Origin of the sequence: Pseudomonas putida (genome assembly GCF_004357765.1) — a bacterium.
GTDB lineage: Bacteria > Pseudomonadota > Gammaproteobacteria > Pseudomonadales > Pseudomonadaceae > Aquipseudomonas > Aquipseudomonas putida_U.
The window spans coordinates 1-110,749 of sequence record NZ_SMTE01000010.1 but is presented as its reverse complement, the minus strand read 5'-3'; the positions used below and the strand labels follow the sequence as shown (position 1 = coordinate 110,749).

Below are 110,749 nucleotides of genomic sequence, written 5' to 3'. Positions count from 1 at the left end.
CACGTAGATCAACCCACCGGCATTGATCACGTAATCGGGGGCATACAGGATCCCCCTCCCTTCCAGTTGATCGGCGACCTGCAGAGTGGTCAGCTGATTGTTCGCCGCCCCTGCGACCGCCGCGCAACGCAGTTGCATCACACTCTGCCCGGTAAGCACCGGCCCGACGCCGCATGGCGCAAAGATATCGCAGGGCGTGCTCAGCAAGGCGTCATTGGGCACCGGCCGGGCATCGAACTGCTCCACCGCCAGGCGCACACGCCCTGGATCCAGGTCGCTCACCAACAACTCGGCACCCGCCGCGTGCAGTTGCTCGGCCAGCGCATAGCCGACATTGCCCAACCCCTGGACCGCCACGCGTAGTCCTTCCAGGTTATCGCTGCCCAGGCGCGCCATCGAGGTGGCGCGAATACCCGCGAAAACGCCCATGGCCGCATGCGGCGAGGGGTCGCCCGAGGCCGTGGTACTGGTGACATGCGGGGTGGTTTGGGCGATGCAGTCCATGTCCAATGTCGAGGTACCGCTGTCCACCGCGGTGATGAAGCGGCCTTGCAGTGTATCGATGAAACGCCCGAACGCTTCGAACAGCGCGGCACGGTTCTCCACGTGCGGGTTGCGCATGATCACCGCCTTGCCTCCACCGAACGCCAATCCTGCAAGCGCGGCTTTGAAGCTCATGCCTTGGGCAAGCCGGATGGCATCGGCCATTGCGCTTTCGTCGTCGGCATAAGGCAGGTAGCGGCAGCCACCCATGGCCGGCCCCAGGTGTTCGCTGTGAATGGCAACCACGGCCTTCAGACCTGTGCTCGGGTCGATGAACAGGTGCAGGGACTGGGTACGGGTGCTTTGCATCAGCGCGAACATCGGCGGGCTCCCCCTAGAGGTGCTCTCACCAGTATAGGCAGCGTCTTACAGACCACGTGGCGGGCGGACCACTGGACGAAAATCGTTGTCGGAGCTAAATATCTAGACGTGTGCGGAGAAACCCATGAATCCACGTCAATCCTGCCTGGCCTGCCTGGAACGCGAGCCTGTCGCCCTGCTGGAAGCTGCCTTGTGGATCGCCGTCGAGCATGATCGAAGCGTGGAGCCTGCCACCGGCCTGGCCACACTACGCGAGCTGCAACGTGATATCAGCGCCCGCCTGCCCATCCTGCCCTTGGCCGAACTCGCCCAACCGTTGTTGCGCGAGTTGAACGCGCACGGCTTCCAGCAGGACGAATACCACCCCCGACGCCCACAGGTGGCCTTGATGGACCAAGTCCTGCAACGTCGCCGCGGACAGCCATTGACCCTTGCCATCCTGGCCCTGGAGCTGGCCCGGCGCCTGTCCATTCCATTGGAAGGCGTAGGCTTTCCTGGGCACTTTCTGCTACGCGTGCCCGGTGCCGACCACCTGCTCGACCCATGCGGCGGTCGACGCCTGTATCCCAGCGACTGCCGCGAACTGCTGGCCCGTCAGTTCGGCCCGCAGGTGACGCTGAGCGCTGAGCACCTGCGGGCCGTCACCCCACAGCAGATGCTCCAGCGCCTGTCTCGCAATTTGCGCCAGCTGTACAGCAGCGAAGGCAATCACCTGGCCGCGTTGGTCGACGCCGAAAGGGTGATGCAACTGGGCCCGGTACAAGTCGCCGACTACCTGGAGCGCGCTTCGCTCTACCAGCACCTGGATTGCCCCCAGGCCGAACGCTTCGACCTGGAGCATGCACTGTTGCTTTCCGACGATCCGGTGCAGCGTCTGAAGCTGGCCGAACGTATCGGCCAGCTACCTCCGGTCAACCGTTCGATTCACTGAGCGGGGGCATCCGCCTGCCGCGCAGGGTGCGCGATGCTGAACGCCGGATGCTGCGCCGCCAGCGCCGCAACCCGGCGAATGCGCGGATAGCCAGCAAGGTCGATGTTGAAACGCTCGGCGGCGTACACCTGGGGGATCAGGTACAGATCGGCCAAACCCGGCGAAGCGCCAAAACAGAAGCCCTGCTCGCCAATCAACTGCTCGACGGCTGCCAGCCCCTGAGCGATCCAGTGGCCGATCCAGGCATTCACCTGCACCTCGTCCTGCCCCACTTCGCGCAGCCGATTGAGCACACTGACATTGTGCAGGGGGTGGATATCGCAGCCGATGATCGCCGCCACCGCCCGTACCCGGGCGCGCTCGAGCGGATCGCTCGGCAGCAGCGCGGGCTGGGGCCGCAGCTCTTCGAGGTACTCGATGATCGCCGGCGACTGCAACAGCAATTGGCCCTGCTCGGTACGCAAGGCCGGCACCCGCCCTTGCGGGTTCATGGCCAGGTAGCCGGGGTCGCGCTGTTCGCCCTTGAGCAGATTCACCGCCACCGCCTGATACTCCAAGCCCTTGAGCGCCAGAGCGATGCGCACGCGATAGGAGGAAGTGGAGCGGTAATAGCCGTACAACTCCATCGTCACACCCTCCTCAGTTGGCCGCGACCACTGTGCCTCGGCATTCACCGAAGCCGATGCTGGCCACACCATCACGGGTGCAGCGCGCACGCAGGATCACTTCGTCGCCATCTTCGAGGAACTTGCGCACCTCTCCACTGGCCAGCTCCACCGGGTGCTTGCCGCCCTCGGTGACTTCCAGCAAGCTGCCGTACGAACCGGCGTCCGGGCCAGACAGGGTGCCTGAGCCGAACAGATCGCCCGGTTGCAGCTGGCAGCCATTTACGCTGTGGTGGGCGATCAACTGGGCCACGGTCCAATACATGTTCAGGGTATTGCTCAAGGCCAGGCGGTGAGCCGGTAAACCTTGTTCGCGCATACGCTGGGTCAGCAGCAATACCTCCAGCTCGATATCGAACGCGCCGTGGGCCTGGTCCTTGGCGTCGAGCAGGTACTCCAATGGCTGCGGGTCGCCCTGCGGACGTGCCGGCTGAGCGCGACGGAATGGTGCCAGGGCTTCGACAGTGACCACCCAGGGCGACAGCGTGGTGATGAAGCTCTTCGACAGGAACGGGCCCAGCGGCTGGTATTCCCAGGCCTGGATATCGCGTGCCGACCAGTCGTTGAGCAGGCACAGCCCAGCTAGGTGTTCACCCGCTTCGGCGATGTCGATCGCCTGGCCCATCGCATTGCCCTGGCCGATCCAGATACCCAGCTCCAGTTCATAATCCAGGCGTGCGCAAGGGCCGAAGGTCGGCACCGTGTGCCCGGCCGGCAGTGTCTGGCCCTTGGGCCGACGCACCTCGGTGCCGGACGGGCGCAACGTGGAAGCACGGCCATGGTAGCCAATGGGCACGTACTTGTAGTTGGGCAGCAGCGGGTTATCAGGTCGGAACAGCTTGCCGACGTTGGTCGCGTGCTGGATGCCGACATAGAAATCGGTGTAGTCGCCAACCTTGGCCGGCAGGTGCATCTGACAGGCGCTGGCCGGGTAGAGCGCTTCGGCCAGCGCCGCCTGGTGCTCGCTGTGTTCGCCGAGCAATTCCAGTAGGCGCTCGCGTAGGGCGACCCGAGCTGGGGCGCCCAGCGCGAAGAAAGCATTCAGGGCACCGCCCTGGGTGGCCTCCACCGCGGCCTTGGCCTGCCCCTCGAACAGGCCCGCGGCGAGCACCGCTTCCAGATCGAGAATGGCATCGCCAATGGCCACGCCGCAACGCGGCGCCTCACCCGGGCGACTGAAGATGCCCAACGGCAGGTTCTGCAGCGGGAAGTCGCGGTGCCCGTTGGCGTGCTCGACCCAGCTACGGGCGATGGCGGTTTGGCTCATGGTTATCTCCGGTTCGGGTTGAAGGTGCTCGGCAAGGTGGCCCAGCAACTATCGTAGTCGGCCTGCAATTGCGGGCAGGCGAGGGCCTCAGCGCTCGGGCGCAGCACTTGGCTGGTCTCGAACATGAAAGCCATGGTGTCGTCGATCTTGTGCGGCGCGAGTTCGGCGTGGATGGCCTTGTGGCAGGTCTGCGCATCGGGGCCATGGGCGCTCATCACGCCGTGCAGCGAGGCTCCACCAGGCAGGAACCCATCGGCTTTGGCATCGTAGGCACCGTGGATCAGGCCCATGAACTCGTTCATCAGGTTGCGGTGGAACCAAGGCGGACGGAAGGTCTTCTCGGCCACCATCCAGCGCGGCGGGAAGATCACGAAGTCCATGTTCGCCAGACCATGCACGCTGGTCGGCGAGGTGAGCACCGTGAAGATCGAGGGATCGGGGTGATCGAAGCTGACCGTACCCAGGGTGTTGAATCGGCGCAGGTCGTACTTGTAGGGCACGTTGCTGCCATGCCAGGCGACCACGTCCAACGGCGAATGGGCAAGCTCGCAGGCCCAATGTTCACCGAGGAATTTCTGCACCAGTTGAACCGGCCCGGCAGCTTCCTCGTAACGGGCCACGGGGGTGAGGAAATCACGTGGATTGGCCAGGCCGTTGCTGCCGATCGGCCCCAGGTCCGGTAGGCGCAGCGGGGCACCGTGGTTCTCGGCGATATAGCCGCGGGCCTGACCATCGAGCAACTCGACGCGGAATTTCATGCCCCGTGGAATCACGGCGATTTCCTGCGGTTCGACCTCCAGCACGCCCAGTTCAGTGGCAATGCGCAGGCGTCCCTGCTCGGGCACCAGGAGCAGTTCGCCATCGGCATCGAAGAACACCCGATCCATCGAACGGTTGGCACGGTAGATATAGATGCTGACACCCGCCGGCTTGTCAGCGGGCGCGTTGGCGACCATCGGCAGCCAACCTTCGATGAAGTCGGTGGCTTCGCTGGGGATCGGCTGCGGATTCCAGCGCAGTCGGTTTGGCGTGGCTGCGCCCAGCGGCCGACTGACCGGCTGGCGGGCCAAACGCTCGAAGCGCGGGTGCAGCGCCGAAGGCCGGATGCGGTATAGCCAGGTCCGGCGCAACTCGCTACGGGCCATGGTGAAGGCGGTGCCGGAGAGCAATTCGGCATACAGCCCATAGGGCGCCTGCTGTGGGGAGTTCTGCCCCACCGGCAGGGCTCCCGGCAGGGCTTCGCTGGCGAATTCGTTGCCGAAACCGCTCAGGTACTGAAGATCGGTGTCGCGGTTCATCGCTGCCTCCGGACGCTGCATTGTATTTATCGTAATCCGATTACGAATAACGTAATTTGCTCGCAAGCAGACGTCAAGCTATAAAGGCGCGACCCGAAGACTGCGGAAACCCTCAACGCCATGGCCAAAGCCAGCTCCCCTGCCGACAACGGCAAGCAGAAAGTCCGCTCGGCGGAAGTCGGCACCGATATCCTCAAGGCCCTTGCCGAGCTGTCCCCGTCCACCTCGCTGTCGCGCCTGGCGGAACATGTGCAGATGCCGGCGAGCAAGGTTCACCGCTATCTGCAGGCACTGATCGCCAGTGGCTTCGCCGAGCAGGACGCTGCCACCAACCACTACGGTCTGGGGCGCGAGGCCCTGCGCGTGGGCCTTGCAGCACTGGGCAGCATCGATGTGCTGAAGGTCGCCGCACTGCCATTGTCCCAGCTGCGTGATGCGCTCAACGAAAGTTGTTTTCTGGCGGTATGGGGCAACCAGGGCCCGACCGTGGTGACCATCGAGCCCGCGGTGCGTGCGGTCACGGTGGTGACGCAGATCGGCTCGGTGCTGCCCTTGCTCAGTTCGAGTACCGGGCTGGTGTTCGCCAGCTACCTGCCGGAGCGCGAAACCATCGAATTGCGGGACCGCGAGCTGGACGCGCTGGGACAAAGCGTTGCCGATTACCAGGCCTTGCTGACCGGCATCCGCGAGCGCGGCCTGCACCATGTGCATGGTCTGCTGATGCCTGGGGTGGATGCCTTGTCGGCACCGGTGTTCAACGCCATGGGCGACATCGCCGCGGTGATGACCGTAGTGGGCCCGACCTCGATCTTCCATGCCGACGAACAGGGCCCAGCGGCCCAGCAACTGCAGGCTGCGGCGCGAGAAACGAGCTGGCGCATGGGGTATTCGCCGACCGCCTGAGCGGAGCCTGGACTTTTACCCAAAACGTAAAGGTGAATGTCACAAGCGGCCATTTTTCCTAGAGGATCAACCGCTTATCCTTGACTCACTGGCCGGCACGAAGGGCTCTCCCCCCCGCCTTTCAGGCCTGCGAGGTTCACCGACGTTGATTTTGAAGCTCCTTGATCTAACGTCTCGATTGGCCGCTGCGCTTGCAGCGGCTTTTTTTATGCCTGCCGTAAGGTAGTTGGCGGCTGTGGGATCGAGCGCCGCCCGCGCGGCGCTCGATTTCCGCGGCACCACCATTCTCAAGCGCACCTGACAGCCCCAGCGCAAAATCAAGACAAAGCCACCAACGGCTCACCGACGCTCAGGAGCTGCTCACGAAAGGCCAGGTAGTGCCTTAGCACCTGTACCGGCGCCTCGGTATGCGGGTAATGCCCTATACCTTGCAGTTGCACGACGTCAGCATCCGGAACCAATTGCCGATAGCGTTCGACCATACGGGCCCCCGACACCGGATCGACCACACCATTGATCATGCGCAGTGGCACGCCATCGCGCTGCAGCGCCCCCACCCAACGTTCACGGTTCAGCCGCCGCTCGGGCAGGTAGCCCACCAGTTTGTGCAGGATACGCTGGCCCCGGTTCGAGGTGATCAGGCTCCAGCAATCGTCCAACGCGCTTTCGCTGGGGTGGGTACAGGGCCCATAGATCTGGCTGACGTTGCGCACCAGATCATCACGTCCGAACGAGCGCCCCACCAACCAGCCCAGCGGGCTCAACAGCAGCTTCTGCACCCACAGCACCTGACAGCTCTCGGGGAACAGACCGCTGTTGAGAAACACGCAACTGGCGATCTCGGCGCGCTGCTCATGGTGACGAGCCAACAATTCCTGGGCCACGCTGCCGCCGTAGTCGTGGGCCAGCAGGTGAACCGGCAGGTCGATGTGCAGATGCGCAAGCAAAGCCTGCTGCAGGTCAGCCTGCTCCATCAGGCTGTAGTCGTGACCAAGCGGTTTGGACGAGTCGCCGAAGCCGAGCATATCGCAGGCGATCAGGCGAAAACGCTGGGCAAGCGGCGCCCACAGATAGTGCCAGTCCCAACTGGCAGTCGGAAAACCGTGTAGCAGCAACAGAGGTTCGCCCTGCCCCGCCGTCCAATAGCGAATGTGCTGGCCCCGAAAGGAGAAGCTCTGGCCCCGGGTTCGCCACACACACAGTGGGATCTCGGCCAAAGGCATCACACTGGCCTCGGTTGGAATTGGTTGAAGAAATACGGCAAGGCTGCGGTCATTGCATGTCACCTCGGCACTTTCTTGTGCTCTATGTCGAGGCAAGTCTAACCAGCGGCTGCGGCAGAGAAACTTGCGTTTCCAGCCAGCTTGATGACTGAGCGAGTCAGTGGCTCGAACGGTCAGAGCGCCATCGCCACCAGCGGTGCGGCCAACAAGTTGAGGAGGCCGGTCAGGACCATCACCAGTCCGGCCACCGAGCCTTCCTCGCCTCCAACCTCCTGCGCACGGCTGACACCGGCGCCATGGGCGCCGACACCGAACAGGGCGCCGCGGGCCAGTGGCGTACGCAGCGGCAGGTAGCGCAGCAGGACACCGCCGAACAGAGCACCGAGCACACCGGTAAACATCACGAACACTGCAGTCAGTTCCGGCACGCCCCCCAGGTCTTCGGCCACCGGCATGGCAAACGGCGTGGTGATCGAGCGCGGTACCAACGACAGGCTCGTGGTGGTATCCAGTGCCAACAGATGCGCCAGCCCCCAAGAACTGCCGATCGATGCTGCGCTGCCCGCCAGCATGCCGATCAGCAAGGCCGGCCAATGCCGCGCCAGCAATGTCCGCTGTTGCCAGATCGGCACGGCGAAGGCGACGGTCACCGGGCCCAGGACGCCCATCAGCCAGTGGGTATTGCGGGCGTATTCGGCATAGGCGGTATGCAGAGGCACGGCCACCGCCAGCAACAGGGTCGGCACCAGGATCAGCGGCGAGAACAGATAGCGGCCACTGCGTCGGTACAGCCAGCGACTGCCCAGGTAGGCCAGCAGGGTCAGGGCGAGCCAGAACAGCGGCATGGGTTCAAGGCTCATGGCGTAATCTCCAGCGGCACACCAGCTCGACCGTGCCGGCGGTGACCACCATCACCAGCAGGGTGCTCAGCGCAATCACCAGCAGGATGCGCCACCCTTCGTTGCGCAGCAAAACGCCATAGTCAAGCAGGCTCATCAACGCGGGGATGAAGAACAGCAGCATTTCGGCCATCAGCCAGCCGGCGCCTAATTGCAGGGTGGCGGGCTTTACCAGACCACAAGCGAACGCCAACAGAAGCATCGCCAAGCCCATCACCCCGCCGGGGATGGGCCAGCCCAGCCAAGCGGCAAGCTGCCCGCCTAACAGGAACAGCGCCAGCAACACCGCCAGTTCAGCGAGCAGACGGGCAATCTTTCTAAGTAATGCAGGTTTCATGGGCAGGCTTCCTCGACACGCTCGCATTGTAAAATCTACCCACCTAGGCCAGAAGCGAATTGTTAGACTGAACGCCATTCCATAATGGAATTCAAAGCATGGAATTCAAACAGCTGCGAAGCTTCATCGAAGTGGTGCACCGCGGGGGCTTCACCCAGGCGGCGCAAACACTGCACATCAGTCAATCGGCCGTGAGCAAGCAAGTGGCCCAACTAGAGCAAGATGTGGGCCAGCCACTGCTTGAGCGCCAGGCATCGCACCTGCACCTGACGGCAGCCGGACGCATCGTCCTCGAACGCGGCGAGGCATTGCTGCGCCAACGCCAGGCACTGCTCGCCGAGCTCGATGACCTCAGCCAGATGCTCCGTGGTGAACTGCGCCTGGGCTTACCGATGCTGGGCAGCGATGCCTTGTTCGCCGGATTGTTCGCCGAGTACCGACGGCGCCATCCGAACATCGCCATCCAATTGCTCGAAGGCGGCAGCCGCAGTGTCGAGCAAGCAGTGCGCAGCGGCGAATTGGAACTGGGCGGCAGCCTCACGCCCAGCGACCCGGATTTCGACTACCAGCCGTTCTGCAACGAACCGCTGGACGCTCTGCTGCCAGCCGATCACACCCTGGCCAGCAGTGCCGACGTGGCCCTGCGGCAATTGGCCGATACGCCGTTTCTGTTGTACCAACGCAGCTTTGTGCTCAACGACCGCCTGCTCAAGGCTTGTCAGCAGCAGGGTTTCACGCCCCAGGAAGGTGGGCGCAGCGGCCAGGCGGACTTTCTCGCGGCGCTGGTGGCCGCAGGCCAGGGGGTGGTGCTGCTGCCCCGGGTGGTGGCACAAGCGCTGGAACGCCCCGGGGTGGTGCGCGTGCCGCTGCGCGCGCCAGACGACCTGCGCTGGGACATCGCCTTCATCTGGCGGCGGGGTGCCTATCTATCGCGGGCGGCCCAGGCTTGGTTGGCGCTGTTGCGAGAACAGGGCTGAAGCTCAGGTGCGCAGCGCCTGGGCAAACTCGGCCAGCCAGGGTTCGGCATCGGCTTCGGGGGTGACGGTCTCGCTGGCATCCAGGCGTAACATGGGCAGCACTTCCCGCACCCCCATCTCGGCAAACAATTCACGCACCTGTTCGCCCCCGCCGCAGTAGGTGTCGCCATAGCTGGAATCGCCCAGGGCGAGCACCGCGCCAGGCAGGCCGCGCCAGGCGGCTGGCAAGGTGTCGCGCAGGGTGCTGTACAGCGGCATGAGGTTGTCTGGCAGCTCTCCCATACCGGTGGTCGAAGTCACCACCAGAACAGCCTCTGGGGCGAAGCCTTCGATGTCCTGCTGGGTTGTCCGTGCAGCGTGCCAGGCGTCGAAACCCTGAGCCTTGAGCAGACCCTGGGCGTGGCGTGCGACTTCTTCGGCGGTGCCATAGACCGAACCGGAAATAATGGCGACTTTCATGGGTGAGAGGATTCCGAAACTGACCAAAAACGTAGGATACTAGCATCCGCGGCTGGCAAAAGGCCGCCTCTACCAAAGTCCCCCACTCGCCCAATGGCACGAACATGATCAATGCACACCTGCTGCAATCAATGGTCGATGCGTCCAACGATGGCATCGTGATCGCCGAACAGGAAGGCGACGACACCATCCTGATCTACGCCAATCCCGCCTTCGAGCGCCTGACCGGCTATAGCCTCGACGATGTCCTCTATCAGGATTGCCGCTTCCTGCAAGGGGACGACCGCGACCAGCTGAGCCGCACCCGCATCCGCAAGGCCCTGGCCGAGGGTCGCCCGTGCCGTGAAGTGCTGCGCAACTACCGCAAGGATGGCAGCCTGTTCTGGAACGAACTGTCGATCACTCCGGTTCGCCATGAAGGCGATCAATGCCTGTACTACATCGGCATCCAGAAGGACGTCAGTCGCCAGGTCGAGTTGGAGCGACAGCTGGCCGAGTGCCGCGCCGGCGGTAAAACCGACGAACGCAGCTGAACCAAACCGATCGGGCACGGTCCATGCCAAAGAAGAAATCGTCACCGCAGAGTTCGATCATGCACGCAGAAGCGCTCCTGACCCAGGACGAACTGGATTTCATCCAGGACATGCAGCACATGCCGCAACTGAACCAGACCGACCCCATGGCCGGCCTGCTGGTCAATGGCGACCGCCGCATCCAATCGTTGTTGGCCCGCCTGGTGGCCAACGAGCAGGTCACCCTACAGGCACAGTTCAACAATCAGCAGATCAGCTTCCCGCTGCAGTTGGTCGAAGACGAATTCCACGCGGTACACCTGCAACTGGGCTCACCGGAAATCTACGAGGACGGCCCGCTGCTGCGCGCCTGGCGGTTGTCGATGGATGAACCCAGCGCCTTGCTCGACATCAATGGCCAGGCCAGCGGCCTGTGGGTACGGGATATTTCCTTCCGCGGTGCGCTGCTCGAAGTCCGCGGACTGCCAGAGGCCCCAGCGCAGTTCGAACTGCACTTCGCTCCAGCCGGCATCCCAGCGGTCCTTCTGCGTGGCGAGTTGCGCCGGCGCATTGGCCCCGACCTCGCTGCCTATGACCTGAGCCCGACCCGGGCCGGCGAAGTCGAGCGGCTGCGCGACTATATTCTCCAGGCCCATCGTCAGGCGCACCCCGAGCTGCACGCTCAGCTGTCTAGCTGACCCGCCATACAGCGCGCCAGGCGTCGGCGCATCAACGCGCCCTCGGCGCCAAGGCAAGCCACCGGACTGCCAGCCACGCTTTCCTGGGCCATTTCCGCCGCCTCACCGGCCAATAACACCGGGCAGTCCAGGGTTGCCAGCAAGCGCGCGAGACGTTTGTTCAGCGCCACGCCAGGCGACTGGTTGGAGAACAGGATCAGTGCATCCGGCTTGAGCCACTCGCAGACCAGCGCCAGCTCGTCCATGGGCTGCCCAGACGACAACGGCATGACCTCGATTTCATCCCCACTCAACTGCAGGCTCGCCACCAGCAGCTCCAATTCCCGGCATTGCCCGCTCAAGGGTGCCAGCACGACCCGTTGAGCACGCGAGGTGTGCAACAACTGCAGCCTGGCCTGCACACGGGTACGCAGGAACTGGTCGAGAAACAGCCATTCGCTGGCTTGTCCGAAAGTGCCCTGTGCAGCCGCCAGGCCATGCCAGACCGGCATGAATACCTCGGCGAACACTTGGTCGAGGGTGTGGCTGGCGAATACCTGGTCGAACAAACTGCCAAGCTGCGCAGAATCGAAGCGCCGCACCACTTCGCGCACTTGCGCCTGCAGGCGCAGCGCGGCGGGGCCGTGGGCGGGGCCGGCGTCGAGGCGAGCGCGATCACGGGCGAGGATGCTGCCCACCTTGCTCACCGTGACGCCACGTTCCAGCCAGCCGAGAATGCGCCGGATGTCTTCGATATCGGCTTGGGAATACAGGCGATGACCGCTGTCGGTACGGGTGGGCTGGATCAGCCCATAGCGCCGCTCCCAGGCACGCAGGGTGACCGGGTTGACGCCGGTGAGCCGAGCGACTTCACGAATGGGAAACAGGTCCTGGCGCTCCAGTCCTGCCTCATCGAGCACGGCCGAAACCTGGTTGTTCATCTACCTGGCCTCCTGTACACGTGAATGGGAAGGGTAGTTTACTACGTCGGTTCACGTCGCAGGGCCGAATCGCTGACGCAGCCCCCTGCCAGGCCATACAAGAGGGAAACAGTTCGGGTATGCTGGGTCATCGATGAAACGACAGACAAGTTGACCGCCCCGACATGAACAGCCCAATCCTCATCACCGGTGCCAGCCAGCGTGTCGGCCTGGCCCTGGCGCTCGAGCTGGCGCAGGCCGGCCATACCGTGGTTACCGCCAGCCGCACCGTGCAAGCGCAACCGGTCCACCCGAACATCGTGCAGTTCCAGGCCGACCTGTGCCAGGCCGGCGACCGACAGGCCCTGATCGACCACCTGCTCAGCCATTACGATGGTTTGCGCGCAGTCATCCACAATGCTTCGCTGTGGCTGGACGACGGCCTGGACAACCTCGAGACCATGTTCCGCCTGCATGTCGAGGCGCCCTACCACCTCAACCTGGCGCTCGGCGAGCTATTGGCCAAGACCGGCAAGACGGCTGGCAAGGCGGATATCATCCACATCTGCGACGAGACCTCGTCACGGGGCAGCAAGAGCCACATCGGCTACGCTGCGACCAAGGCGGCGTTGCAGAACATGGTATTGTCCTTCGCTGAAAAGTACGCGCCGCTCGTGCACGTCAACGGTATCCTGCCCGGCCTGCTGATCCTCAAGGAAGGCGGCGACGAGGCCTACCGCCAGCAGACCCTGAAGAAGGCCTTGCTGGAATTCGAACCCGGCGCCGGCCCCCTGATCGAAACGGTCCAGTACCTGCTCGCCAGCCAGTACAGCACCGGCAGCCAGGTGGTCATCAACGGTGGCCGCCACCTGAAGAACCGCATGACCTGAGAGAACACCATGACCTCCCAACAACAGCTCGAACTCGAAGCCGCCGCGTTCCGGCGCCTGGTCGAACATCTGCAGAACCGTACCGACGTGCAGAACATCGACTTGATGAACCTCTCCGGCTTCTGCCGTAACTGCCTGTCCAAGTGGTATAAGGCCGCTGCCGACGAGCGTCAGATCGACCTGAGCCTGGATGACGCACGTGAAGCGGTGTACGGCATGCCTTACGCCGAGTGGAAATCCCAATACCAGAAAGAAGCCAGCGCCGAGCAACAAGCGGCGTTCGAAAAAGGAAAACCGCGTGACTGATCTGAACACCCTGCGCGCCAGCCTGGCCAGCGGCCAACATGTCTTCGCCGACACCCTGGCCTTCATTGCCGCGAACTACAGCTACCAACCTCAAGCGTTCAACAACGGCGGCGTGGAAAATGCTGCCGGGCAGAATGAAGGCTCGTGCAAGACCCTGGGCCTGGCCCTACTGGAAGGCCTCAGCGACCAGGAGGCCCTGCTGGCCTTCGGCGAGCACTACCGCAGCGTGCAGGCCACCCCCGAAGGCAGCGATCACGCCAACATCCGTGCCTTGATCCAGCACGGCCTGGCCGGCGTGAAGTTCGCCGCCCAGCCGCTGTCGCGCAACGCCTGATGCTCCAAGGGCCGGTGCTGGCACCGCTCAGGCGATGACCTGCCCCGGCCCTCCCGCTTGCAGTTCGCCACGCTGCAACCATTGCAGCGCAATCGGCCATAGGCTGTCGCGGAAGCGATCGTGGAAGAATGCGAAGTGCCCGATCTCGCCCACTGAGATATCCACAGGCGCAAGACGCAGGTGCACTGGCCCGGCGTGGGCCAGGTAACTCAGCAGGCGCTCCGTGGCGGCCACCGTGCCGAACGGGTCGTCTGTCAGGCTGATGGCCAGGGTCGCGGCGCTTACGTGGACGAACGGCGCGGCTGGCAGCAGGCGCCCGCTGGGCCGCCGTTCGTAACGCGGGGTGCGCGTGGTCCAATCCCGTACCACGCCAGCAGGTGTGTCTTCCATCCAGCCCAGGCGCTTGCCGGGGAAATACCCGAACATCCCGGTGAGCAGCGGCATCAACACATGCCATTTACCCAACAGCCGCCAACGTTGATCGGCGGCATAGTCGCGCCAGTAGGCAAACTGCGCGCCCACCATCACCACCCGCCGCACCTGATGCGCCGAAGGCGCCAGGCCGACTGCGCAACCGCCGAAGCTGTGCCCCACCACATCTACCGGTTGGCCGGGAAAGTGCTGCTCGGCATACGCCAGCATGGCTTCGAAATCCAGACGCCCCCAATCGCTCCAGGACGCCTGGAAACCGCGCAACGAATCGGGACGCGACTCACCTATGCCGCGGTAGTCATACGTCAGCACGTCGCAGCCTTGGGCGAACAGGAAGTCGGCAAAACGTGAATAGTAGCGGCAGCGCACCGAGGTGGCGGCATTGATGATCACCAGTGGCCGCTGGGGGTCGTGTGCCGCATGCCGCCAGCAGAAGCCGCCGAGGCTATAGCCGTCGGCGGCGGGCTGGCGAAAAGGCGTGGCGGGTTGGTTCAGGCTGCTCATGGCGCGCACTCGTTCGTTGTGCGCCAACGCTAGCATCAAACCCTGGAATGGGTCACTGGGTATTCAAGCACTGGGCAATGCCCGCGCCACGCCCGGCTTGCGCAGTACTTCCAGGCGCGAGCCGTGGTAGCGGGTTTCGCGAAACAGCTTGAAGCGTCCGAACAGGCCGTAGACGTGCATCACCCGTCCCTGCTCGTGGTAACCCATGCGCAGATGTAACTTCATGGCGGGCACGTTGTGCGTCTCGACTACGTCCACCACCTTGTGACAGCCCTTCTCGCGCATGGCGTTCCACAGTTCGACCTGGGCGGTGACCGACAGCTCGCTACCAAAGTAGCGGCGGATCATCTCGCCGCCGAATTCGAAGAACTCGCCCGGCTTCACCGGGAAGGTGCAGCCGTAGTAATGCTTGTCGTGATAGTCGACCACGCTGGCCCAGATGAACGCTACTGCATCGCCCTGCTCGTCCAGGTACATGTGCCCGGTGTGGCCGTCGGCTGCCAGTTCGCGCATGGTTTCGACACGGTCGCCGAAGTGCCGGGCGAAGGCATCGGCGTTACCTGGAGTGATCTGCACCAGCGTCACTGGCGGATGCTCTTTGAGCGTGCAGGGCGGAACCGGCGTGATCAGATCACGCTCCATCCAGAGCAATTCCCAGTGGAAGAACACATAGCGTTCGAACAGCGTCTTGAAGGTACGCTTGAACCCTTTGCGCTTGATTCGCTCTTGAAGTTGACGCAGTACACGCATGCACGCCTCCTCGGCCCCGGCGTTATTGCCCAGCCCCAAGAAGCGGTATAGATGGCGGCCATATCAATTAGCCAGCAGCAGAAGTGTTGCAGAATGTTAACGGAGTTGGAACAAAACCGGACACCTGAGCAAAACAGGTGTCCGGTCAAAGACTTGCTTACAGCTCGACGCAGTCGAACCGTACGTCGGTCGCCACATCTTCGTCGTAATTGACGTCAGCACGCTCGAAGCCGAACAGGTTGAGGAACTGCTTCTTGTAACCGGCGTAGTCGGTCAGCTGGAACAGGTTCTCGGTAGTCACCTGTGGCCACATGGCCTTGCAGGCGTCCTGAACGTCGTCACGCAGTTCCCAGTCGTCCAGGCGCAGGCGCTGCTTCTCGTCGACCTCGGCCGGCTGGCCGTCGGCACGGTACATGCGCTCGCGGAACATGCGGTCGAGCTGGTCCTGTGTGCCTTCGTGCACACCTTTTTCCTGCATGATCTTGAAGACCATCGACAGGTACAGCGGCATCACCGGAATGGCCGAGCTGGCCTGGGTCACTACCGATTTGAGCACGGCCACGTTGGCGCCGCCCTTGACTTCGCTGGCCAGCTTCTGGTCCAGACGCAGCGCGGTCTCGTCCAGATCCTGCTTGGCTTGACCCAGAGCGCCGTGCCAGTAGATCGGCCAGGTGATCTCGGTGCCGATGTAGCTGAAGGCCACGGTACGGGCGCCTTCGGCCAGCACGTCAGCGCCGGCCAGGGCGTCGATCCACAGCTGCCAGTCCTGGCCACCCATGACGGTGACGGTGTCGGCGATTTCCTGCTCGGTGGCCGGCTCGATGCTGGCCTCGATGATGGTGTCCTTGTTGGTGTCGATGGCGGTCGACTTGTACGGCTGGCCAATCGGCTTGAGCGCCGAGCGCACCAGTTCACCGGTCTGTGGCAGCTTGCGCACTGGCGAAGCCAGGGAGTAGATCACCAGGTCGACCTTGCCGCCCATGTCGTTCTTGATCAGCTCGATGACCTTGGCCCGGGCCTCGTCGGAGAAGGCGTCACCGTTGATCGACTTGCTGTACAGGCCCTCGGCCTTGGCGAACTTGTCGAACGCGGCGGCGTTGTACCAGCCTGCGGTGCCGGCCTTGGTCTCGGTGCCAGGCTTTTCGAAGAACACGCCCAGGGTGTCGGCCTTGAAGCCGAAGGCTGCAGTGATACGGGCTGCCAGGCCGTAGCCGCTGGAAGCACCGATGACCAGGACCTTCTTCGGGCCATCCTCGCGCACGCCCAGCTTGCGGGTGGCTTCGATCTGGTCACGGACGTTGAGCTCGCAGCCCTTCGGATGGGTCGTGGTGCAGATGAAACCGCGGACCTTAGGATGAATGATGGCCAATGTCTGTACCTCGTCAGGTTTATGCCGGGGAAGCGCCGCCAGCGGCGATTCCGTTTGATCAGAGGGTGAGACTACCCCCGCAGGTTATCCGACACATATTAAGGGCTGACGGGGGCGATCGAAAGCGCGGTCGCCTCGATGCGACACCGCTGGGCGCCTGATGCCCATGCGGACTCGGGCCTCTTCGCCGCCCGATCACGGGCAGGATTGATTGGTTTTTCACATCAATCGTGCAGAAAAACAAACTTAACAAATCAGCCAAACCCATCGATGCTGGCGACATACCGCGCCCTCGCGGCGCACCACCCTGCACGGAGAACAACAATATGAACGACGTGGTCATCGTCGCCGCAACCCGCACCGCCATCGGCAGCTTCCAGGGCGCCTTGGCCAACGTACCTGCCGTCGACCTGGGTGCAGCGGTGATCAAGCAGTTGCTGCAGCAAACCCAGCTGGACCCGGCGCAGGTCGATGAAGTGATCCTCGGCCAGGTGCTCACCGCCGGTGCCGGACAGAATCCGGCGCGCCAGGCCGCGATCAAGGCCGGCCTGCCCTACAGCGTACCGGCGCTGACCCTGAACAAGGTCTGCGGCTCGGGCCTCAAGGCCCTGCACCTGGCTGCCCAGGCCATCCGCTGTGGCGATGCAGAGGTGGTGATCGCCGGTGGCCAGGAAAACATGAGCCTGTCGCCCTATGTCCTGCCCTCGGCCCGTACCGGCCAGCGCATGGGCCATGGTCAGCTGATCGACAGCATGATCACCGACGGCTTGTGGGATGCCTTCAACGACTATCACATGGGCATCACCGCCGAGAACCTGGTCGAGCAGTACGGCCTGACCCGTGAACAGCAGGATGCGTTCGCCGCCGAGTCGCAGCGCAAGGCTGTGGCCGCCATCGAGGCTGGGCGTTTCAGTGATGAGATCACCCCGATCGTGCTGCCGCAGAAAAAGGGCGAGCCGAAGATTTTCGCACGCGACGAACAACCCCGCGCCGACACCACTGCCGAGTCCCTGGCCAAGCTGCGTCCGGCGTTCAAGAAGGACGGCAGCGTGACCGCCGGCAATGCCTCTAGCCTCAACGATGGCGCGGCGGCGGTGCTGATGATGAGCGCGGCGAAGGCCAAGGCCCTGGGCCTGCCGGTGCTGGCCCGCATCGCCGCCTATGCCAGCGCTGGCGTGGATCCGGCGATCATGGGCATCGGCCCGGTTTCGGCGACCCAGCGCTGCCTGGACAAGGCCGGTTGGGCCCTGGCCGATCTGGATCTGATCGAGGCCAACGAAGCCTTCGCCGCCCAGGCGTTGTCGGTAGGCAAGGCGTTGGAGTGGGATTCGACGCGGGTCAACGTCAACGGCGGGGCGATCGCCCTGGGTCACCCGATCGGCGCCTCGGGCTGCCGGGTCCTGGTGACCCTGCTGCACGAGATGATCAAGCGCGATGCCAAGAAAGGCTTGGCCACGTTGTGCATCGGCGGTGGCCAAGGCGTGGCACTGGCGATCGAGCGCTGACTGGCACCGGCGTTGCCGGTGTTCGCGGGGCAAGTCGGGGCGCCGCACCGCCGCTCCCACAGATCTATGCAGGTTTCAAGAACCGTAGGGTACCTGTGGTAGATCCATGCAGGTTTCAAGAACCATGGGGTACCTGTGGGAGATCTATGCAGGTTTCAAGAACCATGGGGTACCTGTGGGAGCGGGCTTGTCCCGCGAACACGGGCGAAGCCCGTGCCATCCAGCGCGGTCCCCGTCAGGCCAGCGCCGCCCGCAACTCCCGCGCCGCCGCGACCATGTTCACCAACGCCGCCTCGGTTTCCGCCCAGCCGCGGGTCTTCAGCCCGCAATCAGGGTTGACCCACAACCGCTCGGCCGGAATACGCTGTGCCGCCTTGCGCAGCAGCGCCACCATCTCTTCGCGGCTAGGCACCCGTGGCGAGTGGATGTCATACACCCCCGGCCCGATCTCGTTGGGGTAGGCAAAGCGCTCGAAGGCCTCCAGCAACTCCATGTCCGAACGGGATGTCTCGATGGTGATCACATCGGCATCCATCGCCGCGATCGACTCGATCACATCGTTGAACTCGCTGTAGCACATGTGGGTGTGAATCTGCGTTTCATCACGTACTCCAGACGCACACAGGCGGAACGCTTCGGTGGCCCACTCCAGGTATTGCGCCCAGGCCCCCCGGCGCAGTGGCAGGCCCTCACGGAACGCAGCTTCGTCGATCTGGACGATGCGAATACCGGCAGCCTCCAGGTCGACCACCTCGTCGCGAATCGCCAGCGCCAGCTGCCGGGCCTGCACTTCGCGGCTCACATCCTCACGCGGGAACGACCACATCAGCATGGTCACCGGACCGGTCAGCATGCCCTTCATCACTTTGCCGGTCAGGCCTTGGGCGTACTTGATCCACTCCACTGTCATGGCCTTGGGGCGACTCAGGTCAGCGAAGATGATCGCCGGTTTCACACAACGCGAGCCGTAGCTCTGCACCCAGCCGAAGCGGGTGAACAGGTAGCCATCGAGCTGCTCGGCGAAGTACTCGACCATGTCGTTGCGCTCGGCCTCGCCGTGCACCAGCACATCCAGGCCCAGGTTCTCCTGGATCTGCACGGCATGGCGGATCTCGCTGTGCATGGCCTCGACATAGTCGCCCTCGGTCAGCTTGCCCTGTTTGAAGGCCTGGCGCGCCAAGCGAATGGCCGAGGTCTGCGGGAACGAGCCGATGGTGGTGGTCGGGTAGGCCGGCAGATTCAGGCCCGCGCGCTGCTTGGCGATGCGTTGCGCGAAGGCCGAGTGACGCTGGCTGTCGGCGGGCTTTATGGCGGCCAGGCGCGCCTGCACGGCAGGCTTGTGAATCCGTGGCGAGGCCGCGCGGCTGGCCTGAATGGCGCGACTGCGCTCGAGGGCAGCGACCACCTGGGCAGCGTCTGGCTGATCGATCGCCTGGGTCAGCAACGCCACCTCCTGACACTTCTGCACGGCGAAGGCCAGCCAGCCCTTGAGCTCGGCATCGAGCTGATCTTCACGGGCCAGGTCCACCGGGCTGTGCAGCAGCGAACAGGACGGCGCGACCCACAGACGCTCACCCAGGCGCTCGGCAGCGTGTTGCAGCACGGCTAGCGCTTTTTCCAGGTCGCAGGCCCAGACGTTGCGACCGTTGACCAGTCCCAGGGAGAGGATCTTGTAGGCCGGCAGACGGTCGAGGATGGTCGGATACTGATCAGGCGCGCGCACCAGGTCGATGTGCAGCCCATCGACTGGCAGGTTGGCCGCCAGGCCGAGGTTTTCCTCCAGGCCGCCGAAGTAGGTGGCAATCAGCTTTTTCAGCGGTGCACGCTGCAGGATGTTGTAAACGCGCTCGTAGGCGTTTTTCCATTCCTGCGGCAGGTCCAGCACCAGGATCGGCTCGTCGATCTGCACCCATTCCACGCCTTGCGCAGCCAGGCGGTTGAAGATCTGGTCATACAGCGGCAGCAGGCGATCGACCAGGTCCAGCTTGTCGAATTCGCTACCCTTGGTCTTGCCCAACCACAGGTAGGTCAGCGGACCGATCACCACCGGCTTGACCGCATGTCCCAAGGCCTTGGCCTCCTCGACCTCGTCGAACAACTGCTCCCAGCTCAGGGCGAAGGTCTGGTCTTCGGTGAACTCGGGGACCAGGTAGTGGTAGTTGGTGTCGAACCATTTGGTCATTTCCTGGGCATGGGCCCCGCCGCAGCAACCACCGGCACCGTGACCGGCAACAGCACCACGGGCCATGGCGAAGAGGGTTTGCAGGTTGGGCTTGGCGCCGTCGTGGTCACGGAAGCGCTGCGGGATCACGCCGAAGGTCAGCGAGTGAGTCAGTACCTGGTCGTACCAGGCGAAGTCTCCGACCGGCAACAACTCGATGCCGGCATCCTTTTGCACCTGCCAATGGCTGGCACGCAGCTCGCGGCCAACCGCACGCAGGCCGGCTTCATCGAGCTCGCCCTTCCAGAAGGCTTCCTGGGCCTTCTTCAGCTCGCGGTCGCGGCCGATGCGCGGAAAACCCAGGTTGTGTGCCAGTGCCATGTCTTGTCCCTCAGAATGCGTGAAAATGATGAGGGCAATTGTCTGCGTGTCCTCATCTTGAGACAAACTCATTTATTTTGAGATGAAATCAAGTTCCATTCATGATCGAATAGCCGGGTCGATGTCTCGTTCAGAGCACCACCTTGCGCCCCCGGACAACCCTTCGAGCCCACGCCCAACGGACAATGCAACCCTGACCCGACCAGGTGATACAGCGCCATGAGCTTGCTGAGAACCGCGCTGCACGACCGCACCTTCGTCTGTGTGATGGAGTTCGTGCCCAAACCTAGCGCTGAGCGTTTCGCCGCCATGCAGGCGATCATGGATCGCCGGCAGCTGTGCGGCTGGCCGCTGACCGTGGCCATCGGTGACCGTGTGGCCAGCGCCCTGGACCTCTCTCCGCTCGATGCCTTGGACAGCTTCGCCACGCCGTTGCCGGCCCTGACGCATTTCTCCGGCAAAAACCGCGAGCGCCATGATCTGCTGGCGCAACTGCAGCGCATGCAAGCTAGCGGTCAGGAACAACTGCTGATTCTCACTGGCGACCGCTTGCCCGGCCACCAACCCGGCGAACGCCCGGTGCGCTACCTGGAGTCGGTCGCTGCGTTGCAGATCGCCCGCCAGGCCGGCCCGCACCTGCTCCTGGGCGCCGCACTCAATCCGTTCAAATACCGCGAGGAAGAAGGCGGCGCACAGTACTGCAAGGCTGAGAAAAAACTCGCCGCAGGCGCTGACTTCCTCACCCTGCAACTGGGCTTCGATGCCGGCAAGCACCACGAAGCGCTGCAATGGATGCAGCGTCAGGCCCAACCCAAGCCGCTGCTGGCCTGCCTGATGAGCTTGACCCACGGCCGCGCCGCGATGCTCGAACATGTTGCGGGGGTGACGGTGACGCCATCGATGCTGGACATGCTCGAAGCCGAGGCAGCCGTCTCCAAGGCCTACGCCCAGGCCCGCAGTGTCGATCGCCTGGCCCTGCAGATCATCGGGGTCAAACTGATGGGCTACGCCGGGGTGCACCTGTCGGGCATTCACGCACTCGAGCAACTGGTTACCCTTGAGGCACGCCTGGAACATTGGCAAAACCGTCTGCACACCCTCGAACAGTGGGCCCCTGAATGGGCGGCGAGCTGGCAGATGCCGGGCCTGCCCGCCGTGACCTTTCACCCGCCGGAAGGCAACTGGCGTTTGGGCGAAACCCGCAGCAACGCCTCGCTCAAGGAAAAGGCTCGTTACCATCTGCTGCACGGCGCGCATGCGCTGTTGTTCAGCCGTGACAACTGGTTAAGCAAGACCTTTGGCTGGGCGGTACGGCAACCGTTGTGGGCCACCGCCACTGGCGCTCGCGTTTTGCACCGTCTGGAACGCAGCGCCAAGCGCCCACTGGTGGGTTGCGACACCTGTGGCCGCTGCCGCCTGGAAGACACTCTGTACATCTGCCCGGAGACCTGCCCCAAAGGCCTGGCCAACGGCCCCTGCGGCGGCACCACACTGAACCGCTGCGAGTTCGGCGACCGCGAATGCATCCACAGCGTCAAGTACCGCACTGCCGTGGCGGTGAGGCAAACCGCCGTGCTCACGCAACGGCTGATCCCCTGCATCAGCGCCGAGAGCCGCCACCAGAGTTCGTGGCCGGTGTGGTTCGATGCTGCGCAGCTACAGCACAGCGCACCGTCAAGCATAGGGCCGATGCTACGGCAGGATGCGAGCGTAAAAGCTGGATCGTCCAACCCAGGCAAAAAGCGAAGCAGTGAGGCCCTCGCCGAAACAGGATAGTGATAACGACCTTACTAGTGTTGCGCCTGAGCGCATCCGAGTCATTATCCTGTGCACACGCTTTTGACCTCGGCACAGGATGTCTCTTTTGACCCGCGACCAACTCGAAACCCGGCAAGTCCCGATCTACTTCGCCGCCGTCATCGCGGCCGCGGCTCTTGGCATGCTGGCCCCTGCCGCCGCCAGCCATTTGCAAGCCTGGGTGACCCCAGCCATCGCTGTTCTGATGTATGCGATGTTCCTGCAGATCCCGTTTCTCGACCTGCGCCAAGGCGTGGCCAACCGCCGGTTCATGGCCGCGTTGCTGCTGGCCAATTTCGTGCTGGTGCCGTTGCTGGTCTGGGCGGCTACCCGCAGCCTGGTCGAACACCCGGCGCTGCTCATCGGCGCCCTGTTGGTGCTGCTGACCCCGTGCATCGACTACGTGGTGGTGTTTACCCACATCGGCAAGGGCGATGCGCGCCTGACCCTCGCCGCCACGCCGGTGCTGTTGCTGCTGCAATTGCTGCTGCTGCCGGTGTACCTGACTTGGATCCTCGGCGACAGCGCTACCGTGGCGCTGTCGATCAAACCATTCGCGGAGGCCTTCTTGCTGTTGATCGTGGTGCCGCTGTTGCTGGCCGTGCTGACCAGCGCCAGCGCTCGTCGGCATCGCCCTGTCGCGGCCTGGAACGCGGCCTGGGCATGGATGCCGGTGCCGGCGATGGCGCTGGTACTGGTGGCGGTGATCGGCTCGCAGATCGCGGTGGTGCTGCATGATTTCGAGAAACTGTGGCCGGTGATACCGGTTTACCTGTGCTTCATGCTGCTGGCACCGCTGCTCGGCCTGCTGTCGGCGCGGTTGCTGCGCCTGCCGGCGGCCCAGGCCCGTTCGGTGACCTTCAGCGCGGCGACGCGTAACTCCCTGGTGGTGCTGCCGCTGGCCCTGGCCTTGCCGGAAGACCTGCGCACGCTGGCGGCAGCGGCGGTGATTACCCAGACATTGGTCGAGTTGGTCTTTGAGCTGGTTTACGTGCGCGTGGTGCCGGTCGTGGTGCGGGGCTGAAGGCAACCAGTCTCTGGCCCATCTCCCAATAGCTCAAGTTTTTCGCATTGCTCAGCTGTCAACCGACTGATGATCCGAATCGCCTGGTGAATCCCAGCGGTATTGCGAAAACTCAACTGCGGGTTATGTTCGCACTCGAGCACATCATCATGTTGCACCAAGGCTTCGCCCAGTAGTTCTAGCGTCCAGGCGTATTGCTGAATCGTGGTCAGGCGTTCTTGATCAGTCATGGGGCACCTGCTTGGCTGCGTTCGCAGGACTTGGCCGCGTATGAATGGGATAGAACGTATGGAGAGCGGACGTCGAGGTGCCACGACGGCGGAGAGCGGATGCGAGGATCCTGAATAGACGTACGTTGAACATGCATGAGGTCCTTTTCGATTGGAGCACCACGCTGACCGTCGCCAAACGGTTAGGGTGGCAGCTGTACGCAGGTTGGCGAACCGAGGAAAAGGAACTCGGCAGACCCGAAGGTCTCCCACGCACAGCCGCCATGACACGAAACTGCGGGCGCAAAAAAAGCGCCAGCAATCGTGATGGGCGCCAATGCGCCTTTTCGTTCGGGTCGCCAAACCCGGCCGCAGAATTGGCTGCGACTCGTGCAATCTAGCTTTCGTGGGCAGCGACTGCAAGCTGGAATTTGTTGTGCGATGATTGATCTCGCCACTCCATGCGGACCAAGACTGAGCTTACATCCAAGCGGCTAGAAGCTCGCCAAGGCATTTCCCCAGCCCATGAAATCGAGTAGAGAAAATCTCTATTCAGCTTTGGCAACTCACCTCCCGACCAGGCAGCACACACATTGGCAAACAGGTACCCCTCATGACCCAACCTACCGACCAGGCCTTCTACGACCGCGCCGACGCGCACATCCAGCTGGCCAACGAACAGATCGAAAAACTCGAAGATCTCGGCCGGGTCAGTGCTTCCACGACCTTCGCCGCCGCACGCTTCAACGCCTGGATGAGTGCCCGCAGTTTCAAGTCGGCGGCGCAGATGGCCGAGGCCAAGGCAGAACTGATGAAGTACTTCTGCGAACAGTATCGGCTGATGCTCGAAGACAATCTCGACGAGCATATCGAGCAGTTCGACCGCTATGTGCTGGGCAAGGAAGGCTAGCCCCTCAGTGCGCAGCCAGGGCCGAACCTACACGCAGTAGCGTGTCAACACGAGACAGCCTTTGCCAGGAAAATGCACGCCGTGTAGGAGCGGCGGTGGCGGGGCCAGTGGAGGGAGAGGTAGTAGGGTGTGCGCTTGAGATGTATGCAACACTGCAACTCTCAAGCGCACACCCCGCGCCACCTCAAGTTTCAGAACAACCGCGTCTCGTAAGTCACATAAAACCTGTTTTCATCCACATCCCGAGCAAACGAAGACCGGTACGTCGCATTCCGCCAGGTGACGCCCACGCCCGACAACAGCCCGCTCTGTATCACGTACTTGATATCGGTATCGCGCTCCCATTCCTTACCCGCCTCATGCCCCAGCACCTTGGCATCCTCGCCATGGAAATAGCGGGTCATGAAACTCAGCCCTGGTATGCCACTGGCGGCGAAGTCGTAGTCGTAGCGCAGCTGCCAGGACTTTTCGTTCTGCTCTGAAAAGTCACCGAATTGACCAAAGTTGATCAGGTAAGGATCGGTGCCCTCCAGATAGGGGAAGGCGGTTTTCCCGCTCATCTTCTGCAGGCCCAGGCCAAACGCATGGCCGGCGTGGTGGCGATAGGTGAGCAGGCCATTCAGCGCCCGGTTGTCGATGGTGCCGCCCGCCGCGCTGCCGCTGTCGTCGCTCACTGAAAGCCGCAGATCGAGTTCCAGCGCATCGCTGCCCACCGCGGTGCGCCCTTTCAAGCCAATGAAATGCTGCGCATAGATGTCATCGAGCTTGCCGTAGTGATAACTCGTGGACCAGTTCTTGCTCCATTGGTAGTCCACCCCGCCCAGGTAGAAATGATCGGACGGTGCAGCGGTGCGGAAACGGCTGTTGCGGTTGTACAGCGCGATACTGCCCTGGCCCGACTCGTTGCGCTGGCTGACTTCATCTAGCCTGCCAAGCGTCAGCGTGGTATTGGCCAGATCGTTCGAGGTCAGCAGGCCGCCCTGGAACATCTGCGGGAACAACCGGCCATAGTTGGGTTGCACCGTCGGCAACTTGGGTACCAGCGTACCGACCTTCAACTCGCTACGGGCCACCCGCAGCTTCGCCGTGGCGCCCAGCCGTGAGTAGTTGTCCGCGACCTGCCCGTCTTCCTGCACAGGTAGCAGACCAGTGCCTGCACGGTCGCGGCTGGAATCGAGCTTGATGCCCAGCTTGCCCAGCACGTTGACGCCGAAACCTACGGTGCCAGGGGTGTATCCCGAGCGGTAGTCCAGCAGAAAACCCTGCGCCCACTCCTCGCTTTTCGAGCGCCCCGCCCCGTCACGGAAATCGCGATTCATGTAGAAGTTACGCATCGACAAGGTGGCCTTGCCATCCTCGACGAACCCTTCGGCCGCTGCCAGACCGCTGAAGCCGGCCAGCGTGGTGAAGAGGAAAACAGTGGTCTTATTGTTGTTGTACATGTGTTCTCCAGACGAACAGTGTGGGCGCGACATCGCGCCCTATTGAGAATCAGCAGCGCTCCAGCACCATCGCCACCCCTTGGCCGACACCGACGCAGAGGCTGACAACCGCGTAACGCTGGCTGTGCACCTGCAAGGCGCGGGCAGCGCTGAGGGCCAGACGGGCGCCAGAGGCGCCAAGGGGGTGGCCTATGGCGATGGCCCCGCCGTGAGGGTTCACGCGTGGGTCGTCGAACGGCAGTCCGAGCGCTTTCAAACACGCCAGCACTTGGGCGGCGAAGGCTTCGTTGATTTCGATGAGGTCGACCTGCTCGAGGGTAAGCTCGGCGCGCTGCAGGGCCGTGAGGATGGCCTGGTGCGGGCCGATGCCCATGATGCGTGGCTCCACCCCAACGCTCGCCGAAGCCAGAATGCGCGCCAGCGGTCTGACGCCGTAGCGTTCGCCCACCTGGCGACTGCCGATCACCAGTGCGGCGGCGCCGTCGTTGATACCCGAGGCGTTGCCTGCCGTGACCACGCCGCCGGGAAACAACGCCGGCAGGCGCGCCAGCGCGGTCATGTCCGATTGCGGCCGCGGATGCTCGTCAGCGCGGACCTCCAGCATCTCGCCCTTGCGTCCGGCCGGAACGGCAATAGGCATGATTTCACCATCGAGGAAGCCCGCACGCAGGGCTGCTTGGTAACGTGCTTGCGAAGCGGCAGCGTAGGCATCGGCGTCCTCGCGACTGATCTGCATCTGCGCGGCCAGGTTGTCGGCGGTCTCGGGCATGCTGTGATTGCCGTACTGGGCAATCAACCGTGCATTGGGAAAGCGCACGCCGATGGTGCTGTCGAAGAGCTCCACGGAACGGCTGAACGGGGTCGCCGATTTGTTCATCACGAACGGCGCCCTGGACATGCTCTCGACCCCGCCTGCCAGGTACAGGTGCCCCTCACCGCAGGTGATCGCCCGGGCCGCATCGATCACCGCCGATAGCCCACTGGCGCAAAGGCGATTGACGGTGATACCCGGCACCGTGCAGGGCAGGTTGGCCAGTAGCGCGGCATGGCGGGCGACGTTACGGCTGTCCTCGCCGCTCTGGTTGGTGCAGCCGAGGATCACCTCGTTCAGCGCAGACACTGGAAAGCCGGAGCTCTCCATGACCTGCGCCAGCACCGTGGCGGCAAGGTCGTCGGGACGCAGCGGCGCAAGGCCGCCGGCATGGCGCCCGAACGGGCTGCGCAGCCCGCAATAGATATAGGCATCGAGCATGCTGTTTTCTCTGCAAATGGCCGTGGCAGCGCCTGGTAGAAGGCGCCGCTGCACGGAGGGACGGATGGGTTATTGCGCCGGGATCACACCGCAGGCCTGGAGGCTGGCAATCGCTTCGGCATCGAAGCCGTGGTTCGCCAGCACCGCAAGGGTGTGTTCGCCCAGCTGTGGCGGCGCCTGACGAAACGCCGGCGGCGTACGCGACAGCTTGATCGGCGAGCCGATGCCTTGGTAATCACCCTGGCGCCAGATCATCTGCCGATGCTGGGTATGCGGATGATCGACCACGGTCTGGACATCGGCGATGGCGCCACAGGGCACACCGATCGCCATCAACTGCTCGGCGAGCAGCAGGCCGTCGTGCTCGGCGAGCTTTTGCTCCAGCAAGGCCTTGAGTGCATCGCTGTGGCGCAGGCGCTGGGCATTGTTGGCGAAGCGCTCGTCGTCAGGCAGCGAGCCTGCGCCGATGAAATCGCACAGCTTGCGGAACTGGCCGTCGTTGCCGATCGCCAGGAACACCGGGACACTCCCCGACGCGTAGCTGTCGTAGGGGCAGATGTTCGGGTGGGCATTGCCCGTGAGCTTGGGCAGCTTGCCCGAAGCCAGGTAGTTGGGCACATGGGGATGCAACAGCGACATGCCGCAATCGTAGAGCGAGATGTCGACGTGCTGACCCTGGCCGCTGCGGCTACGCTCGGCCAGTGCCAGCAACACGCCGGTCAGGGCATTGAGGCCGGTCACTAGGTCTACCACCGGCAACCCTACCCGGGTAGGGCCGCTGCTCTGGCTGCCGTTCACGCTCATCAAGCCAGCCATGGCCTGGACCACCGCATCGTAGCCAGGCAGGCCACCGAGCGGTCCATCGGCGCCGAAGCCGGTGATGGAGCAGTGAATCAGCCCCGGAAACCGGGTTTTCAAGGTGTCGTAACCCAACCCCCAGCGTTCCAGCGTGCCGGGCTTGAAGTTTTCGACCAGGACGTCGGCCTCTTGCAGCAGACGAATCAGCACATCCTTGCCCTGGGCGTGCGAAAGGTCGACGGCCAGGCTGAGCTTGTTGCGATTGACGCCTTTGAAGTATGCCGCCAGGTCGCCGTCGAAGGGCGGGCCCCAGCCACGTGTCTCGTCACCGCCCAGGGGTTCGAGCTTGATCACTTCGGCACCGTGGTCGGCCAGCGCCTGAGTGCAGTAGGGGCCGCCCAATACTCGGCTGAGGTCGACGACCTTGATGCCACTGAGTGCGCCTGTCTTGTTGTTCATGCAGGTGTACTCCCGGATCAGCGAGCTGGCAGCAGCGACATCGCTGCGGCGAGATCGATGGTTTGTTCCGACGCCACCTCAGCCAGCACTCTGGCCTGTTCGGGCGTGTGCAATGGCTGCAGCGGATCGCGGGGCAACAATTTGTGCTGGAGCACCAGGTGGGCCAGCGCCAGGCGTCGGTAGTCGCCGATGCGCATCGCTTCCCAGGCCATGAAGATGGCCGTGGTGATGTGGTAGAGCGCACTGCCGCTGTGGCGCACCTCGTCGCTGCGGTCATGCTCGGCTACCTGGCGCATGCCTTCGCTGGCGCTGTGCAGGAGCTGATCGAACAGCGCCTTCGAGGCCTCGGGCAAGCCAGCTTCGGCCAGCAAGCCCTGCAGGTAGGCGGTCAACGGCCCCAGGGCGCCTTCGCGTACCGTAGCCCGGGCGATATCCAGGGCGACGATGTTGCTGGTGCCCTCCCAGATCGAACCCAGGTGCGAATCGCGCACCAGCCGTGCGTCGCTCCACTCCTCGATGTAACCCACGCCGCCGCGCACCTCCATGGCATCGCCAGTGACCTTGCGCGCGTCGCGACAGGCACGGAATTTCACCAATGGCGTGAGGATGCGCACGCATTTTTGCGCCGCCTGCTCACCTGCATCGGCCTTGGGCAGCAAGGTGGCGATCTGCATGAACATCGACCTTGCCTGCTCGGTCGGCAACATGATCTTCAGCAACTGACGCTGCATCAGTGGCATTTCGATCAGGGCCTTGCCGAAGGCTCGGCGATGACGGGCGATGTACAGCGCTTCGGTCAACGCCCTGCGCATCATGCCGGCCGAGCGCACGCCGTTGGAGAGCCGAGACATGTTGATCATGTCGGCCATCTGCTGGAAGCCACGGCCTTCCTTGCCTACCAGGAAAGCGGTGGCGCCTTCGAGGGCGATTTCGCCGCTGGCCATGGAGCGGGTGCCAAGCTTGTCTTTCAGGCGGATGATGCGATAGGCGTTGCGCGATCCGTCGTCGAGCACCTTGGGCAACAGGAACAGGCTGACCCCCTTGAGGCCAGGTTCATCGTTGGAACGTGCCAGAACCATGGCCAGGTCGGCGTCGGCGTTGGAGCAGAACCACTTGTCCCCATAGAGTTTCCAGACCCCATCCTGCTTGCGCGCCTCGGTCACCGTGCCCGACACATCGGAGCCAGCGGCCTGTTCGGTCATGAACATGGCGCCCTGGAACAGGGTTTCGAAGTTCGGGTCGGTCAGCGCCGGTAGATAGCGCTGGACCAGCTCGTCATCGCCGAACTTGCGCAACGTACGGGTCAGCGAATCGGTCATGCTCACCGGGCAGCACAGGCCGAACTCCGCTTGCACGAACAGGTAGGTCAGCGCGTACTTGATCAGCGGCGACGGCCGCTCTTCGACGTGGCTCATGCGTGACAGCCCAAGCTCGCCGTAGGCCACGCGCTCCAGGGCCACGTAATCGGGATGCTTGAGGATGCTCTGCAGTGCTTCGCCGCGGCGGGTACGTTGCTGCAGGGTCGGCGGATGCTTGTCGGCCGACAGCGCAAGCTGGTCCAGCTCACCACCGGCGCGAGCGCCCAGGCGCTCCAGGGTCGGCTTCCAGCGCGCCAGCTCGGCGGCAGGAATGTACAGCGCGAGAAGCCGCCCCAGGCTGGCATCGGCTTCGTACAGGTTGATGCCAGCGCTGTCGGGGATATTGCTCTCGGTGGCCGAGAGGCTTGGGTGTACGGCGGTCATCGGAGACGTCCTGTTTGTTTTTGTTGCCCCGATCGTAGGAATCGCTTCGATAACTATCCAATACAAAAAAAAGACCCTACGATAAGAAAAACAGATCGTAGGAGCCGGCGGATGGACCTCAAACACTTGCGCTACTTCATCGCCGTCGCCGAAGAGCTGCATTTCGGCAGGGCGGCCGCCCGCCTGTTCATCTCGCAACCCGCGCTGAGTTTCGACATCAAGAAGCTCGAAGAACAGCTCGACACCCAGCTGTTCGTCCGCACCAACAAGTTCGTCAAACTGACCGGCGCCGGCGAAACGCTGCTCGCCGAGGCGCGGAACCTGCTGGTGCAGGTGGAGCAGATGAAAGCCCTGACCAAACGCTCGGCGGCCGGGTTCATCGGCCGCGTGCGCATTGGCTTCGTCAACTCGATGCTGCACCGTGGCCTACCGCGGGCGGTCGAGCGCTTCCAGCAGGAAAACCCTGGCGTGGAAGTCGTGCTCATCGAAATGAACAGCGCCGAACAAGTCACCGCCATCCAGCGCGGGCAGATCGATCTGGGCTTCGTGCATGGCGGCATGACGTCACCTGGCGTGGCGTCGGAGCTGGTCATCGCAGACCGCTTCGTCTGCTGCGTGCCGGCCAACCACCCCGCTGCCGGGCGGGCCCGGATCGACCTGGCCGAGCTGCGCGATGAAGGTTTCATCCTGTTCCCCCGGGCAGTTTCCCCGCACTACCACGACCTGATCGTGGCACACTGCGTCGGCGCGGGCTTCAGCCCGATCATCCGTCACGAGGCACGGCTGTGGCAGACCATCGTCACCATGGTGAGCATGGGCATGGGCGTTGCGCTGGTGCCCAAGACGCTGTCCCAGGCCTGGCCGGATAACATTCACTATGCCGAGATCGACCAGGCCGGCGCGCTGTCCGAAACCCACGCCATCTATCCGGTGGCGGCACCAGCGGTGGCCGTGCAAGCCTTTCTGAAAACCCTCATGGAGTGCCTTCCGGTGGTGTAAAGCTGCCACCTCTACGATAAGCAAACGCATATGAAACGATAATAATAAAAGAATATTTATTTCCAGCTCAGCTCCCTACACTCGATTCTGAATTCAAATCTGCCCATTAGCGTGCAGCCGATATTCAGACCCAAGAACAATAACGAGATGAGTCCATGAGCAGCACTACTGTCCCTGATCCAAAGATTCAAACAACCAAGGCCAGGCGCGCCGGCATTGCCTCTTTTATCGGCACGACCATCGAATGGTACGACTTCTATATATATGGTTTCGCTGCAGCGTTGGTATTTGGCAAAGTCTTCTTTCCTGCCGACCTCGATCCCGGCGTGGCCACGCTTCTGGCGTTCGTCACCTTGTGGTCGGGCTTTGTCGCGCGCCCTATCGGGGGCCTGATCTTCGGCCACATGGGCGACAAGATCGGCCGCAAAACTACCTTGGTCATCACCCTGGTGATGATGGGCATCGCCACCACCGGTATCGGCCTGCTGCCCGCTTACGAGTCCATTGGCATCTGGGCCCCGATATGCCTGGTGCTGTTGCGCGTGATCCAAGGCATCGCCGTGGGCGGCGAATGGGGTGGCGCTATCCTGATCGCCAGCGAACACGCGCCCAAGGGCAAGGGGATTCTCTACGCCGCATTCGCCCAACAAGGCTCTCCGACCGGCAACCTGTTGGCGACCTTGGTGTTCTTCGCCCTCAGCGCCATGCCCACGCCTGAGTTCATCACCTACGGCTGGCGCATTCCGTTCCTGCTTTCGGCCCTGCTGGTGATCGTCGGCATGATCATCCGGCTGAAGCTGGAAGAATCAGACGACATGAAAAAGCTCATCGAGCAGAAGAAGACCGTCAAGCTGCCGGTTGCCGAAGTGCTGCAAAAGCACTGGCGCCTAGTTCTGCTCGGCGCCCTGGTGCTGCCGGTGATCCATGTCACTTACTTCAAGACAACCTTCGCGCTGTCCTGGGCCAGCAAAACCCTGGGTTATACACAGGACGCATTTCTTAGCATCATCGTCCTGGCGCTGATCGTGCAATTCATCTTCCAGCCCATCGGCGCCCTGCTCGCCTCGCGTATCGACATGCGCAAGGCGGTAGCGATCATGCTGATCCCCGAATTGCTGTTCATGCCGGTGATGTTCTACGCCATCGAAACCAAGGTGTACTGGCTGGCGGTCCTGGGAATGTGCCTGGCGACCATTCCCCATGCGATGTTCTACGGCGCGGTCGGCGGGATGCTGGCCCGAGCGTTCCCCGCGCGCATTCGCTACACCGGGCTTTCACTGGCCTATCAATTGTGCTCGCTGTTGATCGGTGGTGGCACGCCTGTGCTCGCGCAGTGGATTCTCAACTCCACCGGCGGGATCTTCTGGGTGGCTGTGGCCTCGGCGCTGTACGCCGTGGTCTCGCTGGTGGCCTCGATCATGTTGATCAACCGCACCGGTATCCATGCCAAGGACCACTCGCTGGCCGAGCAGGCCGACTCGGTCAACCTGGCCGGAGACGAACAGGATCCAGCTGCTACCGCCAGATCCGCGGGCGTCGGTGCACGGGCATCCGGGGCGATCTGACACTTGCCCCTTGAGGTGTCGCTCCAGGGCGGCACCTCGATCACACACACAAATTGGCTCGTTGATATCAGGAACTCCCATGCCTATCGAACAGATGATGGCAGGCTCGACCTCGCCCCGAATTGCGTCCGATTATTATCCGGACAGGGCTGTTGAAGTTATTCGTCTTATAAACCCACCGGTCAATGCATTAAGTTCGGAAATTAAGATGCAATTGACTTCGGCGTTTGACAAGGCACTGAAAAATGAACAGGTCAGTGCCATTGTCATCACCGGCGATGGCAAACATTTTTGTGGCGGCGCCGATATCAAAGAGTTTGGCCAAGTTACTCGCCCCAGTCTCTCCGATCTGTGTGTACATCTCGAACAAAGCCATAAGCCGGTGATTGCCGCGATCAACGGCAGCTGCCTTGGCGGCGGGCTTGAACTCGCCCTCGCCTGTCATTATCGGCTGGCGGCGAACACGGCCAAACTAGGCTTGCCGGAAGTCGGCCTCGGGCTGATCCCCGGCGCTGGAGGCACCCAGCGAGCGCCGCGCCTGATGGGCTGCGCTGCAGCGCTGGAGTTGGTTCTCGGGGCCAAGCCGATCAGTGCCGAGGCGGCGCTGGCCAGCCAGTTGGTGGATCGCCTGGCAACCGAAGACGAGCTGCTTCAAACGGCATTGGAGGTGGCCCAGCGCTTGGCTGAACAGAACACCCCGCCGCGGCGCACCTGCGACATGCCCGGGCTTGCAGACCAGGCCCAGGCAAGACAAGCGCTCGAACGCGCGCGTACGGGCCTGGGTCGTGCCGAACAGCTGTTCGCACCGCACCGGGCTTTGGATGCATTTCAGGCGGCGATCGAGCTTGGCTTCGAAGACGGCCTGGCCATGGAAAAGCGTCTGTTCGAGCAATGTCGCCAGAGCCCTCAGCGTGCAGGCTTGGTCCACGCGTTCCTGGCCGAGCGAAAGGCCGCGAAAATACCCGAACTGACCCAAGCACAGGCACTGCCGATCAACGTCGTCGGTGTGATCGGCGCGGGCACCATGGGCATCGGAATCAGCCTGGCGCTGCTCGATGCCGGCTATCAGGTGATTCTCGTCGAGCGCGAGCAAGCGCCCCTGCAGCGCGGCGTGCAACGCATCCGTGAGACCTACGACAAGCAAGTTGCGAAGTGCAGAATCAGCGAGACCTGCAAGCAGCAACGCCTTGAACGCTTGACCGACACCGTCGAATTCAGCGCCCTGAAGTCCGCGAATCTGGTGATCGAGGCCGTATTCGAAGACCTCGCGGTCAAGCAGGAGTTGTTCGCCCTGCTCGGTGTGATCTGCACCGAGGACACGATCCTGGCTACCAACACCTCCTACTTGGACATCAACGAAATCGCCCGCGTGGTCATCAACCCGCAGCGGGTAATCGGCATCCATTTCTTCTCGCCGGCCAACATCATGAAACTGGTGGAAATCATCGTCGCCGACGACACCGCCGCTGCGACCACCAGCAGCGCTTTCGCGCTCGCCGCTCGGCTACGCAAGACGCCGGTACGCGCCCAGGTGTGCGACGGCTTCATCGGCAACCGAATGCTCGCAGTGTACCGCGAGGCCGCAGACCTGGCCGTGCTCGACGGCGCCTCCCCTTATCAGGTCGATCAGGCGCTGCGAGCGTTCGGCTTCGCCATGGGGCCATTCGAGGTGATGGACCTGGCCGGTGGCGACATCGCCTGGGCTACGCGCCAGCGTCGGGCCCCGCTGCGCGACCCACGTCTGCGCCAGTCGGGCGTATCGGATGCTCTGTGCAAGCGGGGCTGGTTCGGGCAGAAAACCGGCCGAGGTTATTACCTGCATGAGCCCGGTTCACCGGCGCGGCCCAATCCAGAAGTCGCGGCCATCATCGACCAGGTTCGTCAGGCGTGCGCGATAGAGCCGGTGGATTTTTCCGATGAAGACATCGCCGAGCGTTACCTGATGGCGATGATCAACGAAGGCGCCAACGTGCTCAACGAGCGCATCGCCCTGCGTCCTTCGGACATCGACGTGGTACTGGTCAACGGCTATGGCTTTCCACGCCACCTCGGCGGGCCGATGTACCACGCCGATCAGCTGGGGCTGGACACGGTACTGGGCAAGCTCAAGTGTTACGCCGAACGCGATCCGCTGTTCTGGCGCCCTTCCCCACTGCTGGTCGAACTGGTGGGCAGCGGGCGCACGTTCGAGGACCTGAACGCAGCCTGATGCCCAAAGACGCTCTACGGTTTACCCGCGGCCTGGTCTTGTTCTCGATCGCGATGGTGATATTCGGCGTCGCCCTGGCGCTGTACGTGCTGGTGTCACGCACCAGCTCGCCCCTTCGACTGTTCTGCGTCGAGGGGGAAATCCATGGCGGGATTGGTCCACCGCGCTCTTGGGCTTTCCAATCGCGCATGATATATGCGTAAATCCGCATATACGAATTAAAGAACATAGAGCCCCACCATGCCCCTCTCCCCTCCCGCTGTGTTCAAGTGCCTCGGTGATGAAACCCGGGCGCGGATCATGCTGATGCTGTTCGCCGAAGGCGAATTGTGCGTGTGCGAGCTGATCTGGGCACTCGATGACAACCAGCCGAAAGTCTCCCGCCACCTGGCCCAGCTTCGCGCCTGCGGACTGCTGGAGGATCGCCGTCAGGGCCAGTGGGTCTACTACCGGCTGCACCCGGAACTGCCCGAGTGGATCAGCAACGTGCTCCAGGCCACGCTCGAGGCACATCGCAATTGGGTGCACGGCGACCAAGCGCGCCTTGCTTCCATGGAAGGGCGCCCGGTGCGCCAGGTTTCGTGCTGCTGAGGTGCACCCATGCTTATTGCTGCTCTGATTTTCATCTTCACGCTCACCCTGGTCATCTGGCAGCCCAAGGGGCTCGGCGTGGGTTGGAGCGCTGCTGCCGGGGCGATCCTGGCGCTGCTCACTGGCGTGGTCAGCCTCGGCGATGCGCCTGTGGTCTGGCACATCGTGTGGAACGCCACAGCCACCTTCATCGCGGTCATCATCATCAGCCTGTTGCTCGATGAGGCCGGCTTCTTCGAGTGGGCGGCCTTGCATATGGCTCGCTGGGGGCGGGGCCACGGCGGGCGGCTGTTCGCCCTGATGGTGCTGCTCGGCGCTGCGGTATCGGCTCTATTCGCCAACGATGGTGCGGCGCTGATCCTCACGCCTATCGTCATCGCCATGCTCACCGCCCTGCGCTTCAGCCCTGCTGCTACCCTCGCCTTCGTCATGGCCGCCGGCTTCATCGCCGACACCGCCAGCCTGCCGATGGTCGTGTCCAACCTGGTGAACATCGTTTCCGCCGACTTCTTCGGGGTGGGCTTCGGCGAGTACGCCTCGGTGATGTGGCCGGTGAACTTGGTGAGCGTCGCGGCCACCCTGCTGATGCTCTGGCTGTTCTACAGGAAGGACATCCCCGCCCAATACAACCCGCACCAGTTGGCCGAACCCAAGCGCGCCATCCGCGACCCGGCCACCTTTCTTGCTGGCTGGTGGGTTCTGGCGCTGCTGCTGTTCGGGCTGTTCGCGCTGGAGCCCATGGGCATTCCCATCAGCGTGATCGCGGCGGTATGCGCGCTGATCCTGCTGGTGATCGCCGGGCGTGGACACGTCATTTCGACCCGCAAGGTCATCAAGCATGCGCCCTGGCAAGTGGTGGTGTTCTCCCTGGGCATGTACCTGGTGGTCTATGGCCTGCGCAATGCCGGGCTGACCGACGCCCTCACCGCCCTGCTCGATGTGTTCGCCGGGCAAGGCCTGTGGGCCGCCACCCTGGGCACGGGTTTCGCCGCGGCGCTGTTGTCCTCGGTGATGAACAACATGCCCAGCGTGCTCATCGGCGCGCTCTCGATCCAGGGCAGCGAAGCCACCGGTGTGGTCCATCAGGCGATGGTGTACGCCAACGTCATTGGCTGCGACCTGGGCCCGAAATTCACGCCGATCGGTAGCCTCGCCACCCTGTTGTGGCTGCACGTGCTGGCGCAGAAGAACATCCGCATCACCTGGGGTTACTACTTCAAGGTGGGCACCCTGCTGACCCTTCCGATCCTGCTCGTGACCCTGGCCGCCCTGGCCGTGCGTCTGAGCATCAGTGCCTAGGAGCCCTGCATGAAAGTCTTGTTCATGTGTACCGCCAACAGTTGCCGCAGCGTGCTCTCCGAGGGCCTGTTCAACCACCTCGCTCCTGCCGGCATGAGTGCGGTGAGCTCCGGCAGCTTCCCCAGCGGACGCCTGAATCCACGCGCCGTCAGCACGCTCAATGGCCTCGGCGTGGATACCTCGACGCTGTACAGCAAGGGGTCAGAGCACTTCCAGGACAACCCGCCGGACATCGTCATCACCGTGTGCGACAAGGCCAATGGCGAGCCTTGCCCAGTGTTCTTCGGGCCATCGGTGAAGAGCCACTGGGGCCTGTCCGATCCCTCGGAAGTGCAAGGCAGCGACGAGGAAATCCAGGCGGCCTTCGACGCCACCGTGGCCCATATCCGCAAGCGCTTCGCCGCTTTCTTCGCCCTCGACCACAGCGCGCTCAGCACCAGCGAACTCAAGCACGCGCTCGATCGAATTGGAGAACTCTGATGACCGATTTCACCCCCCAAGCGCCCCAGGACCTGCCAGGCCTGGACCTGGATCTGTTCGATGCGCCGAGCCTGGAAAAGCTCGCCCAGCACACCCCGCCGGCCCACAAACCACGGATCCTGCTGCTCTACGGATCGACCCGTGAGCGCTCGTTCAGCCGCCTGCTCACCCAGGAGGCAGCGCGTATCCTTGAGTTCATGGGTGCCGAGACGATCATCTTCGACCCCTCCGGCCTGCCGCTGCCCGATGACGCGCCGGTAGATCATCCGAAGGTGCAACAATTGCGCGACCTGGTGATGTGGTCCGAAGGCCAGGTGTGGTGTTCGCCGGAGCGCCATGGCGCGATGTCTGCGGTGTTCAAGGCGCAGATCGACTGGATCCCCTTGGCGCTGGGCGCGGTGCGCCCCTCCCAAGGCAAGACCCTGGCGGTGATGCAGGTGTGTGGCGGCTCGCAGTCGTTCAACACGGTCAACCAGCTGCGCGTGCTGGGCCGCTGGATGCGCATGGTCACGATCCCCAACCAGTCGTCGGTGCCCAAGGCATTCCTGGAGTTCGACGAGCACGGACGGATGAAGCCTTCGTCGTACTACGATCGGGTGGTCGACGTGATGGAGGAACTGATGAAGTTCACCCTGCTGGTACGGGGCCGCGAAGCGTACCTGGTGGACCGCTACTCGGAGCGCAAGGAAAGTGCCGAAGCGTTGTCGAAGCGGGTGAATCAGCGGTCGCTGTAGCCTGTAGGGGCGCCCAAGACCAACGTCCAAGACCGTTCACATTGTGATGAACCCGTAGGTCACACACATCCAAGCGAAGCCAACGAGTGCCAGCCATGCGGATATCTGTAAAACCAACTTAAGTTGTGCAGGGAAGCGTTGCAGTTCTGGACTTAGCGCCAAACCTGTGGGAGCGGGCTTGCCCACGAAGGGTCGCAAAGCGGCCCCAATTGCTTAGCTGGCGGGCATTAGGACAGACTCTGTTCATCAGTCAACGCCAAAGACCCCGCCTCTCTGAGATGTGCATCAACCAGAGGTCCATCCAGCCTTACGGAGCCCCCATGACCAGCATCCGAGTCGCGGCGCCCACGGACGCCGCCGCCATCCAGGCCATCTACGCCCCCGTGGTGCGGGATACGGCGATCTCCTTTGAACTGGAGCCGCCTTCGGTAGCGGAAATGGCCCGGCGTATCGAAGCCACATTGCCGTTGTATCCCTACTTGGTCGCGGAGCGGGATGGACTGGTGGTCGGCTATGCCTATGCCAGCCAACATCGTGCTAGGGAGGCTTACCAGTGGTCGGTGGATGTCACGGTGTATATCGCCGCCAACGCACAGCGCAGTGGCGTCGGCAGGGCGCTGTATCAACACCTGCTGGCGGTTCTGGAGCAGCAAGGTTTTCACGCTGCCCATGCGGGCATCGCGTTGCCCAACGAGGGTAGCGTGGGGCTGCATGAGGCGCTGGGGTTCATGCACATAGGGACATATCCGGAAGTCGGCTTCAAGCACGGGCGCTGGCATGACGTGGGATATTGGCGACGGGGGTTGAACCAGGCGATGCCGCCTCGCTCCATCGTGCCGTTCGGGCGGTTGGCTTCAGTTGATTGATTGCTTCCAGAGAGGCCGGGGCGCGGCAAGCGATTGGCGCAGGCCATAGGTCATGCGCCAATCCAGCAAGTGGCCCGAGAAGCACTTCCCAGGGCTTGTAACGAGGTCTGGGAAAGTAGACTTCAACCCACTACGGCAGGCTGATCCGATACTCAGCGAGCTTGGCCAGTTGCTTCTCCCGCACGAACTGCTTATCCACCCTCTGCGAGAATCGGGTGAAGTCAGCCTTGGCATCGTCCTTGGCCCCCAGATGGTCATAGGCGACACCACGGGCATAGTAAGCCCAGGCATAGTCAGGCTGGCGCAACAGGCCGGTACTGAAGGCCTCTGCGGCCTCTCGATACTGTCCCAGGTCGGTCAGCGCCAGCCCGAGGTGGTAGTAGGTCGGCATGTTGAAGCCGGACCCTTTGCCCGCCTCGCCCAAGCCATTGTCGAGGTTGTATTGCACCAATTGCAGGGCTTTTTCCGGTTTGCCTGCGTCGCGATACATGGCGCTCAGGTCGAGGTTCCCGCGGGGATCCGGCTTGCCCGATAGTTGCAGGGCTTGCTCCTGGGCTGCCACGGCTTCATCGAAGCGCTTGAGCTTGCTGTAGGCGTCAGCCTGCACCGCATAGACCACATGCTTCAGCGAAGCGGGCAGCGTATTTTTCTGCAGGCAAAGATCCCCCTCCTGCAACACCAGCGGGTAGTTGCCTGCTCTGGACGCCTTGAATTGCTTGGAGCAGTGAGCAAGATCGGCTTTTTGCGGATCCTGCAGGCCTGCACAGCCGGCGAGGATGACGGAACAGGTGATCAGTGTGGGCCAGCGAGTATTCACGGTAGTCATCCTTGTCAATCGAGCAGATGTGCGTTGAGGTCCGGGCGGTAGACCTGGAGCAGTGGCGCTGTCACCGTTCCTTGCAGCGAGCAGAACACAGTGGTGTGCCCGGCCAGCGGAGCGCTCTTGTCGCCGGCGTCGACGATCAACACGCGGTCCACGTATCCGAACGGTGTAGCGACCCCTGGGCCGGTCAGTCCTTCGGTGCGCCATTGGTCGATCGGGTCACCGACGCGGCGAATTTCTGCACGAATGAAGGTCTTCCCCTGACTGACGAATCGCTCGTTATCGACGATCAGCGGCTTGAGCTTTGCAGCCACCTCTTGTGGCGAGCCGTCGGCGACGAAGCCCCAGAACAGAAAATTACCCGCCCCCTGGATGGTCTGGGCCTGGTTGTAATAGCCGACCATGCGCACACCATTGACGGTCAATGGTGTTTCGAAGTGCTGGTAAGTGCCGCCTTCTTGCAGTGGGCTCATGATGATCGGCGCCTTGACAGAGCCATAGTCGCTCAGTCGCAAGGTACCTTCTGGCAGACGCACATCGCTCAAGCGCTGGAAGAACTGCGCATCGCAGCGCGAAAACGCTGTCATCAGCTGTTCGGGGGTGGTGACGGTCTGGGCTTGCACAGTGCAAGTAACGCCGGCGGCGAGCAAGGCAACGCCGGTGAAAAGAGAACGGAGCATCGAATTCATCCATGAAGAAGTAATGAGCCTCTTCGGCCGGTTGGCCAGAGACTTTAGCGATTCAGGCCCGCGAAGGCTAAAACCCCGCCCCCGATCAGTCAACCAAGGACGGGGTAACTGAAAACAGAGAAATCATGCACGTCACCCGTGAACCAGTATCGAGGCGCGCAGTCTTAGCCGGGCCCTTTAATCGGCACTTTCGCCGTCATTCAACCGAGCTGTCCGCCCCATGCGCCACGTCGCCTCGCGCCCTTCGTTCGTCTCGCTCTGCCTCGTTCCCGTAGTCACCCTGTTCGCCAACCTCGCCCATGCCAGCGGGGAACGGCAACTGGTGTCGGCCATCAACCACTACCGCGCCCAGCCACAACGCTGTGAGCACCGGGTAATACGGGTTTCGACGCCGCTGGCGCTGAAGTCGAGCCTGGCATTGCCGGTGCGCTACGACGGTGGTTTGCGCCAAGGCCTGAAGGCCGCCGGCTATCAAGCGGTAAAAGTACGGGCCATCCGCCTGATCGGCGCGCAAGATGCCGAAGAAGCCTTTGACATGCTGCAGAGCGACTACTGCTCCGCCTTGCTCGATAGCGAATTCGCCGATATCGGCGTCAGCCGCGCGCGCAACGAATGGCGCGTGGTACTGGCACGACCGGTGCTCGACGCGCACCTGGGCGATCAGCGCTCCACGGGCAGTACGTTATTGGCGCAGGTCAACGCGGCGCGGGCGCAACCGCGTCTGTGTGGTCGCCAGCGCTTTGCCGCAGCCCGCCCGCTGACCTGGAACAACGCCCTGGGTACGGCGGCCAAGCGCCACAGTCGGGCGATGGCCAACGACAACTTCTTCGCCCACCGCGACCCTGACGGTGACCTGCCGGCGGACCGGGCCTGGGACGCCGGCTACCGTGGACGTCAGGTCGGCGAGAACATCGCTGCCGGCCAGGGTTCGGCGAGCAAGGCGATGGCTGGTTGGCTGGCCAGTCCCGGGCATTGCGCCAACTTGATGAACCCGATGTTCACCCAAGTGGGCGCAGCCTTTGCCGAGAACGCGCGCAGCGACCGAGGTGTGTACTGGACGATGGTCTTCGGCGCGCCTTGAAGGGCCCGCTCGCCTTGACCGCCGAGACTGCAAAAACACACCGACAGCGCCGTTTTATGCAACGGGCGGCAGATGCCGATTCCATCTAAATGAGCGGAGCGGCTCGGAACTAAGCTTAGGGATGATGCTTATTTGCGAGGACACGATCATGGCCCACGTCGATTGGCGACTACGCGGCGAAGGCGTCGATCTTTGCAACTGCGACTACGGTTGCCCCTGCCAATTCAATGCCCTGCCCAGCCATGGCACCTGCGAAGCCGCGGTGGGCTATCACATCGAAGAAGGCCACTTCGCCGACGTCCCCCTGGCCGGATTGAATGTGGCCTGCACATTCTTCTGGCCCGGTCCCATCCACGAGGGTGGCGGGCAGTGCCAGGTCTTTATCGATGAACGCGCCAGCCCTGCTCAGCGCCAGGCACTGCTGACCATTCTCAGCGGCCAGGAGCAGGAGCCAACGGCTTTCTTCGCGATCTTCGCCAGCACCGTCGAAACCCTGCACGAACCGCAGTTCGTGCCGGTCGAGGTGCACACCGACCGCACCGCCCTGACTGCCAGCATCCGTGTACCCGGCGTGCTCGATGGCCGCGCCGAGCCGATCCGCAACCCCGTCGATGGGTCAGTACACCGGGCCAGGCTGGTGCTGCCCGATGGCTTCGAGTTCGGCGAAACCGACTGTGCCAGTGCCACGTTCAACTGCACGGGAGCGGTGAAGCTGGACTATGCCGGGCGCAACGCCATGCTCTACGTCCTGGACATGGGACCGAATGGCATCATCCGCGGCTAGGCGCGGGCCAGAATTCGGCGCGCTGCTGACCGGCGCGCTGATTCTGCTGCTCGGCGCCCTGGCCTGGTGGTGGCAGGCCGAACAGGCCAGCACCATGGCGGCCATGGGCGAGATGCACATGCCGCCTACCGCCTGGTGGTCGAGCCAAGGCGCACTGACCCTGCTGATGTGGCTGGTGATGATGCAGGCGATGATGCTGCCGGCTGCGCTGCCGGTGTTTCTGCTGTACCGCCGCTGCCTGCAGCGCGACGATGGGCGCGCCTTGAAACTGCTGCTGTTCTGCGCCACCTATGCGCTGGTCTGGGGCGGCTTCGCCGTGCTGATGACAGCGCTGCAGGCGTTGGGTGAATGGTTGGGCTGGCTCGATCCCATGAGCCTGCGCCTGCCGCCGCTGATCGGCGCGGTGGTGCTGCTGCTCGCCGGGGGGTACCAGATGAGTCAGGGCAAGGCCACGTGCATGGCGCATTGCCAGAGCCCACTGGGTTTCCTCCAGCACCATGCACGCCCCGGGCTAGGCGGCGCCTGCCGCCTGGGGCTGCATCATGGCTTGTACTGCGTGGGGTGCTGTTGGGCGTTGATGCTGGTGCTGTTGGTAGTTGGCGCGATGAGCCTCTGGGGTATGGCCGGGCTGGCATTGCTGGTGCTGGCGGAGAAGGTGCTGCCCTTGGGTGCAGGGTGGCGTCGGTGCAGTGGGGTGTTGCTTATCGTCGGCGGCATTATCCTGGGGAGCTGGGCGTTGGCCTGAACAGAGATGTCGCTGTTGCGTCCGCGCAGCGACACCTCACCAGCGCAACAACCGCGGCGCGAGCAGCGCTCCCACCGCGGTCGGAATCAGCATCCCCAGGACGTACCAGACACCCCAGAACGGCACTTCCATTTCCGGGCAATGCAGGCAGTAGGCGACGGTTGCCGTCGCCCCCGCCAGCAACCCTCCCGCTGCCCCGGCCTGGCGCAGACGGGTCGGCGCCAGGCCGCGCAGCGCCCAGAACACAGCGATGAAGGCCGGCACGCAGAGCAAGCCGATGTTCAACGCGCAGGTGCGCCAGGTGCGACCCAGGATCAACTCGGCCCGCGCGTCGGGCGCGACACCCGCCAGGCTCAAACCAGCCCCTAGCCAGACCAGAAGCAACGGCACACCCAACGCCCACCAGCCAGCTCCGCCGCCGTTGCCCGGCCGCGCGAGGCGCCGGGACAGCTGCAGCGCCAGCAACGCCAGGCTCGAGGGCAGCGCCAGCTTGGCCCAGAACAGCGGCGTGCGCGCCACTTCGGCCAAGTCGCTGCGCACGCCATACACCAACACCGTCAGCAACACCGCGCCGACAGCGCCGATCAACAGGGCCAGGCCAAAGCGCCGGGCCAGGCAATGCCGGTCCACCGGGCCTTCGCCGGCGGCCAGTAGAGAGATCAGCTCATCGGTCTTCATCGCTACGCCTACCTCCAATCATGCTCGCCAGGGCCTTCAGGCCCCGGTGTATACCCACCTTCACCGCCGAACTGGACAGCCCGGTCAGGCGAGCGGTCTCCTCCACCGACAGCCCATTGACCTTGACATGGACGATCGGCAGACGTTGGCGGTCGGGCAAGCGCTCCAGCAATCGGCCAAGGTCGCGGCTGGCCTCGCTCGGCGCCTCGTCGCCTGCGGCGAATAACTCGCTGTCGTCGCCCAGTGGGTCATGCAGCGCGTCGCGGCGGGCATATGCACGGAAGTGATCGGCCAGCTTGTAGCGAGCGATCGCCTGCACCCAGACCGTCAGCGGGCCGTGCTCGTCATAGGTGTGCCGAGCGTTGTGCACCGCCAGCAGCACCTCCTGCACCAGGTCTTCGATTTCATCCGGACGCTGGGCGAGACGACGCCTGAGAAAACCGCGCAGGTGCACAGCCAACGCCGCGAGGAAATCCTGGTATGCCTTGCTGTCACCGGCCAGCCCGCGCACCAGCAGCGCCTGCAGCTGGTGTTCGCGCGCGCTCAACGCCTGCTGAGTATTAGTTCGTTGCATTGGCGACCAAGGTTACACCCAGGGAGAGTCAGTTCGTCGGTTTTACAGTAGGGGCGCGTCAGAAAAATCTCAAAAATATTTTCAGTGCGCTGTAACCGGATCGAAGCCCCCCGCGAACTACTCCATGAGCCGCAGGTAAGCCACCTCGGCCACCCCACATTTTCGGAGGCTTCATCATGAAAACCCTGACTCTCGCCACCGCCGCCCTGGCCCTCGCTTCCCTGGCCAGCGTTACCCTGGCCGCAGAAACCGCCGCCCCTGCCGGGGGTGCCATGGAGAAGTGCTACGGCGTGGCCATGGCCGGCAAGAACGATTGCAAAGCCGGCGCCGGCACCACCTGCGCAGGCAGCTCGAAGAAAGACTACGACGGCGCAGCCTGGAAAAACGTCCCTGCCGGCACCTGCACCACCATCAAGACCCCGCACGGCATGGGCTCGCTGACCCCGATCAAGTCCTGATAAAGGCCTGCGACCATGACTACCGTGCAGCGGATGGGCGCCGGGCTTAGCCTGAAGGCCGAGCACTATGCCCAGGCCCTGGCCTGCAACGCCTCAGGGCTGTGGTTCGAGGTCCATCCGGAGAACTACATGGTCGGTGGCCCACGCCTGGACTGGCTGGAGCGGGTGGCCCAGCGCCATCCGCTGTCGCTGCACGGCGTGGCGCTCTCGCTGGCGGCGGATGCCGAGCCCGATGCGGCTCACCTGCGCCGCCTGCGGGCACTGGTCGAGCGTGTCGCACCGGCACTGGTGTCCGAGCACCTGGCCTGGTCGACCTGGCGCGGCCAGTACCACCCGGACCTGCTGCCCTTCCCGCGCAGCGATGAAGCCCTGGCGCGCATCGCCAGTAATGTCGCCCGCACCCAGGACGCTCTGGGGCGCACCATCGCCTTGGAAAACCCCAGCCACTACCTGCACCTGGACGGTCATGCCTGGGACGAGATCGACTTTCTTCATGAACTCACTCGCCGCACCGGTTGCAGCCTGCTGCTGGACGTCAACAACGTGTATGTCAGCGCCCACAACCTGGGCTTCGATGCGTTCGCCTACCTGGACCGCTTCCCGGCCTCTGCGATCAGCGAGATTCACCTGGCCGGGCATAGCGAAGACGTTCAAGGCGACCTGCTGATCGACTCGCACGACGCCAGTGTGGCGCAACCGGTGTGGGCGCTTTACCAGCATTTGATCCAGCGCATAGGACCACGCCCGACACTCATCGAGCGCGACGGCAACGTGCCGGATTTCGATAGGTTACTGGCCGAGCGCGATACGGCCCAGCGGATCCTCGACCAGGCCGGAGGCCAGCCATGAACCTCACCCTCGGGCAGTTCCAGGACGCGTTCATCGAGGCACTGTATCGGCGCCCGGCTCCGGCGCTGGCGGCGCTCACCGCCCAACCGGCGTTCGCCGTGTACCGCAATACCGTACTCAACGGCGCAGTCGAGGCACTGTGTGCCAACTATCCGAGCATCGAGCGCCTGGTCGGGCCCGACTGGATGCGCGCCGCAGCCACCCTGTACGCCGAACAATCGCCGCCCGACGACCCACGACTGCTCCTCTATGGCGCTGACTTCGCGACCTTCCTCGAAGCCGGCCAATCCGAACACGGGTTGCTCTACTTGGCCGCGGTCGCCCGCCTCGACCGTTGCTGGAACGAAGCCTTCAGTGCCACGCTGGAACCAGCGCTGACCCTGGCCGACCTCGCCGGCATGACCGCCGCCGATCTCACCCAGAGCCATCTGCAGCCACGCGCCAGCGTACGCTGGCACTGGTGCGCCGAACACCCGGCCTACAGCCTGTGGCGGCACAGCCGCGAGGGCCTCGACTGGCCGCAGGATCAGCCCTGGCAAGCCGAAGGCGCACTGTTCAGCGGCCACACCGAGGGCGTCGCTCACCACCCACTGGATATTGGCGGCTGCACCTTCCTTGACGCCTGCGCCACCGGCCACACCCTCGAGCAAGCCTCGGCCCTGGCCTTGCAGGCCCAGCCCAACCTTGATTTCAACGACCTGCTGGGCCGGCTGATGCAGGCTCAGGTCTTCCGTCCACTCACGTTCGCCTGAGGTGCCACCATGGATATCACCCACCACGACCTCCCCACCCACGGCCTTCGGCAACGCTGGAACCGCCTTGCCGAGCAGGTGCAGGCGTTATTGGTCGACAGCGTGCTGTGCCTGGTAGCGCGGCTGGGCATCGCGTCGATCTTCTTCCTGTCGGGCCGCACCAAGGTCGAAGGCTTGCTGACCCTGACCCCCAGTACCTACGACCTGTTCCAGAGCGAGTACGCCCTGCCCTGGGTGTCGCCCTATCTCGCCGCGCACATTGCGACCTATTCGGAGCACCTGTTTCCCCTGCTGTTGGTGCTCGGACTATTCACCCGGTTATCGGCATTGGCATTGCTGGGCATGACGTTGGTCATCGAGATCTTCGTCTACCCCGATGCCTGGCCAACCCATCTGTCGTGGGCCGGGTTGTTGTTGCTGTTGATTGCACGGGGGGCGGGGAAACTGTCGTTGGATTGGGCTTTGAAAATACGGTGAGGATCGGGGCTTGGGCAGCCACCGGAGGCTATCGTCCCACGACTGCCGGTGATGGATCTTTCCTTCACTCGGCAGCCAGATTCAGCCGCCCTATTACGGCACCTTCGCAATCACCTTGATCTCGAAATCGAAACCCGACAGCCAGGTCACGCCGACCGCAGTGACCGTCGGATAGGGAGCCTCGCCCCAATATTCGGCCGCCACCTCCCAGATGGTCTCGAACTTCGAATCGGGATCGACCATGAAGATGGTCGTGTCGACCACATCCTCGAAGCTGCTGCCGGCCTCGGCCAGGATCGCGTTGAGGTTGGCGAAGGCCAGGCGGACCTGAGTCGCCAGGTCGGGTTCTGCCGAGCCATCCTTGCGGCTACCGACCTGGCCGGACACGAACAGAAAGCCATTGGAGCGAATTGCCGGCGAGTAACGGTGAAGCTCGTACAGCGCGTGGCGGTCAGGGGGGAAAACGACATCGCGTTTGCTGGACATTGCAGACCTCATTCGGGGCCATCGCGGCCCGGTGATTACGGTGAAGTCACTATAGAAAGGCCCACCGCCGCGGATAAACGAGCAACGCTGGTCATGACTGTTTGTATAATCCAAACAATCCAGCCACGAATGAGCCGGGCAATGGACCGTTTCGATGCAATGCAGGCGTTCGCTCGGGTGGTGGAAACCGGCAGCTTCACCAAGGCGGCAACCACCCTGCACATGAGCAAGACCACCGTGACCCAGCTCGTCCAGCAACTGGAGGCGAGGCTGCGTGTGCGTCTGCTCAATCGCACCACCCGCAAGGTCAATGTCACCGCCGACGGCGCGGCCTACTACGAACGCGTCGTCCGCCTACTGGCCGACATCGACGATGCCGAAACCAGCCTGTCCAGCGCCTCGATGGCGCCCCGCGGGCGCCTGCGGGTAGATGTTCCCAGCCCGCTGGCGCGGATGCTGCTGATCCCTGCCCTACCGACGTTTTTCACCCGTTTCCCGGAGATTCAACTGACCGTGGGGGTGAGCGATCGCATCGTCGACATCATTGGGGAAAACATCGACTGCGTGGTGCGTGGCGGCGAGATCACCGACCAGTCCCTGGTGGCCAGGCACATCGGCGATCTGCAACTGGGCATGTATGCCACGCCCGGCTATGTGCAGCGCTTCGGTATGCCGACACATCCTCGCGAGCTGGAAGAGGAGCGGCACAAGACCATCGGTTTTCTCTGGTCACGTACAGGCAAAGCCCTGCCGTTCTCGATGCAGCGAGGTGAAGAGCGCATAGAGGCCCAGGGCCGCCCGCAACTCACGGTCGATGACGGCAATGCCTACCTGGCCGCCGGCTTGGCGGGATTGGGCATGCTCTGGCTACCGCAGTACATGGCCAAACCGCACCTGGCCAGTGGCGAGCTGCTGCCATTGTTCGAAGACTGGCAGATGCCGACCATGCCGATGTATTTGGCATTTCCGCCGAATCGCCATGTGAGCGCCAAGGTGCGGGTGTTTGTCGATTGGATGATCGAGTTGATGGCCGAACATGCGCCGCGGGTTGGCTGAAAGCGGTATAAAGAACACCGCTTTTTTTATTCATCGGTAAGCGAGGGACTATGAAGGAACATACTTACACCGTTGACGTAAGCTGGCAGGGAAATACCGGTGACGGGACGACCAGCTATACGGCCTACCAACGCGACTTCGTCATCGAAGCACCCGGCAAGGCCGCCATCCTCGGCTCCGCCGATCCCGCCTTTCGCGGCGACGCCCAACGCTGGAACCCGGAAGATCTGCTGCTCGCCTCGCTTTCTGCGTGTCACAAACTTTGGTATCTGCACGTCTGCGCGGTGAACAAGGTGAACGTGCTGGAGTATGTCGACCAGCCCGTTGCGTGGATGAGCGAAGGGAATGGCGAGCGCAAAGGGCATTTCCGCGAGGCCCAGCTGCGGCCGCAGGTGGTGATCAGCAAAGACTCAGATATCGATCTGGCCATGCGCCTGCATGACCAGGCCCATCACGAGTGCTTCATCGCCAACTCCGTCAACTTTCCGGTCGGATGCCAGGCGTCCATCAGGCATCAGGCCTGAGGTAGCTCCGGTCCGCCACTGCAATCGGAAGTCATGGGAGGGAGGGATTCGCCCCCTGACATCAATGCCCCATTCCTGGCAGCAGCAGGCTGATGCCCAGGCCTATCAAGGCGGACCCAATGACCTTGTCTATGACACGTTGTTTGGACAGCATCCGCTGACGCAGCGCTTCGGCTGAGAAAAATATCGCAACCAAGCTGAACCAAGCCCAGTGTGACACCGACATGAACAGACCATATGCAAAGTTGACAGCCAGTGAGTTGTCCGCCTGAACGACCTGACTGTAGGTGGCGATTACGAACAGCATGGTTTTAGGATTCAAGGCGTTGGTCAAAAAACCCATGGCAAACGCTTTGCCGGCTGAGGGGCGGGGACCGCCCGCTGTGCCAAACTGCAAGACGGCCTTACTACTGAGCGACTTGCATCCCAGATACACCAGATACGCGGCACCTAGCAGCTTCATCCCCGTGAACATTACAGGGGAATGGGTAATGACAATTGCGATGCCCAATACCGTGTAGAACACATGAACCTGTACACCGCATGCAATGCCAAGGGCAGCCAACAGTCCGCTGCGACGACCGTAGGCATAGCTGTTACGCGTCACCATCGCGAAATCCGGTCCAGGGCTGATAACGGCAAGGATCGTGATCACCGCCACCGCTATCAACTCATTCATCACCTGTATCCTCAGGCAGCGTGAATGACCATGCCGTTCTTTTGGCGATGATTTCGCACAGATAGCGCAAGCTGGGTTGACTGGCACCGTGCGCTTGCGGGGCCGACCTCCGCGGTCTGAGGACTAACTGATACATGGGTGCCATCCTTCCTGAACCTACTCACCATGAGCAATGTTGCAGTTGAAGCATGCCTTGTTGTTCACACCAGAAAAATCGATTTATAGTCCTCGAAATATGTGAGATTTCATCGCCTATGAAGCTTCCTGCCCTGACTGCCTTTCACTTTTTCACGGTTGCTGCGCGGACCCAGAGTTTCGTTCATGCCGCGCGCCAGCTCCATGTCACGCATGGCGCTGTCAGTCGGCAGGTAAGGCAATTGGAAGAGGCGATCGGCGTTGAATTGTTCGAGCGGCGCAACCGGGGCATTTTCCTCAATGACGCCGGAACGCTGCTGTATGAACTTACGGGTCCATTTTTCGAGCAACTCGAAGGTACAGTGGTGAAGCTTCAGCGTGAATCGCGGAAAGAAACCATCGTGGTCTCGTGTGAGCCGACGATCGCGATGAAATGGCTCATACCTCGCCTGCCTGAGTTCCACGCCGCTCACCCCACTCTACAGCTACAGCTGCTTGCAGCCGGTGGCCCTATCGACTTTCTTCGCTCAGGCGCAGACGTGGCCGTTAGGCGGGACGACTTTTATTGGGGCGACTCGATACAAGCGCAAACCCTCTGTGAAGAGTGGATCGGGCCGGTCTGTACGCCGTCCTGCTGGGAGGAACATCAGCAGCTTGACGGAATTCCCCTGTTGCGCAGCAAGACCCGGCCCCAAGCTTGGGAGGATTGGATGCGTTTGCGTGGCGCTTCGGCAGGTAGTTCGATGAAGGTCGAATACGAGCACTTCTATCTCTGCATCCAGGCCGCCGCCGCTGGGCTGGGGGCAAGTATGGCTTCCGTGCTGATGGTCCAGGATGAGCTTCGGACCGGCCAGTTGGTCGCGCCGTTCGGGTTTACCCGCGACGGCTCGCGATACTGCCTGTTGACGCCCAAGCCTTTGCATGAGAGCGCTAAATGCAGGGCATTTCTGGACTGGATCACTGACCAGATGCGTACCGGCATTCGTGATATCCAATGCACCTTGGAGTGATCTGGAAGTCGGCCGCACCCCAGAAGTATTAGTCATCTAAGATCCTGAGCAGCAGTTCTTGGCCGCCTTGGAAAATCTTCGGCTGGTCTTGGACGCTGGTGGCTGCACCTTTGAAGACGTCATCGACCTGACCACTTATCACGTCGATATGTCCCGCCACATGGCAGTGTTTAGACGGGTGAAGGATCAAGTCTTTCCCAGGTGCACCTGTGCCTGGACCTGCATCGGGGTCAGTGAATTGGCGCGACCTGGGCTGCTGGTAGAAATCAAATGCACCGCCGTGGAACGCCCCTCTCCGGAGACCGGCACGTAGGTGGCTTCATGCCTGGGCAGCGACACCGGCTTTGCTCTGGAACATCGCCGTATCGGCCTTGAAAATCAGGTCGTCGAGGTGTTCACCATCTTCCGGATACCAGGCCAACCCTAGACTGGCGCTGACGTTGATCTCGCTGTTCTTCCAAGGAATGGGCCGGGCAACGGCCTTGCAGATCTCTTGAGTGATGCGCTGGATTTCGCTTCTGCAATGCGCGCTGCCGAGCAGCAAGACAAACTCGTCACCGCCCATGCGCGCGGCGATTTCGAAGTCGCGAATATGGGCTTTGATCGCCGAAGCTACATGGATCAGGATGGCATCGCCTGCCTGATGGCCGAAACAGTCATTGATCTGCTTGAAGTTGTTCAGATCGATATAACACAGCGCCAGATGCTCTCCCCGGCCCTTGGCATCGAGCAGTTTCTGACTGGCGAAAGGAATGAAACTGTTGCGATTGGGTAAACCTGTCAGGCTGTCATAGAAGGCCAGCTTGTGGACTTCTTCTTCGGCGAGCTTGCGTAATTTGATCTCTTTGCGCAAATGGCGCTGAGTGTTCAACAACACCAGCGTGAACAGCAAAACCAGCGCGCAACCGATACTGATCAGCAGGATCGTCTTGCGCAGCCGCTCGACGAGCTGAGGCGGATTGGGATCATAGATGAAGTTCTCCAGACCTTTGATATCGCTGACCATGCCCAGCTCGAGGAAGGTTTCCGCCATCCGTTGCCAGCGCCCTGGATTCATATGGCCGATCTCGATCAGGTCGGATACCACCAGTGGACGCATCGCGTTAGCTTCGAACTCCAGATGGGCCCGGCTTTTCTTCACTGCATACTGATCGAGCAGCAGGTCTATGACCTGGTCGGGGTTATCCATCGCGTAGCGCCAGCCGCGCAACGTGGCGCGGCGGAAGGCCTCGACCCGCTGCGGATGTTCGTCGATCTCGGCCTGGGTGGTGAACAGGACGTCGCTGTAGAAATCGATCCCATAGGTGGCGGGCGAGATAACGTTGTATTCCACGCCGCGCTGTTGCAGGTGGAAAGGCTCGTTGGTCAGGTACGAGTTGAACGCCGCCACTTTGCCGTTGGCCAAGTCGTCGACTTGAAAACTGCTGGGTAGCAGGTTCAGTTTCTCAGGAGCGATACCCTCGCTGCGGAACATCGCGAGAAAATCGGCATCGGTCTGTGCATCCATCAGCATGACCGGCTTGCCGACCAAGTCGTGCACGGTGCGAACACCCTGGTCGATACGCGCCAGGAGCACGGAGGGGGAATGCTGGAAAATCACCGCCAGCGCGACCAACGGCTTTCCGTTCAGGCGTGCGTAGAGCAGTTCGCTGTTGGCTTCGCCGTATTGCGCACGCCCAGCGAGCACTTCCTGGACCGGCGTAACGTTGGGGCCACCCTCGTGCAAGCGCACATCCAAGCCTTCCTCCCGGTAATAGCCTTGGGCGATGGCAGCGTAGTAACCCGCGAACTGGAACTGGTGCATCCAACGTAGCTGTACATCAATGACCTGTAAGGCGCCATCGGACTGGTTGGCCGGGCTCGCCCACGCAGCTTGAACCGAGAACAGCCCGAAATACAGCAATCGACGCAGCCGAACCCACAGAAGTCTCTCCGGCGGGCTTTGCGTGCTAGAAGAGCAACAGAGGCTGCGCATAATGATAGTCCCTGAATCGCGCTTATCGTTTTAGTGCGCAAGGCGTGCGACGGCATTGTGGCATCACTGATGCTGAGGCAGCAATTGGGGAAAAACAGGGACAGATCCATTTTCCAAAGACAAAGGGCCCGCCTGTTTAGCGATCACCCTCGACCACACTCCGGATTACTTCCAAACCGCACCCACCCCGCGATACCCGTCCCTCCACCTTCCCGATCCTTAGGATGGTCACGGCCTTCACTCACAACCACCTCTGCAAAATCAAACGGACTCATCCCCTCGATACACGCAACATTCACCCCATACTGGTCCGGCGCAGAACGCCGCTGGTGAAAGGTGTAGATGCCGCACTTCGAGCAGAAGTAGTGCTTGGCTTCCCGTGTATGGAACTGATAGAGGGTAAGCGCCTCTTCCCCTTGGGTGACAGTGATATCGCCCAGATTGGCCGACACCGCCACGGCCCCACGCATACGGCAGAGCGAGCAGTTGCACCTGCGCGCGGTACGCAGACCGTCGGTCAAACGCAGTTCAAACCGTACAGTGCCGCAATGGCAGGCTGCTTGGTAAACCGGGCGATCATCCTGTTTTTCATCAGTCATAGCGTTTTCCTGACCTGAGAAGCCAATCCGGATATTCCCGGAACAAGGCCGAATCTTTGAACACCTTGTCCCGATCCCTACGCCAGATAACCCTGCAACAATCGCCGCACATTTTCCACCAGTTCAGATTCCCCCTTGCGCGGCGGAAGCAGCAAGAACCTGGCCTGCGCCAACGCCGGCAGTCCAGTCCTGTAGGGTTCCACACCGTTCGGAATGGCACTCGCATTCAGGCACGCAATGCCAAGCCCTGCCCTCAATGCCGATTGCAAACCCGCCACACCCGAGGTCGAGTAAACGATCTCGTAGTCGATGCGGGCGCGCTCCAATACCTGGCAGCTGTAATCCGACAATCCACATCCGCTGATCGCGAGCAGTGGCAGCGGCTGCCCAGGCTCTGGAACCCAGCCTGCAGCGGCTACCCACTGCAGGGGTTCCTGCCTCACCTCGAAGGTGTTGGCCGTGGGCAAGCGTTCGTTGAAACGCATGGCCAAGCCGATATCCAGGTAGTCATTGGCCTGATCCATTTCCAGGCTCTTCTTCATCACCACATGGAGTCGAAGCCGCGGGTGCCATTCACGGAGTTTTTTCAGCAGGCCTGCAATGTCGTCGGGGCGGAAGTAATCGGTGATCGCCAGGCGTATCTCCCCTTCGAACTGTTCGCCGCGAACCTCGGACAGCGCCCGCTCGCCGAGGGTGAGGAGCTGCCTGGCGTGGCGCGCAAGACGTTCACCTGCAGGGGTCGGGCGAACGCCTTGCTTGCCTCGGATGAGCAAGTCGACGCCGATTGCGTCTTCCAGCTTACGCAATTGCTCGCTGATGGCGGAGGTTGAGCGAAACAAGCCCGGCGCGGCTGCAGAGATGCTGCCGGCATCGCAGACCGCCAGATAGAGGTGGAGCTGGGCAAGATCGAAGTGGTACATGCAGGTTCCGGATAAGCAGGAAGATGAGGCCTGATATTCCCGCTTTTTAGGATCATGTTCAAAGGCTACGTTACAGGCACATCACTCACGAGGGTCACCCAAATGCCTGGTATCACCTTGACCTTATCCGGCGCGCCCAATGCTACGCTGGCGTCGCGCCTCAGCCACGAGCTGACTGAACTGACTGCCCGTATTCTGGACAAGCAGCCATCGCAAACGATGGTGATCGTTCGGTTCGTCGATCCAGGGTTGTGGTTCATCGACAGTGAATCGCTTGAGAGCCTGGGGCGAAACAGCTTTCGCTTGGAGGTCACGATCACTGACGAGACGACGACGGTGGAGCAGAAACGGCGGTATCAGCGTGAGTCGTATGAATTGCTCTCGGAGCGCATCGGGAATGTGCACCCGCATTCGAACGTTCACCTGATCGACGTGCGAGCTACGGCTTATGGGTATGGCGGGGTGCCGCAGGCTGCGAAGCTTTGGGGTTGAAAGGTGGATGGTCGGCTGTTGGCGTTCGTTGTCGCGGGACCGGTCCAGCGTTGATTTGCATCCCACGCCAAACTCACTTGTCCTGACTGCTTTTGCGTGCGCGTGGCGATGCCGATCTCAACACTGCCTGCTTCGCTTTGGCTACCGCAGGGCTTTTCCCACGCTTTGGTCCGGCCACCACGGAGCCGGCCGGGGGCGAAAGATTCGCCGCCGGCCGCGTGGCCGCCGCGCTTGGCTCAGCGGCCTTCAACGGGCCGACAGTGTTGCCGACGACCGTTGCAATGGGCTTATGTGTGGTAGTCATCACCATACCCATCCGCACGCCAAAGAGACGCAGCACAGCCTCCAAGGTGCTGAGTTTCGGATTCGACTTCCCGCTCTCAAGTTCGTACAAGCTTTTCGTGGATATCCTGCACATGGCCGCGAAGGTCTTCTGGTCAAGCCCGGTGACTTCGAGCCGCAGGCGGCGGATGGATGTCCCAATTGCATCAAGCCCCGCGGCGTTGCGATTGAGGATATCCTCTACGCGCTGAGCGCGTTCTTCAGGCTGTAGCTTTTTCATCGCAGTCCCCACTCCACGAGTCGCTTATCCAGGTTATTCACGGGTAGAGAGGCTGCATTTCGCACCGATTCAGCGAAGTTTGCGCTCCAATTAAAAGAACCCCTGCGCTCTCCAGCCCACTTCGTCGTCCGCGTGGGCGGCATCGCCACACCGTTAATCAGCACTTTATTGCTGATTAACAAAGTGCACATGGCGTAAATCGGCAATATCGTGCCGATTGAAAGCCTCCGTACGTGTAAAACAGGCACCAGGCTACCGGTTATGCATTCAGAGCGCGGCGAAGGGGGTTAGAAGGAGCGAGAGAAATAAATCAGTCCCCTTTCTGGTCAGAGAAATAAATCAGTCCCTTTTTGCTCTCTGATTTGGACCATCTGCAGCAAATTCTAGACCATTTGCGCCCAAAAGAACGACTCTCCATTGCATCATGACCCCGTACTCAAACGGCGTTGCTTGCTTCGATAGGAAGTGCGCCGTACGCCCCCTGATAAGCAGGCCCTTGCAACACACTTTCTTGGAGATCGCTCATGAACACCTCTATCACTGACCGCCCCATCGCCACCCGCCTTCTGAACAGAGGGCTGGGCCAGCACTTCACTCGCACCGGCGTTGTAGGCATCTACGTGGCCATGGCCATCATTTACTCCTGGTTTGGAGGCATGAAGTTTACAGGCTACGAAGCAAACGGGATTCATGGCTTCGTCAGCAACAGCCCGCTGCTTTACTGGGTGTACAGCCTCATGAGCGTCCAAGGTTTCTCCAACTTTCTGGGGGTTCTGGAGGTATCCATTGGCCTACTCATTGCCGGTCGGATGTTTTCTGCAAAGTTCTCGGCCTTGGGCGGATTGCTCTCCGCAGGCCTGTTCATAACGACGCTTTCATTCATGCTGACCACCCCAGGCGTGTTCGAACCAAGCCTCGGCTTCCCTGCGATTTCCGTGGTGCCTGGCCAGTTCTTGCTGAAAGACTTGGGTCTGCTCGCCGCTTCGATTTTCATTGCGGGCACCTCGATTACTGCACTTGAGCAGAAATGAAGTCTCGTTTTTGATAAGGGTCTTCTGCACCAGCAGAAGGCCCTTTTTGCTCATGCCCTACCCCTTTTTAGAAGTTGATGTTCGAGTGAACAACATAACTTTGAGAACGACTCGAACATCGCCTCTTGACGTCCGTTGACGCGGGGCAGGCCAAACATTTATGTTTCATCAGCGAGTGTCACAAAAATAAATCTGTCCCCTTTGAATCTTTGCCTGGCTGAAAGAGAACCGCCGCATCGTGACACGCTTCGAGAAGCTCGCGAAAAGCTAAGCATCCATGGTCTCACTGGCTTGCTCCATGCGGTGCTTGCGACATCTCTTTTCGTACAGAGCCTAGGCGCCTAGCGCATCATCCCCAACTCGGCATCATCCATCAGTGCCTTGGCCAACGCGCTCAGATAGTGTGCTGCCCATAGCGAAGACGAGTCCTCCTCCATCAGGCCATTGAGGGTCAAGTCACGCACATAGCCCATCAATTCCGACGCCTGCTCGTGCGCGTGCTGGCAGGGAATACCAGGCTCGACGCAGAACAGGGGTTGGGTTTGGCCTTCGCCTTGGTAAAACTTCGTCTTGCCGACAGTGGTTTTGCTGTCGTTATCGTCCGTGGACATGGTTGTATCTCCCTGACTATCTAGGTGCCTGGGCTAGCCCCAGCGCCTCGGCTCGTGGCCATGGCAAACCAACGCCCCCGCAGGAGCGACGCCCGGTTTGTCAAGTTACGCCGCCCAAGGGGAACGCTGGTTTGCCAGCACTGGAGCCAGACCAGGCGAAACTTGGTGTCGATGCGGATGAGTAGAAGCTATTGGAATGCCCGGGCTGGAAGTCACGCGATCCGCGTGCCCACATGCTCAACGCAGAACTACAACAAGCACCGCAAAACCCTGTGGGAGCGGGCTTGCCCGCGAAGAGGCCCTGCCAGACAAAACTTGCTACGGCTCAGTGCAACGTTTGAGGATTCATTGGAACCTGGATTTGTGCCAGCGCCGAATCGATCAGTTTGCGCAGTGCTTCCAGCTCGTGCATTGACGCCATGATCAGTAGCGTGACCGGTGAACGCGGGTGGAGCAGAACGGCCTGTTGGGCAACGGCTTCGGCGCAGAGGGCGTAGTCTGCTGCAGTCATGAGAGCGTCTTCTAGAGATGTAGACGCGTGGGGTGGATCGGGCACCATTTTCAGCATTGGTATTTTCTCGATTAGGACCACCACCTTCCGCTGTCAAACGAGAGGGTGGCAGCTGTGTATGGGTTGACAGACCGGTAGAAAAAACCAAAACCCGGCGCACACTAGGTGCCCCATACACAGCCACCATATAAGCGAACTATGCGGGTGTTTTTCTTAGACGGCCTGTCAAAGCCGGCCGCTGATTTGGCAGCGACCCATCGAGACTAGGGCGCAATCTGAACCACCGCAATGGCTTGGAGGGCTTGGAAGTATCTTTGGGAAATGGACTACAGGGAAGGGGGAAAATCTGATTATTTTGGCTGGGAGATGTATCACGTCGTGTAGCTATGAGCATCGGTAGCTGGCCTTGATTTGGGCAGGGCCAGCTCGGGTCAGGTCGGGGAGGCGGTACTGCCTGTGCTTGGGCCTTTGAAGCGCGCTGGTTGTGGAAGGAAAATGGCGGAGACAGGAACCAAATAGCAGCACTATTAGCCAATGAAATTGGGGAATATAGCGAGAGCATTTCGAAACGTATCCCTAAACGTACCCCTAAAACTAAAACCACCGCTCTCGTACCGAAGGCAGCGCATCAGCGCTGCCTTCGGCTATCTCATGAGGATTTAGCTTGTGTGGCACGGACGGCAGCAGTAGTAACACCCATTGATCCTTGCATTGGGCCAGTTCTGCTTAGCCTGACGAACAGCGCTTGCGCAGTCGGTATGGATACCCAACGCAATCTGGTTGGCGACCTGAGGCATGAAGCTACACCCGGTCGTGGTGTTGTGGACCTCATAATCCCCGTTCTGCTGCTGGTTTTTGTTGATGATGAAAGAAGGCAAGCTCTTACTCCCTGTGTCGTGACGTTGGCCGCTACGGCCTAATGGCTTAATGATGGCCATCAGGGCCTAGCGACGAAAGTGTAGACACTCCCCGTGATAATGCTTACAAGCAGGACATCAGGGCAGCCTGCACCGAACCGGTTCACTCAGTTTACTAGTTCACTAAGCTGGTGAACCGTCCGCTAACAAAGAGCCGCGGGTTTCCTGCCCCGTATCTTGCCTAATCTACCAGGGTCCCCGCCGGCTTCAGAACCGGGAGACCAAGGCATGGCCTCTGCCGCTGATGGCACTATCGAATATGGGGCATGGGGTCGCTCGATAATTAGCAATCTAAAGCTGTGTAACCGGTGTAACCGGTGTAACGAACCACCTCAAGCCATTGATTTATAATCATAATAAGTGATGTTACATGCCGATGCAGATACTTGAATCAGCGGTGTAACTACGGAAACGGTGTAACCACGACGCTCAACTATCCACCGAAAACGACCGACCGTAATCACCTGCGCTAGGCCGAAAACAGATAGTTACGCATGGTCAGAGCCAATCCATGAAGCTCGAGGCATCTACAGGAGCAGTAGTGATCCAGGCTCAGCGCTTTCCTGCAAACGGTCGGTCTATCTCCAGATGCTGGCACTGCGACATTGCGCTTATCTGAACACTTATGACAGCATCACCCGAGTAACATCAAGAGGTTCCCTGGCAACGCCATTGGACGCTCAGTCCCGCCTAGGTGCGGGCGAAATCTTGCAAGTGGCCAATCGTGAGATGGGATGGTTGCCAGGTAACCGTAGACAAGGATAGTTTTGGCGATGACGTACATTAATTTGCCGAGTGACCAGCAAACTTCAATCAGCGAAGTCGACGAGACGGTGCTCCGGGCAGCAGTACGCAAGTGTCTAGATGAAGCACGACTAGGGCCAATTCACGGCCTTGGTCTCAGTAGCTGTGGACCCTACGTGGCTACTAAGCTCCATGCGTTCCAACAAGCGATCGCTGAGTACAGCAAGGCCAAAGCCCCTACCAAGCGCGAACGTACTTTGCAGGATGCGCTGCGCGCCGGCAGTGACCTCGTTCACGCAGTGCAGCAAATGAAGGACCGGCTCGAAGCTGAGCGCGAAGATGGTGAGCTGTTCTTCATCGATGATCAGATCAGGCCGCCTTTTCATCTCAGCAAGCGGCTATCGGTACAAGTGTCGTTCCGCTGGCGAGCGACGCCGTCTGCGGACTGGAAGCACGGATACCTAACCTTCGTATACGATTTCTCCCCTGAGCCCCACTACACCCTGTCACTGCCCAAGCGCAAACCCAGCGCGGCGCAGGCAGCTAGGGATCTCGAAGACAGCCTGTACCGTGAGTGGGAGCGCTTGAAGGCTCAGGCGCTGTTCTCTATGAGAGAGTTCTTCCGAGGTGGCGGCGATGGGGATGCTGTGCCAAAGGTGTTCCCAGTGAAGCCTAGCCCCTACGGGGGCTTGAATAATTTGAGCTGTAATTTCTGGCACCCCGAGAGGTCGGCTCCCTAAATTTTGGCAATCCAAAATCTTTGGTCCGGTGCTAGCGCACGTGGCTGGTATAAATGAGCGTCCGCTCACAATGTCTGGGCGGATGTTCCCAAGCATCGCGACCCGCACACCACTCGATGACGTCGAGCCCTGCATTGACCTAAGGCCAGAGCGTGGATCGTAGCCGGGCGATGCCGTTGATCATTTCAGGAGTGAATGATGGAAAAGGACCAGTCAGCTACCAAGATCTATGGCCCTAAGCCGCAAGACTTCCTGCGAGCAAGACGTCCAGAGCAGTTCTCGGACTCAGTGAAGCTTCAAGAAGCTACCATCGACCGCTTGATGCTGGAGTATCACTTCGAGACTCTGAACAATCGAAGCCAAGAGCTTGAGTTCGAGATATTCGTACGGAAGCTTTGTGAACGAGAAATCTGTCCCAACCTAGTTGCCCAAACCGGGCCAACAGCCGGTGGCGACGGTAAAACTGACACTGAGACGTATCCAGTATCTAGCCAAATCGCCTTCTTCTGGGGACTCAACGAGGCTCCAGAGTCCGAGCGATGGGCATTCGGTGTTAGCACCCAGAAAGACTGGAAGAAAAAATGCACGAAAGATGTCGAGAGCATCATGTCCACCGGGCGTGGGTACACCCGTATCTTCTGTGTCTCAAGCCGGTTCATCAAGAACAGCCTAAGAGCGCAGCTTCAAGACGACCTTTCGAAAAAGCATTGCGTCAAGGTTACGATACTCGATCGCACCTGGCTGCTTGATAAAACATTACAGCCCAAGAATCAGCAACTTGCCATCGATCACTTAGGTCTTACAGGCAGCATTGAGAGCAAGATTCAGATCGGCCCATTCGACGCTGACAAGCAGATTCAGCTAACAGACATCGAACGCCAGATCGAACAGATTGAAGATCCGGGACGTTTGACACTCTCTCAGGTCGACCTATATACCAAGCGGGCCATCATCTACAAAGAGCTGGAACGAGACGCCGCTGCTGTGGAGCAGCAGTTCAATATCGCTATTCGGACAGCGAAAAAATTTGGTACTAAGAGGCAGCATTTCGATGCCCTTTATCAGCTGACATGGGCTGCGTACTGGTGGCTAGAAAATGCCGAACTCTTCGAGGAAACCTTTGAGAAAGCACTTGGAGTGGCTCAAGAGACCGACAACGTTGAGGTCTGGGAGAAAGTCGTAACGTTGTTCAATCTAGTGGTCACAACTCATCGAGACGGCAAGTGCACCCTCGATTTGGTTTCCCTGGGGACAACCATCCGTGAAAGGTTGAACTTGATTTCCAGCGACGCCAATATGATCAGTGGTGCATTACAAGCCAAGACTTCTCTGGCGCTTCTGGATCTACTGGCAGCCGAAAATGAAGAACAGGTTAATGATATCTTCAGGTCTCTGAGCACCATCGCTGATAGTGCTCATAAGCTGATTGGCTACCCAATGGCTCGCCTCATCAACTTGCTGGAAGCTCTCGATGTGGCCTTCGGAGATCTCAAGGCCTATGAAGACCTCATGGACAAGCTCATTGATGATGCCGGCGCGCGGGAGAATAGCCGGATCAAGGCGGATAAGTACTTGAGACGAGGTGCACTGAGTAGCGATAAAAAAGATTACTACAGGGCGATCAAATGCTTCGGCTTGTCCCTCTATGGGCTGTATAGCAGCGAGAGCAAAACGGAAATGTTCGCTGCCCTTTATATGCTGTCCCATGCATACGAGAAGCAAGGCCTCCTCTGGGCTGCACGAGGAGCCGCGCTGATGGCAGCTTACCTAGTCACCGCTGACGCACTAAAGGAACAGCGAAGCTGTGCTAAGCAAGCTGCTATTTACCAGCAACTTATGTGGATTGAAGGTCAGCTTGGTCGATTGGGCCAATCATTGACCTGGTACTATCTGTCTCAGATGATCTCTCCAACGCTGGATGAAAATCTGTGGTCAGAAAATCAAAAAATGAGTTATGAGGCTCTGATTGGCAAGCTATTTCTCAATGCCCAATTTTCAGATATTGAAAGACTAGCCTGGCTACCGGACAAGCTGAAACAGTTGAATTTGGATCTTAGCGCAGATGCGCTATTGGTTTGCTTGGGCCATGAAGATAAAGCCGGGACTGAGGGTGAACCTATTGACCTTCAATTTATGAATATGTGGCGCAGCATTGATCTGGGCGCCCCTGTGGGCCCGCTCGACCTTTATCTGGATCGCTGGACGAACATAAGCTCCAACATCCTGGGTTGCAACGTGTCCGTATCCTTCCCGGTGAAATCCCCTTGCATTGAGTTAGCGCAGCAATTGCTGGCTGTACTAGAAAGCGTCTGCGCACCGATGATGGTGGACCATATAGCATCTACACTGCCCGCCGTGAATATTGATATTTTGTTGGAAGATGAGGATGACTTCATACTTCAGCATAATTTTGACACTGCTGCGCAGGTAACCTCTGCTGAAATTCTCTGCTCGCCGTTCAGTATCTCCAACTTAAGCGACAACCAACGAGATGCACTCAAACAATTCTATAGTGAATTCTGCCTTCAATTTGTGTCCATCATTTGCCCTCAAATCGGCCGGTCGAAATTCGAAGAGATGCTTCGAGACGACAAAGCCCTGGAGCGCGCAGTTCTCTTCAACTGCAATATAGGTTTAGACGGCTATTTCTTAGGGCGTGATGCTATTCCAGGCATCAAGGCGCATCATAATTCTACTTGCGAATTGCATGAGCCTACACGGCGCGTAACTTGGTTTGAGCACCACAACATAGAGCCTATGGATTGGCGCCCTAGATCTGATACGCCGGAGGAACGCCCAATCCATCCGTTTCAATTTTCGACAATGAAACATAGAGAGGTCAAAGTAGTTTCTCTTATTCAAACGAGCCTGTGGGATCAAGCCGGCTGGAAGGGCTTAGGTTTTCAAACATGCGAAGGTCAAACCCCTTTGCTTATGTTTGCCTTTGAAAACACCACCATTGGAAATAAAATATTTGAGAATATTGCAAAAAGCATCGGAAACAAGGATCACAACAATGCTTTGCGCATCGCATTGATACGAGGCATCAACAGGCAGAACCCTGCGCACTATCGCGTAGCAGTTACAAGCAACATTGATCGGTCTGATGATGGGACTTCTAAAGTCCAAACCGCTCTTTCTAGAATTCACACCATGACACCAAGCTCCTCTGTAAATATTGACAGATTCCTAAAAGATTACGAAGCGCATAAGAAGTGCTACATTGCCACCGCAAACTCTGACGGAGCGCCGGTCATTCATCTAATAACTTCCGGGGTTGTTGTTATGCATGCTTGGGAGATCGATGAAAATGACCAGGAGATTTCGGCTATCACGCCTGACGACGATATCCTTATTCCACCAGGTATGAAGAATCCTCCAATTAGCCGTGCGCTGAACAAAATTCGTTCATTTGAAGCCAGATAGAGTTAGCCACCTCCGCCAGGCGTCCCATCAACGACGCCTGGAGCTTAGCGCCTTTGCGGCGAACGACGCCTTCGGCTTAAGTTTGGTCTGAGCAGTTTCCTCTGGCCGATTACTATCCTTCACAATGTGCCCGGCTAATGCTCGACAGTATTAGCTGCCAGAGCCCGGCGTGCAAGTTCGCGGCAGCTGATGCTGATCTCGTAAGTGAACGGCAGTTTCTTCGATGCTAGGATAGACTGTTGTGGCATTTATATTTATTTGGCCGAGCTGCTCAAGAATATATAGCTTGTTCTGTATCGTGACCCGAGAAACTTCAAGCCCATCCTGCCCGGCATCAGGAAGCGCAGCCTCGTGCCCGAACAGCAGAAATGCACCGGACTGCGATTTGATGCGGGTATTCGTGCGCTTAGCCTTTACGCAGACAATAGACCTCAAGTCATCAGGGACAATACGCCCCTCGAAAAAACCTTTCTCTGACTTGATGTGATGGAGTAGCTTCCCTGCAACTTCCGTCGAATTAAACTTCTCCTTATCCAGACTAAGATCTACATTATTTTTCTGCGTATACGTAAGATTGGAGAGATTTGAAATGCAACTAACAGTGTCAGAATCAAAATATTTCACCAATTCCGATTTCACTTTAAATACGATTACCTCGCCATCAACCCCCAACTGATCCGCCCTGCCGGAGCAGGCGAAGAAAAGCGCAACAAGGGGATTGCTAGAGATATCAAGCAGTCGCGTAGGCAAACCGTAATGCTGCATGCGCACAAGTCGATCAAAGCAGTACTGATCGCCTTGAAATTCATCGTAATGCGCAATCAATAGTTCTTTGCAGAGTCGATCCTCGCTCGGCATGAACTTCCAGTCACCATTTTCCCACTTACGTAGCAGTGAAGGTGTTAGTTCATAACGAGCATCACTATGCCCCCTGAAGAAGGTTTCGGTCGAGTCTTTTGCCGGCAAGGTGTAGAGCAACTGAAGGAAAGACTCCACGCTATCGGCGACGCCAATGATCTTTTTATCGCGTGGAGGAGGTTGAACCATTGAATCTTCTGCACGGGGTATTTCAGGCACCTCAACGAGATGTGCAAGATCAGGGTTAAGATCGACTAATCGGCGTAGCACCATCTGTGCGTCGCCTTCCCGGATAGCCCAGTGAGTTCGATGGAGCTGGAATGCATCCGCGCCGAATACCGTCCGTGCTGACTCAGAGTCGCCAAACTCGACCTCACCGAAATCGATCAATGTCTCGAAAGTGGTGGAGACCTCCTTCACCCCGGGTATAGTTCGTGAAATTCGACCGTACTTAATGAGCATCGAAGCACTGCCCTTAACTCGCCTGATCTCGCTACATAAAAAGGTCGGCAGCTTTTCGAGAAACGCGATCGCCGTGGAATCGAGGCCTTCAAGCCGCTTCTCAATGTCGGTTGGCGTGTATTCAAACATGCGCCCTCGAGACATTGTGATCTCATTGCCGTCCCCCGCCAGATACTCCCGACTCCCGAAGGATATGTAGTTGAAGATCTGCACCGTGTGTCCTTTCCCGATTTTTTACGTTGTTCCACGTAATAGCACAGTCTTACTAGTATTTTCCATGGAATAAGCAAACAGCCCGCATCTGCGGGCTGTTTCGGGTTACGCTTCGATCAGGTCTGCTAGGGTGATGCCTTTAGCTCGGCCTAGCACATCGTCTCGCTGGAGCTCACTGGCCGAAGGGCCGAAGCCTGGAATTGATAACCTTGATAACACCATGCCTGCACCGCCTCGATGACGATTTGCGGCCAAGATCCGAGCCCCCACGGCTACGAGCTGCTCAGCCAAGTGATTCCATTCATCACCCAGGGCTATCTCAGTTGCAGCCAAAGCCGCGTTCTGCGCCTCGCTCCGTTGTTGCTGGGCATGCGCGATCTGAGTGTCGAGCGAGTCTATTTCTGCCTGCAAAGCCATCGTGAGCAGTTCTTGGCGCCTTGCGTGTTCATCTGCCTCAATGAGCTGATTACTTGCCTTCTGCATATCGCTGTTTGCTGCTTTTTCCCCCTTGATGTCACCAGAAGAAATACTTCGAGCATACAGATTTGCTGCGTCAAGCTCGGCCTGTCGAGCCGCTTCAAGCGACAATTCCGTATCTTTCTGAATCGCTTGGAGGCGCCCAAACAGGAGTCCGCGCTTCCCTTCCAATGTTGAGACTGCGTTAGCTGAATCAGACATGAGCTGACGGGCTTGTGTCTTGGCTTGCCCGGCATTTCCCAGGCGCTCACGATAATTTATCTCGTTGTCGAGTCTCTCCAGTGCCGTAGAAATGCTACGCACACGACTCTCATCAGCGCCAATCTTTTCCATCGCAGCCGTTGCTTCGGGGCTGCCTACGCAATTGCCGTTACGCCAAGCATTCGGCATGTCTCGCCAGGCTGCCTGTTGAGCCGGAATACTCGCCTCAAGCGCATCACGTTCAGCAATCAGTTCATCGCGCTGTTTTTTCAGTTCATTCATGATCGATACCTAAATAATGGGAATGTGTTGTGACCGGGGCTGGCAAGACCACTCGCTGCCATCGCTACCTCATGGGTTAGAGGTGGTGATTCAAGCGGCCTGCGCTTCGTTCTCAGCCGGTTCAGGGATCGTCACGACGACGTAGCAGCGCTGTAGTCCGAGGCCGGGCAGGCGCACAGAGGTGGAGGCTTTGCCATCTTTGCCTGGCTCCAGTACGCGGCGCCGCAACAGCTCTTTGTTCACTGCATTGAGGTTCATGCCTCGGAAGATTTCAGAGCGCCAAGCTTCGGGAAGTACGTAATAGGTCGTTGTCGTGTGCGACGTGTCACCCATGCCATGCTCCATCGACTTGCGAAAGCCGAGCCGGTCAATAGTGCGGGGACCATGTTCGTCTACCTTGGCAGCGGTCGATTCCCAGCGTGTAAAGCGGCTCTCTCCAAAACGCTCAATCACTTGGCGCAGGCGTGCCAGAATCGCATCACCTTCCATGTTTCCAGCCCCACCCCGCTCAGCCAGCCAGGCATTCAGGCACACGCGGGCGGAGTCGAGTGCCAAACCGTCCGGCCATCCCGTAACGCCTAAGGCGGTGGCCAGCTCTCCCGCCGCCGCTGCCAAACCGAAGCGGGTTGCCGCACGCTGGGCCTGGCCGCTAGCACTGGCAGGTAGGGCCTCAGCCGTGAAGCGCTCCACTGTGCTGCGCACCATGGCTGTATAGGCGCGCAATTTGGTCGGGTCGCAGAGGGCCGACAGGAAGGCAAGGGCAGGCGAGCCGTAAAACTTGGCCACCCGCGCCTTGAGCGCATCCGACAAGGCAGCGGCATCGTCGAAGCCATGCAACTCCTCGAACAGCCCGAGCCCTTTGCTAGCATCGGCTGGAACGGCAAGTAGCCGCACCTCCATCCCCGCTTTCAGATCCTTGTTTGCTTCGGCCATGTGTTGCGCAAGGGTCTTTTCTCCCGTGGAAAGGAACAGCAACCGCCATTCTTGTACTTGGCGCCCGCTCAACCCGCGATCATTGGCCCGGGCCTTGCCAGTGCCGTTGCCCAACATATAGACCGTTTCCCCGATGATTCTCGGGTCACACATCCCGATCTCGTCGAGCACCAGCAACCCGTCCGAGTGCGCCGCCGCGATACTTTCCAGGGCGTTATCAGTAGAGCGCCAGGAGCGCACCAGGCGCGGCCCACCCCAAACTGAGGCCGCTACCTGCAAGTGGGTGGTCTTTCCGCCCGAGCTGTCGCCGTATAGATGGAAACCGCCCGATTCATGCCCAAGCAAATGCAGCACTGCCCCAGCAAAAGCGACGCACACAACGAATGCCAGGCGGTTATTGCCCACACACAATGTACCGATTTGCTGTTGCCACTGCTCCAGCGTGCCCGATTGAGTGACGGGCGGGAGCTGGGCGCCGGCCTCGTAGAAATGGAGATATTCAGTACTGGCCCCTATCTGCCGATCCGGCACCAGATAGGCGTCCCCATGCCAGCCCAAGCGAGTGACCAAGCGGGCGCGCTCGGAACCGTCATAACCTTGCAGGTAGCTCTGTAGGTCGTTGCGCGAATTGCGAGCAGTACGCACGGGCGCCAGGCGCAGCCCCATATCGACCAGTGGCGCGAGCACCTCCTTGCCAAAGTCACCCGCCATCGCCCTGGCCGGAATGTTGAGGCGCTTGTTGGCACCATCCGGATCATCGAACTCCACCAGTAGGCCCCAGCCGTGGCCTTTTTCGTCACGGGTGCGAGCCAAGATCTCTAGCCGTGAACAAACCGGTCGTGCTTCGCCATCCTCACCGGCATAGAACACCCCATCCTTTGTGACACGAAAGCCGCTCGGGACCGGGGCGGTTTTCTTCTCGGATTGGGGCTTGGCCTGGTCAGTGGCTTTGCTCTGCTTGGTGGGGTTGGGCGGGGCGGCAGGTGCGAGGGCAGACAGCTCGCCAGTGCGTTGCAGCTCCGACAAGTGTTGGGCTGTCCAGCCTTTGGATTGGGCATCCGCCGCATCGTCACCTTCGCGCCACTCACCGCCTGGCGCGAAAATGGGGCGCTCACCGTCCATACCAGGGAGTTGCCTGAATACAGTCAAAGCTACCGTCTGAACCGAGGCAGCTCCAAGCTTCCGAAGGTGATCGGCCAAGGCATCCATGCACTTCAAGCCTGGAGCGTCGTTATCTGGCCACAGCAATACTTCACGCCCGACTAGCGCCGCGAAATCAGCCTTCTGCCAAGAGTTCGTCCCGTTAGGCCAGCAGGTGGCAACATGCTCGGGCAACAGCTCGGCAGCGGCATCGGCGGCCTTTTCACCCTCGCACAATACGACTGGTGCCGAAGGACGTTTAGCCAGGTCATCAAGGCGCAGGAGCGGGCGTGGCTCCGATAAGCCCTGCCAGCGCCAGGCCAGCGAACCGTTAGCAGAGTGTTTACACCAGGTGAGAGGCGCGAAGATTTTGCGCGCCGTGCCGCTCTCATCCGGCCCGAGGTCAAAGCGGTACAGCACCATAAGTGGCTGACCGTTGGCGTCACGGTAAATCCAAACCTTGGAAGGTTTACCGTGCTGCCGGTGCGCTTGCAGCACCTTCTGCATTGCCTGCTCAGGAATGGGCAACACGGGTAACCACTCTGGCTTTTTGGCCTGGCCAGTGGGTGGTGTGACATTGGCGCTATTCGTTGCCTCGACACCGAGGAAAGCCGCCAGCTTGTTGCAAGCTTCCACATCGGTGCCGCGATCAAGGTAGCGTACCAGGTCGATCAAATCGCCGCCTTTGTCACCGGTGGCGAAGTCGCACCAGGTAGCTTTGGCCAGGTTCACCTTGAGCGATCCTGAATGCTTGTCAGCTCGGGTTGGGTTGGGGGCGGTGTATTCCTTGCCGCCGTCTACACGCTTGCCATTGGGAAGCCAATGGGCCAAAACGCGATCAATCGCCGCCAGGGAGGCCGCTTTGACCTGTGCAAAGGTCGGATGCCGGGAGTTTGGGGTGGTCCTGCTCATGCTTGGCCACCCTCGGCAATCTGAATACCAGTGGTTACATCATCGACAAGCGCCTTTGCCTGCTCGCCCAGATAATGTGCCGCCCACACCAGTGCATTGTTGTCTTCGCTCACACCAGCCAGCTGGGTCAGTTTGTTTACGCAATTCATGAGCACCGATGCCTGCTCCAATGCTTCCTCACCGGAAACACCAGGGCACACCTTGAAGAGCGGTTGATTCAACGAGTTGTGCTTAGAGAAGGTGACCCCACCTACGGTATTGACCTGAAAGTGCCCGTTCATTTCTGGCCCCCTTCCGCGACATGGAAGGTCGAGTCATCGGCATGCACGACCAGGGTACGAATCTGCTCCAGCGTTCCGCGCACATCCCACAGGGCGCCGAGGATCACACTATTAGCCAGGCGTTGCCCGTGCTCATTCTCAAACTGATCCTCTACCAAGCACAGCACTGCTTGGGCTCGCTCAATGGCGCAGGTGAGCGCATCAATCGGGACGCCCACCGGTGCATTTGCTGTGATGCATAGCAGGTCTTCTGGCTGAGAAAAGTGCTGTGTTGGATTGGTCATTGGGCACCCCCGTTTGCTTCCAGGGCGCGAGCACGGGCCATCGCAGCGTTGTAACGCGCCAAACGGACGGAGAGGGACGAGTCGGCGTGCAGTGCCGCAATGGCACGGGCCTTCAGGGCAGCAATGTGGTTCTGGAGGGCAGACGGATTGAGGGCGTGCATGGGCGGAGCTCCTTGATTTGAGGAGCTGCCACTGATCGTCGCCAAACGATTTAGGGTGGCAGCTGTGCGCAGGTTGGCGAACCGGGAATCAAGGAACCCGGCAGACCCGAAGGTCTCCCACGCACAGCCGCCATAACACGGGAATGCGGGCACAAAAAAAGCGCCTGCATTCGTGATAGGGGCGCTTGTGCGCCTTGATTTCGTCGGGTCGCCAAACCCGGTCGCTGAATTTGCAGCGACCTGCGAAGAGTAACGCGTGAGCCGACGAGGCGCAAGCTGATAGGTGCGGGCAGGTTGCATGGCTCTGGGCCATGGCATAGAGTAGGCGGGCAAAGTGAATATCCTCAGACGCCCTCGGTTGCAGCCGGGGGCGTTCTCGTTAGTGGGCGGCGACCGGGCGGCGCTCAAGCTTGAGCCAGGTGAGATTGCGGCCTTGCCGCGCCTTCTCATACATCTGCCCTAGTGCATCGGGATTGGCGAGCACGTTGGGAACCAACTGCGCCGCATCTCGAATCGTCACGTCGCCAGGCGTCTCGATAGCCAGTAACCCCCAATCGAGAGTCGGCCAAATCAGCAGCAGAACGTGCGCCCCTTTGGCCAGCGCTTCGTCCCGCAGTTTTTGCAAGCGCGCCAACCGCCCATGTGTTGGAGCCTTTTGACCCAGTTCTTCGATTGCATCGAGCGCTGCGTGCGGGAGGAAAATGGGCGTCATGCGGCCACCTTGTCACGCGCAGCGATACGAGCGCGCGTCCAGGCCTGAACTTCAGAAAGAACCCAAGCCACGGGAGCGCCACGGGCGGTGCTGTCAGTGAGTTTCACAGGCTGAGGGAAGGTGCTTTCAGGTTGACTCATCAGCTTATAGATCGTTGGGCGTGCAAGCCCCACGAGCTCTACAACTTCTTTCATGCGAATGAGCCTGGCCGACTGATCGTTTGCAAAGTCGCCCAGCGGTGCGGGTTGGAGTGTCATAGCTGTTTCCCTGTATTGGTTTTACAGGGCGCAGACTATGGAGTAGCTACTTAACGGTTAAGGTTCACTTTACTTTTTTGTTGGTGAACTGGGTTGGTTTACGCAACCAGGGAATGCGTTTTAGGACCTCACCCATCTGTACCTTCGATAGCGACGTTCCCGTTTCGCGCTCCTGCCAGGCACGTAGCTTGCTGTTCAGGTTGTGCCTCGCTGTCCCTGCAAGGACAAGTTCTCGGGCCTTTCCCGCTATCGCTCGATCACGGCTGGCAAGTTCCTTGCGCCGAGCAACGCCACTCAACACTCCGTCGATTTTGGTATCTGCATGCCTTAACGCTGCGTTGGCCAACTCGCCTATCTCGCAGCATGCTGCGTTTTCATCAGGTTCTAGCCAGGCGCTAGCACCTGGCACGTAGTCCTCGATGCAGCAAAGGTGCATCTGGTAGTACTCAAGGGCGGGTATCTCTTGACCTTGTGTAATCAAGTGCTCGGCCAAGCCGCATAAAGCATGGATAGCATTTGCCAGCGCGAAAGCGGCAATAACTTGCACATCTGTCGCCGTTTCGAGCCCGGTATAGTTCCGGAACTGGGCTACAAGTTGCCTGGCCCCGTAGTGAGAAATCACCTGGTAGATCGCGTCATTGTATTGCAGTGCAGCATTGCTCAGCTCTGCGCCGATTTCCTCCGGGAGCCAGTGGCGGCAGCGCTCCATGATGTTCAGTACGGCATCAACCTCCGAAGCGTAACCACTGAAGATTGGAAGGCGCTTTAAATGCTCCCTTATGGTGCTGGATGCGGTCCGGGTTGGGTGGATGGCCAGCCCCTCAATGGACAACGAGTCACGCTGAATCAACATTCCCCCACGCCCCAGCAGTTCGCGCCAAGCCCGCGATTTGCATTGACCTGAGAGAGCATGCGTATAGGCCAGCAGGCGGGCGAGGGGCTTTTCGCGTTACACGAGACGGCGAGGTTACACCGGGTGTACGAAAACATTTTGGTCGGTGTTACGTGCCTAATCCCCAATGATTTCAGCGTCTTGGCCTGATCCGTTACACGGGTTACACCTGGTACACCGGCTTTTGATGGGACAAGCATTGTCATACCCTCCACCATCATCTCAGTCTGTTTCATGGATGGAGGGACCTCCCATGGGCAAAATCATAGGGAGTAATTGCATCCCTGCGATTAGCATCCAGATAGTCGGCCCACCACTGCACCATAAGTCTCCGCTCTTGTAAGTGCTCAGCCTTGTGGATGTAGGCGGCGCGCACCGTGTTTCTCTCCTGGTGGCTCATTTGCCGCTCGACAGCGTCTTTACTCCAAAGCCCAGACTCAACCAGTGCAGAACAGGCCATTGTCCGAAAACCATGGCCGCATACCTCTGCTTTGGTGTCATACCCCATTCGCCGCAGCGCTTTGTTCACGGTGTTCTCGCTCATGGGCTTCCAGTGATTGTGGTCACCCGCAAACACCAGATCGAAACGACCAGTAAGGTTACGAATTTTCTCCAGCACCTCTACAGCCTGTCGGCTGAGCGGCACCAGGTGTGGCGTGCTCATCTTGGAGCCTCGATGGGAGTTCTTCACACCCTCAATAGCCACTCTTTCGCCAGGGATTTCCCACATCAGCCTCCCCATGTCTATCTCTCCCCAGCGAGCGAAGCGGAGCTCACTGGAGCGGATGAATACCAACATGGTCAGCTGCACTGCGAGCTTGGTCAGGCCGCGCCCGCTGTCGGCATCTATCCGCTGGAGAAGCTCAGGTAAGCGCTCAAATGGCAAAGCAGGCCGATGCGTTGTTTTGCGGGTAGCCGTGGCACCTTGCAGATCGATCGCAGGGTTGAAATCCAGATGGCCATGCTGGACCGCCATGCGGAGGATGCCCGTCATGTACTGCCGTAGGCGTGCAGCCGTATCCAAGGTATCCCGCTTTTCTGCCGCTTTCAGCGGAACAAGCAGATCTCGTGTTTTTAGTTCCGCGACAGGACGATCACCGAGAGAGGGCAACAGGTGGGACTCGATACGTCGCCAAACGGTGGAGGCATGACCAGGTGTCCATTTACGAGCGCAGGCCGCGTGCCATTCCTGAGCCAGCAAACGGAATGTATTCGCCCGAGCGTTCGCCGCTTCCTGTTTTTCCAAGCGAGCTTGCTCGATAGGGTCTTTCCCAGCAACAAGAAGCTCAAGCGCTTGAGCGCGTCGCTCCCTGGCCGCTTTCAAGCCGAGCGCCGGATAGTTGCCAAACGTAGCTAAACCATCACGGCCATCAGGTTTGGTGTACTTCATACGCCAAGTCTTGACCCCTGACGGCTTCACCAGAAGGTAGAGGCCTTTGCCATCGAACAGCTTATAGTCCTTCTCCCGAGGCTTGGCCGCATCACATTTGGGATCGGTGAGAGGCACCACTGTGCGCGCCATAGGGATACGTTTCCTTGTCGAACCGAGATATCCCTAACCATATCCCTAAATCGTGTAGATGCCCAGAGACAAAACGAGACGGATAGAAACAACAAAGCCCGCACTAGGCGGGCTTTGCGGGGCGTTTCGTAGACAGTCATAGACTTCTGGAAACTGGTCTCTGGTGCCGGAGACAGGAATCGAACCTGCGACCTTCGCGTTACGAGTGCGCTGCTCTACCGACTGAGCTACACCGGCGTGTAGCGCAACGTACCACTGCCGCCGTCGTTACGCAAACCCCTGTTTCCGCTAATTATTCCCCGCCCCCGCCGCTGCCGTGCAGCCTTTCGGTGCCAGGTCCTCTTCCACGGTGGTGGCGCAGCTCCAGCCGGTGGCCGAGCGTGTCAGGGTGAGGCTCTTGCCGAGCACGGTGGCCGGTGCATCGACCAGGGTGCAGACAATGTTGCCAGTGCCCTCGGCCGCCTTGCCTTGGGCAGTGATCGCGCAATGGGCGGTGCCGGCCTGGCCACCCAGTGCGGCGACGTTGGCGACGTCCTTGCCTTCGTTCAGGCGCAGATCCATCGGGGTCTTCAGCGCCGAAATCTCCAGCAGGCCGGCTGCAGCCTTGCTGCGGGCCTGGTGATTGGTATACATCGGCAGGGCGATGGTCGCGAGGATGCCGATGATCGCCACGACGATCATCAGCTCGATCAGGGTGATACCGCGTTGCCCTTTCATCCACTCTCTTCCTTTTGCAAACGTGTACGCGTTGAGGTCGTGCTCGCCCCAGCCGGCAGCGGCGCAGTAGGCCTGAATAGACACCTTTTGTCACCCCTGCAAGCCACAGATCAGGGCTCGCCTGATCTACTCTAGTGAGCACCAGGGAAGTACGCCCCCTGAAAGGCCGGGCAAGCTGTTTCGTGAATTTGCCAAACCTGTTCCGGCCCCTGCGTGGCGGCTCAACGCCCCGATAACTCGCTCCCAAGGGATTTGGGGGTGATCTGAAGATCGCAACGAACCTGTGTGGGCTGGAACTGGCTTGGCACACGGGCAGAAAAGGACCTTTGCATGCCTCGATCTCTACACCTCTATGCCTGGCATGGCACCGACCCCCAGGGTCGGCCCATCAACGGCCAGACACCTGGGCGCAGCCCCGCCTACGTGCGCGCCGGGCTGCAACGGCAAGGTATTCGCATCGACCGGGTGCGGCCAGCCGGTGGCTTGGCCTGGCGCTGGCCGAAGGCGCGGGCCAAAGCCGACCCGGGGGGGTTCAGTCGGCAGTTGGCGACCCTGCTCAAGGCCGGGGTGCCGTTGTTGCAGGCGTTCGAGGTGATGGGACGCAGCGGGTGCGACAAGGCGCAGGCCGATCTGTTGGCGCGCTTGCAACAAGATGTGGGGGCGGGGCTGGGATTGGCCGATGCGTTGCAGCGCCATCCGCGCTGGTTCGATGGGCTGTATTGCAACCTGGTGCGGGTGGGCGAGCAGTCCGGCACGCTGGATCGGCAACTGGGGCAACTGGCCGATATGCTGGAACAACGCCAGCTGCTGCGCAGCCGGGTACGCAAGGCGATGGCCTATCCGCTGCTGCTGTTGCTGACCGGGTTGGCGGTGGCAATGTTGCTGCTGCTCGAAGTGATCCCGCAATTCCAATACCTGTTCGCGAGCTTCGGCAATACGCTGCCGGCATATACGCAATGGGTCATCGACTTATCCACAGGGCTGTCACGCTATGGCCTTTACCTGTTGATGTTGCTGGTGCTGGCGATAGCAGGTGTGGGCCTGCTCTACCGTCGTCACCCGCCTGCTCGCTTGTGGATAGCGCGGCAGGTGCTGCAGGTGCCGGTATTCGGTCAATTGCTTGGGCAAACGGCGCTGGCGCGGTTTTGTCGCAGTCTGGCCACGGCCTATGCCGCTGGGGTGCCGTTGCTGGACGCCCTGGGTACGGTGGCCAAGGCGTGCGGTTACGAGCTGCATGAACAGGCCACCCTGCGCATGCGCCAGGCCATGGCCAATGGGCAGGGGCTCAGCCAGGCGATGGCGAGCGAGCCGTTGTTTCCGCCGTTGCTGGTGCAGTTGACCGGCATCGGCGAATCCAGCGGCACGCTCGACCAGATGCTGGAAAGGGCCGCGGGGCATTACGCCGAGCAGGTCAGGCAGACGCTGGAGCAGTTGACCAGCCTGCTCGAGCCGTCCATCGTGCTGATCCTCGGGCTGCTGGTGGGCGGCCTGGTGGTGGCGATGTATTTGCCGATCTTCCAGTTGGGTAACCTGATCTGAATATGAATGCGTGGACCTTGCTGGCGCAACAGCCAGCGTATTTCATCACCTTGGCCTGCGTGCTCGGCCTGCTGGTGGGCAGTTTTCTGAACGTCGTGGTGTACCGGCTGCCGATCATGCTGCAGCGCCAATGGCAGCGCGATGCCCAGGAAGTGCTGGGCTTGCCGACCACCGAGCACGAACGCTTCGACCTGTGCCTGCCGGCTTCGCACTGCCCCCATTGCGGCCAGGCGGTGCGGGCCTGGCAGAACATTCCGCTGCTCAGCTATGTGGCCCTGCGGGGGCGGTGCGCCGGCTGCCACACACGCATCAGCCCACGCTATCCGTTGGTAGAACTGGCCACGGCGCTGCTGTCGGGCCTGGTGGCCTGGCATTTCGGCGCCAGCGCGGCGGGGTTGCTGGCACTGCCGCTGACCTGGTGCCTGCTGGCTTTGAGCCTGATCGATGCCGAGCATCAGGTGCTCCCGGATGTGCTGGTCCTGCCGATGCTGTGGCTGGGCCTGATCGCCAATGCCTTCGGCACCTACGTACCGCTGGCCGATGCGGTGTGGGGGGCGGTGGGCGGCTATCTGAGCCTGTGGCTGGTGTACTGGGCGTTCAAGCTGGCGACTGGCAAGGAAGGCATGGGCTATGGCGATTTCAAGCTGCTGGCGTTGATCGGCGCCTGGGGCGGCTGGCAGATCCTGCCTGTGACGGTGGTACTGTCGTCGCTGGTTGGGGCGCTGGTGGGGCTGTGTCTGCTGCGGATGCGGGGCCGGACTCTGAGCACGGCGATACCATTTGGGCCCTATTTGGCCATCGCGGGGTGGATTGCGCTGCTCTGGGGTGATGAAATGTATACCTCTTACCTGCAACTGCTTGGATTCTGATGACCACTGCAGCTTTCACCCCCTGGATTCTCGGCCTCACCGGCGGCATTGGCAGCGGCAAGAGCGCGGCTGCCGAGCGCTTCGTCGAGCTTGGCGTGCACCTGGTCGATGCCGATCAGGCGGCGCGCTGGGTGGTCGAGCCTGGCCGTCCGGCGCTGGCAAGCATCGTCGAGCGCTTCGGTGCCGGCGTGCTGCTGGACGATGGGCAACTGGATCGCTCGGCACTGCGTCAGAAGATCTTCGCCGACCCACAGCAACGGCGCTGGCTGGAGGCGCTGCTGCACCCGTTGATCGGGCAGGAGATCTTCAGTTACCTGGCCAAGGCTGAGTCACCCTATGCGGTGTATGTGTCGCCGTTGCTGATCGAGTCGGGGCAATCGCAGAAGGTCCAGCGGGTACTGGTGATCGATGCGCCGCAGGCGCTGCAGGTGCAGCGGACCCTGGCGCGGGACAACACCAACCCCGAGCAGGTGCAGGCCATATTGCAGGCGCAATTGGCGCGGGAAGAGCGCTTGCGCCATGCCGATGACGTGGTGGTGAACGACCGCGACCTGGCTGCGCTGCACGAACAGATCGATCGCCTGCATGATTTTTACCTGACTTTACGAGGAGGCCAGCCATGAGCCAGCCATTGACCGTCGACTGCCCGACCTGTGGCGCACCTGTGGAATGGAACGAGAAGAGCGCGTTTCGGCCATTTTGTTCGGACCGTTGCAAGCTGATCGACCTGGGCGCGTGGGCGGCGGAGGAGCACAAGATCCCGGGTTCGGAAGATTCCGAAGATGAGTTGTATTCGGGAGATCTGGAACCTCGGCATTGAGGTGATGGGGAGTGAATCGGTGGTGATCGGCAAAAACCGGGCTTGGAATCAGCGCTCGTCGTCTTTCCAGGGGGCCTGTAGATAGCGGGTGCGGTTGAAGGTTTCCAGCCACTCGGGGCAGAACACCACCAGAGCGCTGATCACCGTGCCATTGATGAAAGCCTCCGGGAACATCATCAGCCACAGGTAGCCAACGAAGTCGCTGAGCCACTCCGGCATGGCGAACAGGCCATCCCACCAGAGCAAACCCAGCGCCGCGATCAGGCACACCACCACGGTCAGCGCCGCTGGGAAGAACCCCGCGCAAAAGATATAGACGAACAGGTTACGCGGTTGCGCCCGCTCGACCAGGATCGCGCAAATCTCGGTGACCAGCACCGGCAGGCCGATCAGCAACAGGCCGTTCACGCCCAGGGCCGCCAGCTCGTAACGCCCCAGCGCCAGCAGGCCCAGCTGGGCCATGAAGCCGCCGAGCACGGCCAGCGGCCAGTCCAGCAGCAGGGTCACCGCAGTCATGCCGATGAAGTGATACGACACACCGGTATCGAAGTCGCGCCGCACCAACCACAAGGCGAACAGGCAGAACACCGTGCCGAACAGCAGGTGTTGACGCCGCCTGTCCGTGAGCAACTCCACCCAACGGACACGGCTGGCCGCCCAGCCCAACAGCGGTAGATAAACCAGCCATCCCACGGTCAGGCTGGTGCCGGACAACACCTGCGCGCTGATCACCGTCACCTCGTTCGAGCTGCCATTTTCTGGAGTCTATACCCTGTCGCCGATTCCCACGGCCAAACAAGCCCTTACGTTCACAATTGCCGACTAAGCTTGTTCCCATGGATGACTCTGACTACTTGCGCCTGCTTACCATCCAGGCCGAACAAGCCAACGCCTTTCTCTCCAATGCACGCAAATGGGAGCGTGAGCGGTGGGTGTGCCAGCGGCTGCTGCAAGGGCTGAACATCCCCTACCGCAGCGAAGAGTTCATGCCGGCGGGCCAGGAGCCGCCGGATGTGCTGTTTCGCGATGCGGCGTTCGAGGTGTTCTTCGTGCTCGACGAGGGACGGCGGCTGAACGACGAATGGCGTGAAGAGCTGCAACGTCGGCGCAGTGCGTTCTCCCTGGCGCAACTGGTGCGCCGCGAGTCGCGGCCACGGCGGATCAGCGCCTCGGAGTTGCTCGGGCGCTTGGCGCCGACCTTGCGCAAGAAGGCGCACAACTACCGGGAACGTGGCCTGGACCTGGGCGAGCTGGACATCATCGCCTTCTCCAGCCTCAAGCGCGAAGTGCTCGACCTCAACACCCACTTCCCACCGCCCACCGAATACCTGCGCCAAGGGTGGCGTTCGCTGTCGCTGGTGGGGCCGACCTTCGCCCGGGTGCTGTTCGCTCATCCCGATGCACCGGATTTCCTGCGTAGCAACCTGGGGCGCAGCATCGTGTTCGACGTGGGGATCAGTCTTTGATCCACTGCCGAGTGTGTTTGCAATGGCGTACACTCGGCGCCAGGGATAGAAAGCCTTATCATTTGTTTCAAGCCCTTGCGCGAACGCTGTAGCGTTTGCGCAGTCACAAACGTCTATCTGACGAGGCCCACCATGACCAGCCGACTGAATCCGGACGATCAGCGTCGTGTCGATGAGTATCTGCGCGCCCCCCAGCACCAAGTCGAGCGCCGGCCCTTCCGGCCGCTGCTGCTCCTTGGGTTGGTGGTGGTCGTGACCATCGTGCTGGGCCTCATTAGCCGCCTGCTGGGTGGACTGGTGCTATGAGCTGCCTTGCGCTCGCCCTTCCCTCATGCAGTTTGCGGCCGGCCGAAACGGCCACGAATTCCGTAAACCTTATGAGATATCCCCATGACTCATCGCATCGTGATTGTCGGCGGCGGCGCCGGCGGCCTGGAACTGGCGACCCGCCTGGGTAAGACCCTGGGCAAACGCAAGCAGGCCGAGATTACCCTGGTCGACGCCAACCTCACGCACATCTGGAAGCCGCTGCTGCACGAAGTGGCGGCGGGCTCGCTCAACTCCTCGGAAGATGAACTGAACTACGTGGCCCAGGCCAAGTGGAACCACTTCAACTTCCAGCTCGGGCGCATGAGCGGCCTGGACCGTGAAGGCAAGCAGATTCAACTGGCCGCCACCCTCGATGAAGAGGGCCGCGAACTGCTGCCTGCGCGCACCCTGCCCTACGACACGCTGGTGATCGCCGTGGGCAGCAATACCAACGACTTCGGCACGCTGGGCGCGGCGCAGCATTGCCTGTTCCTGGACACCCGCAAGCAGGCCGAGCGCTTCCACCAGCAGTTGCTCAACCACTACCTGCGTGCCCATGCCGGTGATGTGGCCAGCGAGCAGATCAGCGTGGCCATCGTCGGTGCCGGTGCCACCGGCGTAGAACTCGCCGCTGAGCTGCACCACGCCGCCCATGAACTGGCAGCCTATGGCCTGGACCGCATCCAGCCCAAGGACATGCACATCACCCTGATCGAGGCCGGCCCACGGGTGCTGCCTGCCCTGCCGGAGCGAATCAGCGTGCCGGTGCACAAGACCCTGGAAAAACTCGGGGTGACGGTGATGACCAACGCGGCGGTAAGCGAAGTCACCGCCGAAGGCCTGAAAACCGCCGGTGGCGATGTCATCCAGGCCAGCCTCAAGGTGTGGGCAGCGGGTATTCGTGCGCCGGCCTTCCTCAAGGAGATCGACGGGCTGGAAACCAACCGCATCAACCAACTGGTGGTGCGCCCTACCCTGCAGACCACCCGCGACGATGACATCTTCGCCTTCGGTGACTGCGCCGCCTGCCCGCAACCGGGCAGCGACCGTAATGTGCCGCCACGGGCGCAGGCCGCGCACCAGCAGGCTTCGATGCTGGCCAAGAGCTTGAAGGCGCGCTTGGAGAACAAGCCGCTGCCGACCTACGAATACAAGGACTATGGCTCGTTGGTGTCGCTGTCGCGGTTCTCGGCGGTGGGTAACCTGATGGGGAATCTGATGGGCAGCGTGAAGCTGGAAGGCTGGTTGGCGCGGATGTTCTATGTGTCGCTGTACCGGATGCACCAGATGGCGCTGTATGGGTTCTTCCGCACGGCGATGATGATGCTGGGCAGCAAGATCGGGCGAGGCACTGAGCCGCGTCTGAAACTGCACTGATAGGCGCAGGGTTTCGCCTGTGGGAGCGGGCTTGCCCCGCGAACACCGGCGAAGCCGGTGCCATGCACCGCAGTGCCTTCTTCGCGGGCAAGTCCGCTCCCACAGGGATCGCGGCAGCTGAACCCAGCAGCAACAGGGAAAACCTGCACTTAACATTGCAGGTTTTTTTGCGAGGTTAAATCCGAGGCAAAAGAAAAAGGGCATCTCATTCGAGATGCCCTTTTTACATGGTGGGTCGTGTAGGATTCGAACCTACGACCAATTGGTTAAAAGCCAACTGCTCTACCAACTGAGCTAACGACCCGGAAAATGGTCGGGGTGAGGGGATTCGAACTCCTGACATCCTGCTCCCAAAGCAGGCGCGCTACCGGACTGCGCTACACCCCGAAATTGGCTCCGCGACCTGGACTCGAACCAGGGACCCAATGATTAACAGTCATTTGCTCTACCGACTGAGCTATCGCGGAACTGAACTTCGTACAACTCCGAAGACTGTGTTAGCTTCTGACTCTTTAGCTATTTCGCTTTCGCGTTGTCGCTGCTGAGGCCGGCTATTCTACATTCTTCGTTTTGCTTGTCAACCACTTTTTTTCATTCAACTTACTGATTTGTAAGTTGTTTTGCGATCGCCGATGTTGCTGGTGATTCGCTTAGTGCCTGACAGCGGGGCGTATATTAGGGGCACTCGATTTTAGATGCAAGCAAAAATTTCAAAATTTTCAGCAGGTTATCTGGAGGTGCCGGAAAGGCCAGATTTTGCGGGGTCTGGGCCGGCCCTTTCGCGGGCAAGCCCGCTCCCACAGGTGCACCGCAGCCGCTGAAATCTACATCTTACCTGTGGGAGCGGGCTTGCCCGCGAAAGGGCCGGTGCAGCTTCATGCAAAAAAAGCCCCGCGGATGCGGGGCTTTCGGTCACAGCGGCGACAACCGATCACTCGAAGACAATGTCGTCCCCTTCCACCTTCGCCGTGATCGCCGTGCCCGGCATGAACTTGCCAGCCAGGATCAACTGCGCCAGCGGGTTCTCGATCCAACGCTGGATCGCCCGCTTCAGCGGCCGTGCGCCGTACACCGGGTCGTAACCCACGGCGATCAGCTTGTCCAAGGCCTCCGGGCTCAGGCTCAACGCCAGCTCGCGTTCGGCCAGGCGGCTGCGCAGGCGGCCGAGCTGGATTTCGGTGATGCCGGCGATCTGCTCGCGGCCCAGTGGCTCGAATACCACCACTTCGTCGATCCGGTTGATGAACTCCGGACGGAAATGCGAGCCCACGGCATCCATCACCGCGGCGCGTTGCGCTTCGCGATCGCCGACCAGCTCCTGGATCTGCGCCGAGCCCAGGTTGGACGTCATCACAATCACCGTGTTGCGGAAGTCCACGGTGCGCCCATGGCTGTCGGTCAGGCGGCCGTCCTCAAGCACTTGCAGCAGCACGTTGAACACGTCTGGGTGGGCTTTTTCCACCTCGTCCAGCAGCACCACCGAATACGGTTTGCGGCGCACGGCCTCGGTGAGGTAACCGCCCTCCTCGTAACCCACGTAGCCTGGTGGGGCGCCGATCAGGCGCGCCACCGAGTGTTTCTCCATGAACTCGGACATGTCGATCCGCACCATGGCCTCCTCGGTGTCGAACAGGAACTCGGCCAGGGCCTTGCACAGTTCGGTCTTGCCCACACCGGTCGGGCCGAGGAACAGGAACGAACCACTGGGGCGGTTCGGGTCGGACAAGCCGGCACGCGAGCGGCGCACGGCGTTGGCCACGGCCGTGACGGCCTCGCCTTGGCCGATCACGCGCTGGTGCAACAGCTCTTCCATCTTCAGCAGCTTTTCGCGCTCGCCTTCGAGCATCTTGGAGACCGGAATACCGGTCCACTTCGACACGACTTCGGCGATTTCTTCCTCGGTCACCTTGTTGCGCAGCAACTGGTTATCGGTCTTGCCGTGCTGATCGACCATCTGCAGGCTGCGCTCCAGGTCCGGAATCACGCCATACTGCAGCTCGGCCATGCGGCTGAGGTCGCCTTTGCGCCGGGCAGCTTCCAGCTCCTGGCGGGCCTGCTCGATCTTTTGCTGGATCTGCGCAGAGCCCTGTACCTCGGCTTTTTCCGACGCCCAGATCTCTTCCAGGTCGGAATACTCGCGCTCCAGGCGCTCGATTTCCTCGGTGAGTTTTTCCAGGCGCTTCTTGGCGGCCTCGTCTTCTTCCTTCTTCAGCGCCTGGGACTCCACCTTGAGCTGGATCAGGCGACGGTCGAGGCGATCGAGCACCTCCGGCTTGGAGTCGATCTCCATGCGGATGCGGCTGGCCGCTTCGTCGATCAGGTCGATGGCCTTGTCCGGCAGCTGGCGGTCGGTGATGTAGCGGTGGCTGAGCTTGGCGGCGGCGATAATCGCGCCGTCGGTGATGGCCACCTTGTGGTGCACTTCATAACGCTCTTTCAGGCCGCGCAGGATGGCGATGGTGTCTTCCTCGCTCGGCTCCTCGACCAGCACCTTCTGGAAGCGGCGCTCGAGGGCGGCGTCCTTCTCGATGAACTGGCGATACTCGTTGAGGGTGGTGGCACCGACGCAGTGCAGTTCGCCGCGGGCCAGCGCCGGCTTGAGCATGTTGCCGGCATCCATGGCGCCCTCGCCTTTGCCGGCGCCGACCATGGTGTGCAGCTCGTCGATGAACAGGATGATCTGGCCTTCCTGCTTGGACAGCTCGTTGAGCAGGCCTTTCAAGCGCTCTTCGAACTCGCCACGGTACTTGGCACCGGCGATCAGTGCACCCATGTCCAGCGCCAGCAGGCGCTTGCCCTTCAGGCCGTCGGGCACTTCGCCATTGATGATGCGCTGGGCCAGGCCTTCGGCGATGGCGGTCTTGCCGACGCCGGGCTCACCGATCAGCACCGGGTTGTTCTTGGTCCGGCGTTGCAGCACCTGGACAGTGCGGCGGATTTCGTCGTCACGGCCGATCACCGGGTCGAGCTTGCCCTCCTCGGCGCGCTTGGTCAGGTCGACGGTGTATTTGTCCAAGGCCTGGCGCGACTCTTCGGCGTTGGGGTCGTTGACCGCCGCGCCGCCACGCAGGTTGTTGATGGCGTTTTCCAGGGCCTTCTTGCTCACGCCCTGGCCGAGCAGCAATTTACCGACCTTGCTGTTCTCGTCCATGGCGGCGAGCAGCACCAGTTCGCTGGAAATGAACTGGTCGCCTTTCTGCTGGGCCAGGCGGTCGGCCTGGTTGAGCAGACGCGCAAGGTCCTGCGACATGTTCACGTCGCCGGTGGGGTTCTGGATTTTCGGCAGTTGGTCCAATTCCTTGGTCAACGCCTGGCGCAGGCCGTTGATGTCGAAGCCGACCTGCATCAGCAGCGGCTTGATCGAACCTCCTTGCTGGTCGATCAGGGCCTGCAGCAGGTGCAGCGGTTCGATGGCCGGGTGGTCCATGCCCACCGCCAGGGATTGGGAGTCGGATAACGCCAGTTGCAGCTTGCTGGTCAAACGGTCTATTCGCATGGGATACCTTCCTATTAGGGCAGGTCGGAGCGATGGACAGCGCCTGTGATGTAGAAACCTGCCAGAGATGACCAATAGATGAGGTTGATTCTGGAAGATTCAAGCGTAGTGGGTTTGACCAGGGTCAACCTGAGAGATTGGTGCTGGGCCTTTCGCGGGCAAGCCCGCTCCCACAGAAAGCCTCACTGGATTCTGATCAGGCGGGGGACCTGTGGGAGCGGGCTTGCCCCGCGAAAGGGCCGCTACTGACTCAACGCGGCTCCAGCCACACCAAGGAAGCGAACCGCCCCCCTTGCGGAGTCCGGCGATAGGAGAAGAAGCGCGGATCACTGACCGTGCAGAACCCGCCCCCATAAACAGCCGTCACCCCACGCGCCGCCAGGCGAATCCGCGCCAGCTCATAGATGTCGGCCATTAACTTGCCAGGCTGCGCCCCGTCGACGAAAGCATTGGCGGCCTCCGGGTGGACAGCGGTAAAGGCATCGCGCACTTCCAGCCCGACCTCGAAGGCCTTGGGCCCGATGGCCGGCCCCAGCCATACCAGCACCTCTTCAGGCGCCAGCGCCAGCCGGTCAAGGGTGGCTTCCAGCACGCCACCGGCCAAACCCCGCCAACCGGCATGGGCTGCGGCAACACGGGTACCGGCACGGTCGCAGAACAGCGCCGGCAGGCAATCGGCAGTCATCACGGTGCAGGCGATACCGGGCTGGTCGGTCCAGCTGGCGTCGGCTTCGGCCACCACGCGGGGGTCGGCATCCGCCACCACCAGGCCATGCACCTGCTTGAGCCAGGCCGGCTGGATGGCGAATTCGCTGCTCAAGCGGCGGCGGTTCTCGGCGACTGCGGCAGGGTCGTCGCCTACGTGGTCGCCGAGATTGAAGGATTGATAAGGGGGCAGGCTGACGCCGCCCTCGCGGGTGGTGACACAGGCCCGCACCGAGGCCGGGGCCGGCCAGTCGGGAAACAGCAGGGCCTGGGTCAGGCCGCTCATCCGATGAAGCTCTCGCGGTCCTGGCTGAGCAGCGACAGCAACCAGACGAAGTCGTCGGGCAGTGGCGATTCCCACTCCATGCGTTCACCGGTGGTCGGGTGCACCAGCGCCAGGAAGCGCGCATGCAGCGCCTGGCGCGGGAAGGTCTTGACCGCCTGGACCATGGTCTGACTGGCCGCTGGTGGAATGCGGAAGCGGCCACCGTAGGTCTGGTCGCCGACCAGCGGGAAGCCGACGTGGGCCATGTGTACACGGATCTGGTGGGTACGCCCGGTTTCCAGCTTGACCCGCACGTGGGTGTGCGAACGGAAGCGCTTGAGCACCCGGTAGTGGCTGATCGCAGGCTTGCCGCCGTCGGTCACCGCCATGCGCTGGCGCATGCCGCCGTGACGACCGATCGGTGCGTCGATCTTGCCGCCGGCAGTCACCACGCCGACCACGATGCATTCATAGATGCGGCTGACCGAGCGCTTCTGCAGCTGGTCGACCAGGTTGGTCTGCGCCTGCAGGGTCTTGGCCACCACCATCAGGCCGGTGGTGTCCTTGTCCAGGCGATGCACGATGCCGGCACGCGGGACGTTGACGATGTCCGGCACGTGGTGCAGCAGCGCGTTGAGCAAGGTGCCGCTGGCATGCCCGGCAGCCGGGTGCACCACCAGGCCGGCCGGTTTGTTGATCACCAGAATCTGGTCGTCTTCATAGACGATGTCCAGCTCGATGTCCTCGGCCTCCCACTCGCCCTGGGCTTCCTGCTCGGCGTCCAGCGCCAGCAGCGAGCCACCGTGGACGGTGTCGCGTGGGCGCAGGACCGCGCCGTCGACCGTCAGGCGACCTTCTTTGATCCACGAAGTAAGCCGCGAACGCGAATACTCGGCGAACAATTGGGCGGCGACCTGGTCGAGGCGTTGCCCGCCCAGTTCGGACGGTACCTCTGCGCTAAGTTGAATGATCTCGGACATGCTCGATTCGGCGGGCGCACAGCCTTTGGTTTCGGCTGCGCGCTTGTGGTTAAATACGGCTTCTTTTGCCCCGGGCTCAGCCGGGGTGGTCATCATAACAGGACGGCACCGCCCAAGACAGCGGCCGTCAAAGGGACGCAAGCCGCTATGCAAGTGAAACACCTGCTGCTGATCGCCATCCTCGGGCTCACCGCGGCCTGTTCCTCCAACAAGGAAGTCATCGACGAGAACCTCAGCGAGGCCGAGCTGTACCAGCAGGCCCAGGCTGACCTGGACAATTCCAGCTACACCAGCGCCGTGAACAAGCTCAAGGCCCTGGAGTCGCGCTACCCGTTCGGCCGCTACGCCGACCAGGCGCAGCTGGAGCTGATCTACGCCAACTACAAGAACTCCGAGCCCGAGGCCGCCAAGTCGGCTGCCGAGCGCTTCATCCGTCTGCACCCGCAGCACCCGAACGTCGACTACGCCTACTACCTCAAGGGCCTGACCTCGTTCGACCAGGACCGTGGCCTGCTGGCGCGCTTCCTGCCGCTGGACATGACCAAGCGTGACCCAGGTGCCGCGCGCGACTCGTACAACGAGTTCGCCCAGCTGACCAGCCGCTTCCCCAACAGCCGCTACGCGCCGGACGCCAAGCAGCGCATGATCTACCTGCGCAACCTGCTGGCCTCCTACGAAATCCACGTGGCCGACTACTACCTGAGCCGTCAGGCCTACGTCGCCGCCGCCAACCGTGGCCGCTACGTGGTCGAGAACTTCCAGGAAACCCCGTCGGTCGGCGATGGCCTGGCGATCATGGTCGAGTCGTACCAGAAGATGCACCTGGATGACCTGGCCGCCACCAGCCTGGAAACCCTGAAGCTCAACTACCCGGATCACCCGAGCCTGGTCGATGGTGAGTTCCAGCCCAAGCAGACCGAATCCGATGGCCGTGGCTGGCTGTCCAAGGCCACCCTGGGCCTGATCGAAACCGACACGCCGCTGCCGCCGGGTGAAACCCGTGCCAACCAGGACGTGGTCAAGCAGTTCCAGGACGCCCGCGACGAAATGCCGGTCGAGCTGCTGCCCAAGGACGAGGACGGCAACCCGATCCTGCCGGAAGGCCCGAAAGAAGCCGAGAAGCCACGCTCCTGGTTCAGCTACATGACCTTCGGTCTGTTCGACTGATACCCCCAAGCGCGAGAAAGGGAGGCCTGGGGCCTCCCTTTTTCATTGGCCGCGCCCTAGACTGTCGGCTCCCCCTTTCGACAAGCTGGACACCATGGTTCGCCTACTTTTCTGGATTGCCCTGATCGCCGCCGCGGTATGGCTGTGGCGCAAGTTCAAGATCAGCCAGCAATCGCACCCCGAGCCCAAGCTCGACGCACCGTTGAAGATGGTGCGCTGCGCCCACTGCGGCGTGCACCTCCCCAATGACCGGGCGCTGAAGCTGGGCGATGACTGGTATTGCAGCCAGAAGCACCTGGAGCAAGGGCCCGGTCGCCAGGGCTGACACAAGCTTCTTGTGGGAGCGGGTTCACCCGCGAACACGGGCAACGCCCGTGCCATCCACCGCGGTGGCTTCGTCGCGGATAAACCCGCTCCTACATGGACTCGTGTCGCCCACATACAGCGGCAGCGCATATCCCTCCCCGACCCTTTCACATCATTTGCGACCTGTCGCATTGACCCGACCGGGTTACTTTCGCTAAATCCTATTTATCCGCATAAATATGAAAAATAGCGAAATGCTCAAACCCAAACGCAAGCGCCAGAAGCTGTCCGACGTGATCGTCGAATCGGTCAAGCGCTCGATCGTCACCGAGGCCCTGCACCCAGGCGACCGGCTGCCCACCGAACGCGAGCTGATGGAGCACTTCGAATGCTCCAAAGGCACAGCCCGCGAAGCGCTCAAGGCCCTGGAGGTCGAAGGCCTGGTCAGCACCCGTACCGGCCCCAGCGGCGGCGCCTACCTCAACGAGGTCGGCACCGAGCCCGCCAGCCGAGCACTGCGCAACTACCTGCACTTCCAGCACCTGGACGGCGAGCAGGTGTATCAATTGCGCAAGGTCATCGAGGTGGAGCTGGCGGTGTCGGTGATGGGCAAGCTCAGCGCCGAGGACTACGCCGCGCTGCAGGCCAACATCGACTTCTGCAGCGCCCCGGAGGACAGCGAACAAGGCCAGCGCGAGCAACGCCTGGCCGAACTGGAGTTCCACAACCTGCTGGCCAGCCGCTGCCCCAACCCGCTGCTGCGCTTCATGGCCACCTTCCTCAATGACCTGCTGCGCGATCTGGTGGTACTGAAAAAGGCCTACCTGCCCAAGCGCCAGCAGTTCGCCGCAGCCAACATCGACTACCACAAGCACTTGCTCACCGCCCTGCAGGCCGGTGACGAAGCCGCCGTGCGCCGGCTGATGCACGAGCACATGTGCGACGCCGAGCACCACATGACCGCGCTCGAAGGCGAGGTCGCCCGTCACTTCCTGCTGGAGTTCGCCCACGACCACTGATGTGCCTGAAAGAGGCCTGCTTACAGGCCCGGCCGTACCTGCTTTGCCATTGCCACTCCTGCCTAATAACCACAACCAAGGAGTTATCCATGCAAAGACGTACCCTGCTCAAGGCAGGCCTTGCCCTGGGTGCCCTCGGTAGCCTCCCGCTGGGAGCCCACCGGGCATTCGCCGACGAATCGCTGACCTTCTATGGGCTCAAGTCCATGTCTGGCGCCTTCGCCAGCTACGGCAAGTACGCCGACATGGGTTCGCGCCTGGCGATCGCCGAGTACCCGCAGTTGCTCGGCCACCCGCTCACGTACAAGGTCATCGACACCGAGGGCAACGCCGGCAAGGCCGTGCGCAAGGTGCAGGAGGCGATCGGCCAGGATGGCGCACGGTTCTTCCAAGGCTGCACCCTGTCCTCTTCGGCCCTGGCGGTGTCGAAGGAAATCCACAAGGCCGGCGGCGTGTTCATGACTCCGGTCGGTGCCGACGAGATCACCGGCAAAGACTGCAACAGTTCGACCTTCCGCTGGTCTGTGCCCACCTACGGCGCCATCCGCGAAACCCTGATACCGATGATCCGCCAGCTACCCCAGGCCAAACGCTGGTACACCATCACCCCGCAATACGTGTTCGGCGATGCGCTGCTGGACAACGCCCGCAAGGTGTTCGCCGAGTTCGGCGTCGAGCACATCGGCAACAGCTACCACTCGTTGCAGGAGCAGGAGTTTTCCGGATACCTGACCAACGCCATCGCCGCCAAGCCCGACGTGCTGGTGCTGCTCAACTTCGGCAGCCAGGCCTCCAACGCCCTGCGCCAGGCCGTGAACTTCGGCATCAAGGACCGCATGCACGTGCTGATGGTGTGGTCGGCAGGGCTCGACCAGTTCCAGGAACTGGGCAGCGACATGCTCGAAGGGGCGTACCTCGGCGCCCAGTACTGGCACCAGGTCGACACGCCGCTGAACCAGCAACTGGTCGCCGCCACGCAAAAAGCCTATGGCATCAACCCCAACTACCCGTTGGCCGCCGACTATATCGGCACCAAGGTGATGCTCGAAGCCATCGTCAAGGCCGGCAGCCTGGACGGCGCCGCGGTATCTGCCGCCTTGCAGGGCATGCGCTTCCAGGGCCCGACCGGCGAGGAGCTGATCCGCCCGGGCGACCACCAGGTGCTCAAGGATTACTACCTGCTGCGGGGCAAGGCCCAAGGCCAGATGCGCGACGAAGACGATCTGGCGGAAGTCATCAGCTCGGGTCGCTCGTTCGTCGAACTCGACCACACCGGATGCACCCTGGCCTGACGCCACGGCGCTAGACACCACCACCTGTACAGGCAGCCGCCCCGTGCGCTGTCGAGGGCACGCTCATGCTCGATTTGTACCTGTTCCAACTGCTCAACGGCCTGGGCCTGGGGATGATCTACTTCCTCATCGCCGTGGGCCTGACGATCATTTTCGGCCTGCTCAACTTCGTCAACTTCGCCCATGGTGCGTTTTTCCTGCTGGGCGCCTACCTGTGCTACACCGCCGTGGCGCTGACCGGTAACTTCTGGCTGGCCCTGCTGATCGCCCCGCTGGTGGTGGCGGCGCTGGCCTGGGCGGTGGAGCGGCTGCTGATCAAGCGCATCTATCACTTGCCGCACACCTTCCAGATCCTCGTCACCCTGGGGATCGCGCTGATCATCCAGGAAGCCTCGGTGCTGATCTGGGGCCCGGTGGGCAAGAACATCGCCGTGCCACCCGAATTGCGTGGCGTACTGATCGTCGGCGATTTCATCTATCCCTACTACCGCCTGTTCCTGATCGGCTTCGCCGCGCTGATCGGCCTGGGGCTGTGGTTGCTGCTGGAGCGTACGCGCTTCGGCGCCCTGGTGCGCGCCGGCAGTGAAAGCACCGAAACCGTCTCGCTGCTGGGCACCAACATCTTCCGTCTGTTCTCGTTGACCTTCGCCCTGGGCGTGGGCCTGGCGGGGGTCGCCGGTGTGCTGTTCGCCCCGCTCCGCGGTGCCCAGCCGTTCGTGGGGCCGGAGATTCTCGGCATTGCCTTCGTGGTGGTGGTGATCGGCGGCATGGGCTCGTTCGGCGGCGCCCTGGTCGGTGGCCTGCTGGTGGGCGTGGTGCAAAGCATGATGACCAGCCTCTGGCCGCAAGGCGCCAGCCTGATGATCTACGGCGCCATGGCGGCGGTGATCCTGGTCCGTCCCTATGGCCTGTTCGGGAGAGCATGACGATGAGCGAGAAAAATCCATTGCCGGTCGCCAAGGGCCGCGCCCCGGCCCTGCTGTTGCTGGTGCTCGTCAGCCTGGTGGCGCTGCCGCTGGTGCTGCCGTCGGCCACCCTGGCCACCGAGATCCTGATCTTCGCCCTGGCCGCACTGGCCTGCAACCTGCTGCTCGGCTACACCGGCCTGCTGTCTTTCGGCCAGGGCATCTTCTTCGGCGTGGGCGCCTACGGCGCGGCGCTGCTGATGATCCATCTGCACTGGGGCCTGTTCGCGGCGCTGCTGGGCGCTGCATTGTTCGGCGCCGTCCTGGCGCTGCTGGTGGGCGCGCTGGCCATCCGCCGCAAAGGCATCTACTTCGTCATGCTGACCCTGGCCTTCAGCCAGATGGCGTATTTCCTGGCCTACACCCTCAGCGGCTGGACCGGCGGCGACAACGGCCTGCTCGATGTGCCACGGCCGAACATCGAGATCGCCGGCCATGTGCTGGTCGACCTGAGCGACCCTCGGCATTTCTACGCGTTCGTGGCGGTGCTGTTCGTGTTGATCTTCGCCGGAGCCCTGCGGGTGATCCGCTCGCCGTTCGGCAGCACCCTGCTGGCCATTCGCGAGAACGAGACCCGCGCCGCCGCCATCGGCTACGACGTGCGCCACTTCAAGATCCTGGTGTTCATGCTGTCCGGCGCCATCACCGGGATCGCCGGGGCGCTGTACGCCATGCTGCTGCACTTCGCGCCGCTGTCGAACATCGACCTGATGATGAGCGAGAACATCCTGATCATGACCATCGTCGGCGGCACCGGCTCGCTGTTCGGCTCGCTGCTCGGGGCAGGCGCCATCGTGGTGCTGGGCGATGTGCTGTCGGAGCTGTGGCCGCGCTGGCTGATGCTGCTGGGGGCGATTCTGATCCTGGTGGTGGTGTTCATGCGTGGTGGCCTGTGGGGCGGCCTGGCCGACCTGAGCAAGCGCCTGCTGCCGTCGCGGTCGGCAGAGGCCAAGGCCGCCGCCAAGACCAAGGAGACCCTGTAATGAGCGACTACCTGCTGCAGACCCACAATCTGGAACTGGCTTACGGGCCGTTCCGTGCGGTGGATGGCGTCGACCTCAAGGTCCGTGCCGGCACCATCCATACCGTCATCGGCCCCAACGGTGCCGGCAAGACCAGCCTATTCCATTGCCTGACCGGCGAGCGTCAGGCCACCGGCGGCAAGATCCTGTTCAACGGCCAGGATATCGTTCGCAAGCCCTCCCATGGCCGCGTGGCCTTGGGCATGGCGCGCTCGTTCCAGCTCACCAGCCTGTTCCAGAACCTCAGCGTGCGCGAGAACCTGAGGCTGGCCGCCCAGGGCCGCGACGGCCTGGGCGCGCTGAACTTCTGGCGCAGCGTGGAGCACAAGCGCAGCCATTGGGACACCGCCGACCAGGTGCTCGAACGGCTCAAGCTCGGCAACCGCGCCGAGACCCTCGCCGGCGAGCTGTCGCACGGCCAGCAGCGGGTGCTGGAGGTGGGCATGTCGATCTGCGCCAAACCGGCCCTGCTGATGCTCGACGAGCCCACGTCGGGCATGGGCATCGACGACATCCCGGTGATGACCGAGCTGATCAGCGACCTGGGCCGCGACCACACCGTGCTATTGATCGAGCACAACATGAGCATCGTCATGTCGATCAGCCAGCGCATCACCGTCATGAGCCACGGCCAGATCCTGGTCGAGGGAACCCCGGACCAGGTGCGCAACGATGAACGTGTGCGCACCGCCTACCTTGGAGAGGCCGCCTGATGCTCGACGTCGACTCGATCCATTCTTACTACGACAAGAGCCATGTGCTCGAAGGCGTCTCGCTGAAGGTGGGCGCAGGCGAACTGGTGACCCTGCTCGGGCGCAACGGCGCCGGTAAAACCACCACCTTGCGCAGCATCCTCGGCATCGTCCGCCCGCGCCAGGGGCAAATCACCTTCAACGGCGAAGCGCTGGTCGGTCGCGAGATCTTCGACATCGCCCGACGAGGTATCGCCCTGGTACCGGAGCATCGCGGGATCTTCCGCCAGCTGAGCGTGGAGGAGAACCTCAAGATCGCCGTGCGCAAGGACAGCCGCTGGCAGTTGGAAGACGTCTACGGGATGTTCCCGCGACTCAAGGAGCGCCGGCGCAACGGCGGCTTCGCACTGTCGGGTGGCGAACAGCAGATGCTGGCCATCGCCCGTGCCCTGCTCAACGACCCCAAGCTGCTGATCCTCGACGAGCCGACCGAGGGCCTGGCGCCGGTGATCGTCGATGAGCTGGTGAAGATCTTGCGGCGGATCAAGGACGAGGGGCTGTCGATCCTGTTGGTGGAGCAGAACCTGATGGTCTGCGATGCCCTCGCCGACCGGCATTACGTGTTGGAACAGGGGCGCGTGGCCTACCAGGGCAGCGCGGCGCAGTTCCGTGAGGATCCGAGCATCAAGAACCGGTATCTGGCTCTGAGCGCCTGATCCCGGCCTGCTTTTCTGTGCCGGCCTCTTCGCGGGTAAACCCGCTCCTACAGGTTCAACACAGTTCCTGAGAACAGCGGGGTATCTGTGGGAGCGGGCTTGCCCGCGAAGAGGCCCGCCCAGCACAACCATCGCTACAGGAGAGACGCACCATGAACACCCGCATCGATCCCGCGCAACACCTGTTAGGCCAAGGCCCGCTGGTCAACCGCGAACGCCTCTGGCAGTCGCTGATGGACCTGGCCCAGCTCGGCGCCACTGCCAAGGGCGGCGTCTGCCGCCTGGCCCTGACCGACCTCGACCGCCAGGCCCGCGACCTGTTCGTGCGTTGGTGCGAAGACGCCGGCTGCACGGTCAGCATCGACGCCATCGGCAATATCTTCGCCCGCCGCCCAGGCCGTAACCCGGCACTTGCGCCAGTGATGACCGGCAGCCATATCGACACCCAACCCACCGGCGGCAAGTTCGACGGTTGTTACGGGGTCATGGCCGGGCTCGAAGTCATGCGTACCCTCAACGACCTGCAACTGACCACCGAGGCGTCGCTGGAGGTGGTGGTATGGACCAATGAGGAAGGCTCGCGCTTCCCGCCCTGCATGATGGGTTCGGGGGTGTTCGCCGGTAAGTTCGGCCTGCAGGAAACCCTGGACAAGGTCGACGACCAAGGCCTTTCGGTGGGCACGGAACTGGCGCGCATCGGCTACGCCGGGCCACGCGTACCCACCGGGCATGCCGTGGGCGCCTACTTCGAGGCGCATATCGAACAGGGCCCGGTGCTCGAGGACCAGCACACCACCATCGGCGTGGTTCAGGGCTGCCTTGGGCAGAAGTGGTTCGACCTGGTGCTGACCGGTGTCGAGGCCCATGCCGGCCCGACCCCGATGCACCTGCGCAAGGACGCCTTGGTCGGTGCCGCCGAGGTGGTCGCGGCGGTCAACCGTGTGGCCCATGGGCATCAGCCCCACGCCTGCGGCACTGTCGGCTGTCTGACCCTGCACCCAGGCTCGCGTAACGTCATCCCGGGCCAGGTGCAGATGACCATCGACCTGCGCCATCTCGACCCCGAGCACCTCGCCGCCATGGTCAGGGAAGTGCGCGAAGCCATCGAAGCCGCCACGACCCGGCACGGGTTGCGCTATGAGCTGACACCAACGGCCGACTTCCCGCCGCTGTATTTCGCCGAGCAATGCGTCGATGCGGTACGCCAGGGCGCCCGTGCCCTGGGTCTGAGCCACATGGACATCGTCAGCGGCGCCGGCCACGACGCGATCTTCCTCGCCGAGTTGGGCCCGGCGGGCATGATCTTCGTGCCCTGCGAGGGCGGCATCAGTCACAACGAAATCGAGAACGCCGCGCCACAGGACCTGGCCGATGGCTGCGACGTGCTGCTACGCGCCATGGTCCAGGCCGCCAACCCCGGAGCCCTTTGAGATGACCGACAAGACCGCAATCGGTGAATTCACCGCCGTCGAGCTGCTCGACCTGTACCAGCGTCGAGCGCTGTCGCCTGTGGAGGTGATCGACGATGTGCTGGCCCGCATCGAGTTGCACAACCCGAGGGTGAACGCCTACTGCCACGTGGACGGCGAAGGTGCACGGGCCGCCGCCCGCGCCAGCGAACAGCGCTGGCAGCGCGGTGAGCCATGCGGCCGACTGGACGGGGTGCCGGCCTCGATCAAGGACCTGACCCTGACCCGTGGCATGCCGACTCGCAAGGGCTCGCGCACGACCTCCAAGGCCGGGCCATGGGATGTCGACGCGCCATTCAGCGCCTTCATGCGAGAAGCCGGCGCGGTGCTGGTGGGCAAGACCACGACGCCGGAATTCGGCTGGAAGGGGGTCACCGATAACCCGCTTTACGGTATTACCCGCAACCCGTGGGATACCCGCCTGACCGCCGGTGGCTCGTCGGGCGGCGCGGCCGCGGCGGCGGCGCTGAACCTGGGCGTGCTGCACCAGGGCAGCGATGCCGGCGGCTCGATCCGTATTCCCTGTGCCTTCACCGGCACCTTCGGCATCAAGCCCACCTTCGGCTACGTGCCGCAGTGGCCAGCCAGCGCCATGACCGTGTTGTCGCACCTGGGGCCGATGACCCGCACGGTCGACGATGCAGTGCTGATGCTCGATTGCGTGGCGCGACCTGATCCCCGCGATGGCCTGGCTGGAGCACCACGGCAGGCGCCATGGCTGGGTGAGCGGCAGGATCTGAGCGGTTTACGCATCGCCTACAGCGCGAACTTCGGCTATGTCCAGGTCGACCCGCAGATCGACGGCCTGGTCGCCCAGGCCGTGGAGCGCCTGGCGCGGCTGGGGGCGCAGGTGGAAGCGGTCGATCCGGGCTTCGGCGATCCGCTGGAGACGTTCAATACCTTGTGGTTCGCCGGCGCTGCGCGTTTGGCCAGCAACTTCACCGATGAGCAACGGGCAATGATCGACCCTGGGCTGCGCTGGATTGCCGAACAGGGCGCGCAGATCAGCCTGAGCGAATACACCGAGGCTCTGGAAACGCGGGCGGACCTGATCGCCAGAATGAACGCCTTCCATCAGCGCTATGACGTACTGGTTTCACCGATGCTGCCGCTGGCGGCCTTCGAGGCGGGGTACAACGTGCCGCCGGGCTCGGGGATGGCGCAGTGGATGGAGTGGACGCCGTTCAGCTACCCGTTCAACCTGACCCAGCAACCGGCTGCCTCGGTGCCCTGTGGATTCACCCGCGAGGGGTTGCCGGTGGGATTGCAGGTGGTGGCCGGGCGCTTTGCCGATGAGCAGGTGCTGCGGGTGTGCAAGGTGTATGAGCAGCATTATCCGAGCCGGCATCTGCAGGCGCCGATTGGCGGTTGAGAGGGGTTGGCTGCACCGGCCCTTTCGCGGGACAAGCCCGCTCCCACAGGTTATTGCAGCCTCTGGAAGCGTGCTCGGGCCCTGTGGGAGCGGGCTTGTCCGCGAAGAGGCCGGAAAAACCAGCGCTGGATCAAATCCGCCCCGCTGGCGCATATGGCGCGGGGTCGATGATCGGCTCGGCGCCGGTCAACAGGTCGGTGAACAACTGGCATGATGCCGGCGCCAGCACCAGCCCATTGCGGTAATGCCCGCAGTTCAACCACAACCCGGCATGCCCCGGCACCGGCCCGATATACGGAACGCCTTCCGGCGAGCCCGGCCGTAGCCCCGCCCAATGGCCCACGATCTCGGCATCGGCCAGCTCTGGCAACAGCTCCACCGCCGAGGCCCTGAGGCTGGCCAGTGCATCCTCGGTCGGGGTCTTGTCGTAGCCGGCATGCTCCAGGGTACTGCCCACCAGGATATGCCCGTCGCGACGCGGAATGGCATAGCGCCCCTTGGCCAGCACCATGCTCGGCAGGAAGTCCGCCGCGCACTTGAACAGGATCATCTGCCCCTTCACCGGCTCTACCGGCAACGCCAGGCCCAGTGTGCCGAGCAGGTCACCGCTCCAGGCCCCGGCGCTGAGCACCACCTCATCGGCTGCCAACACACCGCTGTCGGTCTGCACACCGGTCACCCGCCCGTCCTGCTGCTGGAAACCACTGATCTGGCAATGTTCGCGCAAGGTCACGTTGGGCAGCGCCAGCAACGCCGCTTTCAGCGACTTGACCAGACGCGGATTGCGCACGTTGGCTACGCCGGCCATGTAGATCGCCCGCTGGTAGCCGGCGCCAAGCACCGGTACCGCGTCGTACACCGCCGAGATGTCCACGGCGCTGAGCGGTCGCTGCTCCCGAGCCGCCCAGGCCAGCGCCTCGGCTTCATCGTCGAGGTCCAGCCAGTACAAACCGGTGGTGTGAACTTCCGGATCGAGCCCGGTGCTGGCATACAGGCGCTCGCCCAACTGTGGATAAAAGTCCTGCGACCAATGCGCCAGCGCCGTGACCGCTGGGCTGTAGCGCCAGGGGTAGAGCGGCGAGACGATACCGCCCCCGGCCCAGGACGACTCACGGCCAACCTCGCCCTGATCGCAGACCACCACCTCGCCGACCTTCGCCGCCAGGTTGAACGCAGTCAGCAGGCCGATCACACCACCGCCGACAATCACTACTCGCTTGCTCATCCGTCGATCCAAACCTGAGAAGTAGACAAACCATGGGTGCACCGGGCACCTGCAACCTTTAACTTCCCCAACAGCGTTCGGCGCCTGTCCGGCTGCCCGGATTGCTCCGCTGCCCGGCCTGATCGAGCTGGAAATCGCCACAGCGGTCGCCCGCCATCAGGCCGGATGCCCGCCGTCGCGCATGCAGCGAGAAGTGCTCGGCGTGGCGTTCAACCTGCAGGCTGTAATGGCGATTACCGTCGGGCAGCGCTGGGTCGCCTTCGGCATAGCTGCCGGTAAGGGTACGGTGGCGCTCGAGCTTCAGTGCAGCGTCATGCAGCAGACCGACCACTTCGCTGCGTGCAGCTCGCCTGAGCTGGTCGCTGTAACTGGGGTAGGCAATGGCTGCCAGCATGCCGGTCACGGCCACGACAATCAATAACTCGATCAGGCTCATCCCTTGCTGCATGTCAGTCCTCACGCAGTCTCTGGCGCCAGAGCTGGCGCTGGGGGCCCTGTGCTTGAGCGTCCGCCAGGGCGTACACCGCTTCCAGCACCTGGCGGTTCTCGACGTCTCGGCTGACCGCCGTGATCCTGATCAGCCTCGCTGGCGCGTCGCTCAGGCGAGTGGCACGCGCGCTCATGCCCAGGTTCTGCAGCTGGAAATATCCGCTGGGCGTGGCCTGCCACTGGCCAATCAGTTGGTGAGGACGCTCCGGTGGCGAACAAGCAGCGCACTCCTGCGGCAGTGGCCCGTGCAGGTCAGCCACGGCAGCGGCCAGCGTCGCTTCGGCCTGCTCGAATGCCTTCAGGCCCTCGGCGAGGACGCGCGCCATGCGGACCTCCTGCAGCGCACTGCTCAGTGCCGAAGCTGCCAGCAGCCCCAGCAGCAGGCTGATCAGCAACGCCAGCAACAGCACCACCCCACGCTGGCGCCGCATCAGTCGGCCACCGGGTTGCGCACGGCCACGCTTAGGGCATGGTGCTGTTCGATACCCAACACCGGTTCGAATACCGTCAGCTGGATATCCACATGCTGCTCGCTACCCTCCCCGACCAGCGCCACGCGGAAATCGCGCACGTGATCGATCAGCGGCTGCTGACTGGCCCCACGCCTGAACATCAGCGAGGTACCGACTAGCTGGTAACGGTGCCGGCTGATCGCTACCGCCAGGTCCTTGCCATGCGCACGGCCGCGCCGCACCTGGGCGTAAGTGCTGCAGTCGGTGAGCAGGGTCCAGTCCGGGTCGCCTGGCATGCCGGGCAACTGCGCCACCACTAGGTTCAGGCCATCGGGGCCGGTCATCAATGGTTGGGCGAACGCCGCCTGGGCGGCTGGGTCCTCGAAGTGCTCAGGCGCCAATTGCAGGCAACCGAACATGCCGGCCATGCGCACATCCTGGGCAATGCGCAGCAGGGCCAGGCGCGCATCCTCCTGCAGTCGGCTAGCTGCGCCCTGCACACGCCAGGTCTCGTGGGCCGAGACGAACACCCGGCTGGCGGCGCTCAGCAACGCCAGGCCAATGCTCAGCGCCAGCAGCATTTCCACGAGGCTGAACCCTCGCTGCCCAGGCTTCATGGCTGCCCAGCCCGGGCACGCTCCTGCTGCGCATGCGCGTTCAGCGCGGCGCGTGTATCGGTAAGGGCCGCCTCGGTGGCCCGCAAGGCCTGCACCTGCAGTGACGCCGCGGCGAACAGCCCGACAGCCAGCACACCCATCGCCAACAAGACTTCCAACAGGGTCATCCCACGCTGTTGCACCCACATCCCGACTCCATTCACGACAATTCCTGACAAATGCGTTGAACCTGCTCGACTGGACCTCGTGTCTAATCAGCAGGAAGCTAAAGCCAAGCACTTCCAGGGAGGAATGCACGGTGAAGCAACAGGGCGTAACACTGATACAAATGATGTTCGCATTGGCCGTGGCTGCGTTGCTCACGCAACTCGGCATGCCTGCCTACGCCCGCTTGAGCGATGACCTACACCGCGCAGCCGCCGCCCGCGACCTCGCCCAGGCGCTACGCAGCGCCCGCAGCCACGCCCAGCTGCAAGGCCAGGCGGTGCTGGTGGAGGCCGTGGACAGCGATTGGGGCAAGGGCTGGCGGGTCATGCTTCGATACAATCGGCAGGTGTTGCGTGAGCACAGGCTCAGCCGCCCGTTGACCATTGCCGACAATCTGGGCAGCCAAGTGGCATTCAGCGAACAGGGGGTTCCCCAGGGGCGGGGTAACGGCACACTGGAGGTATGCGAGCGAGACGCGCCGACCAGCCAGTACCGCGTGGTGCTTGCGACCAGCGGGCGGGTCAGCTTGAGGACGAATGAGGCGGAGCGGTCGCTCTGTGGGAAGTCTTGAGGCCCGATCGCCGGCAAGCCGGCGATAGAGCCTACGATCAGATCAACGAACGGACGCGCAATTCCTTGGGCATCGAGAAGGTGATGTTCTCTGGCCGCCCGTCGAGCTCTTCAGCCCCGGTAGCGCCCCAGGCCTTGAGCTGCTCGATGACGCCACGTACCAGTACCTCGGGCGCCGAAGCACCGGCGGTTATGCCGATTTTCGCCGCCTCGTCGAACCAGCCGCGTTGCAGGTCCTCGGCACCGTCGATCAGGTAGGCCGGGGTGCCCATGCGCTCGGCGAGCTCGCGCAGGCGATTGGAGTTGGAGCTGTTGGGGCTGCCCACCACCAGTACCACATCGCATTCGCCGGCCAATTGCTTGACCGCATCCTGGCGGTTCTGGGTCGCGTAGCAGATATCGTCCTTGCGTGGCCCACCGATGTTCGGAAAACGTGCCCGCAGTGCATCGATCACCCGACTGGTGTCGTCCATCGACAAGGTGGTCTGGGTGACGAAAGCCAGGTGATCCGGGTCGCGCACCTGCAACTGGCCGACATCTTCCTCGTCTTCCACAAGGTAGATGGCGCCGCCGTTGCTGGCGTCGTACTGGCCCATGGTGCCTTCGACTTCCGGGTGCCCTTCGTGGCCGATGAGGATGCACTCACGGCCATCGCGGCTGTACTTGGCGACCTCGATGTGCACCTTGGTCACCAGCGGACAGGTGGCGTCGAACACCTTCAGGCCACGGCCGGCGGCTTCCTGGCGCACGGCCTGGGATACACCGTGAGCGCTGAAGATGACGATGACGTCGTCCGGCACCTGGTCCAGTTCTTCGACGAAAATGGCGCCACGGTTGCGCAGGTCTTCGACCACGAACTTGTTGTGCACCACTTCATGACGCACGTAGATCGGCGGGCCGAAGACTTCCAGCGCGCGGTTGACGATCTCGATCGCCCGGTCGACCCCTGCGCAGAAACCGCGAGGGTTGGCGAGTTTGATTTGCATGCTCGGCTCCAGGCTTACAGGGCCTTCACCTCGAGGATCTCCACCTCGAAGGTCAGGGTCTTGCCAGCCAGTGGGTGATTGAAGTCGATGGTCACCTGATCGTCGTCGAACGCTTTGACCACACCTGGCAGCTCGGTGTTGGCGGCGTCGTTGAAGATGATCAGCAGCCCTTCGGACAACTCCATGCCCTCGAACTGGGACCGCGGCATGGTCTGTACGTTCTGTGGGTTGGGCTGGCCGAAGGCGTTCTCGGGAGCCACTACCACGTTGCGCTTGTCGCCGGCCTTGAAGCCGAACAGCGCGTTCTCGAAGCCCGGCAGCAGGTTGCCGTCGCCGGCCTTGAAGGTGGCCGGCGTCTTGTCGAAGGTGCTGTCGACAGTGTCACCGTTTTCCAGGTGCAGGGCGAAGTGCAGGGTCACTTCGGTGTTCTGGCCGATACGGGTGTCAGTCATGGACAGGATCCTCCGACTTCTTGCTCTTGAACATATCCAGCGCCAGCATCACCGCACCGACGGTGATGGCGCTGTCGGCCAGATTGAAGGCCGGGAAGTAATGGCGGTTCTGCCAGTGCACCAGGATGAAGTCGACCACATGGCCCAGCACGATACGGTCGTACAGGTTACCGATCGCGCCACCCAGCACCAACGCCAGGGCCACGGCCAGCCAGGTCTCGCCGCGCCCCAGGCGCTTGAGCCAGACCACCAGCACGGCACTGACCACCACGGCGATCAAGGCGAACAGCCAGCGCTGCCAGCCGGCGCCATCGGCCAGGAAACTGAAGGCGGCGCCGGTGTTGTAGGCCAGAGTCCAGCTGAAGTAGTCGGGAATGACCACGATCTGCTGATACATGGTCAGGGCGTTGTTGAAATACAGCTTGGTGGCCTGGTCGAGGACCAGTACCACCAGGCTCAGCCACAGCCATGGAAGGCGCCCGAAGCGCCCCGCCGAGGGGTTAGGCATAGTGGCGCACCTCACCGGAGCCGCTCAGGTTGTCGACGCAACGGGAGCAGATTTCCGGGTGCTCCGGATGGCTGCCGACGTCGGCGCGGAAGTGCCAGCAACGGCCGCACTTGGCATAGCCGGACTTGACCACCTGCAGCTTGAGGCCTTCGACTTCGGTGGCCACGGCATCCGCTGGAGCCTGCACGAACGGCACTACGCTGGCAGCCGAGGTGATCAGCACGAACCGCAGTTCGTCGCCCAGCTTGTTCAGGTCGGCGCTCAGGCCTTCCTCGGCGAACAGGGTGACTTCGGCCTGCAGGTTGCCGCCAATGACCTTGGCGCTGCGCTGGTTCTCCAGCTCCTTGTTCACCGCAGCCTTGACCGCCATGACGCGGTCCCAGTAAGCGCGATCCAGCTCGATGCCTTCAGGCAGCTCGGTCAGGCCCTGGTACCAGCCGTTGAGCATGACCGACTCGTTGCGCTCGCCCGGCAGGTACTGCCAGATCTCATCGGCGGTGAACGCCAGGATCGGCGCGATCCAACGCACCAGCGCCTCGCTGATGTGGTACAGCGCGGTCTGGCAGGAACGACGGGCGACGCTGTTGGCACCGGTGGTGTACTGGCGGTCCTTGATGATGTCGAGGTAGAAGCCGCCCAGCTCCTGGACGCAGAAGTTGTGGACCTTCGAGTAGACGTTCCAGAAACGGTACTCGCTGTAGTGCTCTTCCAGCTCGCGCTGCAGCAGCAGGGTGCGGTCGACCGCCCAGCGGTCCAGCGCCAGCATGTCCTCTGGAGCCAGCAGGTCGCGGGCCGGGTCGAAGCCGGACAGGTTGGAAAGCAGGAAGCGCGCAGTGTTGCGGATACGCCGGTAGGCGTCGGCGCTACGCTGGAGGATCTGCTCGGACACGGCCATCTCACCGGAGTAGTCGGTGGCGGCGACCCACAGGCGCAGGATGTCGGCGCCGAGGGTGTTGTTGACCTTTTCCGGCTCGATGGTATTGCCCAGCGACTTGGACATCTTGCGGCCGCTTTCATCCACGGTGAAGCCGTGGGTCAGCAGTTCGCGGTACGGCGCATGACCGTCGATGGCGCAGCCGGTCAGCAAGGATGAGTGGAACCAGCCGCGGTGCTGGTCGGAGCCTTCCAGGTACAGGTCGGCGCGCGGGCCGGTGGCGTGACCGATGTCGTGGGAACCACGCAGCACGTGCCAGTGGGTGGTCCCGGAGTCGAACCACACGTCCAGGGTGTCGGCGATCTTCTCGTACTGATCGGCTTCGTCACCAAGCAGTTCGCTGGCGTCGAGCTTGAACCAGGCTTCGATGCCCTCTTGCTCGACGCGCTTGGCCACTTCTTCCATCAGCTCGACGGTGCGAGGGTGCAGCTCACCGGTCTGCTTGTCGAGGAAGAACGGGATCGGCACGCCCCAGTTGCGCTGACGCGAAATGCACCAGTCCGGGCGGTTGGCGATCATCGAGTGCAGGCGCGCCTGGCCCCAGGCCGGGACGAACTTGGTGTCCTCGATGGCCTTGAGGGCACGCTCGCGCAGCGGCTCGCCGGTGCTCGGCTGCTTGTCCATGCCGACGAACCACTGCGCGGTGGCGCGGTAGATCAGCGGGGTCTTGTGGCGCCAGCAGTGCATGTAGCTGTGGCTGATGGTTTCGGTATGCATCAGCGCGCCGACTTCGCTCAGCTTGTCGACGATGGCCGGGTTGGCCTTCCAGATGAACTGGCCGCCGAAGAACGGCAGCGACTCGACGTACACGCCGTTGCTCTGCACCGGGGTGAGGATGTCGTCGTTGACCATGCCGTAGCGTTTGCAGGTGACGAAGTCGTCTTCACCGTAGGCAGGTGCGGAGTGGACCACGCCGGTACCGGCGCCCAGCTCGACGTAGTCGGCCAGGTACACCGGCGACAGGCGGTCGTAGAACGGGTGGCGGAAGTTGACCAGCTCCAAGGCCGAACCCGGCGCGGTGGCGATTACCGATCCTTCCAGGTTGTAGCGCTTGAGGCACGACTCGACCAACTCTTCGGCCAGCACCAGCAGGCGCTCGCCGGTATCGACCAGGGCGTACTGGAACTCCGGGTGGATGTTCAACGCCTGGTTGGCCGGGATGGTCCACGGGGTGGTGGTCCAGATCACGATGGCAGCCGGTTTGGCCAGCTCGGCCAGACCGAAGGCGGCGGCGAGCTTGGCATCGTCGGCGACCGGGAAAGCGACGTCGATGGTCTGGGATTTCTTGTCGGCATACTCGACCTCGGCTTCGGCCAGGGCCGAACCGCAATCGAAGCACCAGTTGACGGGCTTGAGCCCCTTGAACACGAAGCCTTGCTTGACCATCTCGGCCAGGGCGCGGATTTCACCGGCTTCGTTGGCGAAGTTCATGGTCTTGTAGGGGTTGTCCCAGTCACCCAGCACGCCCAGGCGGATGAATTCGGTCTTCTGCCCTTCGATCTGCTCGGCAGCGTACTCGCGGCACAGCTCGCGGGTACGGTCGGCGGTCAGGTGCTTGCCATGGGTGACCTCGACCTTGTGTTCGATCGGCAGGCCGTGGCAGTCCCAGCCCGGCACGTAAGGGGCGTCGAAGCCGGACAAGGTCTTGGAGCGGACGATCATGTCCTTGAGGATCTTGTTCAGTGCGTGACCGATGTGAATCTTGCCGTTGGCATAGGGCGGGCCGTCGTGCAGGACGAACTTGGGACGATCCTTGCCAATTTCGCGCAGCTTCTGGTACAGGCCAATGCTGTCCCAGCGCTGCAGGATCTGCGGTTCGCGCTGAGGCAGGCCGGCCTTCATGGGGAAGGCGGTGTCCGGAAGGTTTAGCGTGGCTTTGTAGTCGGTCATTTCAGGCTCTTCGTTAGCGGTTGAGCGTGCCAATGTGCACGTGCGGCGGCGATGTCCGCGTCGATCGCCGACTTCAGCGCCTCCAGGGAGGCGAAACGCTGCTCTTCACGCAGCTTGTGGTGGAACTCCACCGTCAGGCGCCGGCCATAGAGATCGCCGGCATAATCCAGTAGATGAATTTCGAGGTGCGGGCGCCCGTCACCATTCACGGTGGGGCGCACGCCGATGTTGCCCACGCCCGGCCAGGCCTTGCCGTCGATCTCGATGCTGGCCAGGTAGACCCCGGACAGCGGCACGCGGCGACGCTTGAGCTGGATGTTGGCGGTAGGCGTACCGAGCTGGCGGGCCAGCTTCTGGCCATGCAGCACGCGCCCGGTGATGCTGTAGGGACGCCCCAGCAGGTGCTCGGCGAGTTCGAAGTCGGCGCTTGCCAGGGCCTTGCGTATTTCAGTGCTGCTGACCCGCAGGCCGTCCTGGATCACCGTGTTGGCCGCCTCGACGCTAAACCCGTACTGCTGGCCGGCCGCGACCAGGAAGGCGAAGTCGCCGGCGCGGTCGCAACCGAAGCGGAAGTCGTCGCCCACCTCGAGGTGGCGCACGCCGAGGCCGTCGACCAGGATCGTCTTGACGAAGGCGTCGGCGCTGAGCTTGCTCAGGCGCTGGTTGAACGCCAGGCACAAGACCCGATCGATGCCTTCGGCGGCCAGCAACTCGATCTTGTCGCGCAGACGCGCCAGGCGGGCGGGCGCGGTGTCCGGGGCGAAATACTCACGCGGCTGCGGCTCGAAGATCACCACGCAGGTCGGCAGGCCCAGCGCCTGGCCGCGCTCGCGCAGACGCGCCAGGATTGCCTGGTGGCCTCGATGTACTCCGTCGAAGTTGCCAATGGTGGCGACACAGCCCCGGTGCTCGGGGCGCAGGTTGTGAAGACCTCGAACCAGCTGCATAACGCGCTTCTTGCTCATAAAGTGGCCGATTATAACCACACCGGGGCGTCGGCGACAGGCGCCAGCGCCCAGGGGCGGTATGGAATGCGAAAAACCGACGCTTGGCCGCCCTGCTCTATCAATGCAGGGCCCGGCGGGCGAAATGCCGCGGACGGAAACCGCACAGATACAGGCAACCGAAGTACGTCACCACGCCCGCCAGAATCAACCCACCCAGGCGCAGGAAGCGCTCGAGCATGTGCCCCTGCGCCCAGGCCGGCATGTAGTGCATGCCCAGCAGCAGCACGGCGGACATCAGCGCCACGGCCAGCACCAGCTTGGCCAGGAACATCGTCCATCCCGGTTGCGGCTGGAACAGCTGCTGGCTGCGCAGCTTCCAATACAACAGCCCGGCGTTGAGACAGGCGCCGAGGCTGATCGCCAGCGCCAGACCGGCATGCTTGAGCGGGCCGATCAGGGCCAGGTTGAACAGCTGGGTGCAGACCAGGGTGAAGATCGCGATCCGTACGGGCGTGCGGATATTCTGCTGCGCATAGAAGCCCGGGGCCAGTACCTTGACCAGAATGATCGCCATCAGGCCGACGGAATAGGCTACCAGCGCACGCTGGGTCATGAGCGCATCGGTGGCGCTGAACTTGCCGTACTGGAACAGGCTGACGGTCAGCGGCTCGGCGAGAATGGCCAGGGCCAGGGCACACGGCAGCACCAGAAGGAAGCACAGGCGCAGGCCCCAGTCGAGGATCCGCGAATACTCTTCGCGGTCCTTGCTGGCGTAGGTCTTGGCCAGGGTCGGCAGCAGAATGGTGCCCAAGGCCACGCCGAGCACACCAGAAGGCAGCTCCATGAGGCGGTCGGCGTAGTACATCCAGGACACCGAACCGGCTACCAGGAACGAAGCGAAGATGGTGTTGATGATCAGCGAGATCTGGCTGACCGAAACGCCGAGGATCGCCGGCAGCATCTGCTTGAGCACACGCCATACGCCGGTGTCGCGCAGGTTGACCCGGGGCAGCACGAGCATGCCGATCTTTTTCAGCGCTGGCAGTTGGTACAGCAACTGCGCCAGGCCGCCGGCCAGCACGCCCCAGGCCAGTGCCATGATCGGTGGGTCGCAGTAAGGGGTGACGAACAGGGCGAAGCCGATCATCGCCACGTTGAGCAGGGTCGGGGTGAACGCCGGTACCGAGAAGCGGTTCCAGGTATTGAGGATCGCGCCCACCAGCGATGACAGCGAGATCAGCAATATATAAGGAAACGTCACCCGCAGCAGGGCAGTGGTCAGGTCGTACTTCTCGGCGCTGTCGACGAAACCGGGCGCGGTGACCCAGACCACCCAGGGGGCAGCCAGGATGCCAACGGCGGTGACCAGGGCCAGTACCAGGGTCAGCAGGCCACTGACGTAGGCGATGAAGGTCCGGGTGGCCTCCTCGCCCTGCTGGGTCTTGTATTCGGCCAGGATCGGCACGAAGGCCTGGGAGAAGGCGCCCTCGGCGAAGATCCTGCGCAACAGGTTGGGCAGCTTGAAGGCAATGAAGAAGGCGTCGGTGGCGATACCGGCACCGAAGATGCGCGCCAGGATGGTGTCGCGCACGAAGCCCAGCACCCGCGAAATCATGGTGATGGAGCTGACCGCAGCCAGGGATTTGAGCAGGTTCATCGAAAAGTTTCACGCCAATGGCAGAGGACGCTGCCAGAGCGCGCCCGAATGTGCGATACTCCCGCGCCTTCGCAGGGGAACCAAAAATTCCCGAGTTTACAGGTCACGCGGCAGAAAGGAATCTTTCCGGCGCGCAGACCCACCGCTCAGCGGATCCCTGCAGGTGGCCTTGACATCCGCCCGACTCATCGGCATGATTCGCGGCCTATTTTGTTTGCTATTTACCTAAAGTCTTTCGAGGAGCTCGACGGTGGCCAACACACCTTCCGCCAAGAAACGTGCAAAACAGGCTGAGAAGCGTCGCAGCCACAACGCCAGCCTGCGTTCCATGGTCCGCACCTACATCAAGAATGTAGTCAAAGCCATCGACGCAAAAGACGCCGACAAAGCGCAAGCCGCTTACGTTCTGGCTGTGCCTGTAATCGACCGTATGGCCGACAAGGGCATCATCCACAAGAACAAAGCTGCTCGCCACAAAGGCCGTCTGAATGGCCACATCAAGGCGCTGAAAGAAGCTGCAGCTGCCTAAGCGACGTTCTTGTCGAAAAACCGACCCTAGGGTCGGTTTTTTATTGCCTGCGATTTGAGTAGCCTGCCACGACCTTGAACCGGCAGAACGGGGGGCCGCTGCATCGCGACCCCTCCATTCTTCATTTTCCGAGCGGGATCTTCGGCGCCCATTGCAGCCAGGTCTCTTCTGGCTTGTCGAACAGGGCGAAAGTCTGCTGCGGACGCGCCGGGTTGCCCATCTGCTCGCCCTCGGGCGTGGCAAAGGCGATGCCACCGTCGATCAACGTCTCCAGCGACTCCGTGCGCACCGTGGCGCCCTTGAACAAGCCCCAATCGAAGCCGAAACCACTGCTGTTCCAGAATCGGCTGCCACCGCGTACCAGCGCCGCGTAGCGGGGCTCGATGAGGATGTGGATGAGCACCCGATCGGCGGTCTGGCCCAGCTCGAAGCCAGTCACCTTGCCCACCGCCACCTCGCGGTAGGTCACCGGAACCCCTGGCTTGATCGAACCGCGTCGCAGCGCGCTCAGGGTCAAGGGCAGACCGACTTCGGGACCGATCACTTCCGGCGCTTCGGCCAGGGCAATGAAGTCACGTTGCGGGCCTCTGTCCTTGGCCGCCGGCTGCACTTCCAGGTATTGGCCGCCGATCAGGGTGTCGAGGTTCTCGGTCCGCACCAGGCCGAGGGCCGGCTTGACCACCCAGAATTGCGTGCCAACCCGGGCGATACGATCCGCCGCTTCGGTAATACGTGCCCGCAGCAATACGGCCTGTAGGTCTTTGGTCAGATCGACGCTTTCGACACTGCCCACGTCCAGCCCCTTGAAGCGGATGGGGGTGCCCGGTTTGAGACCATCGGCACGATCGACACGGATGGTCACCAATGTGCCGCTACGGTTCACCTCTTCGAGGCTCTCCATCAGACGGAAACGCGGGATACGCCGCTTGAGCGCGACATTGGGCGTCGGCGTGTCGAAGGCGATACCGCCGGCCATCAGGGTCTGCAGCGACTCGCTCTTGATCTTGATACCCGACAATCCGCCGGTGAGGGTAATGCCGCTGACATTCCAGAAACGCGACGAGCCATTGACCAGGTTCTCGTATTCCTTCTCGATGTGTACGCCGATCAGGATGCGCTTGCTGTTACGAGCGAACTGATAGCTCTGCACGCTGCCGACCTTGACCTGGCGATACATGACCGGGCTACCGACCTCCAGCGAACCCAAGGTATCGGCGAACAGCACCAGGTGCAGACCTGGAGCCTTGAGGTCCAGTGGCGGCGCCTTGGCCCGCGCCTCGAACTCACGCTGCGGCTTGGCGCCCTTATCACCCGGACGGATGGCAATGTAGTTACCCTTCACCAGGGCCTCGAGGCCAGTGATACCCGCCAGGGAGATCGACGGCTTGACCACCCAGAACTGCGCACCATCGACCAGATAGTCCTCGGTCAAGGGGTCGAGAGTCAGTTCGGCCATGGCACTGCCGAGGTTGTCTTCGATCTTCAGCGTCTTCAGCGAACCGACCTGAATCCCCTTGTACATGACTGGCGTGCGGCCTGCCTGCAGGCCTTCATAATCACTGAGCTTGACCTTGACCCGGATCCCGGCCTGGGCGGCGTCGAAGTCGTCATACAGGCGAAACGGCAGGCTTGGATCGGTGGGCGGGCTGTCCTTGCGGTATTCGGGGGTCGCGAAGGCGATACCTCCGGCGACGATGCTCGACAGCGACTCGCTGCGCACCTTGACCCCGGACAGGTTGGCATCGATGCTGATGCCGCTGGCATTCCAGAAACGCGTGTGCTTGCGCACCAGGTTGGCGTATTCGGGCTGGATGAATACCTTGACCTCGACGGTATCGTGGTCATCGGTCAGCCGGTAGCTTTTTACCATACCGACCTGGATTTGCTTGTAGAACACCGGGCTGTCGCGATTGAGCGAACCGAGCCGGTCGGCCTTGAGGGTCAGGTGCAGGCCGGGCTCGCTGTCGGACAGCGGCGGCGCTTCGGATAGTGCCGTGAAGCGTTTGGTCTTCTCGCCCTCTCCAGGACTGACCGCGATGTAGTTACCCGAGACCAGCGTCTCCAGCCCTGAGATACCGGCCAGGGTCACGCTCGGCTTGACCAGCCAGAAGCGCGTGCCAGTGGTCAGGTGCGGATCGGCGGCCTTGTTCATCTCGATGGTGGCAATCACGCCCTGGTTGGCGCCTTGATCATCGAGGACCAGCGACTTCACCTTGCCGACCGGCATGCCTTTGTAGATGACTTCGGTCTTGTTGGCGACGATGCCCTCGCCGGTCTCGAAGCGCACTTCGATCTCGACGCCGGCAGCACTGTAGGCTTGCCAAGCCAGCCAACCACCGATCATCAGCGCGATCAGCGGCAGGATCCAGATGGCCGACCAGTTCGAAGCAGGGCGGGTTTTAGCCGTAGGCACATCACTCATGGTCGTCATCCGACTCCGTGTTATCCCAGATCAGTCGGGGATCGAAAGTTAAAGCGGCAAGCATTGTAAGAATCACCACACTGGCAAAAGCGACAGCGCCCAAATTGGCTTCGACGCTGGCGATACGACCAAAATTCACCACTGCCACCAAAATGGCGATGACGAAGATATCGAGCATCGACCAACGCCCGATGAACTCGATGAAGCGATACATCCATATCCGTTGGCGCGCGGACAGCGGCTGGCGTCGCTGCACCGAATACAGCAGCAGGCCAATACCTACCAGCTTGAAGGTCGGCACCAGGATACTGGCGATGAAGACCACTGCGGCGATGGGAATCATGCCGTGCTGGAGCAGGGTAATCACCCCGGACATGATGGTGTCCGGACTGCCCTGCCCCAAGGTACTGACCGTCATGATCGGCAATATGTTGGCCGGGATGTAGAGAACCGATGCCGTGATCAGCAGTGCCCAGGTACGCACGATGCTGTTAGGCCGCCGATCGTGGAGGATCGCACCACAGCGCGTGCAGGTCTGTTTGTGGCCATCGTCAACCTGACGGTTGAGCTCATGGCACTCATTGCAGACCAGAATGCCTGCATCAATCGCCCGCATGTAGATCTTCCCCTGACAGTGCATCCCAGATCTGGTGTGGCGACATCACCACCTCGAGCCAGACCTGTACCAGCAACAGGCTGATGAAGCAGAACAGGCCCAGGCCTACCGTCAGCTCGGCCAAGTCGACCAATTTGACGATGGCGACCAGAACGCCCATGAAGTACACCTCGAGCATGCCCCAGTCGCGCAAGTGATGATAAATGCGATAACACAACAGCCCGTAGCTGCGGCCGATGTCCAAACGGATGCTGAGGAGCACCAACAACTGGCAGAGCAGCTTGAGCAACGGAATGGCCATGCTGCACAGGAACACCACCACCGCCACGCCGCGCATCTGCGAATTGTACAGGCCAAGCACACCGCTCCAGACGGTATCGTCCGAGCTCTGCCCCAACAGGTGCAGCTGCATGATGGGCATGAAATTGGCAGGCACGAACAGCAGCAATGCCGTGATTACCAAGGCCAGGCTGCGATTGACCACATTGTGCCGGTGAGCGTACAGCTCATAGCCGCAGCGCGGGCACAGGGCTTTCTCACCGTGATTGAGTACGGGCTTGCGCAGGAGCAGATCGCATTCGTGACAGGCAACCAGCTCGTTGAGCGGTAATGCATCCAGGGCTTCGGTAGTGAGAGGGTCAGGCATCTCGAGGTTCTGAGTAGTCAGGTGGGCTCTATTCTAGTGTTCTGACTCGCAATGTGGGAGATGAGTGCCGGTGTGGGAGCAGAAAAGACAAAACCCCTACCTGCTCGCGCAGATAGGGGTTTTGCGAAATGAATCTTGACGATGACCTACTCTCACATGGGGAAACCCCACACTACCATCGGCG

General features: G+C 61.8%; 111 protein-coding genes, 4 tRNA genes and 2 pseudogenes (1 of these 117 cut by a window edge). 55 read left to right on the top strand and 62 right to left on the bottom strand.

Annotated elements, in window-relative coordinates:
* Positions 1-864 carry the 5' portion of a Leu/Phe/Val dehydrogenase gene (locus E2H86_RS16460; RefSeq protein WP_133329689.1) on the bottom strand. Its footprint begins 156 nt before the window's first position, so the window shows 864 of its 1,020 coding nt (coding positions 1-864); the start codon lies at positions 862-864; its stop codon lies off the left edge, out of view.
* A gap of 124 nt (positions 865-988) precedes the next feature.
* On the opposite strand from E2H86_RS16460, the gene E2H86_RS16455 reads away from it, so the two are divergent.
* Positions 989-1,795: a SirB1 family protein gene (locus E2H86_RS16455; protein WP_133329687.1), complete on the top strand. Its 807-nt coding sequence runs from the start codon at positions 989-991 to the stop codon at positions 1,793-1,795.
* Here the strand turns inward: E2H86_RS16455 and maiA are convergent.
* From maiA to hmgA, 3 genes are read right to left on the bottom strand one after another with little or no spacing between them, the layout of a single operon-like run.
* The gene (maiA, locus tag E2H86_RS16450; protein ID WP_133329685.1) at positions 1,789-2,421 is read right to left on the bottom strand and encodes a maleylacetoacetate isomerase; all 633 of its coding nucleotides are present in this window, start codon (positions 2,419-2,421) and stop codon (positions 1,789-1,791) included. The genes E2H86_RS16455 and maiA overlap by 7 nt on opposite strands.
* A 13-nt stretch (positions 2,422-2,434) precedes the next feature.
* Complete coding sequence (gene fahA / locus E2H86_RS16445) at positions 2,435-3,727, bottom strand: fumarylacetoacetase (protein ID WP_133329683.1); 1,293 nt, start codon at positions 3,725-3,727, stop codon at positions 2,435-2,437.
* A 2-nt stretch (positions 3,728-3,729) separates the two neighbouring features.
* Positions 3,730-5,025, bottom strand: a complete 1,296-nt coding sequence (hmgA, locus tag E2H86_RS16440; protein WP_133329681.1) for a homogentisate 1,2-dioxygenase — start codon at positions 5,023-5,025, stop codon at positions 3,730-3,732.
* Between the two features lie 120 nt (positions 5,026-5,145).
* On the opposite strand from hmgA, the gene E2H86_RS16435 reads away from it, so the two are divergent.
* A complete protein-coding gene (locus E2H86_RS16435; protein WP_133329679.1) occupies positions 5,146-5,928 on the top strand; it encodes an IclR family transcriptional regulator in 783 nt (260 codons plus the stop codon).
* A 317-nt stretch (positions 5,929-6,245) separates the two neighbouring features.
* Here the strand turns inward: E2H86_RS16435 and E2H86_RS16430 are convergent, their stop codons facing one another.
* From E2H86_RS16430 to E2H86_RS16420, 3 genes are all read right to left on the bottom strand, one after another.
* Positions 6,246-7,151 (bottom strand): alpha/beta fold hydrolase, encoded by a 906-nt coding sequence (locus E2H86_RS16430; RefSeq protein WP_133329677.1) that lies wholly within the window; start codon positions 7,149-7,151, stop codon positions 6,246-6,248.
* 173 nt (positions 7,152-7,324) lie between these two features.
* Positions 7,325-8,011: an LrgB family protein gene (locus tag E2H86_RS16425; protein ID WP_133329675.1), complete on the bottom strand. Its 687-nt coding sequence runs from the start codon at positions 8,009-8,011 to the stop codon at positions 7,325-7,327.
* Positions 8,001-8,387 (bottom strand): CidA/LrgA family protein, encoded by a 387-nt coding sequence (locus tag E2H86_RS16420; protein WP_133329673.1) that lies wholly within the window; start codon positions 8,385-8,387, stop codon positions 8,001-8,003. The genes E2H86_RS16425 and E2H86_RS16420 overlap by 11 nt, the downstream gene beginning before the upstream one ends.
* 98 nt (positions 8,388-8,485) lie before the next feature.
* Between E2H86_RS16420 and E2H86_RS16415 the strand changes: the two genes are divergently transcribed.
* On the top strand, positions 8,486-9,364 hold the full coding sequence (locus E2H86_RS16415; RefSeq protein WP_133329671.1) for a LysR family transcriptional regulator: 879 nt from the start codon (positions 8,486-8,488) through the stop codon (positions 9,362-9,364).
* Positions 9,365-9,367: 3 nt separating this feature from the next.
* Here E2H86_RS16415 and E2H86_RS16410 read toward each other — a convergent pair whose 3' ends face one another.
* Positions 9,368-9,823, bottom strand: a complete 456-nt coding sequence (locus E2H86_RS16410) for a flavodoxin (protein ID WP_133329669.1) — start codon at positions 9,821-9,823, stop codon at positions 9,368-9,370.
* 104 nt (positions 9,824-9,927) lie between these two features.
* On the opposite strand from E2H86_RS16410, the gene E2H86_RS16405 reads away from it, so the two are divergent.
* On the top strand, positions 9,928-10,356 hold the full coding sequence (locus E2H86_RS16405) for a PAS domain S-box protein (protein WP_133329667.1): 429 nt from the start codon (positions 9,928-9,930) through the stop codon (positions 10,354-10,356).
* Positions 10,357-10,415: 59 nt separating this feature from the next.
* Positions 10,416-11,033, top strand: coding sequence for a hypothetical protein (locus tag E2H86_RS16400; protein ID WP_133330010.1), 618 nt, complete (start codon positions 10,416-10,418; stop codon positions 11,031-11,033).
* Here E2H86_RS16400 and E2H86_RS16395 read toward each other — a convergent pair.
* The gene (locus tag E2H86_RS16395) at positions 11,018-11,953 is read right to left on the bottom strand and encodes a MerR family transcriptional regulator (protein WP_133329665.1); all 936 of its coding nucleotides are present in this window, start codon (positions 11,951-11,953) and stop codon (positions 11,018-11,020) included. The two genes, E2H86_RS16400 and E2H86_RS16395, sit on opposite strands and share 16 nt — an antisense overlap.
* A gap of 164 nt (positions 11,954-12,117) precedes the next feature.
* Between E2H86_RS16395 and folM the strand changes: the two genes are divergently transcribed.
* From folM to E2H86_RS16380, 3 genes are read left to right on the top strand one after another with little or no spacing between them, the layout of a single operon-like run.
* Positions 12,118-12,822, top strand: a complete 705-nt coding sequence (gene folM, locus E2H86_RS16390) for a dihydromonapterin reductase (protein WP_133329657.1) — start codon at positions 12,118-12,120, stop codon at positions 12,820-12,822.
* A gap of 9 nt (positions 12,823-12,831) precedes the next feature.
* Positions 12,832-13,128 (top strand): DUF1244 domain-containing protein, encoded by a 297-nt coding sequence (locus tag E2H86_RS16385; RefSeq protein ID WP_133329655.1) that lies wholly within the window; start codon positions 12,832-12,834, stop codon positions 13,126-13,128.
* Complete coding sequence (locus E2H86_RS16380) at positions 13,121-13,462, top strand: HopJ type III effector protein (RefSeq protein ID WP_133329653.1); 342 nt, start codon at positions 13,121-13,123, stop codon at positions 13,460-13,462. Before E2H86_RS16385 ends, E2H86_RS16380 begins: the two co-directional genes overlap by 8 nt.
* A gap of 27 nt (positions 13,463-13,489) precedes the next feature.
* Here the strand turns inward: E2H86_RS16380 and E2H86_RS16375 are convergent, their stop codons facing one another.
* The 3 genes from E2H86_RS16375 to fabV all read right to left on the bottom strand — a co-directional run bounded on the left by E2H86_RS16375 (position 13,490) and on the right by fabV (position 16,517).
* The gene (locus E2H86_RS16375; RefSeq protein ID WP_133329651.1) at positions 13,490-14,398 is read right to left on the bottom strand and encodes an alpha/beta hydrolase family protein; all 909 of its coding nucleotides are present in this window, start codon (positions 14,396-14,398) and stop codon (positions 13,490-13,492) included.
* Between the two features lie 63 nt (positions 14,399-14,461).
* Entirely contained in the window at positions 14,462-15,148 is a 687-nt protein-coding gene (locus tag E2H86_RS16370; protein WP_133329648.1) for an N-acetyltransferase, read from the bottom strand.
* A gap of 157 nt (positions 15,149-15,305) precedes the next feature.
* Complete coding sequence (fabV, locus tag E2H86_RS16365) at positions 15,306-16,517, bottom strand: enoyl-ACP reductase FabV (RefSeq protein ID WP_133329645.1); 1,212 nt, start codon at positions 16,515-16,517, stop codon at positions 15,306-15,308.
* A gap of 326 nt (positions 16,518-16,843) precedes the next feature.
* Between fabV and E2H86_RS16360 the strand changes: the two genes are divergently transcribed.
* Positions 16,844-18,022: an acetyl-CoA C-acetyltransferase gene (locus tag E2H86_RS16360; RefSeq protein ID WP_133329642.1), complete on the top strand. Its 1,179-nt coding sequence runs from the start codon at positions 16,844-16,846 to the stop codon at positions 18,020-18,022.
* Positions 18,023-18,257: 235 nt separating this feature from the next.
* Here E2H86_RS16360 and metE read toward each other — a convergent pair whose 3' ends face one another.
* Positions 18,258-20,564, bottom strand: a complete 2,307-nt coding sequence (metE, locus tag E2H86_RS16355) for a 5-methyltetrahydropteroyltriglutamate--homocysteine S-methyltransferase (RefSeq protein WP_133329640.1) — start codon at positions 20,562-20,564, stop codon at positions 18,258-18,260.
* A gap of 219 nt (positions 20,565-20,783) precedes the next feature.
* On the opposite strand from metE, the gene E2H86_RS16350 reads away from it, so the two are divergent.
* Positions 20,784-22,340, top strand: a complete 1,557-nt coding sequence (locus E2H86_RS16350) for a methylenetetrahydrofolate reductase C-terminal domain-containing protein (RefSeq protein ID WP_133329638.1) — start codon at positions 20,784-20,786, stop codon at positions 22,338-22,340.
* Between the two features lie 88 nt (positions 22,341-22,428).
* A complete protein-coding gene (locus tag E2H86_RS16345; RefSeq protein WP_133329636.1) occupies positions 22,429-23,385 on the top strand; it encodes an arsenic resistance protein in 957 nt (318 codons plus the stop codon).
* Here E2H86_RS16345 and E2H86_RS16340 read toward each other — a convergent pair.
* The gene (locus E2H86_RS16340; protein WP_133330008.1) at positions 23,349-23,615 is read right to left on the bottom strand and encodes a hypothetical protein; all 267 of its coding nucleotides are present in this window, start codon (positions 23,613-23,615) and stop codon (positions 23,349-23,351) included. The two genes, E2H86_RS16345 and E2H86_RS16340, sit on opposite strands and share 37 nt — an antisense overlap.
* A 592-nt stretch (positions 23,616-24,207) precedes the next feature.
* Between E2H86_RS16340 and E2H86_RS16335 the strand changes: the two genes are divergently transcribed.
* The gene (locus E2H86_RS16335) at positions 24,208-24,504 is read left to right on the top strand and encodes a DUF3144 domain-containing protein (protein ID WP_133329634.1); all 297 of its coding nucleotides are present in this window, start codon (positions 24,208-24,210) and stop codon (positions 24,502-24,504) included.
* Between the two features lie 191 nt (positions 24,505-24,695).
* Here the strand turns inward: E2H86_RS16335 and E2H86_RS16330 are convergent, their stop codons facing one another.
* The 4 genes from E2H86_RS16330 to E2H86_RS16315 all read right to left on the bottom strand — a co-directional run bounded on the left by E2H86_RS16330 (position 24,696) and on the right by E2H86_RS16315 (position 30,197).
* Complete coding sequence (locus E2H86_RS16330) at positions 24,696-25,946, bottom strand: OprD family porin (RefSeq protein WP_133329632.1); 1,251 nt, start codon at positions 25,944-25,946, stop codon at positions 24,696-24,698.
* Between the two features lie 49 nt (positions 25,947-25,995).
* Positions 25,996-27,198 (bottom strand): 3-oxoadipyl-CoA thiolase, encoded by a 1,203-nt coding sequence (locus E2H86_RS16325; RefSeq protein ID WP_133329630.1) that lies wholly within the window; start codon positions 27,196-27,198, stop codon positions 25,996-25,998.
* A 69-nt stretch (positions 27,199-27,267) separates the two neighbouring features.
* Positions 27,268-28,455: a CaiB/BaiF CoA transferase family protein gene (locus tag E2H86_RS16320; RefSeq protein ID WP_133329628.1), complete on the bottom strand. Its 1,188-nt coding sequence runs from the start codon at positions 28,453-28,455 to the stop codon at positions 27,268-27,270.
* 17 nt (positions 28,456-28,472) lie between these two features.
* The gene (locus E2H86_RS16315; protein WP_133329627.1) at positions 28,473-30,197 is read right to left on the bottom strand and encodes an acyl-CoA dehydrogenase family protein; all 1,725 of its coding nucleotides are present in this window, start codon (positions 30,195-30,197) and stop codon (positions 28,473-28,475) included.
* 111 nt (positions 30,198-30,308) lie between these two features.
* On the opposite strand from E2H86_RS16315, the gene E2H86_RS16310 reads away from it, so the two are divergent.
* The 8 genes from E2H86_RS16310 to E2H86_RS16275 all read left to right on the top strand — a co-directional run bounded on the left by E2H86_RS16310 (position 30,309) and on the right by E2H86_RS16275 (position 38,940).
* A complete protein-coding gene (locus E2H86_RS16310) occupies positions 30,309-31,196 on the top strand; it encodes a LysR family transcriptional regulator (RefSeq protein WP_133329625.1) in 888 nt (295 codons plus the stop codon).
* A 155-nt stretch (positions 31,197-31,351) separates the two neighbouring features.
* Complete coding sequence (locus E2H86_RS16305) at positions 31,352-32,761, top strand: MFS transporter (protein WP_133329624.1); 1,410 nt, start codon at positions 31,352-31,354, stop codon at positions 32,759-32,761.
* 79 nt (positions 32,762-32,840) lie between these two features.
* Positions 32,841-34,970 (top strand): 3-hydroxyacyl-CoA dehydrogenase NAD-binding domain-containing protein, encoded by a 2,130-nt coding sequence (locus E2H86_RS16300; protein ID WP_306767651.1) that lies wholly within the window; start codon positions 32,841-32,843, stop codon positions 34,968-34,970.
* 240 nt (positions 34,971-35,210) lie between these two features.
* Positions 35,211-35,561, top strand: coding sequence for a metalloregulator ArsR/SmtB family transcription factor (locus tag E2H86_RS16295; RefSeq protein WP_133329622.1), 351 nt, complete (start codon positions 35,211-35,213; stop codon positions 35,559-35,561).
* Positions 35,562-35,570: 9 nt separating this feature from the next.
* On the top strand, positions 35,571-36,860 hold the full coding sequence (locus E2H86_RS16290) for an arsenic transporter (protein WP_133329620.1): 1,290 nt from the start codon (positions 35,571-35,573) through the stop codon (positions 36,858-36,860).
* 9 nt (positions 36,861-36,869) lie between these two features.
* Entirely contained in the window at positions 36,870-37,340 is a 471-nt protein-coding gene (locus E2H86_RS16285; protein WP_133329618.1) for an arsenate reductase ArsC, read from the top strand.
* Positions 37,340-38,074: an arsenical resistance protein ArsH gene (gene arsH, locus E2H86_RS16280; protein ID WP_133329616.1), complete on the top strand. Its 735-nt coding sequence runs from the start codon at positions 37,340-37,342 to the stop codon at positions 38,072-38,074. Before E2H86_RS16285 ends, arsH begins: the two co-directional genes overlap by 1 nt.
* A gap of 320 nt (positions 38,075-38,394) precedes the next feature.
* The gene (locus E2H86_RS16275) at positions 38,395-38,940 is read left to right on the top strand and encodes an arsinothricin resistance N-acetyltransferase ArsN1 family B (protein WP_133329614.1); all 546 of its coding nucleotides are present in this window, start codon (positions 38,395-38,397) and stop codon (positions 38,938-38,940) included.
* 130 nt (positions 38,941-39,070) lie between these two features.
* On the opposite strand, the gene E2H86_RS16270 is transcribed toward E2H86_RS16275, so the two are convergent.
* Both E2H86_RS16270 and E2H86_RS16265 read right to left on the bottom strand, forming a co-directional pair.
* The gene (locus tag E2H86_RS16270) at positions 39,071-39,766 is read right to left on the bottom strand and encodes a tetratricopeptide repeat protein (RefSeq protein ID WP_133329612.1); all 696 of its coding nucleotides are present in this window, start codon (positions 39,764-39,766) and stop codon (positions 39,071-39,073) included.
* A gap of 5 nt (positions 39,767-39,771) precedes the next feature.
* A complete protein-coding gene (locus tag E2H86_RS16265) occupies positions 39,772-40,443 on the bottom strand; it encodes a hypothetical protein (RefSeq protein ID WP_243744072.1) in 672 nt (223 codons plus the stop codon).
* A gap of 229 nt (positions 40,444-40,672) precedes the next feature.
* On the opposite strand from E2H86_RS16265, the gene E2H86_RS16260 reads away from it, so the two are divergent.
* The 3 genes from E2H86_RS16260 (at position 40,673) to E2H86_RS16250 (ending at position 43,062) form a co-directional block, all read left to right on the top strand.
* The gene (locus E2H86_RS16260; RefSeq protein ID WP_133329608.1) at positions 40,673-41,533 is read left to right on the top strand and encodes a CAP domain-containing protein; all 861 of its coding nucleotides are present in this window, start codon (positions 40,673-40,675) and stop codon (positions 41,531-41,533) included.
* Positions 41,534-41,681: 148 nt separating this feature from the next.
* Positions 41,682-42,317, top strand: a complete 636-nt coding sequence (locus E2H86_RS16255; RefSeq protein WP_133329606.1) for a DUF1326 domain-containing protein — start codon at positions 41,682-41,684, stop codon at positions 42,315-42,317.
* Positions 42,298-43,062 (top strand): DUF2182 domain-containing protein, encoded by a 765-nt coding sequence (locus tag E2H86_RS16250; RefSeq protein WP_133329604.1) that lies wholly within the window; start codon positions 42,298-42,300, stop codon positions 43,060-43,062. The genes E2H86_RS16255 and E2H86_RS16250 overlap by 20 nt, the downstream gene beginning before the upstream one ends.
* Positions 43,063-43,098: 36 nt before the next feature.
* On the opposite strand, the gene E2H86_RS16245 is transcribed toward E2H86_RS16250, so the two are convergent.
* Positions 43,099-43,740 carry a DUF1109 domain-containing protein gene (locus E2H86_RS16245; protein WP_133329602.1) on the bottom strand — a complete coding sequence of 214 codons (642 nt, stop codon included), beginning with the start codon at positions 43,738-43,740 and terminating at the stop codon, positions 43,099-43,101.
* The gene (locus E2H86_RS16240; RefSeq protein WP_133329600.1) at positions 43,727-44,314 is read right to left on the bottom strand and encodes a sigma-70 family RNA polymerase sigma factor; all 588 of its coding nucleotides are present in this window, start codon (positions 44,312-44,314) and stop codon (positions 43,727-43,729) included. The genes E2H86_RS16245 and E2H86_RS16240 overlap by 14 nt, the downstream gene beginning before the upstream one ends.
* 176 nt (positions 44,315-44,490) lie before the next feature.
* On the opposite strand from E2H86_RS16240, the gene E2H86_RS16235 reads away from it, so the two are divergent.
* Genes E2H86_RS16235 through E2H86_RS16220 form a run of 4 tightly spaced genes read left to right on the top strand, consistent with a single transcriptional unit; the run spans position 44,491 to position 46,850 of the window.
* Complete coding sequence (locus E2H86_RS16235) at positions 44,491-44,772, top strand: BufA1 family periplasmic bufferin-type metallophore (RefSeq protein WP_133329598.1); 282 nt, start codon at positions 44,491-44,493, stop codon at positions 44,770-44,772.
* Positions 44,773-44,787: 15 nt separating this feature from the next.
* A complete protein-coding gene (gene bufB / locus E2H86_RS16230) occupies positions 44,788-45,621 on the top strand; it encodes an MNIO family bufferin maturase (protein ID WP_427593094.1) in 834 nt (277 codons plus the stop codon).
* On the top strand, positions 45,618-46,373 hold the full coding sequence (locus tag E2H86_RS16225) for an HvfC/BufC N-terminal domain-containing protein (protein ID WP_133329596.1): 756 nt from the start codon (positions 45,618-45,620) through the stop codon (positions 46,371-46,373). Before bufB ends, E2H86_RS16225 begins: the two co-directional genes overlap by 4 nt.
* Positions 46,374-46,382: 9 nt before the next feature.
* A complete protein-coding gene (locus E2H86_RS16220; protein WP_133329594.1) occupies positions 46,383-46,850 on the top strand; it encodes a DoxX family protein in 468 nt (155 codons plus the stop codon).
* A gap of 93 nt (positions 46,851-46,943) precedes the next feature.
* On the opposite strand, the gene E2H86_RS16215 is transcribed toward E2H86_RS16220, so the two are convergent.
* On the bottom strand, positions 46,944-47,336 hold the full coding sequence (locus tag E2H86_RS16215) for a RidA family protein (protein WP_133329592.1): 393 nt from the start codon (positions 47,334-47,336) through the stop codon (positions 46,944-46,946).
* A 141-nt stretch (positions 47,337-47,477) separates the two neighbouring features.
* On the opposite strand from E2H86_RS16215, the gene E2H86_RS16210 reads away from it, so the two are divergent.
* On the top strand, positions 47,478-48,392 hold the full coding sequence (locus E2H86_RS16210) for a LysR family transcriptional regulator (RefSeq protein WP_133329590.1): 915 nt from the start codon (positions 47,478-47,480) through the stop codon (positions 48,390-48,392).
* A 50-nt stretch (positions 48,393-48,442) separates the two neighbouring features.
* Positions 48,443-48,916 carry an OsmC family protein gene (locus E2H86_RS16205; protein WP_133329588.1) on the top strand — a complete coding sequence of 158 codons (474 nt, stop codon included), beginning with the start codon at positions 48,443-48,445 and terminating at the stop codon, positions 48,914-48,916.
* A gap of 61 nt (positions 48,917-48,977) precedes the next feature.
* On the opposite strand, the gene E2H86_RS16200 is transcribed toward E2H86_RS16205, so the two are convergent.
* Positions 48,978-49,595, bottom strand: a complete 618-nt coding sequence (locus E2H86_RS16200) for a LysE family translocator (protein ID WP_133329586.1) — start codon at positions 49,593-49,595, stop codon at positions 48,978-48,980.
* Between the two features lie 254 nt (positions 49,596-49,849).
* Here E2H86_RS16200 and E2H86_RS16195 point away from each other — a divergent pair, with 254 nt between their 5' ends.
* Complete coding sequence (locus tag E2H86_RS16195) at positions 49,850-50,740, top strand: LysR substrate-binding domain-containing protein (protein WP_133329584.1); 891 nt, start codon at positions 49,850-49,852, stop codon at positions 50,738-50,740.
* A 4-nt stretch (positions 50,741-50,744) separates the two neighbouring features.
* Positions 50,745-51,053 (top strand): annotated as a pseudogene (locus E2H86_RS16190) (RidA family protein); the annotation flags it as partial.
* Between the two features lie 6 nt (positions 51,054-51,059).
* Here E2H86_RS16190 and E2H86_RS16185 read toward each other — a convergent pair.
* The 3 genes from E2H86_RS16185 to E2H86_RS16175 form a co-directional block, all read right to left on the bottom strand.
* The gene (locus tag E2H86_RS16185) at positions 51,060-52,643 is read right to left on the bottom strand and encodes a GGDEF domain-containing protein (protein WP_243744071.1); all 1,584 of its coding nucleotides are present in this window, start codon (positions 52,641-52,643) and stop codon (positions 51,060-51,062) included.
* 215 nt (positions 52,644-52,858) lie between these two features.
* The gene (locus tag E2H86_RS16180; RefSeq protein WP_133329580.1) at positions 52,859-53,314 is read right to left on the bottom strand and encodes a GFA family protein; all 456 of its coding nucleotides are present in this window, start codon (positions 53,312-53,314) and stop codon (positions 52,859-52,861) included.
* 77 nt (positions 53,315-53,391) lie between these two features.
* On the bottom strand, positions 53,392-54,234 hold the full coding sequence (locus E2H86_RS16175) for a LysR family transcriptional regulator (protein ID WP_133329578.1): 843 nt from the start codon (positions 54,232-54,234) through the stop codon (positions 53,392-53,394).
* Positions 54,235-54,336: 102 nt separating this feature from the next.
* Between E2H86_RS16175 and E2H86_RS16170 the strand changes: the two genes are divergently transcribed.
* Positions 54,337-54,726 (top strand): tautomerase family protein, encoded by a 390-nt coding sequence (locus E2H86_RS16170; RefSeq protein WP_133329576.1) that lies wholly within the window; start codon positions 54,337-54,339, stop codon positions 54,724-54,726.
* 73 nt (positions 54,727-54,799) lie between these two features.
* Here the strand turns inward: E2H86_RS16170 and E2H86_RS16165 are convergent, their stop codons facing one another.
* Positions 54,800-55,288, bottom strand: coding sequence for a helix-turn-helix domain-containing protein (locus E2H86_RS16165; protein WP_133329574.1), 489 nt, complete (start codon positions 55,286-55,288; stop codon positions 54,800-54,802).
* A 524-nt stretch (positions 55,289-55,812) separates the two neighbouring features.
* On the opposite strand from E2H86_RS16165, the gene E2H86_RS16155 reads away from it, so the two are divergent.
* A complete protein-coding gene (locus tag E2H86_RS16155) occupies positions 55,813-56,319 on the top strand; it encodes a YkgB family protein (RefSeq protein WP_133329572.1) in 507 nt (168 codons plus the stop codon).
* 205 nt (positions 56,320-56,524) lie between these two features.
* Positions 56,525-56,656, top strand: a pseudogene (locus tag E2H86_RS26295) (IS5/IS1182 family transposase); the annotation flags it as partial.
* A 4-nt stretch (positions 56,657-56,660) separates the two neighbouring features.
* Here E2H86_RS26295 and E2H86_RS16145 read toward each other — a convergent pair.
* Together E2H86_RS16145 and E2H86_RS16140 are read right to left on the bottom strand one after the other, a co-directional pair.
* Positions 56,661-56,930 carry a DUF3077 domain-containing protein gene (locus E2H86_RS16145; protein WP_133329570.1) on the bottom strand — a complete coding sequence of 90 codons (270 nt, stop codon included), beginning with the start codon at positions 56,928-56,930 and terminating at the stop codon, positions 56,661-56,663.
* Positions 56,931-57,255: 325 nt separating this feature from the next.
* Positions 57,256-57,498, bottom strand: coding sequence for a hypothetical protein (locus tag E2H86_RS16140; protein ID WP_133329568.1), 243 nt, complete (start codon positions 57,496-57,498; stop codon positions 57,256-57,258).
* A 1,780-nt stretch (positions 57,499-59,278) separates the two neighbouring features.
* Between E2H86_RS16140 and E2H86_RS16130 the strand changes: the two genes are divergently transcribed.
* Both E2H86_RS16130 and E2H86_RS16125 read left to right on the top strand, forming a co-directional pair.
* Positions 59,279-59,842 carry a hypothetical protein gene (locus E2H86_RS16130; protein WP_243744070.1) on the top strand — a complete coding sequence of 188 codons (564 nt, stop codon included), beginning with the start codon at positions 59,279-59,281 and terminating at the stop codon, positions 59,840-59,842.
* Positions 59,843-60,040: 198 nt separating this feature from the next.
* A complete protein-coding gene (locus E2H86_RS16125; RefSeq protein WP_133329562.1) occupies positions 60,041-63,268 on the top strand; it encodes a hypothetical protein in 3,228 nt (1,075 codons plus the stop codon).
* A 150-nt stretch (positions 63,269-63,418) separates the two neighbouring features.
* Here the strand turns inward: E2H86_RS16125 and E2H86_RS16120 are convergent, their stop codons facing one another.
* The 11 genes from E2H86_RS16120 to E2H86_RS16070 form a co-directional block, all read right to left on the bottom strand.
* Complete coding sequence (locus E2H86_RS16120) at positions 63,419-64,801, bottom strand: FRG domain-containing protein (protein ID WP_133329560.1); 1,383 nt, start codon at positions 64,799-64,801, stop codon at positions 63,419-63,421.
* Between the two features lie 105 nt (positions 64,802-64,906).
* Positions 64,907-65,761 (bottom strand): hypothetical protein, encoded by an 855-nt coding sequence (locus tag E2H86_RS16115; RefSeq protein WP_133329558.1) that lies wholly within the window; start codon positions 65,759-65,761, stop codon positions 64,907-64,909.
* A gap of 90 nt (positions 65,762-65,851) precedes the next feature.
* Positions 65,852-68,746 (bottom strand): DUF927 domain-containing protein, encoded by a 2,895-nt coding sequence (locus E2H86_RS16110; protein ID WP_133329556.1) that lies wholly within the window; start codon positions 68,744-68,746, stop codon positions 65,852-65,854.
* Positions 68,743-69,027, bottom strand: a complete 285-nt coding sequence (locus E2H86_RS16105; protein WP_023382430.1) for a DUF3077 domain-containing protein — start codon at positions 69,025-69,027, stop codon at positions 68,743-68,745. Before E2H86_RS16105 ends, E2H86_RS16110 begins: the two co-directional genes overlap by 4 nt.
* Complete coding sequence (locus E2H86_RS16100; protein WP_133329554.1) at positions 69,024-69,311, bottom strand: hypothetical protein; 288 nt, start codon at positions 69,309-69,311, stop codon at positions 69,024-69,026. The genes E2H86_RS16105 and E2H86_RS16100 overlap by 4 nt, the downstream gene beginning before the upstream one ends.
* Before the next feature lie 540 nt (positions 69,312-69,851).
* Entirely contained in the window at positions 69,852-70,184 is a 333-nt protein-coding gene (locus E2H86_RS16095; protein ID WP_133329552.1) for a hypothetical protein, read from the bottom strand.
* The gene (locus tag E2H86_RS16090; RefSeq protein ID WP_133329550.1) at positions 70,181-70,441 is read right to left on the bottom strand and encodes a helix-turn-helix transcriptional regulator; all 261 of its coding nucleotides are present in this window, start codon (positions 70,439-70,441) and stop codon (positions 70,181-70,183) included. The genes E2H86_RS16095 and E2H86_RS16090 overlap by 4 nt, the downstream gene beginning before the upstream one ends.
* 64 nt (positions 70,442-70,505) lie before the next feature.
* Complete coding sequence (locus E2H86_RS16085; protein WP_133329548.1) at positions 70,506-71,294, bottom strand: hypothetical protein; 789 nt, start codon at positions 71,292-71,294, stop codon at positions 70,506-70,508.
* Positions 71,295-71,565: 271 nt separating this feature from the next.
* The gene (locus tag E2H86_RS16080; RefSeq protein ID WP_133329546.1) at positions 71,566-72,855 is read right to left on the bottom strand and encodes a tyrosine-type recombinase/integrase; all 1,290 of its coding nucleotides are present in this window, start codon (positions 72,853-72,855) and stop codon (positions 71,566-71,568) included.
* Between the two features lie 161 nt (positions 72,856-73,016).
* Positions 73,017-73,092, bottom strand: a tRNA-Thr gene (locus tag E2H86_RS16075).
* Positions 73,093-73,143: 51 nt separating this feature from the next.
* Positions 73,144-73,572 carry a pilin gene (locus tag E2H86_RS16070; protein WP_133329544.1) on the bottom strand — a complete coding sequence of 143 codons (429 nt, stop codon included), beginning with the start codon at positions 73,570-73,572 and terminating at the stop codon, positions 73,144-73,146.
* A gap of 330 nt (positions 73,573-73,902) precedes the next feature.
* On the opposite strand from E2H86_RS16070, the gene E2H86_RS16065 reads away from it, so the two are divergent.
* From E2H86_RS16065 to yacG, 4 genes are read left to right on the top strand one after another with little or no spacing between them, the layout of a single operon-like run.
* Entirely contained in the window at positions 73,903-75,111 is a 1,209-nt protein-coding gene (locus E2H86_RS16065) for a type II secretion system F family protein (protein WP_133329542.1), read from the top strand.
* A gap of 2 nt (positions 75,112-75,113) precedes the next feature.
* Positions 75,114-75,980 (top strand): prepilin peptidase, encoded by an 867-nt coding sequence (locus E2H86_RS16060; protein ID WP_133329540.1) that lies wholly within the window; start codon positions 75,114-75,116, stop codon positions 75,978-75,980.
* Positions 75,980-76,603, top strand: coding sequence for a dephospho-CoA kinase (gene coaE / locus E2H86_RS16055; protein WP_133329538.1), 624 nt, complete (start codon positions 75,980-75,982; stop codon positions 76,601-76,603). The genes E2H86_RS16060 and coaE overlap by 1 nt, the downstream gene beginning before the upstream one ends.
* Positions 76,600-76,800 (top strand): DNA gyrase inhibitor YacG, encoded by a 201-nt coding sequence (yacG, locus tag E2H86_RS16050; RefSeq protein WP_133329536.1) that lies wholly within the window; start codon positions 76,600-76,602, stop codon positions 76,798-76,800. The genes coaE and yacG overlap by 4 nt, the downstream gene beginning before the upstream one ends.
* Before the next feature lie 48 nt (positions 76,801-76,848).
* Here yacG and E2H86_RS16045 read toward each other — a convergent pair whose 3' ends face one another.
* Entirely contained in the window at positions 76,849-77,532 is a 684-nt protein-coding gene (locus E2H86_RS16045; RefSeq protein WP_133329534.1) for an energy-coupling factor ABC transporter permease, read from the bottom strand.
* Positions 77,533-77,636: 104 nt separating this feature from the next.
* On the opposite strand from E2H86_RS16045, the gene E2H86_RS16040 reads away from it, so the two are divergent.
* The 3 genes from E2H86_RS16040 to E2H86_RS16030 all read left to right on the top strand — a co-directional run bounded on the left by E2H86_RS16040 (position 77,637) and on the right by E2H86_RS16030 (position 79,952).
* Complete coding sequence (locus tag E2H86_RS16040) at positions 77,637-78,266, top strand: DUF1780 domain-containing protein (RefSeq protein ID WP_133329532.1); 630 nt, start codon at positions 77,637-77,639, stop codon at positions 78,264-78,266.
* Positions 78,267-78,398: 132 nt separating this feature from the next.
* Positions 78,399-78,572 carry a DUF3094 family protein gene (locus E2H86_RS16035; protein ID WP_133329530.1) on the top strand — a complete coding sequence of 58 codons (174 nt, stop codon included), beginning with the start codon at positions 78,399-78,401 and terminating at the stop codon, positions 78,570-78,572.
* Between the two features lie 84 nt (positions 78,573-78,656).
* Positions 78,657-79,952: an NAD(P)/FAD-dependent oxidoreductase gene (locus E2H86_RS16030; protein ID WP_133329528.1), complete on the top strand. Its 1,296-nt coding sequence runs from the start codon at positions 78,657-78,659 to the stop codon at positions 79,950-79,952.
* A gap of 228 nt (positions 79,953-80,180) precedes the next feature.
* Here the strand turns inward: E2H86_RS16030 and E2H86_RS16025 are convergent.
* The 6 genes from E2H86_RS16025 to rluD form a co-directional block, all read right to left on the bottom strand.
* Positions 80,181-80,256, bottom strand: a tRNA-Lys gene (locus E2H86_RS16025).
* Between the two features lie 6 nt (positions 80,257-80,262).
* Positions 80,263-80,339 (bottom strand) — tRNA-Pro (locus tag E2H86_RS16020).
* 4 nt (positions 80,340-80,343) lie between these two features.
* Positions 80,344-80,419: transfer RNA gene (locus tag E2H86_RS16015), tRNA-Asn, on the bottom strand.
* 464 nt (positions 80,420-80,883) lie between these two features.
* The gene (gene clpB, locus E2H86_RS16005; RefSeq protein WP_133329526.1) at positions 80,884-83,448 is read right to left on the bottom strand and encodes an ATP-dependent chaperone ClpB; all 2,565 of its coding nucleotides are present in this window, start codon (positions 83,446-83,448) and stop codon (positions 80,884-80,886) included.
* Between the two features lie 250 nt (positions 83,449-83,698).
* Positions 83,699-84,439: a peptidoglycan editing factor PgeF gene (gene pgeF / locus E2H86_RS16000; protein ID WP_133329524.1), complete on the bottom strand. Its 741-nt coding sequence runs from the start codon at positions 84,437-84,439 to the stop codon at positions 83,699-83,701.
* Positions 84,436-85,398: a 23S rRNA pseudouridine(1911/1915/1917) synthase RluD gene (gene rluD / locus E2H86_RS15995; RefSeq protein ID WP_133329522.1), complete on the bottom strand. Its 963-nt coding sequence runs from the start codon at positions 85,396-85,398 to the stop codon at positions 84,436-84,438. The genes pgeF and rluD overlap by 4 nt, the downstream gene beginning before the upstream one ends.
* Positions 85,399-85,545: 147 nt before the next feature.
* Here rluD and E2H86_RS15990 point away from each other — a divergent pair, with 147 nt between their 5' ends.
* From E2H86_RS15990 to E2H86_RS15935, 10 genes are all read left to right on the top strand, one after another.
* Positions 85,546-86,565, top strand: coding sequence for an outer membrane protein assembly factor BamD (locus tag E2H86_RS15990; protein ID WP_133329520.1), 1,020 nt, complete (start codon positions 85,546-85,548; stop codon positions 86,563-86,565).
* A 94-nt stretch (positions 86,566-86,659) separates the two neighbouring features.
* The gene (locus tag E2H86_RS15985) at positions 86,660-86,890 is read left to right on the top strand and encodes a PP0621 family protein (protein ID WP_133329518.1); all 231 of its coding nucleotides are present in this window, start codon (positions 86,660-86,662) and stop codon (positions 86,888-86,890) included.
* 235 nt (positions 86,891-87,125) lie between these two features.
* Positions 87,126-87,890, top strand: coding sequence for a FadR/GntR family transcriptional regulator (locus E2H86_RS15975; protein ID WP_133329516.1), 765 nt, complete (start codon positions 87,126-87,128; stop codon positions 87,888-87,890).
* A gap of 89 nt (positions 87,891-87,979) precedes the next feature.
* Positions 87,980-89,182, top strand: coding sequence for an ABC transporter substrate-binding protein (locus E2H86_RS15970; RefSeq protein WP_133329514.1), 1,203 nt, complete (start codon positions 87,980-87,982; stop codon positions 89,180-89,182).
* A 65-nt stretch (positions 89,183-89,247) separates the two neighbouring features.
* Positions 89,248-90,108, top strand: coding sequence for a branched-chain amino acid ABC transporter permease (locus E2H86_RS15965; protein WP_133329512.1), 861 nt, complete (start codon positions 89,248-89,250; stop codon positions 90,106-90,108).
* Between the two features lie 2 nt (positions 90,109-90,110).
* Positions 90,111-91,130 carry a branched-chain amino acid ABC transporter permease gene (locus E2H86_RS15960; RefSeq protein WP_133329510.1) on the top strand — a complete coding sequence of 340 codons (1,020 nt, stop codon included), beginning with the start codon at positions 90,111-90,113 and terminating at the stop codon, positions 91,128-91,130.
* A complete protein-coding gene (locus tag E2H86_RS15955) occupies positions 91,130-91,882 on the top strand; it encodes an ABC transporter ATP-binding protein (RefSeq protein ID WP_133329508.1) in 753 nt (250 codons plus the stop codon). Before E2H86_RS15960 ends, E2H86_RS15955 begins: the two co-directional genes overlap by 1 nt.
* Positions 91,882-92,577, top strand: a complete 696-nt coding sequence (locus E2H86_RS15950; RefSeq protein WP_133329506.1) for an ABC transporter ATP-binding protein — start codon at positions 91,882-91,884, stop codon at positions 92,575-92,577. Before E2H86_RS15955 ends, E2H86_RS15950 begins: the two co-directional genes overlap by 1 nt.
* A gap of 152 nt (positions 92,578-92,729) precedes the next feature.
* On the top strand, positions 92,730-94,007 hold the full coding sequence (locus tag E2H86_RS15940) for a Zn-dependent hydrolase (protein ID WP_133329504.1): 1,278 nt from the start codon (positions 92,730-92,732) through the stop codon (positions 94,005-94,007).
* 1 nt (position 94,008) lies between these two features.
* Positions 94,009-95,418, top strand: a complete 1,410-nt coding sequence (locus E2H86_RS15935; RefSeq protein WP_133329502.1) for an amidase — start codon at positions 94,009-94,011, stop codon at positions 95,416-95,418.
* Positions 95,419-95,548: 130 nt separating this feature from the next.
* Here the strand turns inward: E2H86_RS15935 and thiO are convergent, their stop codons facing one another.
* The 5 genes from thiO to E2H86_RS15910 are packed head-to-tail and all read right to left on the bottom strand — an operon-like array spanning position 95,549 to position 98,389.
* Positions 95,549-96,643: a glycine oxidase ThiO gene (thiO, locus tag E2H86_RS15930; RefSeq protein ID WP_133329500.1), complete on the bottom strand. Its 1,095-nt coding sequence runs from the start codon at positions 96,641-96,643 to the stop codon at positions 95,549-95,551.
* A gap of 58 nt (positions 96,644-96,701) precedes the next feature.
* The gene (locus E2H86_RS15925; RefSeq protein WP_133329498.1) at positions 96,702-97,091 is read right to left on the bottom strand and encodes a type IV pilin protein; all 390 of its coding nucleotides are present in this window, start codon (positions 97,089-97,091) and stop codon (positions 96,702-96,704) included.
* A gap of 1 nt (position 97,092) precedes the next feature.
* Entirely contained in the window at positions 97,093-97,563 is a 471-nt protein-coding gene (locus E2H86_RS15920) for a hypothetical protein (RefSeq protein WP_133329496.1), read from the bottom strand.
* On the bottom strand, positions 97,563-98,201 hold the full coding sequence (locus E2H86_RS15915; protein ID WP_133329494.1) for a PilW family protein: 639 nt from the start codon (positions 98,199-98,201) through the stop codon (positions 97,563-97,565). Before E2H86_RS15915 ends, E2H86_RS15920 begins: the two co-directional genes overlap by 1 nt.
* Positions 98,198-98,389, bottom strand: a complete 192-nt coding sequence (locus E2H86_RS15910) for a type IV pilus modification PilV family protein (RefSeq protein WP_133329492.1) — start codon at positions 98,387-98,389, stop codon at positions 98,198-98,200. The genes E2H86_RS15915 and E2H86_RS15910 overlap by 4 nt, the downstream gene beginning before the upstream one ends.
* Before the next feature lie 110 nt (positions 98,390-98,499).
* Here E2H86_RS15910 and E2H86_RS15905 point away from each other — a divergent pair, with 110 nt between their 5' ends.
* Positions 98,500-98,979: a GspH/FimT family pseudopilin gene (locus E2H86_RS15905; RefSeq protein WP_133329490.1), complete on the top strand. Its 480-nt coding sequence runs from the start codon at positions 98,500-98,502 to the stop codon at positions 98,977-98,979.
* Positions 98,980-99,016: 37 nt separating this feature from the next.
* Here E2H86_RS15905 and ispH read toward each other — a convergent pair whose 3' ends face one another.
* From ispH to murJ, 6 genes are all read right to left on the bottom strand, one after another.
* The gene (gene ispH, locus E2H86_RS15900; protein WP_133329488.1) at positions 99,017-99,964 is read right to left on the bottom strand and encodes a 4-hydroxy-3-methylbut-2-enyl diphosphate reductase; all 948 of its coding nucleotides are present in this window, start codon (positions 99,962-99,964) and stop codon (positions 99,017-99,019) included.
* Between the two features lie 14 nt (positions 99,965-99,978).
* Positions 99,979-100,416 (bottom strand): FKBP-type peptidyl-prolyl cis-trans isomerase, encoded by a 438-nt coding sequence (gene fkpB / locus E2H86_RS15895; protein WP_133329486.1) that lies wholly within the window; start codon positions 100,414-100,416, stop codon positions 99,979-99,981.
* Positions 100,409-100,924 (bottom strand): signal peptidase II, encoded by a 516-nt coding sequence (lspA, locus tag E2H86_RS15890; protein ID WP_133329484.1) that lies wholly within the window; start codon positions 100,922-100,924, stop codon positions 100,409-100,411. Before lspA ends, fkpB begins: the two co-directional genes overlap by 8 nt.
* Complete coding sequence (gene ileS, locus E2H86_RS15885) at positions 100,917-103,748, bottom strand: isoleucine--tRNA ligase (RefSeq protein ID WP_133329482.1); 2,832 nt, start codon at positions 103,746-103,748, stop codon at positions 100,917-100,919. Before ileS ends, lspA begins: the two co-directional genes overlap by 8 nt.
* Complete coding sequence (gene ribF, locus E2H86_RS15880) at positions 103,745-104,695, bottom strand: bifunctional riboflavin kinase/FAD synthetase (RefSeq protein ID WP_133329480.1); 951 nt, start codon at positions 104,693-104,695, stop codon at positions 103,745-103,747. The genes ileS and ribF overlap by 4 nt, the downstream gene beginning before the upstream one ends.
* 118 nt (positions 104,696-104,813) lie before the next feature.
* Positions 104,814-106,352 (bottom strand): murein biosynthesis integral membrane protein MurJ, encoded by a 1,539-nt coding sequence (gene murJ / locus E2H86_RS15875; RefSeq protein WP_133329478.1) that lies wholly within the window; start codon positions 106,350-106,352, stop codon positions 104,814-104,816.
* Positions 106,353-106,602: 250 nt separating this feature from the next.
* Between murJ and rpsT the strand changes: the two genes are divergently transcribed.
* A complete protein-coding gene (rpsT, locus tag E2H86_RS15870) occupies positions 106,603-106,881 on the top strand; it encodes a 30S ribosomal protein S20 (RefSeq protein WP_016484776.1) in 279 nt (92 codons plus the stop codon).
* A 121-nt stretch (positions 106,882-107,002) separates the two neighbouring features.
* Here rpsT and E2H86_RS15865 read toward each other — a convergent pair whose 3' ends face one another.
* Genes E2H86_RS15865 through E2H86_RS15855 form a run of 3 tightly spaced genes read right to left on the bottom strand, consistent with a single transcriptional unit; the run spans position 107,003 to position 110,565 of the window.
* A complete protein-coding gene (locus E2H86_RS15865; RefSeq protein ID WP_133329476.1) occupies positions 107,003-109,303 on the bottom strand; it encodes a PqiB family protein in 2,301 nt (766 codons plus the stop codon).
* Positions 109,296-109,919: a paraquat-inducible protein A gene (locus E2H86_RS15860; RefSeq protein WP_133329473.1), complete on the bottom strand. Its 624-nt coding sequence runs from the start codon at positions 109,917-109,919 to the stop codon at positions 109,296-109,298. Before E2H86_RS15860 ends, E2H86_RS15865 begins: the two co-directional genes overlap by 8 nt.
* Positions 109,906-110,565 carry a paraquat-inducible protein A gene (locus tag E2H86_RS15855; protein ID WP_133329471.1) on the bottom strand — a complete coding sequence of 220 codons (660 nt, stop codon included), beginning with the start codon at positions 110,563-110,565 and terminating at the stop codon, positions 109,906-109,908. The genes E2H86_RS15860 and E2H86_RS15855 overlap by 14 nt, the downstream gene beginning before the upstream one ends.
* Between the last annotated feature and the right edge of the window lie 184 nt (positions 110,566-110,749).

What these genes read in the sequence shown, in the direction of transcription:
- E2H86_RS16455 (WP_133329687.1), top strand. Translation starts at nt 989, where the DNA reads ATGAATCCACGTCAATCCTGCCTGGCCTGCCTGGAACGCGAGCCTGTC.
- maiA (WP_133329685.1), bottom strand. Translation starts at nt 2,421, where the DNA reads ATGGAGTTGTACGGCTATTACCGCTCCACTTCCTCCTATCGCGTGCGC.
- fahA (WP_133329683.1), bottom strand. Translation starts at nt 3,727, where the DNA reads ATGAGCCAAACCGCCATCGCCCGTAGCTGGGTCGAGCACGCCAACGGG.
- hmgA (WP_133329681.1), bottom strand. Translation starts at nt 5,025, where the DNA reads ATGAACCGCGACACCGATCTTCAGTACCTGAGCGGTTTCGGCAACGAA.
- E2H86_RS16435 (WP_133329679.1), top strand. Translation starts at nt 5,146, where the DNA reads ATGGCCAAAGCCAGCTCCCCTGCCGACAACGGCAAGCAGAAAGTCCGC.
- E2H86_RS16430 (WP_133329677.1), bottom strand. Translation starts at nt 7,151, where the DNA reads ATGCCTTTGGCCGAGATCCCACTGTGTGTGTGGCGAACCCGGGGCCAG.
- E2H86_RS16425 (WP_133329675.1), bottom strand. Translation starts at nt 8,011, where the DNA reads ATGAGCCTTGAACCCATGCCGCTGTTCTGGCTCGCCCTGACCCTGCTG.
- E2H86_RS16420 (WP_133329673.1), bottom strand. Translation starts at nt 8,387, where the DNA reads ATGAAACCTGCATTACTTAGAAAGATTGCCCGTCTGCTCGCTGAACTG.
- E2H86_RS16415 (WP_133329671.1), top strand. Translation starts at nt 8,486, where the DNA reads ATGGAATTCAAACAGCTGCGAAGCTTCATCGAAGTGGTGCACCGCGGG.
- E2H86_RS16410 (WP_133329669.1), bottom strand. Translation starts at nt 9,823, where the DNA reads ATGAAAGTCGCCATTATTTCCGGTTCGGTCTATGGCACCGCCGAAGAA.
- E2H86_RS16405 (WP_133329667.1), top strand. Translation starts at nt 9,928, where the DNA reads ATGATCAATGCACACCTGCTGCAATCAATGGTCGATGCGTCCAACGAT.
- E2H86_RS16400 (WP_133330010.1), top strand. Translation starts at nt 10,416, where the DNA reads ATGCACGCAGAAGCGCTCCTGACCCAGGACGAACTGGATTTCATCCAG.
- E2H86_RS16395 (WP_133329665.1), bottom strand. Translation starts at nt 11,953, where the DNA reads ATGAACAACCAGGTTTCGGCCGTGCTCGATGAGGCAGGACTGGAGCGC.
- folM (WP_133329657.1), top strand. Translation starts at nt 12,118, where the DNA reads ATGAACAGCCCAATCCTCATCACCGGTGCCAGCCAGCGTGTCGGCCTG.
- E2H86_RS16385 (WP_133329655.1), top strand. Translation starts at nt 12,832, where the DNA reads ATGACCTCCCAACAACAGCTCGAACTCGAAGCCGCCGCGTTCCGGCGC.
- E2H86_RS16375 (WP_133329651.1), bottom strand. Translation starts at nt 14,398, where the DNA reads ATGAGCAGCCTGAACCAACCCGCCACGCCTTTTCGCCAGCCCGCCGCC.
- E2H86_RS16370 (WP_133329648.1), bottom strand. Translation starts at nt 15,148, where the DNA reads ATGCGTGTACTGCGTCAACTTCAAGAGCGAATCAAGCGCAAAGGGTTC.
- E2H86_RS16360 (WP_133329642.1), top strand. Translation starts at nt 16,844, where the DNA reads ATGAACGACGTGGTCATCGTCGCCGCAACCCGCACCGCCATCGGCAGC.
- metE (WP_133329640.1), bottom strand. Translation starts at nt 20,564, where the DNA reads ATGGCACTGGCACACAACCTGGGTTTTCCGCGCATCGGCCGCGACCGC.
- E2H86_RS16350 (WP_133329638.1), top strand. Translation starts at nt 20,784, where the DNA reads ATGAGCTTGCTGAGAACCGCGCTGCACGACCGCACCTTCGTCTGTGTG.
- E2H86_RS16340 (WP_133330008.1), bottom strand. Translation starts at nt 23,615, where the DNA reads ATGACTGATCAAGAACGCCTGACCACGATTCAGCAATACGCCTGGACG.
- E2H86_RS16335 (WP_133329634.1), top strand. Translation starts at nt 24,208, where the DNA reads ATGACCCAACCTACCGACCAGGCCTTCTACGACCGCGCCGACGCGCAC.
- E2H86_RS16330 (WP_133329632.1), bottom strand. Translation starts at nt 25,946, where the DNA reads ATGTACAACAACAATAAGACCACTGTTTTCCTCTTCACCACGCTGGCC.
- E2H86_RS16325 (WP_133329630.1), bottom strand. Translation starts at nt 27,198, where the DNA reads ATGCTCGATGCCTATATCTATTGCGGGCTGCGCAGCCCGTTCGGGCGC.
- E2H86_RS16320 (WP_133329628.1), bottom strand. Translation starts at nt 28,455, where the DNA reads ATGAACAACAAGACAGGCGCACTCAGTGGCATCAAGGTCGTCGACCTC.
- E2H86_RS16315 (WP_133329627.1), bottom strand. Translation starts at nt 30,197, where the DNA reads ATGACCGCCGTACACCCAAGCCTCTCGGCCACCGAGAGCAATATCCCC.
- E2H86_RS16310 (WP_133329625.1), top strand. Translation starts at nt 30,309, where the DNA reads ATGGACCTCAAACACTTGCGCTACTTCATCGCCGTCGCCGAAGAGCTG.
- E2H86_RS16305 (WP_133329624.1), top strand. Translation starts at nt 31,352, where the DNA reads ATGAGCAGCACTACTGTCCCTGATCCAAAGATTCAAACAACCAAGGCC.
- E2H86_RS16300 (WP_306767651.1), top strand. Translation starts at nt 32,841, where the DNA reads ATGCCTATCGAACAGATGATGGCAGGCTCGACCTCGCCCCGAATTGCG.
- E2H86_RS16295 (WP_133329622.1), top strand. Translation starts at nt 35,211, where the DNA reads ATGCCCCTCTCCCCTCCCGCTGTGTTCAAGTGCCTCGGTGATGAAACC.
- E2H86_RS16290 (WP_133329620.1), top strand. Translation starts at nt 35,571, where the DNA reads ATGCTTATTGCTGCTCTGATTTTCATCTTCACGCTCACCCTGGTCATC.
- E2H86_RS16285 (WP_133329618.1), top strand. Translation starts at nt 36,870, where the DNA reads ATGAAAGTCTTGTTCATGTGTACCGCCAACAGTTGCCGCAGCGTGCTC.
- arsH (WP_133329616.1), top strand. Translation starts at nt 37,340, where the DNA reads ATGACCGATTTCACCCCCCAAGCGCCCCAGGACCTGCCAGGCCTGGAC.
- E2H86_RS16275 (WP_133329614.1), top strand. Translation starts at nt 38,395, where the DNA reads ATGACCAGCATCCGAGTCGCGGCGCCCACGGACGCCGCCGCCATCCAG.
- E2H86_RS16270 (WP_133329612.1), bottom strand. Translation starts at nt 39,766, where the DNA reads ATGACTACCGTGAATACTCGCTGGCCCACACTGATCACCTGTTCCGTC.
- E2H86_RS16265 (WP_243744072.1), bottom strand. Translation starts at nt 40,443, where the DNA reads ATGCTCCGTTCTCTTTTCACCGGCGTTGCCTTGCTCGCCGCCGGCGTT.
- E2H86_RS16260 (WP_133329608.1), top strand. Translation starts at nt 40,673, where the DNA reads ATGCGCCACGTCGCCTCGCGCCCTTCGTTCGTCTCGCTCTGCCTCGTT.
- E2H86_RS16255 (WP_133329606.1), top strand. Translation starts at nt 41,682, where the DNA reads ATGGCCCACGTCGATTGGCGACTACGCGGCGAAGGCGTCGATCTTTGC.
- E2H86_RS16250 (WP_133329604.1), top strand. Translation starts at nt 42,298, where the DNA reads ATGGCATCATCCGCGGCTAGGCGCGGGCCAGAATTCGGCGCGCTGCTG.
- E2H86_RS16245 (WP_133329602.1), bottom strand. Translation starts at nt 43,740, where the DNA reads ATGAAGACCGATGAGCTGATCTCTCTACTGGCCGCCGGCGAAGGCCCG.
- E2H86_RS16240 (WP_133329600.1), bottom strand. Translation starts at nt 44,314, where the DNA reads ATGCAACGAACTAATACTCAGCAGGCGTTGAGCGCGCGCGAACACCAG.
- E2H86_RS16235 (WP_133329598.1), top strand. Translation starts at nt 44,491, where the DNA reads ATGAAAACCCTGACTCTCGCCACCGCCGCCCTGGCCCTCGCTTCCCTG.
- bufB (WP_427593094.1), top strand. Translation starts at nt 44,788, where the DNA reads ATGACTACCGTGCAGCGGATGGGCGCCGGGCTTAGCCTGAAGGCCGAG.
- E2H86_RS16225 (WP_133329596.1), top strand. Translation starts at nt 45,618, where the DNA reads ATGAACCTCACCCTCGGGCAGTTCCAGGACGCGTTCATCGAGGCACTG.
- E2H86_RS16220 (WP_133329594.1), top strand. Translation starts at nt 46,383, where the DNA reads ATGGATATCACCCACCACGACCTCCCCACCCACGGCCTTCGGCAACGC.
- E2H86_RS16215 (WP_133329592.1), bottom strand. Translation starts at nt 47,336, where the DNA reads ATGTCCAGCAAACGCGATGTCGTTTTCCCCCCTGACCGCCACGCGCTG.
- E2H86_RS16210 (WP_133329590.1), top strand. Translation starts at nt 47,478, where the DNA reads ATGGACCGTTTCGATGCAATGCAGGCGTTCGCTCGGGTGGTGGAAACC.
- E2H86_RS16205 (WP_133329588.1), top strand. Translation starts at nt 48,443, where the DNA reads ATGAAGGAACATACTTACACCGTTGACGTAAGCTGGCAGGGAAATACC.
- E2H86_RS16200 (WP_133329586.1), bottom strand. Translation starts at nt 49,595, where the DNA reads ATGAATGAGTTGATAGCGGTGGCGGTGATCACGATCCTTGCCGTTATC.
- E2H86_RS16195 (WP_133329584.1), top strand. Translation starts at nt 49,850, where the DNA reads ATGAAGCTTCCTGCCCTGACTGCCTTTCACTTTTTCACGGTTGCTGCG.
- E2H86_RS16180 (WP_133329580.1), bottom strand. Translation starts at nt 53,314, where the DNA reads ATGACTGATGAAAAACAGGATGATCGCCCGGTTTACCAAGCAGCCTGC.
- E2H86_RS16175 (WP_133329578.1), bottom strand. Translation starts at nt 54,234, where the DNA reads ATGTACCACTTCGATCTTGCCCAGCTCCACCTCTATCTGGCGGTCTGC.
- E2H86_RS16170 (WP_133329576.1), top strand. Translation starts at nt 54,337, where the DNA reads ATGCCTGGTATCACCTTGACCTTATCCGGCGCGCCCAATGCTACGCTG.
- E2H86_RS16165 (WP_133329574.1), bottom strand. Translation starts at nt 55,288, where the DNA reads ATGAAAAAGCTACAGCCTGAAGAACGCGCTCAGCGCGTAGAGGATATC.
- E2H86_RS16155 (WP_133329572.1), top strand. Translation starts at nt 55,813, where the DNA reads ATGAACACCTCTATCACTGACCGCCCCATCGCCACCCGCCTTCTGAAC.
- E2H86_RS16145 (WP_133329570.1), bottom strand. Translation starts at nt 56,930, where the DNA reads ATGTCCACGGACGATAACGACAGCAAAACCACTGTCGGCAAGACGAAG.
- E2H86_RS16140 (WP_133329568.1), bottom strand. Translation starts at nt 57,498, where the DNA reads ATGCTGAAAATGGTGCCCGATCCACCCCACGCGTCTACATCTCTAGAA.
- E2H86_RS16125 (WP_133329562.1), top strand. Translation starts at nt 60,041, where the DNA reads ATGGAAAAGGACCAGTCAGCTACCAAGATCTATGGCCCTAAGCCGCAA.
- E2H86_RS16115 (WP_133329558.1), bottom strand. Translation starts at nt 65,761, where the DNA reads ATGAATGAACTGAAAAAACAGCGCGATGAACTGATTGCTGAACGTGAT.
- E2H86_RS16110 (WP_133329556.1), bottom strand. Translation starts at nt 68,746, where the DNA reads ATGAGCAGGACCACCCCAAACTCCCGGCATCCGACCTTTGCACAGGTC.
- E2H86_RS16105 (WP_023382430.1), bottom strand. Translation starts at nt 69,027, where the DNA reads ATGAACGGGCACTTTCAGGTCAATACCGTAGGTGGGGTCACCTTCTCT.
- E2H86_RS16100 (WP_133329554.1), bottom strand. Translation starts at nt 69,311, where the DNA reads ATGACCAATCCAACACAGCACTTTTCTCAGCCAGAAGACCTGCTATGC.
- E2H86_RS16095 (WP_133329552.1), bottom strand. Translation starts at nt 70,184, where the DNA reads ATGACGCCCATTTTCCTCCCGCACGCAGCGCTCGATGCAATCGAAGAA.
- E2H86_RS16090 (WP_133329550.1), bottom strand. Translation starts at nt 70,441, where the DNA reads ATGACACTCCAACCCGCACCGCTGGGCGACTTTGCAAACGATCAGTCG.
- E2H86_RS16085 (WP_133329548.1), bottom strand. Translation starts at nt 71,294, where the DNA reads ATGTTGATTCAGCGTGACTCGTTGTCCATTGAGGGGCTGGCCATCCAC.
- E2H86_RS16080 (WP_133329546.1), bottom strand. Translation starts at nt 72,855, where the DNA reads ATGGCGCGCACAGTGGTGCCTCTCACCGATCCCAAATGTGATGCGGCC.
- E2H86_RS16070 (WP_133329544.1), bottom strand. Translation starts at nt 73,572, where the DNA reads ATGAAAGGGCAACGCGGTATCACCCTGATCGAGCTGATGATCGTCGTG.
- E2H86_RS16065 (WP_133329542.1), top strand. Translation starts at nt 73,903, where the DNA reads ATGCCTCGATCTCTACACCTCTATGCCTGGCATGGCACCGACCCCCAG.
- E2H86_RS16060 (WP_133329540.1), top strand. Translation starts at nt 75,114, where the DNA reads ATGAATGCGTGGACCTTGCTGGCGCAACAGCCAGCGTATTTCATCACC.
- coaE (WP_133329538.1), top strand. Translation starts at nt 75,980, where the DNA reads ATGACCACTGCAGCTTTCACCCCCTGGATTCTCGGCCTCACCGGCGGC.
- yacG (WP_133329536.1), top strand. Translation starts at nt 76,600, where the DNA reads ATGAGCCAGCCATTGACCGTCGACTGCCCGACCTGTGGCGCACCTGTG.
- E2H86_RS16040 (WP_133329532.1), top strand. Translation starts at nt 77,637, where the DNA reads ATGGATGACTCTGACTACTTGCGCCTGCTTACCATCCAGGCCGAACAA.
- E2H86_RS16035 (WP_133329530.1), top strand. Translation starts at nt 78,399, where the DNA reads ATGACCAGCCGACTGAATCCGGACGATCAGCGTCGTGTCGATGAGTAT.
- E2H86_RS16030 (WP_133329528.1), top strand. Translation starts at nt 78,657, where the DNA reads ATGACTCATCGCATCGTGATTGTCGGCGGCGGCGCCGGCGGCCTGGAA.
- clpB (WP_133329526.1), bottom strand. Translation starts at nt 83,448, where the DNA reads ATGCGAATAGACCGTTTGACCAGCAAGCTGCAACTGGCGTTATCCGAC.
- pgeF (WP_133329524.1), bottom strand. Translation starts at nt 84,439, where the DNA reads ATGAGCGGCCTGACCCAGGCCCTGCTGTTTCCCGACTGGCCGGCCCCG.
- rluD (WP_133329522.1), bottom strand. Translation starts at nt 85,398, where the DNA reads ATGTCCGAGATCATTCAACTTAGCGCAGAGGTACCGTCCGAACTGGGC.
- E2H86_RS15990 (WP_133329520.1), top strand. Translation starts at nt 85,546, where the DNA reads ATGCAAGTGAAACACCTGCTGCTGATCGCCATCCTCGGGCTCACCGCG.
- E2H86_RS15985 (WP_133329518.1), top strand. Translation starts at nt 86,660, where the DNA reads ATGGTTCGCCTACTTTTCTGGATTGCCCTGATCGCCGCCGCGGTATGG.
- E2H86_RS15975 (WP_133329516.1), top strand. Translation starts at nt 87,126, where the DNA reads ATGCTCAAACCCAAACGCAAGCGCCAGAAGCTGTCCGACGTGATCGTC.
- E2H86_RS15970 (WP_133329514.1), top strand. Translation starts at nt 87,980, where the DNA reads ATGCAAAGACGTACCCTGCTCAAGGCAGGCCTTGCCCTGGGTGCCCTC.
- E2H86_RS15965 (WP_133329512.1), top strand. Translation starts at nt 89,248, where the DNA reads ATGCTCGATTTGTACCTGTTCCAACTGCTCAACGGCCTGGGCCTGGGG.
- E2H86_RS15960 (WP_133329510.1), top strand. Translation starts at nt 90,111, where the DNA reads ATGAGCGAGAAAAATCCATTGCCGGTCGCCAAGGGCCGCGCCCCGGCC.
- E2H86_RS15955 (WP_133329508.1), top strand. Translation starts at nt 91,130, where the DNA reads ATGAGCGACTACCTGCTGCAGACCCACAATCTGGAACTGGCTTACGGG.
- E2H86_RS15950 (WP_133329506.1), top strand. Translation starts at nt 91,882, where the DNA reads ATGCTCGACGTCGACTCGATCCATTCTTACTACGACAAGAGCCATGTG.
- E2H86_RS15940 (WP_133329504.1), top strand. Translation starts at nt 92,730, where the DNA reads ATGAACACCCGCATCGATCCCGCGCAACACCTGTTAGGCCAAGGCCCG.
- E2H86_RS15935 (WP_133329502.1), top strand. Translation starts at nt 94,009, where the DNA reads ATGACCGACAAGACCGCAATCGGTGAATTCACCGCCGTCGAGCTGCTC.
- thiO (WP_133329500.1), bottom strand. Translation starts at nt 96,643, where the DNA reads ATGAGCAAGCGAGTAGTGATTGTCGGCGGTGGTGTGATCGGCCTGCTG.
- E2H86_RS15925 (WP_133329498.1), bottom strand. Translation starts at nt 97,091, where the DNA reads ATGCAGCAAGGGATGAGCCTGATCGAGTTATTGATTGTCGTGGCCGTG.
- E2H86_RS15920 (WP_133329496.1), bottom strand. Translation starts at nt 97,563, where the DNA reads ATGCGGCGCCAGCGTGGGGTGGTGCTGTTGCTGGCGTTGCTGATCAGC.
- E2H86_RS15915 (WP_133329494.1), bottom strand. Translation starts at nt 98,201, where the DNA reads ATGAAGCCTGGGCAGCGAGGGTTCAGCCTCGTGGAAATGCTGCTGGCG.
- E2H86_RS15910 (WP_133329492.1), bottom strand. Translation starts at nt 98,389, where the DNA reads ATGTGGGTGCAACAGCGTGGGATGACCCTGTTGGAAGTCTTGTTGGCG.
- ispH (WP_133329488.1), bottom strand. Translation starts at nt 99,964, where the DNA reads ATGCAAATCAAACTCGCCAACCCTCGCGGTTTCTGCGCAGGGGTCGAC.
- fkpB (WP_133329486.1), bottom strand. Translation starts at nt 100,416, where the DNA reads ATGACTGACACCCGTATCGGCCAGAACACCGAAGTGACCCTGCACTTC.
- lspA (WP_133329484.1), bottom strand. Translation starts at nt 100,924, where the DNA reads ATGCCTAACCCCTCGGCGGGGCGCTTCGGGCGCCTTCCATGGCTGTGG.
- ileS (WP_133329482.1), bottom strand. Translation starts at nt 103,748, where the DNA reads ATGACCGACTACAAAGCCACGCTAAACCTTCCGGACACCGCCTTCCCC.
- ribF (WP_133329480.1), bottom strand. Translation starts at nt 104,695, where the DNA reads ATGCAGCTGGTTCGAGGTCTTCACAACCTGCGCCCCGAGCACCGGGGC.
- murJ (WP_133329478.1), bottom strand. Translation starts at nt 106,352, where the DNA reads ATGAACCTGCTCAAATCCCTGGCTGCGGTCAGCTCCATCACCATGATT.
- E2H86_RS15865 (WP_133329476.1), bottom strand. Translation starts at nt 109,303, where the DNA reads ATGAGTGATGTGCCTACGGCTAAAACCCGCCCTGCTTCGAACTGGTCG.
- E2H86_RS15860 (WP_133329473.1), bottom strand. Translation starts at nt 109,919, where the DNA reads ATGCGGGCGATTGATGCAGGCATTCTGGTCTGCAATGAGTGCCATGAG.
- E2H86_RS15855 (WP_133329471.1), bottom strand. Translation starts at nt 110,565, where the DNA reads ATGCCTGACCCTCTCACTACCGAAGCCCTGGATGCATTACCGCTCAAC.